We start from the raw sequence: 115343 nt of genomic DNA, 5'->3' as shown, positions 1-115343 counted from the left end.
CAGGCGATGTAAACCTTCTTTATCAAGGAAGTAATTCAGCTCGGCGTCGGTTGCGATTTCCTCACCATTGAGCGTCCAGCGATAAGACGCAATATCCCCGTCAATGTCGTGGGAGGCGCTGGCATCGAAGGTGAGGTTAAACGCCTGGTTGGAAACAGTTTCACCTTCTTCGACGCTTATAATCGGCGCCCGATTACAACTGCCCTGCACACCGCTGGCATAACGTGCCTGAACCTCAGCGGCATCCAAGCTTTCATCGTGAACAGCGAGGTAGAGAAACTGCCCCTGCCAACGATCACCGAGGAAACCCAAATCTGCCAAATACAAATAGGCATTGTTACCACGGCTCCACTGCCGATCCAAACCAGAGTTATCCTGAACTTCATCAACCAAGGTGCCATTAATATAGAGACTGATTGAACCACTGTCGCTGTGACTGAAGACCAGATGATCCAGACCATCGCTTCCCGAACCGGCCGGATCACTGGAAAGGATTCTGCGATTGCCTCTGCGGTAACCATTATCAATGCTGATACCAGCCTGATATCCTCGGCCATACTGGCTAATCCAGAAATACTCCCTGTATGGACCGGACAGATTGGCAATTTCATCCAGAAAAAAGGAGCTGTCTTCAGAGGGCTTCAACCACATTTCAACGCTGACTTCGCCGCTGGAAATCACGCCGTTGCGAATTTTGCTTGCGGGCTGTTGGGAACTGACCGACATATCACCACTGACTTCTAAACCGCCACAAGCCAGCCATTGATCCGCATTCGGATCGTGAATACTCAGATTTAATGGCCCCGCTACGCTTGAGCTATCACGAACCACATTTCCGGCGCCCTCATCGAAACGGTACTCCGCGAGAGTTTCGGATCTCAACTGGGCTGACCATGTCAGGACCAGAGCGCACAATAATGTCAAAATTCGTAAATTACTCATGCTTCAATGCTTTTTATTTGTATTCCACTTTGATATCGGCCAAAACCTGATCGGAGGCCTCTTTCGCCGAATTCTTGATCGACTGAACAGTTAACGCTCTTTGTATTTCCCGGGTTGCTGATGCCAGAGACTGGCGCTCGCCGTCATTTTTTGAAATCAAGCGAAACAGTTTCGGTGCATTGTCGATGTACACCAGAGAGGAAGTTTCACCTGGCGATAAACGCGATAAGACATTCCTAACACGTGCAGAAACGGGCGTTGTTGCGGTACTGGACTGTAAATGCCGCAAAGATTCTGGCAGCGAATCTTGCTGCCAGTTTTCACGGCTTGCCTGTGAGGACAGCTTTTGCAATTGCTCACCTAAATCCTGCTCGTCAACAACACCGTTGAATTGCAAGATTTCATAGTGATAGCTATCTGGCGCCGTAAAACGGTCGATGTTGCTTTGATAATAAGCCTCGACCTCGGCAGCGGATGGTGGTGTTCCCATCTTGTATTCCTGAAGATAGGTTTCTACCAAACGCTCTTCTCGGTAACGCTCGACTTCCAACTCAAGTTGAGCCAGCTCCTGTTTGTCCATTTTGGCAAGCTGGGCATCAGCCAAGGCTCGCATGCGTACCAGGCTATCGAGCGCATTTGCTCGTGCATCAGCACTGACAATAGATCGATAGTTAGGACCATAAGCCTTGGCCAAGGTCATATCCAGCTGAGCCTGAGTAATGGTACTGTTCCCAACCTTGGCAATAAAAGGCTCATGCTTTTCCGCACAAGCTCCGAGAAACAGCCCAAGCACACATGCCGCCAGAGGCAAGCGTTTACCGCGAATAGCCATATCAGCCCTCTTTCATTACTTGAGTGGTTTCCAACAGTCGACTGATTTCGGCATCCTTGTATTGATTGCGCAATTTGTATCGAATTTCACCTTTTGCGGCATTGTAGGGACGGCGTATAACGCTGGGTTCTTCCACAACTGTCAACAGGTGATATCCAAAGGGCGTTTCAATAATATTGGACACTTCGCCCACTGGTAGCTTAAAAGCCAATTCGCTGAAGTTAGGAGCAATGCTGCCTTCTTGAATCCAACCGATATCGCCGCCTTTTTTTGCTGAAATCTTATCTTCAGAATACAGCTTGGCGGCTTCTTTAAAGTCCATACCCGCTTGTATTTTGGACTGAGCCTCTTGCAAGGTATTACGCTTTGCCTGACGCTGGGTATCGTCGGTCAGAGGGCCAACTCGCACCAGAATATGAGCCACATGCACCTTCTTTTTTTCAAATTCCTCAGGATTAGCATCGTAATAAGCGGTTACCGCTTTCTCGTCGACGCGTTTTTCAAGATACGTTTCAAAATAGCGATTAATCTGAACCTGTTTGCGCAACTCATTGATTTCAGCTTTAACCAGGTTTGAGTCATCGTTCAAGGCGGATACTGCATCGGCGAGTGCTTCACGCTGAAGATATTCGTCCAGAAGCTTTTGCTTCTGGGCATCGTCTTTAGGCTTCAAATTACGGTAAGCCAAAAAAGCGTCAAACTCTTCAGCGGTAATACCTTTGCCGTTCACTGTGGCGATTGATGGCGCCTGATCATTACAGGCTGTCAGCGTTGTAATAAAGACACATGCCAGTACTAAGCTTAATTTATTGAGTTTCATGATTAATCTCTTGTTCATTACCTGGTTTTACTGAAGCACACTACCGGAGCCAGAACGAATCCGGTCCAGGTCTATGGTAGATGCGCCAATATTATTTACGATGACGCGATCTGCACCGAAGTCCAGATAAGCGCCGTTTTTCACTTCGATAGCTTCAAATATATGCACGCCAATCAGAGTCTTTCCGCTATAAACTGAAAGATCGTCGTCTGTGTGAATTTTCAAGGTGTTGTCTGTGTGGCTGTGAATAATGTAGTTCGGTGCAGCAGCATCGCTAACGTCGAGATTCACCAAGCGACCTGCAAGCCTGTTATCTGTCGCCCATGGAGTACCCGAAACTTCTACATCCCAAACCCCGGCATTCCCAGATAGATTACTGATCACCAACTCGCCCACCGTATGAACAGGCGTACTGTACTGAGCGGCGGTATTACCGCCATTATCGGCTACCAGTTTACGATTACTGAGATCGCGGTTGGCATAAAGAATGGTACCGGCCCCACCAATCTGGGAACTGTCTTGAGCGCCTTGAGCAAATATATTCCCGGTGAACCCACTCACATCATCAACCGCTACTAAAACTCGACCGCCACCATCGGCTGCACTTGCAGAGCCACAGCTGTCACAGAAACCACGAACATCAATCGTACCGCTCCCGAGTAATTGATCCGCTTGAATTCTGACACTACCACCTGAGCCAAATCGGTTTCCGCCATAGGCCAAGACATTCCCCTGGATATTTACAGTGGGCGCTTCGAGGGAGATTTTACCTCCAGTATCGCTACCAAAGCCTGCAGTATCGGCGCGATCATAATGGCCATAGAAACAATCACTCAAACCGGCTGCGATACCAGCGTGGGAGTAAACTGTTTCACTTGCCAAACACGCGGGATAAGGCAACCCTAAATCGTCTCTCGCGTAAGTATCTGCACGCACGTTGGTCATATCAATGCGGGAATTTTCATTCAGCAGCAACGTGCCCCCGCTCGAAATCTGCACAGAGACCGGTCGATAGCCAAAATCGAAAAAGTTGCTATCACCGCTTTGAAAAGGCTGAATGATTGTGTCGAGAAGAGTCATGGCTGCAGTACTTTGCAAAGATTCAACATTGACTACGATTTGCTGAGTGCTGCCATCCAATTGAAACACTGTCGCATTGAGGTTCCTTGCCTTAAAGCTGCTGCCGCTGGAAGCCACTAGAGGGCCATTCAGATTCGCCGTGTTTTTAACGCGAAATTCAGACTCATTTTGGCTAATGACGCCTTCGGTACCACTTAAGGTCAGGCTGTCTGCTTCCAACGTTGCCGCCTTCAATCTCACCTGAGCACCAGCGCTAACCGCTTCGCTCGACATCAATTTGCAGTCGTCCAGGGAGATTCCCCCGGACGATGCCAGAGTACCGCTCAATTTCAGTTCTGTTGCAACGGAACAATCTAGGCTACCTACGTTAGCAGGCCCTTCTATTTCCACAATTCGGCGAGCGCTGATCTGGGTTTGAGGATTTCCTTCAATTCCTCCTATACTCCAATTTGTTCCATCCGTATTGTCAGTATTGATCTCAAAGCGTCCACTGGTGGAAACGGTACCAAGAGATATGCGATCAATATTGGTCAACAGCACCTCAGTCGCCGTTATGGTGTCACCTAGCGATATGCTTATACTTCCTGGATTTTCGATATGCACAAGCTGAGCTGATAAGGCTTCTTTTATACCTAGGTATCCGGTTGAGGTCGACGTAAAATTCCCGTTTGTATCCACTGCTGCATCTACAGCAATTCCGGAACTCCCCAGAAAACTAAAACTCGCCGCACTAACTGTTCGGGAACCGAAGTCGTTGCTATCTCTGATAACCGAGGAGTCAGCTAAAACCACATTTCCAATTATCGTTGTGTCTCCCGTACCCAAAGTAATGGCGGAATTATTGTCCAAATCAAGATCAGCACCTATCTGTGTGGCTTTTTCCACTATCAGCTTAGAGCTATCTTTTTGTGTGACGCCTTGAGTAACCGAAAGATTATTGCCAACTTTGATCGTTGTATTTCCAGTTAAAGCAATACTGTCGACACTGAGATCACCACTGAAGTCATAGGTGCCGAGGCCTAACGATAATTCGGAGCCAATCGTTGCATCGCCACCCACCTTGAACTTGAAGCTACTGTATTGAACTTGATATAAGAAGTTACTAACGTTCAAGTCACCAGTAATTTCTACAGACCCATTGCCTGAAAAATCCCCATTTACGGTTAGATTTCCGCGCACGTTCAAGCCGTCATCACGGATAGTGACAGAGTCTGCAATCACATTGCCGAGAAAGGTATTTTTCTGAGCGGTATCCAAGTGGCCTAAAACCGTATCTGCACCGGTCTCGATTCTGGGCACATCATCGATGGAATTATTGTTGGTTAGGTCGTACGAGTCGGCGTACAACAAGCGGCCAGTACTAATAGATGCCTTGTTTTCAACTCGCAGTTCTTTCAGACGCAGAATACCGACTAATTCTTTGCCGACGTAAGACGACAAATCATCATTTGATTCAATTGTTAAACTGTTGTCAGTATTTGCTATAACGGTATAAATGTTGGCATTACTTTGGCTGCTGTCCAAAATAAACGGCTGGCCAATCAAACTCTGCCTTGCCAGAGTTGATGGGTAGGTTTGGGACCACTTTAATTCCACATTAAAATTATCACTGATGGTTATTTTTTGTTGCCCGGAACCAATATTTTCAATCTGACTGATCGTATGTGGAAGAAGGCCATATATTACTGTGCTGGGAATATCACTCTGAGTTGTATTATTGGCAGTGTTGGAACTTATCAACAAACTTGGCGCGGCATCACCCTGAGCCTTCACATAAACTGTGCCGGGACCCGACGATTTGCGGGGATGGACTTTAGTCCCTTCACGAGCTTGCAGGGTCAGACTGTCAAGAATGTCACCGCCTGAAAAACTGTCGTAATAGATCGCAACACGTCCACCCGCCCCACTCGACAGACAGTAGTAACCCGTACAATTGCCGCCATTTGCACTGACCGTACCAGTGCCCGACAGACTGGTCGTATGTAAGCGAACCGTTCCCCCGGCACCAGCACCGGAACCAGAGAAAGATGCGTCCCTGCCATTGGCGTGAATCGTGCCATTAATAACGATTGTTGGTGCGTGAACGATAAGGACGCCGCCGCCCTCACCCTGCTGATTATTTTCTTGGTAGCCCTCAGCTGGACCAGACATACCCGGCCATACCGGCAGAGCAATGGAATCAAAGGCTTCCCCATTCACCTCAAGCGCCGCACCGCCGTGAGAGCTGCGGAAATCTGTGAACCCTTGAATTGTTCGGGTGTACAGTGAATCGACACTCAGCACGCCACCAGCCTGAACCTCTAATTGCTCACGTACCGATAAGTCACCCAGGTTATCATTTGCCGAACCGCTGCCATCATCTAACTGGCGGTATTGAGTGACCACTTCACCACCATTGCCAATCGTCAGACGATTTAATTTAATGTCCGGGTTCGCATATCTGACCGAAGTATTTAATACGGTAATATTGCTATAGCTGTGCGCCAAGGTCAGCTCTTCGATACCACTGCTGTCATCGATAGTGACACTGTTTTCACCCCAATCACCAACCTCAATTTGAGCAAATTCTGTACTCGCCTTACCGCTCTGGTCGGTAACCGTTGCAGAAAAACTGATGGAATCACCGATTATTGCATTTTGGGGAACATCAATTTGTATGGCTCCGTCATACTCCCTGTCTCCATTCAAATTAACCGTTTGTACATCAGCACTGCCAATTTGATACTCCAGATTGGCCAACGGAGCCTGATGTCGTACCTTAATTTCGATATTGGTCTTTCCACCGGCCGGTATACGAAAGTCTGGCGGCGTCAGCGTTAGATTCGGAGGAAAGTCAGACGCTTTGATCTCTGCATTTACAGAACTGGAAACAACACTGTTCCCCAAACCATCAAACACCAAAAAACGAAATTGGAATTTCCCTGGATTCAAACCAACCTTTGCTTCTACTGGAACACGCAGACTCAACTCACTGGTTCGAGCTGATGTCCAACCAAAACTGTCAAGGTTCAGGCTGCCGACTTCCGCAACGATTTCATTGCTATAGTTTGACAGGGACAAGTCCAAGCTAGAGGTATCGGCATTTTCAGCAAACAAAACCGCCTTAATATGCTGCACATTGAAACCTGGGTCCTGAACCACTAATGCTCGCTGCTGAATCTCACCGATCTGCAAACTCAATGCCTGACTACTGGCACTACTGATACTCGGAGCAACATCTGGAAGCACATCGATACGATAGGGTTTCTCGAAGTTCATACCGCAGTTATTTTCAGCTCTCAGAGTGATGTCTACCTGAGATTCGCCACTTATTGCTCCCGCAAGAAAATTCAGGTGCTCAGGGTTTTCAAGGTCCAAAAAATAGACAACTTCATCTTCTGTTAGCAAGTCCAAGGACTGGCCATTGTGCTGCATGCTGACTTTGCTAATACCACCGGGAGAAGTGGCTTTGTATTGAAATGGAGGAACGGATCCCTTGGGTGGAATTGCATTTTTTAGGGGAGCCACCGTCATATCACCTTGATCAAAAGCAAGCTGCATTGAAAAATCAAGGCTACCTGAACACCCAGACCACTCAGAAGTACATTCTGCTTGCAGGTTAGATTCATTGATTCTGACATAGGAAAAAACTGAAAATGCGGCTATATAGTTTCCAGCATCCAAATCAACTCCAGTTGGGTGCGATTCAACTTTCTGGCTCGATACTAGATCACTCGATTCAAGATTACCGTCATCTCGATAAATATGCATATAATAACCATTAAGGCTATCACTTCCTGTAAAACTTCCGTTTTCAACACTGAAACGACCTGATGTGTTTAACTTAACTTTTACTCCAGGCAAAAAATAGTTGAACGTACCACCCCGATAGATATCTGGTTCTAAGTTCACCTCCTCCTGCAGAACATAACTGCTTCCCTGAAAAGATGCGTTGAAAACATTCTTCAGTTCCGAAGGAGTTGATATCGCTTCAATTGTGGGGGGTAAACACGCAGCCTCCTCTTCAACGGTCAAGGCAATGGTTTTAATATCTCGACTTAATTCGGTCCCGCCAGCTTTCTTTTCAACAACACGAATAACAAGGCTACGATTACCGATATCCTCACTTTTCAACTTGTAGTAATGACGATCGACTTTATATGCCTGAGAAAAGTCATTTAAGGTTTCAGCTTTATAGCTTTCACGTTCACTGACCATTTCTTCTGGCAGTTCAAAATTCGGCTGGGCCACAGCTGCAACACTCAGAAGCAGCAAACCGGCTGCCAAAAAGTCCCGAGTTTTAAACCAGAGTCGATCTAATTCCATTTCAACTTCCATTAAAAGTTACATTCTGGATAAGGTTCGCAAGGAGGTGTCGCGCTACCTTTGCGAGGAGCTTCCAACAATTCACCATCAAGCAGATATTCCACTCGAATGTCATTTAATCCAGGATCTTCAATATTGATCGGCACCTGAATGGGTTCCCCCACCTTCAATTGCAAGGTATCAGGCACAGCTGGATCAACCACGATGCTCGCATCCGGGTCGTTGCTGACAGGTACAGAGAGAATTTCAGTTTTCTGTTCACCATCAAGCGCTCCGGTGTACTGAATTTCTAACTCACCATTACTTTGAGCAGGCACACCGTTTGGAGAGGTAAGTTCCAAGCTGTATATCGTTGTTCCTTGAGTCTCTGCTTCCACATTGAGCGCTCCATCCTGAAAAGACAGGCTCACAAACAAATTACCTGGCTGAGACGGAGGATTTGAAGGCTGTATGGGTTTGTTAGCCAAAATATCTTCCATTTTCAAAGCCTCGGAACGAACAGTAACTACCAAAATATAAGAGTTACCAGGCTTTAGGTCATCCTCATTCTCAATTCGATCATCAGCACTAGGACTACCGTCATCTATCATCAAAGTTTGATCACGACTCACAGTATTGGAGCAACCAGAATCGGTACACAATCTTGTGTAGAGATCGAGGTAGCCTCCAATATAATCAAAACGCACAAACAGAGGCAGATACCCACCACTGGCAGGATCGTAAACCACCTCCTCAATTTGACCGTTTTCAATCAGTTTAGGCGCCCTGTGAATCCATGAAGGCAATAAACTATTGACTTTAAAGTTCATAGCCTGACCGTCCAGCTTCACAGACATCAGTTCACCAACCGCCTGCGTATCCTGATACTCCAACCACAACTTAGCGTGGTTACTGCCAGCATATAGGCGCTGGGCTGGCAACATTGGTCGCAAACGCCAGGCACCTTGAGGACCGACACCAGGATTGATCTTCACTGGGATATTTGCGTTCGCGGAACCCAGAGCAATATCGATACTGGTCTCACCATCTTTGCGCAATGCGAACCGGCCATTGCCCAGAGATTCAATAATGCTGCTGTCGTTTGAAGTGTATTGAGTGCCGAAGCGGTTCTCACTGACATTCAGTTCATACTGACGTCCAGCAGCTTCGGCCGTCGCCGTCACTTCAAGACTAACCTCATTGGCGGCGTCCAGGTCGATCAAAATATCGGATGGATTAACCACTATCGCGGTAACTGCGCTACTGATATCACCCGATGCAGGATCGGTAGGCGAGCTGCCCGTCGCGACTTCAAGACCATCCGGAATGTCGTCATTGTCATGATCCGGATTCAATGGGTCGGTACCATGAGTATTCACTTCAACACCATCGTTTAATCCGTCATCGTCGGAATCCGGATTAAACGGCTCAGTGCCTCGGCTCAGTTCATCGCTGTTACTCAAACCATCGTTATCGCTGTCCTCTGCCCCGTCATCAGTACCATCGCCATTGGAATCCGAGGAAATTGGATCCAATTGCAGCAGAACTTCCAATGCATTGTTGAGGCCATCGTTATCGAAATCACCATCACGCTGGAGAATGCGAATCGAGCGGGTATTGGCAACATCCATTGGGGTCCCTGCCCCCACTATCTCAAGCTCGATATCAAAACTGTCTCCATCATTTGCGGCGGTACCCGTAGTGGTAGGAACCGTAAACTGCAACTCTGGATAGCTCACAAAGAAGCTTTCACCCGCCACCCTGAGTTCCATGCCTTCAAAGCCATTTGGATTAAAGTTCGCTGCCGTCGTAACTACCAGATTCTCACTGCTGCCTTCAAGCATGTACGGATCAGGCTGTGCAGGAATTGAAATCACAGGAGCACACAAGTTAGCGGCACGTTCCAGTACTGGCGTATCATCCGCAACCGATACCAAACTCGAACCCACTGTTGTGAACTGGTAGCAACGCCCCAGTTCCATGGCTTCAACGAATGTGAAACTGACAGTGCTGTCGGACAATTCTGTCAAGCCTGATACTTCCTGATCGTCCAGAAGCAAACGAACCATATCGGCGGAGCTTTGCTGCTTCACCGGTTCGCTAAAGGTAAATTCAATCAGTGCTGGATCATCATCACGCGTTTGTACAAAGCGACGCTGATTGATCGCAGCAGGACGACGAGCAAAGACCAGCGAATGGCTCGCACTATTATCGACACCCGAGAGCTGCGGCGTCACAGAAGACAAGTTCAACTCGATGGTTTCAACTTCGTCATTTTGAACTGCGAACTCTACGTAACCCGCAGAAATTTGCAGCGTCGCGCTGTCAGCCTGACCATTAATCTGAGATTCGCCGTTTTCACTAATGTTCACCGTCAGGTTGGCATCCTGAGTTTGGCCTGCATTGTCTATTGTTTTAACTCGGTTTCCGTATTCGTCTACCAAGGCCAGGGATACAGTGGCCGTTTCACCGGTTTCCAGAACGTCTTCGCGTCCAAACTGGTGATTGCTCATGGCTATGGTTTCCATCGCGAAGCCCTGCGGGCTGCCATAGCTTACCGTCAATGGAATCGCGTCAACACTTACCGGGTCAGTAGCACTCTCACCGTCATTGTCATAAACAATCGGCAGTTCCTGACCATCGACTAGAACCGTCAGTTCATAATCCCCGCCCTTAACGCTTGCTGATAAGTCCACACTCAGCTCACCTTCATTCAGGGTCACTGTCGCTTTCTCACCTTCCGGTTGCAGCGGCTCGATCACAACACCTTCTGCAAAACCAAAGTGGAATAGCGGTTCAGTAATTGTCAACGAAACCTTGGAGGACGAATTCTGAACAACAACATTGCCGTCCTTATCCAACACTCGAGCAGTTATTGTCGCAGTTTCACCTGGCTTCACCGCTTCTATGTAATCAATCGATACACTACTCTGGTCGCCAGATATCAACTGCAACTCGTGTTCGGCTTGTAAACCGACAACAGTTCTTGATCTTGCAACAACTTTATAAGCTGCTGCTTCGCTTGGACTGGTCCAAGCGAAGTTAACGATTCCGTTTTCATCACTCGGTAGACCGTTCGCGATATCCTGAATATGCGACCCATTTGCGGTACGCAGAACCAAATCCACTTCGGCACCTGAAATCGCAATACCGGAACCATCCAGAACCAACAGCTTAAAGGTAAGCTCCGAGCCGACAGTAGCGACACCGGGGTTCACGCCGACCTCATCGACAAATCGTAACTGATCAGGCAAGGCGTTAAGCGGGAAACTCTGCACCTCAGTGAGAGATTCTTGGCCCAGCTCGTCGATCAGCTTGATTCGGAAGCGGTAAATATCATCTGCACTGGAACCCGGATCAGCAGTGACCTCGAAGTATTTAGACTCGTCAGCGGTATATGCTTTGTGAACCTTAATTGGCGTACCGTCCTGATCTTCCTGGATCAACTCCAGATTCAAGTACTCCCGTCGATTTTCGCCATTGGCCTCACGAAGATTACTCACACGGATAATGTTTCGGAAACCATAATAACCACTGGTGGGCTTAACAATGCTCAGCTTGTCAGCTTCAGGGGCTTTATTCTCTTTAATCGTTACAGAATCATTTTGAGTCTGAACCTGACCACTGCTATCAATGACTTTGACTACCAAAGGCTCATCTATTTGACCGCTCACACGTCCAGAACGATTGTCCTTCAATTGATGACGATAGAAACCGGCATAGTCCTTGCCAAGATTCATCTCAATACGCTCGCCCTGCCAGTTCAATTCGATGGCAGCAACACTAATATCGTCGCTGGCTCGAACTTCTACCCTGAACTCTTCGCGTTCATAGATATCATCACCCACTCGAACTTCATCGATACTAGGCAACAAATCATTCAACACCGTCAGGTTAAGGGTGCTGCTGGATTTGTTATCACTGAAATCAAGCGCTTCGATTTCAAAGTTCAGCTGTGTACCCAATTCTGGCGCGGTTTCGGTGTAACTGATGTCATCACCACCACGAGCAACAGCAACAATCAAGCCGTTGCGTTTCAGGAATGCCGTGTCCACTCCACTTCCAGTATCGGAAGACTTCGCCAAAATGGTAAAGGGTCGGCCTGCCACCGGATTACCATTTTTAATCAAGCCCTCAATTTGCAACTCAACTTCCGGAGCGAACGGATCAACAAGACGCGTTACAGCCTGAGCCGGTGTCTCGGTGAAGTTTCCGTAGATATCGATAGCACGCGCCTTGATAAACTTATTGGCGTCCAACTCATAGAATTTCTGAACCGAATAAACCGGGCCAGTACGTTTGGCAATTAGTGTAAATGGACCTGATGCACTGTCGGCTTCGTAGAATTCCACTTGCTGGATTGGCTGACTGCTGTTCAGCACGTACGCTTCAATCTGAACCGGATTTGGCAGATACAAATTGCGATGCGGTTTGGTCAAATCCATACCGATACGGAAATTATTGCTCGGCTGATTCTCACCCTGCAATACCAGGGAGCGAGCCACGGATTCACGATGCAGGCCATAAACGCTTTCAATTTTGGCACTGACATCAAAGGTCTGACCATTACGTAAATCCGCCGGCAACATGACGCGTGTGGCAAACGGTTCGGCCGTCTGACGACTGAGCAAGCGGCCGTCCACGTAGTAGTCCACCGCCCGAACACCGCTGGTATCAGCCAGACTCAGTTCGATTTCATCACCCTGCTGCAAAACTTTCATACTGGCAGGGTTAGCCAAACTTGGATCTGCGGCCAGCATTGAAGTCGCTATACGGTAAATTTCCAAACCGTTTTCACCCAATGCCAACAGCAAGCGATCACCATCAATAGCAATATCCTGAACCGTGACATCGAGTTCCAGTACCAACTCGGGTTGAGTCCAGTTGTATGCATCGCTACGGTACAGTTTCTTACCGACAGCAAACCAAACCATCCCCTGACGATACGCCAGCGCTGATACAGAACCTTCAAGGTCGAACGATTCGTCCAGCAAGCTGGCAATTGTGTAGCGGTGGATACGATGTCCAGCACCGTAGAACAAGTGATCTCCACTCGCTGCCAGTTGACTGACCGCTTCGCCCGCATTGAACAGGGCCTGGATATTTTCACGTCCACTTTCGATCGGAAGCTCTGTGGCGACCTGATAAACCACACCCTGGCCATCTGCGGTGTAAACCAACTTGTCTGCCACCGCTAGAGCACTGATGGGCTCACTGGCGCCAACTTCGAGAGAACCCTGACCACTCTGATCCAGATCAACCATGTAGAGTTGATTACCTACGCTGGCGGCCAATCGGGTATTGCTCAACGCAAAGTCTTCGAACTGAGCACCTTGCAGTAGAGCTTCGGTTTTCTGATCAAGAAGTTTGCGCAGATCCAGAATACGCTGGACGCCACGTTGCAAGACAAAGGCCCTGCCCGCTTCCGCGTCAACAATTTGGGCGCTCTCCTGATAAGGCGCAGGCACAACCTGAATATCCCACTGTCCGTTTTCGTCCAGATGCTGGGAAATACTGCCGTAGTAATCGGCAGCGGCCAAATAGTAGCCCCGATCAATAGCAACACTGCTGACATTACCCTTAGGTCTGTCATCTTCATACAGTTTCAGTAGACCGCTAGCCGCTGATGCCAATGACAATTTCTGCTGACTGCTGCCACCCAGGAACAGTTCACCTCCATACAGGAAAGCAGAATCAGCTTCTGTGGCAGTCGGTATAACAAAGCTACCACGCACCTCAGGCAAGAACGGATTACGGAAGTCAATTAATTGAGCTCTGCCCTTATCTCCGTCTAATACCAGAAGTTCATTTTGTAGTGGAATCAACTGTTGAGCCGAGTGATTCAAGCTCAAACGATACTCATCGAACGACTCATCATAAGCACGCCAGTTTCCTGACTCGTCAACCAGATACACAAAGCCATCCATCGCAGCCATAGCTTTGAAACTACCATTGCTGCTTGCTGCTACTGTGTAGTTGCGATTCAAACGGTACAGCCCCGTATTGCTCAGAACCAGGAAGTGCTCGCCCTGAACCTGAACAGCTAAAACCTGTCCTTGAATACTCGCGACATTGGTTGTGGACAGTTCCTTACCAAAGACTTGATAGGCCACCAAGCGTCCATCTACATTGAGAAGGAGTCGGTCGTGGGCCAGGCTACTCATGCTTTCAACGTTACCGCTCAAGCTGTAACTGGCTTCCTCACTGTACGATTGAGCAGGATCAGCACGACCATAAAGCTTCAGGCCTTCCCCGGAAATGGCTAATAGCAACTTATCGCCAAGATAGGTAGCCGCAGTAACTGTACCACCCAATTGCAGAAGCGTATCACCAGCCAAATTCCGGACGGTTCTTCCCTGTACAAGCAATAATTCATCCGCAGCCGTCAGAGCAAAGTCATAAGTCGGTGCCGAACCGCTGTTGGCCGTCAAGCCGTCATAAACCGCAATGCGGTACTGACGTGAACGTTCATTGCCCAGCTGATCACGAACGCGAGCTTGTACCCGTAACTGGTTCACGTCTGATGCGACATTAACACTGAAGTCAATTTCGCGCTCACCACTGGCCAATACAGTGCCATTGATATCGGTAATTTCAATGGTTGCACGCAAATCACTCGCTAAATTATTTTGATGCGAGAGACGCAGTCGTGAGCCACGCATTACCGCACTGCTGACACCTTGTAACTGCGCGTCCGGCAGTTGTAACTGCGGAGAAATTCGAATGTTACGTGCAAGCTCTGAGTAACGATAGCTGTCGCCATAGTAAGCGCGAACCACCAAATTGAAATTCTGCTGGCTCGACAAGAGCGGTAGACGCAACGCAAATTGACCATTGCTCTCAGGCAAGTAGAGGCGTGCAACTTCCTCACCTTCGAAACTTGATAGAGTCGCAACCGCAAAGCGGAACTCACTATTGTTATCCGTCAGCTGATAGCTAACAGACATTAATTCACCCTCGGCAAAGCGCTGGTTATTCTGCGGCGCCGCCAAGGTCACGCTGTCCAGTGAGGGATCGTTATCGATCAGGTTGTGGCTGTTTTCCAACTGCACACTGCCATTGGCGTAGTAGCGCAAGTCTGCAGTATCGCCACCCTCAGGTAGACGCACCCAACGCATCACCGCTTGCTCACCCACAGCAAGTTTACGCTCTCCCGAAACCTCTATTGAGGCCTCGTCCACTCTTGCAGTATCCGCAAAATACGCGCGCAGTGGTATCTCTGCACCACGACTCAAATCCTGAGCAGCGACCGGAATAACGCTGTCAATAGTGCCTAAGGGAGTATGACTGATCGTCAAATCCACTCGCTCTTCAGCGCCAGAGCGATCACGATACAACAGCTGCAGATTACCAGCAGCAAGCTGGCTGCGCGCAATACGCAACATAGGCTTACCATCTTTCGAGCCTCTTGCGGCCGGGCGATAATTACCCGAGGTATCCACAATATATGACTCAGCACCGCCCAGGGTTTCGGCGTTATGCTCCAGAATTATATCCACGGATTGAACATTTGCTTCTACTACCGGAGACAGCACAGGGGCAGTAGCTGTCGCATTCAATGAACGGCTATACAACTTATCGCGGTCATCCTCACGATACAGTTCATAGAGTTTGTTTCCAGCAAACCATTGCTTAACAAAACCCTCTGTGCGAATCGCCAATAGCTCTTCGCCACGCAAGCCATACCAGGCTTTACTCGACAAGTCGCTATCAATTTGCAGCCAGACCAGCTCTCCGTCGGTTACGTGATCGCGGACCTCTCCTGCCAGTTCAATAGTATGAAGATGCTGAACCGTTTGGCCTCGACTGTACGCCGCTATTTGCTTGTTATTCCACAAATATAACCTGTCATGCTGAGACGCCAGCTCTGTGTATCCCGCAGCAACAATACTGCTGCTCAATTCGAGCTGAGGAACAGCAGCCTGATAATTAATTCGAAGCTCTTCAACACCTTCGCTGTTGAGCAATAGCAATCCGTTGATGGAAGCCTCAGCACTGCGAATTTCTCCGCCAGTCTGAATCCCGGCTAACCAACTGATCCCCTCTTCGGTGAACACCGCGGCACTCACGTGCTGACCAAACTGCAGATAAGCAATGTTGGAAGCTGTCGCCAGCAAGTCGCCATAGAGACGCAGGCTCTGTACCGGTGCAAAGCCATTTGTCGTGTGCGCGAAGTAATCAATACGTTGACCAGATTGATCTTCCAGCAATAAGAAAAGGCCCAAGCCCGTCATTTCGCTTCGTAACAAGCGTCCACTACCGCTCAGTACTTCACTACCCGACAGATCGTTAACAGCAAAACGCTCTTCAACGGCCTTATCGAGGGCAAGCAGAATGCGGTCAGAGCCTGCACCTGGAAGGTGGTGCAAAGCCACAACGCGTTGATCTCCAGCTGGCGCCGTATACGCAAGCTGCTTATTTGTGTTCAAATATGGAATCTTCGCCAGCGTTTTTTCTGCGCTTTTGCTGTTGCCGGAACGGTCCCGCAGCTCTGCTCGCAGCAAGACTTCTGCTCCCACATCACGGCTGCGATACACCTGCAGGCCATCGCTGAACGGCAGTTCCTGAGTTTGTCCCTGATCTTTTGGATCGATAATCGTCAAGCTAGACGAGCTATCGAAATCTTCCATGGTGTCTGGTGCTTTGGCCTTCAACCACAATTCGCTACCCGCCAATACATTGTTTTCGGGCAGAACCGTGATTTCTGGATCCAGGTCCAGACCATCATCTTTAATCAGGTTGATAAACCGGCGATCCTGAGCACCCTCTGCTTCCAAGGTCGCAAACAATACGGCGCTCTCACCAATCGTCGGCATCGTGGCATTGAAGCTGAAGCGATCAGACGACTGAGCAGTTCGATCCAATGTGATCGGAGTTGGATTACGGGCGTCGTTCTCATCACCACCAATAAAGAGGTTTAAAGTACCCTGATCTTTACCCAGCAAGACTTCAAATTCTACCTGCTCGCCTTCATAGAATTCAGCGCCATCTTTAGGCTTTAGAATACTTAACGCTTCAGTCTGAGCTTGGCCTTCGATCACCTCAACTGTGATTGGGCTGGCTTCAGTAATCAAACCGGAGGAATCAATAACGCGTGCAGCGATTGTGAGTCCACCAAGGTTATCAGGTGTGAAACGATGCGAGGTCGGGCTATCGGCCTCAACAAAGCCACCGACACCAATACTGACTTCTACTCTATCAACACCGAAGAGGTCGAACGATTTCAGGATAATATCAACAGGTTCTCCAACAGGGACCTTGTCACCATCACGTGGCGACACAATACTGATGGTCGGCGCAGTTGCGTCCTGAACCAAGGTATAGCTGCTGTCAGCGGTGATATTTACACCCTCACCGTACTCAAGGCTCAAACGCACGGGTATCTCGGTGACAGGTGCAATGTCGGCCAACTTCGGATTAAGGAAAGAGAGTTGAACCTGAGCCTGGCTTTCGCCATTCAGAATAATTTCAGCCGGGTACCAACGATCGAGAACTCGAATATTCGCCTCTCGAACCAATCCAACATCGCCATTCAATTCAAAGCTGATTAGAACACGACTGGCCTCTTCAACACTTGAAGGACTCAGCTGCATATCACCAATGGCAATATCCGGATCTGCAACCGTTAGTGGCAGTATCAGCTGCGCCGAATTGCCACTGCTATCAACAACATCCACGCGAATCGACAGCGAATCAACGCCGGCGGGCATATCCAACTCAAAGCTCTCGTCACTTGCCAACTCGGTTTGCGCGCCATAGCTGGCACCGCCATCGGTAGATAAGCGCACTCTGAAAATCAGATCATCGATTTCGTCCAGATTATCTTCCGCCGCGAAACTCACCTCATACTGACGACCGCGAGTGAAGGCATCACCCTCATTCAGTACCTGATCATTGGCAGCGTTAAGAATTTGAATATTGCGCGGTTCCAAGCTGTCTTCGGTATTCAGAACCTGAGTAAAGACTCCAGCACTCAATGTTTGCGTTTCAGTTGGCTGATTGCCGCGCTCATCTGCAATACCTTCTATCGTAATGGTGTAGCGGCGATTGCTACGCAACTCAAATCCAGGAAGCAGTTTAAGCTCAAGTTTCTCCTGAGTCTGAACGAGATCAAACTGTGCACTGACATCAAGCAATGCGCTAGCGCTGTAGTCCAAAATTTCTTCCTGGACAGACATCGCTGTTGCGACAACCGGCTCATCAAATTCCAGCACCAAATTTCGAGTGCGAGACATGAGCTGCTGTTCTTCCAGAATCGGAGACGTATCGTCGACACCGGTCAAGACATCCTGCAAGACAGTTTCCTGGCCAGAATCCTCACGAATCAAAATCAGAGAGTACAGCTGATCATGTTCTACGGCTGGAGAGCTCGCCGTATATTGATTATTGCTAAAGTCACCGTTCAGTCTATCGGCTTGTGTGTATCCACTTTCAAAACCGGAAGGTACCATATAGACCACGAGATCCTTACCCAGCCCTTCCCCGGCGATGACAATCGTATCACCACCGGTATCACTCAGCAGATTATTTGCCGCAGCATTATCCGTCGTTGCCTGAATTGCACCCAGAGGTGCCTGAGCGACAATAGCTCCAAGCAATGTTTGCTCATGATAGAGCGAACGGAAACGCACTGAATAGTCGCCTTGCTCCGACACGGACAAGCTCAACACAATGGTTTTATTCTGCTCGTCGTAACGCCACTGCTGAGCCGCCAGCTGAGTGCCGTTCAGATAAACCTCTGTGATGTTTTCCAGCATATCTCCCGTCACACTGATATCGTGACTACTGTCAATTAAGATCAGATTTGGAGAAATATCGTACACTTCGAATTTCACGGCCCCGAACAATGCTTGAGCGAAAATATCCCAGGGCAAATCAAAGCTTACATTCGCTCCCACCAAAGTTTGCTGTGGTTCGTTCAATAAATTGATTTGATAATCACGGCCTTCGATGTAATTCCCGTCAACTCGCTGGAAGCTCAAGCGAGAACCCAATAGTGACGTTACACCGCTGATGTCGCTATTTGACTCAAGATCCTTGAGCCCTAATGTCACCCCTTCCCAGGATTCGGATGAACCACTAAAGTTCAGAGCGACAGTCGCATTAGCCGATGCGATGCCCTGCTCAGGAAGTACTCTGACGACGTTTGCAAAAGGAACATTCGCGAAGCGATAATTTCTTTCACTATCAACCCAGGAAAGCGTTCCATTGCTTAACGATAAGTTGTCAGGAGTGTATTGCTTTATGTCGACCTCGCTCAGTTCCGTTAATTCTATAACCGAACCTGACGCAAGATTGATATCAAATAAACGCAGCTCATTTTCTTTGTACAGAGCCAGAAGTTCTCCCTCAAAGGTAAGCTCTTCGATGCCCCCCGTATAGCTTCCAAGTAGCGGCAATTGCTGCTGACTGCGAATCCGGGACAAAGTAAGAAGCTCAAATCCGCTCGCGCTGTAAATCAACGCACGCTGCTGATCGAGCACAATATTGCTCGCTGAGCTGAGGCTGTGATTGTGAGTGGCTGCAACGGTTTCAGGTTGCTCCAGGCTGCGCACCTCAAGTCGATCACCATACAACACATAGGCGTGTTGCTTATCAGCGACCAAATCAACAATGGCTGAACCGGTTTCGATACGAACAAAGTCCCCCGCTTTAACGTGTGCGGCGTAAACATCATTTTGAGTACGTACCAATATTGTCTGACCTTGCAGCACAAGATCGTCCAGACTTGCTGCTTCAGGCAAATCGAATTGATTGATTTCCCGAGGTGAATAAACGTTCGCAATATCATAGACACGCAATTGATCACCGGCGCCATCGGCGACGACCAGGTAACCCTCTGAAATAGCGACGGCTTCTACCGTTCCAGATTGCGGAATCTGCGACAGTAACGTCGGTAATCCTGCTTCAATTTGACTGAACAGGGATACAGAATTTGTCGAAGACATAGCCAGCATAGAGCCATCTCGGCTTATCTGATGAATCCCCGGGCGACCAATCTTCGAGCCAAGAACAACAGTCAATTGAGTGTTCTCAATACGATCATTACCACTTGGCAAATTGCTCAGGCTGATCGTCAAAGTACCAATCGTATCTCTGGGTAGATCAAAGCTGATCAGACTGTCATTGTGATACTCCACCCCGCTGGCTGGGCGACCATTGATTTGAATTCGGGTTCCTACGCCCAAACCCAAGCCTCGGATGCCGATTCGTTGATTACCGTTGAATTCAAAGCTTTTGACTTGTTCAAGTACGGATTCACTATCCCGGGAATATTCACCGATTTCCTGAATTTCAGGGTCAGCGACATAGGTAAAGGCCAATGGCATAAACTGGTTCATCGACCCAGCGCTCAGACGCAGACCAACACTCAAATTTCCTGCAGGACTTACCGATAATGCAGGCGCATCAAACTGAACTTCAGAATCCTTGTGAACCACAAACTCACTGGCCGCAATGGATTTATCGCCTAACCAAATCGTATCGACATTCGCCAGTTCGCTACCCAATACCGTGATGCGACTTCCACCACGCCAGGTGCCAGCATTCGGTTGCAGCTGCTTCGCTTTCGGTTGACGGTGAGCGCTTGCCGTAAAGCCAAATCGATAATCTTCACCCAGCAAATTGCCATGAATATCTTTCAAGGCTCCACTGAGTGTGAGTTGGTAAACTTTTTCAGCATCAAGTTCAGTTGTGGGTTTGAATCGAATTCGAGAACCCGCGTTATTGGTGCTTACTGAACTCAAACCTTCGACACGCTGCCCTGCCTGGGTAAGGCTCAACAAACTACTGTCGATCAATGCGAGTTGGCTATTGTCGAGAATTCGGTTGAACTGAATTTCAATTGCCCCATCGACAGGCAGGTACGCGCCCGACGTTGGCAGCTGCTCAATCACCGCCAGCCCTTTCGGCTCAAAGGTGTTTAAACCACCACCCAATCCGCCAATATGGGCATCAACGGATACCGGGTTTTCGGCAGGCTCGCCATCGGCATAAATATAGGCACTACCCACATAGAAACTCTTATCGGCCAGTACAACCGCCTCGGCAGACCCGGTCAGAGAATAGTATTGTTTCAGCGCCAAACCCTGCCTGAAATCTCCCGCCAACCAGGTAGAGATGTCAAACAACTGCAGATCTCCCTGCCCAGCGGCAACGTAAAGGTCCTGCCCCTGAATCGCCAAGTCACCAGCAAAGACTTCACCGTCCTGGCGCAGAATCAACAAGCTCAACTCAGCACGGGCGTTATTGGCAACATCACCCAGTTGATAAACTTGTACCGAGGCGCCCTCACCAGTGGACACCAACAGTTTATCTTGATGAACCAGAATATCTTCAGGGCGATAGCTGTTAGCACTGCTATCTAACGCTGCAATATTGTGTTCAATATTGTAGAGACCGCTGCGCAATTCAATTGATACAACTTTCCTGGCTTCAGCTAATGCAACCCATAGCAATTCATCAGAGAGCGCAAGCTTGCTCGGTTTGCCACCCAGCTTATTGGTATCCATTACAATTAAACGCTGTAGATCCAGATCGGGGCCAACCCGATAAGCGTAAACACCTTTCTCGCCAGCGACATACAACAAACCACCTTCAGCCGTTACGTCATGAAGTTGATCGTTGAGGCGATATTCACGCAGCAAACTTGGGTCACTCGGCAAGGTGATATCGAAGTGATACAGACGATCCCCACCTACGAGATAAAGATGCTTGCCGTCCAGTTCGATGTCTCTGAACCCTTCAGGGTTAATTGTGCTACGGAAATGGTATGGCAACTGCTTGCCTGCCAAATCCCGGAACAGCAGCTCTGGTCGCAATGGATCGGACACATCACTCAGAACTAACTGCGCATCGACGCTGGTTGATGTGCTCAACACTCTACCCTGCTCGTTAACCACGGGATAACTACCCCCGGTAACGGCGTAGAGCACTTGGTCACTCAAAGCTAAAGCACTGATTGGTGCCGCGTTATCACGAGGCAAATCAACGGTACCGATTTGCTTTTCTGTGTAGAAATAGGCAGAACCCAGTGTCGCAGTTTCATCAGCAAACAACTGTGATGTTGCGCTGACATCCACTCTCCCCAGCTCTCCCGAAGGCACACGAACCTGAAGATGGTTTTCACTCAGCAGGCGAATATCACCTGCTATTTGCGAACCAAAACTGATTTGAGTGCTGGCATCGAAGCCGCGGCCATATATATCAACCAGGCCACCACCCTCTGGTGGGCCAGAATCCGGTGTTAAGGTTTCGAGGGCGAGTTTAGGCAGGCGAATCATTGCACCATGTACTGTACTACTCAAACCTTCACGCTCAATACTCAGAGACAAAGCGACGGCGTCATTACCCAATTTGAGATCGGGTACACGGAAGCTCAGCTGTTGCTCATCAACACTGAGAATATCAGCTGCCGACACCAGTACATTAGCCACTCGGATATTCAAAGCCGCAGGATCCTGACCGAAGCCATTACCTTTGACTCGGGCCGTTTCAGTGCCATCTGCGTGGAAATGTTCGCTGTATTCAGTATCGTCCGAGAAACGAACTACCGAATTAATTTCAGGTCTTTGTTTGAGACTACGATCAAAATCAAAACTAATCTCACGATCCAGCACCTGACCGCTTAAGGTCGCAATTGAAGGCTCAAGTAAGATACGCAATCCGCCCTCGTAGCTGTAACCCGGCAACAGGCGAACTTCTACCTGAGCACCACCAAGTGTATTTACTGCAACAAGTTGATAATTTGCAGGATCCACGACATCACCTGCAGCAGTTTCTATGCGTACACCTTGCCCCGGCAGGAGCTGGTCAGTATTAAGTAGCTGGTTAAAGGCAAACTGTATGGATTCGCCACTGCTGATTCCGGCACTGAAGTTACTGGTTGACGTCAGAACCAGCTGACCATTCCCCACTTCCTGTAGACCACTTTCAACTGCAGCGAACACGCGACCGGATATAGAGGCGATTTCACTGTAGTACTCCTGAGCTTCCTGCCAATAAGTGGTCTCATAAAACCCACTCTGCCCGTCTTCTCGTAGAATCAAGTATTCCGCGCCGGTAGAAATCAGAATCTGTCCGTAATAAACCTCAAAAGATGGTCGCTGATTAGCTTGTACCGATGCGCGCTCGATCACCTGGCGTTCAAAATTGGCATTGGCCACGTCATGATATGTCAGGAGTTCAAGTGTATCTGCGCGTTGCAGCAATACATACAAACGCTGCCCCAACCAATCAATATCTACGACGCTGCCTGAAAGCTCACTGCGATTTAAATTCAACGTTGAATACTGTGTTGCCGCATCCAACTCAGGATCGAGCACATCAATAAATCGAATAAAGCTGCCGCCCTGGCCATTGTCGATCGCTACCGCCAGAACATGTTCAGCGGCATTAAACGCAACATCCATAACTCTATTGCCTGGAATTTCCAGTTGCTTCACCACATAAGGTTTGGCTCGATCACGAACATCAATCTGCAATACACCGGCACTGTCAGCCGCTAAATAAACGCTATCACCTGCCAAAGCCAAGCCATTGACCGGAGCATTGGTAGCAAGCTGCCCCAAGCGAACAGGCCGATCCCAGATGGCGATATCAAAAATTTCCAAACCATAAGGTATCGCCGAGGCCGAGTCTTGAACTCCACCCAGATCAACACCGACAAACAGCTCTTCATTCCGACTACCCAATGCCCCGATACGTTGTGGAGGATAATTAGGTAGCTGGATACCTCGGCCTTCCCTCAATTGGAATGAAAACTCGCCAACTTTGTGCTCAAGACCGGACTGAGTGACTAAAACTTCATAAAGCTCAGGCTCGGTTACTGCGGGAAGACGGAAATCCATGCGCTGCATACTGCGCACATCATCATGCAAGTTGTAGAGGTAATTCCCAGCCTGTATTTCTTGGGTACGAATCTCCTTGCCGCTGAAAGAGCGCAATATGATTTTGGCTCCAGGGAGGAAAACCTTGGACTGACTTGTAATGCTGACAACAGGACCACCCTCACTTGAACCAGACTCCCGCGACAAATCAAAACTGGCATCAGTCATCGCTTCAGCCACTACCAAGGCACCCAACTGATTTGCTACGAGACCGGAGTCACTGATCTGCAAATGATGAGCTCCAGCACTCAATCCAAGAAGTTCAACGGTTACCGCTGGAATACGCAGAGTATTTTCATCAACGTATTCATAGCTGACTTCTCGATTGTCTATCCGTACTTTGACTGCCGGATCGTTACGCAAGCCGCTGCCATCAATAATCAGGTCCCGACTCTCACCGAAGCGATAAGTCGGTTCTGCAAAACCCTCAATCACTGGGCGGACTGCGCCTGTATCCGCCGCCGTCAAATTCATCTGGAAAGGACGCCACAAACCGCTACCACGTAAATTACGCAGATCTTTTAGCTGAACACGGTAAGTCTTGCCCGCCTTTCTGTCGAAACTTAACTCAACCGAATTGAGCTGATTGTCGGCATCATTAACCGCTGTGATATTTAAACCACTGACCGCGTTACCTTCGTCATCAGTAATTACCCAATTCCTGACATCGGTAACGGAGTCTACCGTTACCGGTTCATTAAAGGTCAGAACAATGCTTTCATCAGCGCCGATCTTGTCACCTTCAACATGGGAAGCTTTCAACACCAGAGAATGAGGTAATTCTAACTGCACAACGCCGCGATGCGATGCTGCCAATAATCGTCCCTTAAAGATATCCAGATCGTTTACCACTTCAGCGGTACCCGCGGAAATAATGACAGGCGAAAGTGGCTCACTGATATCAAAGACCATAAGTCCGGCACTACCTGCCGACACTAACAGTAAGTTGCCCACTACCTTGAGACTGCTCAATTTCGGTGTGCGACTGATAATGTTGCTGAAATCAACAGCAGCGATCTGTTCTTCACGCTTGAGGTTAAAGATTCTCAAGCCAAAGTTTTCAATAGAGACAATCGCAAAATCACCGTAAAACGCAATGTCTTTCGGATTGCCTTCAAATTCAAACTTGCGACTCAATTGTGGATCGAATGCGTTGTAAGCATTAACAACACCCAGCACAACGCCGCCACTGTCCGGTGGAGGAGGCAAACGCGAAGCGCCTGCTGTCCTCAAGTCGAACGGGCAAATCTCGGGCCAGCCTGTATCGTTCACGCCACCTACACCGAATAACCAATCATTGTGCGCACGCAAACGAGCAGCCCCTGGCACTCCTTGTATGGCCCCCAGATCAACAGGGTCTTCAGGCGATAGGTAGCTTAAGAGCTTAATACGTCCAGCATTCGTTGATCCCATACCAGCGGTCGGCTCACACTTGGGTGGAGGAGGATCACTAAACAAAGGACGCTCACCGGCACCCCCGAAGGTAGAGGCCAGTACAGCTCGCCCGACAACTTCAATGCCATAGGTCACATCGCCCTGGTAAGCCTGCAGTTCACGAGAAACCACTTGCATACCTTGAGAATCATCAAGGTTCAACATGGCAACCCCGCCAACACCATTGGCAACCAACAGAGCTTTGTGATCTGTGTTGTTTTTGGTGTACGAGAAAAGCTCGAGTCCCAATGAATCTGCGGCCGTTGGAAGTCCTCGTCCCTCCAGCTCGCTGAATTCAATTTTCTCTTGTTCGGACAGGCCAGACGCTGCCCGTTTCATATCCAGCTCAAGGAAGTTTTGGTGTGTTAATAAATCAACGTGTCCAGTGGAACCGCTCGGCAAAGTTGAAGCGCCCCCTACTAATAGCGTTTGGTCGCCATCTTGAATATCGAAGCTGCTGGCGATCAGAGGATCAATGGACGCACCGCCTCCAAGCAACTCGGATATAGAATTCGCATCCGGGGTTTCCTGTCCAGACGAGTCGCCACTCGGAGTACCACTGTCATTTTGGCTGCTACTTGAGAACAAGGTTGAAAATAAGCCCGCATCGGCAAGCGCCACCCCGCCTTCTTGCTCTACTACTATGCTTTGAGGATTAAGGCCATTGACCTGAGCCTCGGACAAGGTTCGCAAGCCATACCCAACTGCATTTTCAACCCGCACCTCTCGACCATAACGGTTTTCGATCACGAGATCCTTTAATCCCGGAGCACCACCACTTACAGTAATCAGCATTTCGCTTGGAGAAATAACTTCAAGTGCAGAGACAGGAATACCGCCGATACTGGCTTTAATACCATTCCCCAGAGAATGACCAGGTTCAAAGCCCGAACCGATAACCGTGTATTGGGTTTCGCTATCTACAGGCCCCCAGATCGGACTGATGGATTCCACCTTGAGTGAGCCATCAACAGCAACCCCACCTTTGAGCAAAGACTTGCGCCATACGCCACGGGAGAGGCTGTGCAGTTCAACATCAAACTGACCTGCAATACTTATTGCCGGAGCCAGTGCTTCGATAATAATACTGCCTTGTTCGGCATCATCATCAATGACAGATTGGATAGTCGCTTCAAGACCACCAATAAACAGGCGTAATCGCTCTGCGTTAGCGCTGGCATTGCGCGCCGTTACATTAATTTGTGTCTGGATGCCCAGTTCTAAACGACGAGGCACTACTGTATTGAGTTCCGGCTTATCTCCTCGATTCGCCTGATACTCGAACGTAAATTCTCGGTCCTGTTGAAGTTCAAACAGTACGCTATAACCATCGTTAATCGCTTTGGCACTGGCAATTCCAGCTTCAGCGCGCAGGCGCAAAACGTCGCCATTAGATAACACGTTAGGTGAGGTAATCCTAATTTTAGCATCATTGTTCTCAATGCTAACGCTGGTCTCGACAACTGAGCCGCTTTCACTTACTAACTTGAACTTATCGATATTGTCAGGATAGACATCAATCTCTTTATTAAACCTGAGAGTGATAATAGCGCCGGCCTGATCTTTGTAGACGTAACCGTCATCAGGCAGCACGCTGCTTACCGTCAGAGCGAGAGAGTCCGAGGTTTGCAAGAAACCCTGTCGACCATCGCTGCTCAGCCCACCGGTTACCACTGAAAAATCGGTCAGTAATACAGCCTCATAGTGTCCCGCCGCTTCAACTTGCAGCCCGGTACCGACAATTGGATTCGACGGATTGGAGACATCGACGCTGGCCACACCACCTGTTCCAAGAGCGAGATAAGCGATTCCACCTTTAACATCAACGTCATAGACATGAGTATCAAAACTCACACGAGACAGCAACTGAAGTTCTCCGTCGCTACCCAGAGTAACCGCAGACAAGCCTGCCTCGCCACTGGCAACAAAAAAGTTACCGCCCTCTTTTGCAAGTTTTAGGCCTGGCAATGGCAGGCTTGACAGGAGTTCGATGCCCTTCTCTGCACTGTTCTCCAGTAAATACAAACCACCGCTATCCAGATCCTCAGGATTCAACAGTCGATTGGTCTGAGGATCAAATTGCCCGGCTAGAAGTAAATATCGAGACTTTCCGTTTTCGGCGGGCAAAGCGACAACATCAAGAGCTTGCTGTTGATTTGGCAACGTAAAACGGCTACTGAGATACGCTTTGTTTTGCAAATAACTATCGACTATTCCAAAACCGGCCTCGCCCATTGCAATAGCAATTTCATTACTTTGCGCGGTTATACCTTTGGCAAGCGCCGACGGGAGTGCAATCTGCTTAACAACATGGGACTTACTTAAATCCGCTGAATTCAAGGACAAAATGAACAGAGCCGCTTCAGAACCATTGCTCGCGGTTACAAACGCCCTATCCAGTGACCGTTCAAAGTAGAACTCAACTCCATAGGCTCGATAGCTTTCCGGCAGATCAATTTCTGCCAGAACCCGATCGTCGGTTCCATCCCCATCCGCATCAATCAACTGCTTTAATACAGACGGATCAATCTCTGCGCCATCACCGGCGCCCTGGCCATTCAGGTATTTGGCCGGGTTTATATCATAAATTAGAATGCCGTCCTGGCCTTTGGCGGCAAGCACAAAGGTCGCGGTCGGATCGAGGTCCAAATCATAAATATGCTCACGCCCACCACCCCGAATGTTGGCATCCACAGCCTGCTCATAGCTAAAGGCGTGTTCAAGGGTAGAACTCAATCCACCACTCACACTCAGGCGTACATCAACGGTACCCACTCGGCCTGCGGGTGTAATGACCTTCACTGTTTGAGCATCAAGAACTCGTATATTCTCTGACGGTACAGCAAGATCTCCAAAATACACAGACAAGCGCGTTGAATCGGAACCAAACCCTCGACCACTGAATATAACTTCAGTGCCGCCATTCACAGAGCCACTATTTGGAGAAATGCTGTTAAGAACCATAGGTTCAACAAACTGCAATGCCCCCAGCTCTCGATCAGTCATACCATTTTGATTGATAATCTCAAGCTCTGCCAAGCCGGCCAGGTTTTCACCCACATCCAATGTAAAGCGAATTTCTTCGGGGTTTGTCTGCAATTGGCTGGCAATAGAAACCGCTTCACCCGCTATGGTAAATGCCGGATTATTCGCATTTTTAACCAACACATTGATTTGTCCACCCGCGGTTGGCAACTGCTGAGGTTGGATTTCCTGAATTTCCGGTTTGAGGCCTACAGACACCGCTGTACTGAAATAAATTCGATGATTCAGTAAGCCCAGACTGCGACGGCTACCTGCTTCATCTTTCAATTGAATATAATAGTTTTCACTGCCCTGTAGTTGTGAATTTGCCTGCAGTCGAATCGTTTTTGGAGAGCCCTCATCGTAACTGATGTTGATCGCCTGAACCTGCCCATTTGCCGTACCATCGTCATGGACCAGAGCCAGGTAACGAGACAGATACGCTGCCGCAGTCTCACCTGCCGGAATCGCAAGTGGACGATTAAACTGCAACACAATTTCTGCATCTGGAGAAACATTGGCCTCGCCGTTATAAGGCTGGCTATTAGTAATATCGAGTATTTCAGTATCGATCAGCAGGAGTTTGGAGCTTAATCCAGGATTTCCAACTGCTCCTTCCGTAAAACCGTTCAGAATCCCATCGCCATTTAACTGGAGGCTGCGAGTACTTGTCTTCGCATAATCGGGCAATTTAACAGCATCCAACAGACGCAGATTATCCGGTTGCCCTGCATCCAATACCCCAACATAGCTATCGGGTGGAGAATTTAAATTAGATTTGAATGTCGCATAAGCTGACAGGCTACTGGCCGCCGCAATGGCGGTTTTACGGCCAGGAAGCGTCAGCCCATTGTCACTATAACTACCAAGCAGTTCAGTATCGCTTTCCCCGCGAATACCGAAACTGCGGAGTGTTTTCCCGCTCAATGAGAAGATCCAATTGTTACCGCGCTCCGCAGAGCCGCTCACCCCATGATCATTGATTTGCGGAATACTTGGTTTTGACAAATCAAATACGACCGTGCCGGATTCGGTGCCAACATGCAAACTGGAACCGATAATGTCAACATAACTGGGTTTCAGCTGAACTGTCTCTCCCGCGATAACCGCCGTACTCAAAGTTTTTACAACAGAAGGACGGCTTGGGTCGGCAATACTGATGACAGCGACGCCCTCACCAGGGACCGCTCGAGAAAGCTTTTGGGAAACAACAAGAATATTATCCTTTGCCACCATAAGTTCGGGGGCCACACTGAAATTCAGTTCCAGTGCATAGATATAATTTCGATCGCGCCCTACTCCCGGATTTCCTTGTGATGCAAGATCACGATCCTCTCGTTCGTATACAAATATCATACGACGATCTTCAAATTCCGTATCGATACGTGAATAGCCGTGACCACCCGCGCTCAGATAAAAGTGCTCTCCCTCTAGAGCCATAGATTGAGGAACGACATCTTGGGGCAAGTTGAAATATCCAAGTCCGTGCATCGGGGCGGCATTTTCCAAATCACCTGGCTGATAAGCAACCAGAGAAATCCAGCCCGGGGCAGCAAACTGTCGAAATTCCTCCAAAGAGTTGTATTTGACATCTGGATTAACTTCAAACTTTTGTCGATCACTGTAGCCAGCGCCCAGGACATAAAACAAATTTTGGTCTGGATCAGCCGCCGTCGCTACGATTTTGCCTGGTGGCAGTTTGCCAGCGTCAGGAATATAGTCACCTGCACCGCTTACTCCAAGTGGTGCGGTTGCTTCAATGACACCGTTCACACTCAACTTACCGTAGAACAGAGCATTGTGCGCATAATATACACGTCCCAACTCATCACTGAGTTCTACATTCAGAAAACCTCGGTAATCGCTGAAGTTTGGAATGCGCCAACGCATTTTTTGGGCGCTTAGGAGAGTCAGTGCTTCCCCATCAACACTGTATTCACGAACGTCGTCTGGGTGAGTTTCCCGCCACGCTTTAATCGAGGTCTGATTGGAGAATCCATAGCCAGTTAACTCAACCACAGTGTCCTGGCCATCGATTTTAACAACGGCCGGATTTACAAACGACAGCTGTAAGGTCTGAATATAGTTGAAGCCACCGATCAGCTCCGTTTCAAGGCCATGACGGTTACGCACCATAACACTCGCGGGACCAGCTACATTTGCAACAGTGGTAGCATGAATTCGATCATAAGGCTGTTCAGCATCCGCCAGTTCAATTGAACTGATTACAGTTTTCTGTTTGCCAATAAAGAGTTCAGCACCTTCACCAAAGTGCTCACCACTCACTACAATTTCAGTGCCACCTTCAATACCGCCAGCGTTTGGCGTGATACTTTCGATAACTGGAGCTGATTCAGCTCCAGCACGTGAAGTAGAAAAACTAAAACCATAACTCCGTGGTAAGACCTGTCCATTTAGCGCTGTCAAACCCTCTGAAAGCTCCACAAAATATTCAGTATTCGCCGCGAAGCTGAAATCCGGGGCTGGAACCAGGCTGATATTCCGATTGCTCTCAATTCCTGCTGGTTGCGTCAATGACATCGTAAAGCGGTCGCTGATGTCCTCACCAATTAACGGATCAGACACAGTCACACGAATGTAGGCGGGAATGTCGATGTCTGCAGGTAATGCTGAGGATAATTCGATTTCTACACTTGCAATTTGGCTGTTTAAATCTCTTGCACCGGATTTCGGGGACGTCGATAAGACCGTAAGACTCGGCAAAGTGACGCGAGCGAGACCTTGTGTGCCGGCTGCCACGTAAATACCACCACGAACGACAGAGAAGCCACGGCTGCCCCTATCCTGATTGCTAGCTTCAGGATGCGTGATCACCGGAATCGTCGCATCAAGCCCCACCTCTTCAAGGCTTGGAAGATCAATGATCTCTACAATCCCCTGAACCGCTTTTCCTTCAGCATTGGAATAATGAACTGAAACAAAAGCCTGGTTACCTAATACGGAAACATCATAACTACCGCCCGCCAACAGATCTTTGCGTGCTGGCGTTAAAGCAACAGTATTTAACAGCTTTGGTTGGTACGGATCACGAACGTCAATGATGTTTAGCTGTGAGTTTTGAGTATCCCCGGCCATATCGGTGAGATAAACAATGCCCGCTTTAATGGTCAGTCGATTGGCAATTCCGAACGTATCAAGCTTTGCCACAACTGGCATGGCAGGGTCGCTGACATCAGCAATTACCAGTCCTTCTTCCGAAGCAGCGATATACGCAAATCGACCGTCGACGACAACGTCACGAGCAAGACCAGTTGTTTGAATAAAAGAAGCTTTGTAGGGGGATTCCAGTTCGGAGATGTTAAAGACTTGAACCCCACCCAAGCCATTCGCCACAAAGGCCAACTGACCAGCACTGTGGAGACCATAAACATCCGGGAATGGCAATGCGATTCGCCCAGACAATGAATAAGGTAGTCCTGGATGGCGAGGGTCACTCTTCGAACTGAAAATTAACAGTTCAGCTTCAGTATCATTGCTGTATACGCGCCCAGTCTGGGCGTTACTTTCAATGTTGTTAATTAATGTTTGAGAAAAATTGTTTCCACTCGGACCGCTGAGCGTATCAACCGCAGACTTACCAGCAAGAATGAAATCAGCACCAGCACTCAGTTCACTGATTGTTCCGGCGAAAACTTCCCCCCCGTTCAGCAGAACATCGGAATACAAGTATTTGATATTACCCGAACCATTGATTTCATCCTGCTGTTCAGGAAAGAAAAGACCACTTTTAGCGTTCCCTGAAGCACTGCTTGTGCCCTTTGAGCCAGCTTCCAGGTTCATTGGGTTTACAGTCGACCATGCAGCAACCATCGTCGCTGCTCTATCTTGATCAATGAAACGATCAACTGCGCTGTAGTACACTTTATTCGCTAGAGAACGACTGTTTTCAGAAGGCTCATCGGGCAATAAGAAGTATCGCTCGGCCAGCGGTAGACCAATTTCCAATCGCACGGATTCTTCCACATCGTGGTTTTCAGTTTCCACCTGATAGGTCAGCAGTACCCTCTCATTGGTTTCCTGTCCACGACGAAGGATATTGCCATCCGCAAAACGTGCCCAATATATGTAACGGAAATCATCAGCATTGCTTAGCGGAAGATCAGGGCGTGTAGGACTATTATCATCGCGTTGAAGCTCAACACGCGTCTCGTAAATAGACTCCCACTCACCCGCCGGGTTACGGTACTGACGATCAAGATTGGCATATACAGTTCGACCAATATCCGACCCAATATCCGTCACCTCCAGACCAAGAAGCATCGTTTCGGCAGCTGTTACAATTGCATCATCAATTGGGCTCAAGACAGCGAGTTTGGGTTTGACGGTATCTTCAACCACACCCACACGCACAACCTGAGTCTTCGTGCTGTGCCCTTTCACGTCAAATACAACAGCATGCAAGGCCAAGCCTTTCGCCCCCTGAGGAGCAATCACATTGATTTTGTACTGATTCTGCAGATTAGCCCCACCTTCAGGGGTATGTTGAGAATTGGTGACCGTTTCTACGACTTCATTGTTGACGTAGAACACGACTCGATCGATACCGCGGCGCCCCAAATCATCGATAGCTTCCACAATGACATCGAAAGACTGACCATCGACAATAGCGGTTTCGTCGTTAGCGGGTGAAATAATTTGAGCCTGTGGCGGTTTGTCATTGGCTATAGTCATCGTCAACGCTGCTGACTCGGATGAGCTAAAGCCATCAATGTCCGTTGCAATCGCTTTAAAGCTGATTACCTGCCCTGGTGTTTCTGGTACAGCGACGGTGAATTGGTATGGCGCCACATTATCACGACTCAACTTTGTATAGTTAAGCTTATCGGGCTCGCCATATGCCCACAGAAGATCGACAGAATCAACACCGGATTCAGCATCTGTCGCCGAAACGTTTACCAGAATATCTCGACCTTCGGTAATTTCTGCAATCGTCGATCCCAAACTGAAACCTTCGATATCGAGTATATTGATACCATCGACAATTGGCGGCTGATTAGGGCGTAAAGTTACCGCCCGACGTTCGACACTGACATTGCCAGCGCCGTCCAGTGCTTCTATCACTAGACTCATCGCCAACTCTGTTTTAGTCGTGTCTGTACCCAGATAATCTTTAATGGAACGTAAAGGAATGGTTCCGGCAAAAGGGCCACGGAAAAATATTCGGGAAGTTTGCTCTTCGCTTGCCTCAAAGGTTCCATTACCGTTGATGTCGGCAAAGAGTTTAAGTTTTACCGCACCAACTTCGACGTTGTCTTCTACGACAACTGAAAATGGTAAAGATCGGTTTTCAGCAGCGAATGCTCCAGGGGCTTTGGGCAGATCAATCTTAATGGTTGGAGCAACATCGTCTTTGCCAACTAAAAGACGAGTTAAACCATTGGTAATAGAGACGCGAGCATCGCCATGATAACGAAGCTCAACTGCACTTGAACTTAACTCAATCGCCTTACCCGCCATGCCATAAGGAATCTCCAAAGCAAACTCGTAAGGGAAGCTGGTATCGACATAGCTTTTCTGCCCTCCAGGTAAACCATTGACGTTCAAACTGACACTTTCAAGCCCGATATCATCGATAGCCGCAACTTGAATCAATACCACTTCTCCTTCCAGCACACGACTTTCATTGTCCGGCTTGGAAATCGAAACTACCGGTGGAGTATCCTCGACAATATTCAGAGTCATACTTTCCGTAGCCACCTGCTGGCCATTGTTAAAAGTGTCTTGAGCTCGTACCTGCAGCTGCAGTTGATTATTGGCGGAATTGGAAGCATCAAAAGCAGGCACATCCACAATAAACGTGTAGGGTGCCTGACGCAGAATACGGCTGTATATTTCTCCCAACTGTGGATGAGTGGCCACAAGTGTTACAGTCTCAATGGCAATATCATCAAATGCATCGACATTAACCGCCAGACGATCCAATTCAACAATACTCTCACCTTGAATTGGAGAGCGAATATCAACAACCGGTTGCTGGTCTACACTAATCGGAAAACTCAACTCTCGAGTTTTTGTATTTCCAGCCTCGTCGCGGGCAACTAACTTAAACCAAACAAAAAAATCATCCCCCGCCTGGCTACCATCGATACGCCCCTGAATTTCACTGAAGGTATCAATGTCGACGGCCTGCGCAAACTCAGGAGTATCAATATTTTGAGTGGTAATGACATTGAAATCTCGTCGCTCGATATTATCAACAATCCGCAATGGATTTCCGTAATCAAGCTGTACATAGTTGCCATCGTGGAGGCGCGCACCGTAACTCTGATAGAGTTCAATAGAGGAAACTTTAGAATTATCGTAGGCACTGAACATCAGTTCCAGCGCCGCCCCTTCCACGGCTGAAGAGCCCACACCTGGTTTATGCAGCACAACCTCAGGATTAATATCATCTGGAACAATGTTCAGATTGATAACATGGTTGCCAACACTACCATCAGAGTCTCTCACCTGAACATTGAGTTCGATTTGCTCGGTCCCACTGATCGCTGCTTGAGGCAATTCCAACACATATTCACGCACCAAAGCATTGGGGCTGTTCATCAAGCCATATTCACGTGCGAGAGATTCCGAGTATTCATTGAGATACTGCGCATACATGCTGTCATAGGCTGCAACCAACGCAACATCATCTACATCTTCAGGGGATAGCCCATCTCTGCGAGTTAGTTCGATTAACTGAATACCTCCAGCCGAAACACTAAGGCCATCGTATGGAACAACCCGGTCATCAGTGAGCGCGACGCCGACTTTAATCTGGAAACTTCCAGACACAATGGATTGCTGATCTCTAGGCGTCAGAATTCGAACCAGTGGGCGAAGATTCTGCACCGGACTAACAACGAATTCGCGATTACTGACATTGCCAAAGTTGTCTTCCACTCGAATCCGGAATTGAGTGGCCTCATATTGCTGGAAAACCAGCTCAGTGGACAATTCTTTCCTCAGTGGTTGAATTTCTGGGCATGTATTACCAAAGTTTTCTTCGTATACAACTTCATTACCCTGAATGGGGTCCACACGCTCAATGACAATTTTGGATAAACCCGCATCATCGTAAATTACGGAATCAAACTGAAAGGACTCACCAGTACGAACGTAAAACTCGCCCAGATTCAGCTGTTGAGGACTATCGATAACATTGTTGAAAACCCCATTAACCTTATAACTCTTGAATTCGGTTATCTGGAGTGTAGGGCTTGTATTTTCTGCGACAGGGAAACGAATCTCCTCGCTGACTGAATTACCACTGTGATCAGTTGCCAGCAATCGCAGAGCCAATTGCGAAGCCGGATTACGAGGTACAGTGTAGGACAGTTTGTAATCGCTGAGGCCACTGGCCGGCTCTATACCGAAGTACCCAGCCTGCTCTGCCAAGACATTTCCATCGACATCCACCAACTTAAGCGAACGAAGAATACTACTGTTATCGTTAACTCGAACATCGATATCCAGTGGTTGTAACGGCACTACCGCCTGATGACTGGCAGGTGACAGCAGCTCAACATTCGGATTTTCCTGATCTAATTGCAGGCGCTGACGAGCTATGGGTTGAATTGGAGCCGGATCACGCTCTATACCATCAAGACCATGCGCATAAACTTCCAAGTGTCCCCCGTCGTCTACAGGTGCCACAATGATATCGTTGTAAACGCTCCGTAGAGAGCTGGAAGATTTCAGAAGACTGGCACCCAGGGTCGCCTGGCGCCGGCCACCACTCATTTGGTCCCATAATTGGAGGCTTACCTGCAAATGATTTGGGTCAGCGGCGCTGTATGCTGAACGCCTACCATGTACGCGTTGAATCTGCTTAAAGCTGGATGTATCGAGTAATATTTTCTCGATGAAAAACTCTATTGTTTGACCACTTCCGTCTTTGACAACAGGCGTAATCTCTACATAGGCACTTTTACCAGCCAGGAGCGCATCGAGATCAACGAAGTCCTGATACTCCTGCTCCTGAAGCAGTTGGCTACAATCACTGCTGGAAAATAATGAAACCTGATAACTCGCACTGTAATCAACTGGCAACTGCAGACGCAATTGCCCTTTTATCTTCGGCAATGGCCACTGACGCAGGCGGGCCGACTCGGTTTGAATGTAGGGAGTGTCATTGATGAATAGACCGATATCAATATCAGCTTCTAAGTAGTTGATGTCGATAACCGGCAAAGCCTTCCCATCCGGGGAGCCATCCACTGCTGCTCGCGCGGACTTTATTTCTCGAACTTGATCTCCGGAGCTTCGCTGTAACGTACTGAAGATACTAAAATATTCAAAGCCATCCGTTGAGAGGCTTGGTATATAATCATCCTCAACAATAATACGATGGAAGCTGAAACCACCTTTATTCAAGGCCCCTGACTGGCTGTTATCATCATCCAAAGTGAACGTCGGTGATTTATCGTTTACAACTTGATAGGTTTTGGTCTCGGTATTTTTGTTACCCGAGCTGTCAGTTGCCTCAACGACCAAGCTAACCGTTTCACCAACTTGCTTGCCTTGAATATCCAATACACCTGAATAGTTAAAGTCATGCTTACCGATATTTTCTGTTAGGCCTATAGGTTGATCACGTGAACCCTGTAGAAAAATCAATACCGATTCGAGCTGCGTATTATCCAACACATTGACATTCAGATCGGTTGCTGAATCCACAACCAATTCCAGAGCTTCCGGGTTTATGATATGAATTTCCGGAGCTTCTTCATCAGCCAGGATGGTGACATCGAGTTTGTTCGACTCAGCTGAATTTCCGGCGATATCCTGGGTTTGCACATAGAGTTTCAGTACCTGGCCCGCGTGAACATTATAATTGGAAGGAATTATGACCTTTCCAGAAAACTCTGAAATAAAACGCTCTTCGAGCACCAGCTCCCCAAGACTCAAGGGATTGGCGACTGTTTTCTTTTCCAGGTGATCGTTACGTGAGAAGAACTCCCATTCCAGCTTCAGAAGCTGAGAACCCGGACCCTCGAGCATAACTTCAATATCAGTGACAATACGATTGTCTTGTGCAATCCCCTGGACGGCGACTCTGTCTCCAGGCATTACTTCAATTGGTTTGTCAGGTACGTCCAGGATGACTGAAGGCGCATCCGTATCCTCCTCGACACTAAGCTCAATCTCCGCTGTACCTTCAAGACCCGCTGTATCGCGGGCAAGTAATACCAATTTAACCGGCTTGCTGCTATCCACATTGGGCATTCTCAATGAAACCGAGACATGTCCACCATCCTGCATAAGCTCATACAGGGCAGAATGTGTGTATTCTTTTACATATGCGTTAACGCCATCCTGCTGAATGGAAACCTGCAGGGATTCAACACCCAAGTCATCGATAACCACAGCGGTGACGGTGAAGAGCTCCCCCTCCATAAACTGACTGCCAATGCCAGGCTGATGAATAGTAATTTCCGGAGGATTATTGACGATTACAGGAAAGGCAATGTCGCGCTGCAAGATATTTCCATGAACATCTTCCACCTCAATACGCAAATCGACAGAGTCGATGCCTTCAGGCACATCAATATTCAGTGAATCAGACTGACTGTTTCCACTCAAAGACCGGTCCAGCAACGCATTCCCTTCTTGAGAAATGCCAAGTTTCTTTAAACCAGCATTGTCTTGCACGCGCCAATGCAAATCGAACGCCTGACCTGCGAAAACATTGCTGCCAATTGCCGGTTTTTCAATAGCCAATAAAGGCTTATCTTCATCCTTGAGCAGTGAAATTCCAAAGCTATATTCGGCTGATACTTGATCTGAACTATCATAAGCAAGCAGTTTAACGTCAATATCCCGGTTATTATTCCCTAAGCCTAATAAATCCAAATCGAGGGAAAACTGGGCATTAACGGTTTTTGAAGGAACAAGACCATTACTCGAATCCTGATTAACTCGAGTGAGAGTATTCCCACTACTTCTGTCGACGAACTCAGCCTCAATTCGGCTCACTAAATGATCATCTTCAGCCGAAACCGAAAAACGAGCTACGCCATTTGTATAGTATTCACTCTGAAACAAATTATGAGAGATGATTTGAGGCGCTGCATCCCCTACTACACGAATAATAATCGCAGCAGTACTGCGATTACCTTGAAAATCTACCACTTCAATTTCAATGGCGTATTCGTTGGTGCCGGAATCAATATCAGGTGTTTTTACAATCTGAGCTGCTGAAAAGTTTTTAGCGTTTTCTGAGGCGAGCTGAAGAACAAAATCATCGCCACTAAGCTCATCTTCCAAATTACCGGTAACGATATAGCTACCATTAGACTTGATAACTCCCCGCAACAGAACACTTCGGACGGATACATTGTCGAATCCGGCAGCTTTCAGTAGAAAATTAGTGCCCTCGACTACGTCCGCCACCGCCTGGCCATTGGTATTGCCGGTAATCTCGGGCGCAACAATGTTGATAACAGGAGCATCTTCATCAAAGCCCAATGTTACAGTAACCACGGCACTTTCAGCGGCCTGCCCTATACTGTCAGTAGCAATCGCTTTAATGTTCAGCAGCTGATTAGCCTGAATTTCCTTTGGAGTTTGGTAGTTGAAGCTATAAGGCGCGCTAACGTCGCTTCCCACCAACTGATCGTTGACGTAGAAATCGACCCTTGCAATTGAGATATCATCTTCAGCGTTCGCACGTAATTCCACAACAGAGCCAGCTACAACTGTGCTGGATGCATCAGGAAAGCTAATTGCAACAGTGGGCGCTTGGTCGGCACTCAACTGTAGGCGAAGCTCTTCCGACTCGGAAATAAGGCCGTGAAAATCCACTGCCCTTAGCTTCAGCGAAAGCTGATCGAAATCCGCGCTGCTACTTACCTGATATTCGAGAGTCTCTGTAAGTTCTCGGTTTGTAGAAGTGTTCGCATCAGCCAAAATCTCTTCAGGTATTTCATAACTTGCGACAACTTCGCCGTTAGCCAACAAATCCAACTTTGCACCAAGATGCAGGGTATCGTCGACCAATACAATCGGAAGGTCCAGTTTTTGACCGCGAGCTACAGAATTATCGTTTTGCAGGCCAGTGAAACGGATAGAAGGCTTTTCGTTCTGAACAACCTTAATGAGCTGACCGCTGACATTACTAATGCCGTTATTTCTGCCATAGACAGTCGCTGCCACACTCAAACTTGTCTGCTCTACAGCAATACGCCCAACGCTAACTACAGACCGCCATAACTCAAAGGTGTGATCCTCAAATCCAACCTTTCGGGTTTCATACAGAGGGAAATGAGATACGGAAACGACAGAGCCATCCAGAGTGAATTCTACATATTTAATTTCGGATTGGTAATCCCGCCCAGCAACGAAGCTTGACCCCATATCTCGTTCAGCCTGGATGATGATACTGGTTTCAGCTACGACCAGTTGATTAGGTGCAGGCCTGCTGAAGTTCAGGGTTGGGACGTCCAGCGTGGAAACGTCACGGACATTAACCGACCTCACCGGAGAAAAAGTTTCCTGACCAAGACTATCAGTGGCGATGGCCTGAAATTCTACCGCCTGATTGCCCAAATCCTGCGATATCAAAAGATTCATGCTGAACGGAGCTTCAACACGCTCTCCGACCTGCAGACCATTTACCAGATAGCGAACTGATGCGATCGACACATCATCTTCGGCTTTTGCATCCAGCAGCAACTCAGAATCAACGGCCACTTCATCCGGCAATTCAAAATCTACACTTGGCGCCGCATCAACCGCAGCAATAAAAAAATCAGCTTGTACACTCGGCTCCTGGACGACACGCACACGAATATTCACGGGTGTGCTTTCATCAATCACGGCATGGGCCGTCAAACTGCCATCATCACCAACAGAGAGCAGGTTGGAATCTTCATTGGACACGCTGTATTCGAGATTGAGCTGCTCGTTCAACAGGGTTTTTGAACCATCATCAAACACCAAATAAACACTCAATGGTGGATGTTCCGTGTTCAAACTTGGCAGTACAAACTTGTTTGAAGCGTCGAGACCATCTACCTCAAGGTTTTGTGCCTGCTTGGTAAACTCCACCACAACAGGGATTTCTTGAGTGTCCAACCCGGGATAGGCCACCGAAATACTTACTGCCTGCCCTCGAGTTTCGGCTAATGGATAAACAACCCCACCAGGAGTCACCGACACCAGGTCCGGTCTGGAGGAGCGATAGGTCACCCCTGTGCCCTCGCCGCTTAATGGTGTGAGCCCGCGAAATTCAAACTGTACACTGGGCACAATCAGCAAAGATTCCAGAATATTCCCAAAAGTGATTGAGCTTGGCGCCACCGACATAGACAGGGGCTTTTCACTGATTTTCTCACCAGTAAATTCAACAGAGGAAATGCTGCTTTGATTGCCGGACGCATCACTCGCATACGCCGACAACAAAACTACCCCATCGCGGTTAATTTCATCCAGAGATAACGGGGTGCTGAACGGAATCAGGGCAGTATAGAGACCCGAAGAAATTGCCGGAAAGCTGAGGCGCATATTGCCACTGCGAGCAAAGGCTTTTTCCCGAGCTTTGGAAATAATGCCGCCGTTGGCTCTCAGCTCGGAAGCGCGCAGACCATCTACATTGAATTCAACATAACGTAAATCCGTATCGTCTTCGGCACGGACCTGAACAACCAACTGATTCCCACCTTCGACATCGGCAACGGAGATAGAAACCAACTCCAGGCTTGGAGCAGTCTGCTCGTAACTAAAATTCTCTGCATAGTTATGACTACCGCCATCGTGATAGCTAAGTACCACACTTGGACTCGTATTGCCGGAGCCTTCAGCTTCGAAGTCATAATAACAGCTCATTTCACCTGAAAGAGGCGAAAAATCACTAACACCAACCGTTTGCTGGAATGAACCTGCAGTAAACTGCGCGTGCGCCAAATTATCGCACTGATCAAGGGCAAATCGGTAACTTATTCGTCCAGCTCCTGGGCTAAGCTGGCTACGAGCCAGGAAATCCGCGGTGATCGCAAATGAAGTTTGAGGTAATAGGCATGAGAGAAGAAGTACAAGAACTGCACTTATTTTTCCATAAAGAGATTGCACTGCTCCACCTTAAATTTCCATATCAAGCAGGCTATGCACACCCACTTCACTGCCCAACCCTAAGCCGCACAGTTTAAAAACTGTACGCCACCCTGTGGCTCAAAATCCAACGAGGCGGGATTATTACGTATTGCTCAAGACTCGGTCAAGAGAAGACGTAACTGTTTATCATTCTTTTGTTCTTAGTCAGCCTAAACGACCAACATTTAGCCAGTAATGTTTTTATTAATTGCTACAAAGGAATGAACCCGCAAATCAAACATCAATTCATTAAAAGTACCAGCCTAGCTCGCATTCAGAGCTAGACGAGCCGAAGCTAAATTCTCATCAACACGATTGATGGAAGCTTCAGAAATACGGACACCATGCCGTACCGAAAGCACCTGAAGCCACTCAAGCAAATCAGTGAAAGATACTTTGTCAATTGCGACAATTACGCGTTCGGCATGAGGTTCGATACGATTTAACTCGATCCCCGCTTGTTTAGCGCTCTCTGATATAGTACTCAATGCTGCAGACTTTCCCGTGCGATTACTTTTGGCTTTCCCGGACAAAGAAACCTGCTCAAGGGCTTGACGATTCTCAGCCAACCAAGAGTTAAGGGCTAACTGGTCCTGATAATTTCTTTTTTGTGAAACATAGTGCTGATAGCTTGGTAACATAATTTTGGAGTATATCAACGCAAGAACTAAAACCAGCGCGGCAATAATAGCCGCCCGCCGATCTCTCGGTGAAAGCGCTTGAAACTTTCCTGTTAACGTAGCCCACATATGTACATTCCTATGATTTGATTCTCAATCGAGCAACAACGCCATCCCCTTCCGTGCGAACTTGCCCAAGACTCGATGCAATGCCACGTTCCGTCAAAATCTGCGTAAGCTTCTCCGCACGACTAACGCTCTCCAAATGCAAAACCATAACCGTATCGCCGGACGCCTGATCGTACCGAATAGACTGTAATAGCAGTGTAAAACCACTACTACCAGCAACTTCAGAAAGCACAGAAATAAGATCCAGCAATACAACATTTCCACCAGATCGAGTCGCTCGCTTCAAATGCCCTGACGCCTGTTTTCGAACATCAATTATTTTTTCATCCCCGGGGAAAATACGTCGATATTCACTTCGGGCATGTTCCAATCGAGCCTCAGCTCGCTCACTAAAGACATACGCACCCACCTGCCAGTAAATCAACTGAAATAGAAGGGCCAATACCACCAGACCAGCACCCAATTTAAAGCCTATCTTCCATTCTTTTTTATCGTTTTTCGAAGAGTAAACTCCTTGAAGCAAGTTTTGAGCCCCATGTTCCTCCGCCAAACGACGGGAGAAATAACTCAAACATGATTCATTGTCTGCTGCACCCAGCAGGTCTCTTCGAAGCAAACCATTCAGGTCAGGCGACACAAGTAATTCCGACGCGATAAAACTCCCATCAGGTAATCGAGCACTCACTCCTGCTGGCGTAGACAAGATATTCACCTGCCCATCCTCAGGACATTCAATGAGATCGGCATCGACATAGATTGCACTAGCTTGCACATTGTTTCGCTCACAAAAATCGGTCACATTTTCCATTAACTCGACGGAAAGCGAAATACTCTGAATGATGGCTTCCCCGTCCAGCTTTTTTTTCAACGCATAAACATGATGCATCGAATCAACTGACTCCAGAAGCTCATCTTCGAGAATATAGGGAAATGCGCGATGCATTGATTTCAATTGTTTCACTGATATGGAAACAATTTGATTAGAAACAGCAACACTCGGAAAAACAATGACACAGTCTGTGGCGGACTCTGGCAATGAATTCAGAAGTGCGCACTGATGATCTCGACAAACCCAACAAAGCGGATCGTCTACTTCAGAAAGGTTCCAATAAACTATATATTGATCATCACTCATTTTCTAAATCAACAATTCTGTGTTTTTTTGTCAAACCTAATTCCCAAAACGGCAATCGCCTTTTCCAGAGAACATGAATCTGAGGTTCTCTATTATTGTTTTTCGCCTCTACACGCTCCATCAACATCTGCCAACTAGATTCAAACCTATCAAAACGGCAATAAGCGGTAATAGCATAGAAGGCACCTTTCACTGAAAATAAATTTGCATCCATCTTCAAACCCGCGGTTAATGTTGATTTGCTAAATTCTGTGACCGAAGAATACCCACCTTTTGCATCTCGAGACTCGACTATTGCCTCTCCATCCAATCCTGGAATCATCGCTTCCAATAGCAAAGGGGACGCTGAGTTAACGTTAACCTGACTTGATCCAGGTATTGCAGTAACATAAGCCTGTAGTTTTTCGAGCATCTCCTGATCAATACCAGTAACGGATATAATTTCTTTCCAATACCGTACAGGGCGATTTGCTGTTCGATACGCTACAGGCCGCTGAAGATAAGCAAAATCTTCAGAGTTATAGGCAATAGGGGTTCTATCCTGATCTATCCAGTCCGCGATATAAAGTGCCAGCTCAGGTTCAATTTCCAAAGCTAACAACATCCGTTGCAAAATCTTTAACTGGACTTCATTAACCCTACCCTTCGAATCGACCAAATTGTTTAGATTAAACTTTCCTTGCTCATCCTCAATCAGGATGGAAAAGTCTTCAGCATCCCCAGAAAAAGGCCAGTAAGGCCCGGCAACTATAGGCGTTGCTTCTTCGCCATCTGATTCCAAAAGTGGTTCACCACCTCGAATCAGCAAATGAGATAAACTCCGCGCACTGATGCCCCACTCCATATCCTCATGCAATGCGGTTTCGGCCGGTTGCTCCCCGGAGCTAGGCTTAGGATCTTCCTCTGTGTATTGCAACACCAGAACCTCACCATATGCCAACCCAGAAAACACCATTTGTTGCGCCTGAGCTGTTCGTATCAGAGCCTCTGAGCGCTTCAGTTCGAGTCGATTTTTCATCAACATTTGCGCGCAAAGAGCAGTCACAATAGCCAGCACCAATAACATTGAAATCAGAGCAACACCAGCTTGACGATAGGATCCACCTTGATTGATGCTAGTACTCATTTTCGAGTACCTATTGCTTTTTCCTCAAGCTTGCTCTCGTTGGCGTTCACTCGCGGTTTCTCAACCTTCCTTTCACGATATTGCCCTCCGACGGTAAAAAATCGCTGAATTTCGCCAAAACCTTGCACACTCACAGTCAACTCAACGGCGACAGGCATTCTCGACTTACTGTTATTCACATCGCTCACCGGCCAACTGTTATACCAATCATCGATCTTTCCTGCATACCTCAGTTCTACCTGTTCAAATTCGCAGGAGACAATCGTGTCAGCTTCGCTGTCATATGCCCTATCCAACACCGGCCATTGTTTTAGCTTCCAAACATCTCGCATCCCCTCGTCATCTTGAATCAGTGCCGTTTCAAAACGGCTGCGCTTTAAATCACCCTGCCAACTTGAAATCGGGTTACCCCAACCAAAGTGGGTAAATTCGACACTCTGACTATCACCGGTAAATGCCTCGCGAAGATCCCCATACTCCTCTCTAACAGGCCGGGCAACCGCTTGCAGAAGGCTCTGCTCAAACAAATCCAGGCACAAGGAAAGATGGGAGAAACGCTCATATCGCTGATCAGCTTGCCGGATATTTCTAAGGCTATCGTCTATCAATCGAAAAGCCCCGACGCTGATCACCGAAAAAATCCCAATAGCCAACAGCAGCTCCATCAATGTGAAACCCGACTCCCGGTTATGATGATGCGACTGATTGATCATTTGTCCCTAACGTATCTTTCCATCGTAAATACAGGTTTATCCTCACTACCGACAAGAAAAATGCTAACAACTAACCTGCTAACCCCATAGGTTTTTTGAGCTTCCCTTTCACTGGAAATAAGCCAGTCCCGCCCCCCGAAAATCAAATCCTTACGCTGAGGCAATTTCGATCGGGCTTTCTCAGATTGAGAGAGATAACTTAATTCTGCCTGCGCAAGCCACAAAGCTTGCTCTCTTTCAATGATACTGAATCGGAGATGATTACTCGTTTCTAGCTGTACCGTTAAGGCAATAGCTGATAAAGAAAATACGGCCAGAGCGACCATAACTTCCAACAAGGTGAATCCCTCAGAGAAGGTTTTGCACTTTGACCTTTCCATACGCCCTCCCGAGTACACGAACCGACAACTCACTTTTTTCAGAACCAAAAATCACACTAAATTGACTGATACGACCATCTGGAAATATTAAAATGTCCGCTTGCCATTTAGGTTCCAAAGACTCACTTTCTTCCTCAATATGGTTTGCGAGTCGGTCAGCGAAAGTACTTTCACCAAAATCCAGCCCTTGTTCAATTTGCAGTTCAACGCGCTGCCCTAGACTCACCTTGCCCGAAGGGCTGTCTACACCAAGGTTCGATGCCTGCTCAAAAGCCAACCACTCTCTCTGCCGATAATCCCAAATCAGAAACTGATAGGCCTCTTCCAAAAAATCCACTGCCAACATTTGCCCTTTCATGCTTGCTGTGCGCCGATGAGACTCAAGTTGCAAACGAAACTGCTGGGCAGCATTTTCCACTCTGGCTTGCTGTCCATCCGGAATAGCAATAACCGTCAGCCAGCTCAAAGTGGCAATAATGCTTACAACCAGCATCAGCTCCAATAAAGTGAAGCCTTTACTGTAAGCAGATTTGGAAGGGCTACAACTCATTAAAGTTGATATCGGCATCATTCCCTTCGCCGCCGGCTTTTCCATCTCTGCCGAAGCTAATCAAATCAAAGTCTCCCTCAGCCCCTGGGCTGATATAAATGTACTCATTTCCCCAAGGATCAGTAGGCACTTTACGAAGGTATTTTTGGCGCCAGTTTTTCGCTTCAGGAAAGCCACTCGGTTGCTCTACCAACGCAGCGAGCCCCTGATCCGTACTCGGGTAGCTAAAATTATCTAGCCTGTAGTTTCCGAGCGCTGTCGCAATGGCTCGAATATCAGACGCAGCGGCAGCCTTTCGAGCCTGTTCATCCTGGCCAACCATATTCGGGATAACCAATGTCGCTAGGACCCCCAAAATGACCACAACCAACATCACCTCGATAAGCGTAAAGCCTACCTGCTTTTTAAACTCAGCATGCCTGCTTCTAATCATAAGAACCTCTTTAAGAAATCAACTGATTCATCGACAAGATAGGAACCAGAATCGCTAATACAATTAATAAAACTACCGCCCCCATCACTAGGAGCATTAGCGGCTCAAACAGCGCAATCCCCGTACTCACCAAAGCCGCGAGATCATTTTGTTGTTGTTTTGCCGATTGTTTAAGCATTTGATCCAGGCTTCCACTTGCTTCACCACTGGCTAACATATGCACCATTAACATCGGAAACAGCTTGGTTTGCCCAAGACAGGCGCTCAAACTTTCCCCATCGATTACTCGTTTACTTACATTACCCAATACACGCCGGAAATAGGAATTTTGAACGACCTCCTCGGCGATCGGCAGTCCACTACTTAGCGCCACACCGCTTTCACTTAGCATTCCGAGCGTCTGAGCATATCGAGCAGATTGGATACCTCGCAAATACCCTCCCAACACTGGCATTGAGATCAGAAGCTGATCGAAACGGTAACGAACCTTTCCATTCTGCAGTGCAAGCCTTATTCCGAGCAGGCCACCAGCAATCACCAATAACATTAGCAGGCCCCAACGTTGCAAAAACTCACTGATGCCGATCAGTACTCGAGTAAGAACCGGCAGGGTTTGACCACTTTCCTCAAATACGCTGACGACCTGAGGCACGATATACACCATCAGACCGACAACAATCAGCAGCGAAATAACTGCAACAAGAACTGGGTAGATGAGTGCCAGGACCGTCTTCTGGCGAAACTCTTTTTCCGCTTCAGTATGCTCCGCCAATTGATCAAGGATGCGATCCAGAGCTCCGGACTGCTCAGAGGCTCGAATTGATGAAATATAAAGTTGATCAAATGTGTCTGGAAACTGAGCCAGGCAGTCAGCAAAACTGTTTCCTTCACTCACTCCTGACTTCAGAACTCCTAAGAGGGTTTTCATCCGCTTCCCATCGGCTTGCTGAGAAAGGGCTTCGAGAGCCTCAATCAATGACATTCCTGAATCGAGCAGGACCGAAAGCTGCCGGGTAAACATAGCTAACTGACTACTTGACAACGCCAACCCACTGCCAGGCTTTCCGCCGCCCGGAGAGCTCGTTGGGACCTTGTTCTCTTTAACCTCGATGGGCATTAAGCCTTCCAGCTTCAGGCTTTGTCGCAACTGTCGTGCACTGTCAGCCTGTTTCACTCCTTTAATTTTACGGCCATTTTTATCGACCGCCTGATAACTGAAACTAGCCATCAGATTTCCTGTACTACACGTAGAACCTCTGCGAGGCTTGTTTCTCCAGACAGAACCTTTTCCCAGCCATCATGCAGCATGGAAACTTGGGTTTTGCGCGTATAGTCAAGAATGTCTCTTTCTGCAGCCTCGTCATGAATCAATTGTTTAATCGTTTGATCGACAACGATAAGTTCATAAATACCCGTTCTCCCACGATACCCACTATGATCACAGGCTTCGCAACCGCTCTTGGAAGCCTGATACAGTGTCTGCCCCGTTTTCAACACCAAATCGTATCGACCCAACTCCGAAGTATCTGGGGTGTACGTCTCTCGACAATTCAAGCACAATCTACGAACCAGGCGTTGAGCTAACACTGCCAACAGCGAAGACGAGAGCAAAAAGGGCTCAACCCCCATGTCCATCAAACGAGTTACGGCACCTACTGCTGAATTCGTGTGTAAAGTTGATAACACCAAGTGACCTGTCAGACTTGCCTGAACAGCGATTTTCATCGTCTCAATATCACGAATCTCCCCCACCATGACCACATCAGGGTCTTGGCGTAAGATTGCGCGCAGGCCTTTTGCAAAGCTCATTCCAGCTTTTTCATTTACCTGAGTTTGGCCGATTCCCTGGACATGAAATTCCACAGGATCCTCAACCGTCAAAATGTTTTTCTCTTTGTGATTAATCGTCGTTAGGCCGGCATAAAGAGTGGTCGACTTACCAGAGCCCGTCGGCCCGGTAACCAACACAATCCCATGAGGAAACTGCAGTAAGTCCAACAGATTGCTTTTCACCAAAGGTGACAAACCCAAACTGGATAAATCCATGCGTCCCGATTGCTTATCCAACAAACGCATAACTAAACGTTCGCCGTGCACCGATGGCAAAGTTGATACTCGAACATCGATCTCTCGTCCACCTAGACGAAGCGATATGCGGCCGTCTTGCGGAACTCGCTTTTCTGCAATGTCCAGTCCGGCCATAACCTTCACACGAGAAGTCAACAGGCTGGCCAGCTCACGTTTAGGGCGTGCTACTTCGTTTAACACCCCATCAACACGAAAGCGTACGCAGAGACTTTTTTCATAAACTTCCAAATGAATATCAGAAGCTGATTTCTGAATTGCTTCCGCCAAAATCGCATTAATCAGCCTGACAATAGGCGCTTCATCTTCCTGTTCAAGAAGGTCTTCAGCTTCACGCATGCTTTCCTGCAAACTTGCGAGAGACTGATCAGCATCGATTTCATCCATGACTTCCCGTGAAGCTGATGAGCTGGCTTCGTAAGTCTGAGCCATAAGCTCAGAAAACTTAGATAATTCGACTTCCTCAATAGGAAGAACTTGTCGAAAGAAACGACATAACTCACTGTAAACAGACGCTTGTATTGGCTCCGCATAAAAAATGCAAAGTCTTTCGTCTCGCGACCCCATAAGAAGCTGATGCCTTTTCGCATACGCAAAGGGCAACACAGAATCCGCAAGCAACATACTACCGCTCACTCTGTTCAGTTGGTGTTGCAGTTGGCAATTCAGGCAGGCGTGGCGCGGTTCCTGGCACTAAAACGCCTTCCATTCTCACCTGAAGAGCATCCTGACGCTCTCTCATGTAGTCATAGCGATCTCGGCTTACGGTTAAACTCTTTCTTGAATCCCTCAGAATGACCGGGTGAATAAATACCATCAGATTGCGTTTCACCAAACTGCTGTTTGTACTCCGAAAAGCGCGCCCAACAACAGGAATACTGCCCAGAATAGGTACCTTGGATTCAGTTTCCGTCATTTCATCACGAATCAGTCCGCCCAAAACAAGAACCTGGTTGTCATCGACAAGGGCGCGAGTCTTAATTTCTCGCTTGCTGGTCACAATATCAGCGGTAGCTGCGGTAGTCTGAGCAATACTCTCAACGCTCTGCTCAATTTCCAATGTAACCGAATCACTGTTATTAATACGCGGTTTAATTTTTAGGGTTACACCAATATCTTTTCGCTGAATGGTTTGAAACGGGTCGGTATTACCCTGTCGATTCTGAGATCCGGTAATGAATGGTACGGTTTCACCAACCAGAATACTTGCCTCTTCGTTGTCCATCGCCAATATTGTTGGTGTAGACAAAACATTCGCATCTGAGTCCCCCTCTAACGCCCGGATCACGCCACGTAAATCCCCACCTCGAAAGAAACCAACGGAAAGACCTTGCCCCAATGCCCCAAGCCCCCCCACGTCTGCGACAGCGGCATTAACATTGTTCGGAAAATTGGATATACCTGTGGTTATCTCTGTATTACCTTCGCTTGATAACGCTCGCCATTCGATACCAAGATCGCGGGTAAAGTCTTCATTCACTTCAACGATCATGGCTTTAACCAAAACTTGAGCACGGCGAACATCCAACTTTGCAATAACGCCTTTGATGGTACTCAATACCGAGGGCGTAGCAGTCACCACGATAGAGTTCAAAGATTCGTCTGCACGAATACTGAAACTTGCCTTGCTTTCCTTCTGATCTTTTCCTTCCTTTGCCGCACTACCTCCCACACTCTCCAGAATAGGAACCAGATCTTTCGCTTGAGCGTACTGTAAGAAGATTACCTGTGTATTCCCTTCTCCTGGAAGTGGTTGATCCAACCGCTTTATTATTTTACGCAGCTCCTTTCTTGAACCTGGGTCACCTGTAAGGAGAATACTGTTGGAACGCTCATCAACAGCAATCGTCAGAGCAGAACTGCTATTCTTTCCTTTTGCCTGAGGTATCAAGCGTCCAAGGGTTTGCGACAAATCCCTTGCGCTGGCGAACTCAATTGGCACCATTTCAATGTTTAGCGAACCTGCTGTATCAAGCTTTGCAATGATTTTTGCGATCTGCTGAATTTTCCCAGAGCGCGCAGCAACCAAAAGAGAGTTCGTACTGGGATATGCCGCTAAATGACCTGTCTGAGGTACCATGGGACGAATAATAGTGAGTACTTCTCCTACCGCCATATTATTGACCTTAAAAACTTGCACCACCATATCCTCAAGGCCTGAGTTGCTCCCTGAATCCGCAAGGGGAATATTACTTTCACGCCCCAGCTTGTCAGGCACAACCTTCAACGCACCGTCAGACTCGACTACAACATAACCATGCACCTGTAGGACTGAGAGGAAAACTTGATAGGCCTCGCTCTTACTCATGGGCTCACCCGCTACAACGGTTACTTTACCTTTTACAGTAGGATGGATGATGATGGTTTTCTGCGTGGCAGACGAGGCCCAACGCACGAGATCTTGGATATCAGCATTAAATAGCGACAAGGTTACCTGGCCATTGGCTATCTCAGCTGGTGCCTGTTCCTCTTGCGCTTGTGTAGTGGCCGTTATGCCAGCAAACGCAATAATCATTATGAATGGAAGGATATTTTTTAATTTATACAACACTGCAGCTTCCTGTATCTGACACCCTGTGCAAGTAGACGTCCTTAATAATATTTTTACGAGACCAATATCAGGTCCCACTTCGAGCAGGTTTCACGAGTAAGGTCTCACGCCGCCCTCCCCGTTCCAGAACCACACCATTATGCATAAGCTCAACTAAGGTAGTTCCGTCGGAAATTTCCTGCCCAATACTGTAAAAAGCAGGTTTACCAGGAGATGCTTCTATAACTGCCCCCCCCAAAGCGGTATCTTCGCTCAGAAAGATGCCTTTTAAATCAAAACTCAAACGGGTTTCCGGTAATGACTCAACAGCCTTAGGCTCCGGCGTGGATTTATCCGCAGGATTCCCCATTAAAAAGGCAGCAGCAAATGAGCTATTAGTAGCTTTCGAGGAATGTTTTTGAATTGGAGAGTCTTTAACAACAGAGTGGCTGTCATTAAGATATTTGTAATCCAGATACCCTTGATAAGCTATTCCGGTCGCAATGAGTGGAATTCCAACCAAATATCCATAGATCCAAGTTTTCATTAAATTCCCTTTGCCTAGCAATGCTCCTGCATTTTGTATATTGAGGCGTCATTAAGTGAGGCAGCGATATTAACCTGATCACTACATTATGCCAAGACAGAGACTTCTGAATCCGCCACGATCAACGGATATCGAGGCGCCGTGCTCCCTGGAGTCAAAACCCAAGCCAAAAGTCCATACTAAAGGCATAGAAGGTATGGAAAAATGAATCCGAACCGCCCGCCAGGTGATGCATGCCCTACAGCCACAAAATTTGATCAAAAAACAGACAAACAAAGATTTGATCATTTATCAACCAAACTACAAGCTAAAATATATGAGAAGCGCTTGGCGATCACCTGAGCCATACACGTAAAATCTCTTTGACTCTCCCCCAAGGGGAGCTTTCATTGTGCGTTCTCGACGTAATAGAAGGCCAATTTATGTACTCGATAGGCGAGTTTTCCAAAATCACTCAAATGACGGTTAAGACTCTCAGGTTTTACCATGAGAAAGGAATCATAGAGCCCAGCTATGTAAACCCTGACAGCGGCTATCGTTATTACAGTGAGCGAGATCTTGAGGTTGCAAAGGTTGTTAATACCCTAAAGACCCTCGGTTTTTATCTGGAGGAGATTCAGGGTATTTTGAGTGAGGTGGACAGTGATTCCGAACTCATTGAGATCCTCCAGAAAAAGAAAACAGACGTCGAGCGCAAAATAAGCGGGCTTCGAAAACTTACGTCGTCAATTGATTTGATTCTTAGAAAAGAACTTGAGGACAAACACATGAAAGACAATACAACTGAGATCAGCATAACAACGCTCGACGACTGTTTAGTCGTTTCTACTCGATGGAAAGGCCCCTACTCTGACACCGGAAAAGCCATGCCAGCACTCTACAAAGCGGCCGGACGCCACAGCTGTGGCCCGGCTTTTAACCTGTACTATGATGGCGAACATAAAGAGATTGCCGATGTTGAATCCTGCCTTCCGGTTAAAAAAGCGGTCAACAGCGATTTAGACTGCAAGACGCTCTACGGCGGGCAATGTGTCTCCTTGATCCATATCGGCCCTTACGACACGCTTGGGGAGAGCTATAAAAAACTGTTCGACTATTTGAATGAACATAATCTGCGCCCAAGTTTGCCAACTCGAGAAACGTACCTAAAAGGCCCCGGAATGATCTTCAAAGGCAACCCGGATAACTACCAAACTGAGATTCATATTCCCTTTGAATAAACGACCACAAACATTGATGCGGATCTCTACTTTAGCGGAGCAATTAAACTAGAGATCCGTCCTTTAACCCGGTGGCCTTTCAACAAAAGCCAACAGTTTGCCGTGAATCATACCCTCAAAGTTTTTGCAGATCAGAGTGCCTCATGGGGACCGAAAACTTCATAGTGAATACGGTCCTCAGAAACCGCCAAACTCAGCAACTGCTGTTTTACAAAGCCCATAAAAGGCACCGGGCCACACACATAAAAGTGCGCATCGTCCAGGTATAAGGAATCGCTGATGGACGCGAGATCCATGAGTTCCGAGTGCACCTGAATACCTGGCACTGATTCTCCAGACACTTCTTTGCGCTCCAAATACCAGATGTGCCCTGTCCAACCTTGCTCGCTCGCGTGCTGACTGCCCAGCATCTTGGCAAGCGAGCGCTGGAAAGAATGCTCGCCCGGATGATTACAAGCATGCAGGTACACCACCGGTTGCTGCACGTGTTGATCGTATAACGTTTCGAGCATCGATTGCATCGGTGTGAGCCCAACACCAGCACTGATTAATACGGTCGGTGCCTGTCGTTCCACATAGTGGAAATCCCCACAAGGCGGTAATAGATTGACTTCATCCCCTAAACGCAAATCATCATGCAAGAAATTCGATACCACACCGGGATGATCAATGCCTTCACGCTTAACGGAAATTTGATAACGCTCGCCGTTTGACCGGGACGACAATGAGTACTGGCGAATTTCAATGTTCTCTTCTTCAGGGGGGCTGACCTCAATCCCGAGATATTGTCCCGGTTTGAAATCCATCACCGGCCCCTTATCCACCGGTTCGAAAACCAGACTCTTCACCCAATCAGATTCCAAACGTTTCTCCACCAGAGCGAACTTTCGGCGCCCGCGCCACCCTCCATCGGCATCGTAACTTGAACGGTATATGGCTTCTTCTCGCGTAATAAAAATATCCGCCAGGAAGCCATACGCCTCGCCCCAGGCCGATTCCACTTCCTCAGTCAGCGCCTCCCCAAGTAACTCCCTCAATGTTTCAATAAGATGATGTCCGACTATTTGATACTGATGAGGCTCAATATAAAAGCTGCTGTGCTTTTGAGCGATGCGCTCAACAGCCGATTTAAGAACCGCCAAATTGTCCAGATTCCTGGCATAGGCAGCAATCGCATCGTACAAAGCGGCTCTTTGCCGACCTGAGCGCTGGTTGCTCATATTGAAGACATCCTTTAGCTCAGGGTTATGCGCAAACATCCGCTGATAAAAATGGTCTGTCAGGGTATCGCTCGCCTCTTCAATCAGCGGTACAGTTGATTTAACGACATTGATCGTGTGTTCACTCAGCATAAAAAATCCTTACAACGATTCAGAAAATAAAAAGAAAATGACCCAAGCCCGCTGTGGCGTTTTTACGGAAATGGAAAACCGTACGCTCTATTAAAAATCTGGGCTTCCGAAAAACTTGAGAGCCGCGCAACGCAGCAGATAGCCCACTTTAAGCAAACCCGCACAGACGATGGTAAGCGAATGCCAAAACACGAGAGCAGGAATAGACAGCACCTGTTCATAGCCATAACTCAGTATCACAGCTACGACAATGAACGCGGTTGCCAACAACATCGTCCAGTTTCCCGCCACCAAAGCCCATTGGTGACCGTAGCCCTTATCCTGTTTACTCAGCCCCTTGGGCACCCAAAATTGCTGACGCATATCGACCTCCTGAACGCCGTTTGGGGCGTATAAAGTGACCACCACAAAAGATGCATCTAACTTACATCTTTAAAGATGCATCTTACATGCTTTTTATGGGTGGTCAAGTTATAATAAAACCTTATTCACGTAAGGATATTTAAGGAAATCCCGTGCAGCTGACCAAACACACAGACTACGCCTTTCGGATTTTGACCTTTGTGGCGTCAATGGCAGAAGAAAAAACGACGATTCTGAAAATATCGACCGCCTTGGATATCTCCAAAAATCATCTGATGAAAATCGTCAACAAACTGGCTGGTGCAGGATGGATAGATGCCAGCCGGGGAAAAAATGGCGGTATTAAACTCGGCATTAACCCCGAAACCGTCACCCTCAGGGAAGTTGTGGAATTGATGGAGCAAACTCTGGCTCCGGTGAACTGCGAAGCCCCACTCTGCACACTCAACCCTCACTGCCATTTGAAAGGCATTCTCCACGAAGCACAACACGCATTTATGCAAACTCTAGAGGCATACACCCTGGCCGACCTCATCAGAAAGCCCATGCCCAAATTGATCCATTCACTTGAAATTGCCTGAGACTTACCGGTTCAAGCAAACCGCTCTGATTCATTCTTGAACTTTTGTGGTGTCGACCGGAGTTTCCTGGTTTTTTACTTGGCAAGCCTTATCCATGAGATGCGCGATGGTTTTCACCTGCACTCTCTCTATTCACTCCAATCCCAAGTCATCGACGATTCGGCTGGCAGTATTGATCCGCTCTCGTTTGACGCCATAATCTTTTACCAGAATGTCAATAATTCTTGGAAGTGGTTCGGCATAGGTCCAACTTTTTCCGTATTGAGCGTTAACCTTTTGGGCAATCAGTTCAGCAAGGTCTCCGACGGTATACGTAACCGACGCCTCGTCATCAGACACGGTAATGCCAAATTCCTCCTCTACCCACATCACTAACTCCACGGTATCCAACCCCACGACACACCTCTCTATTGATCTGGCCAAAAAAAGCCGTTGATTAGTAACCGGGAACGACCGCTATCCGGCTCATTTCCCTCCCGAATCTACCCCAACTCACCCCGAACTCACCCCACGTCTCACTCTTTTCGTATCAGACCACGAGGGTTATTTTCAGGGAACCATCGTCTCACAAAAAGCTCTATGCATTCTTAGTGTTGGCGTTAAAGGCTAGCAAGTCAGTAAACAAGTTGGTTAGTATATGAACTCACAGCCACGGACCTTAGGAAATCATATGAAAAAACGTATCGTTTCTCCACTCTCCCTGCTCATAACGGCTATGGCCACGCCTGCATTGGCGACTGAGGGCCTCTCTCCTTTTGGCGTTTGGCTGTCCGACGATAAGGAAACCAAACTGGAGATCTTCCAGTGTGAAGAAAAACTTTGCGGAAAAATTGTTTGGCTTAAACACAATACAAAAGAAGATGGCAGTCCCTTGCTCGATGCCAATAATGAAGAGGAAACTCTGCGTGATCGCCCCATTGTAGGCCTGGAAATTCTAAAAGACCTGGAAAAACAATCGGCGAAAAAATGGGGTGATGGCAAAGTGTATGACCCTGAAAGCGGAAAAACCTACCGCGCTAAAATTGCCTTAAAATCCAATGAAAAGATGAAACTGTCAGGCTGCATCAATAGCTTCCTTTGCCAGGGAGACCACTGGTACAAATCCGAAAAGTAGGTCGATTGCTCGGTCAGCGGGAGACTGCCTGAAAGCCATTCATCATGGCTCCTTATGCGAGCCTTTTTCCAAGCTGATTGAGTGTCACTCGGTCAACGAATAAATGGGTTCTTCCGAAGACGCTCCGCAGCAAAGTCCACAAAGGATCGAATTTTAGCATTGGCCGTTCGCCGCTCAAGATACACAATATTGATTGGCAAAGGCTCCGTTTCATATTCACTCAAGATACGATGCAATGCGCCCTCTTCCAACTCTTTTCCCACCTGATATGACATTAGGCGGGTAATGCCGGCACCGTTTTTAGCCGCTTCAATAGCTGCACCATTTTGATTGCAATACAGACGCGGTAGCACGTTGACAGATTCTTTGCCCTCAGGAGATTCAAACGACCAACGCGTGGAGGCCTCTACACCAGACGCCATGATAATCTGATGGTCCGACAACTCAGCAGGACATTTAGGCACGCCCTTTTCAGCGAAATACTCAGGCGAACCACACACCACGCGTCGAACATTGCCAACATGGACGGCGTACATTGCCGAGTCTTCCAAGTGCCCGATGCGAATTGCCACATCCAGGCCTTCATCCAGCATATTGCTCACACGGTCATAAAACATCGCACGGATGCTCACCTCAGGAAAACAACTCAAATAGTCCGCCAATACAGGAACAACGTATTTCTGCCCGAACAGAACGGGCGCGGTTATTGTCAGGGCGCCTTTCGGCGACGAATAACTGCCCGAGGCGGCCGATTCAGCCTCTTCAAGTTGATCGAGAATCCGCCGGCTGTCTTCATAGAAACGCCTGCCCACCTCAGTTAAACGCACCTGCCGAGTGGTTCTGTTAAACAAGCGACCCCCAAGGGATTGCTCCAATGCAGCGACAGCACGTGTCACTGCCGGAGCAGACAGGTTCAGGCGCCGACTGGCTTCCACAAAACTCTCACAGCCCGCAGCCTCAACAAACACCTTCATCCGTTCCAGCTTATTCATCACCCACCCCTTCCCATCAACGCTCAACCACCCCTTGGGGGCATTTTGGCGTATCAAATATCAACATTATTGCAAAAAATGAAATAGATTATTTTAAATAATAACAATTATTAATATTTAGGAAACAGCTATAGTTCAGCGCGTACTCACCTTCTTACAGGAATCCGCCATGTCACGCCCACCTTTGCCGCCCTTTACACAAGACAGTGCCCGCCAAAAAGTTCGCCTTGCTGAAGATGGCTGGAACGGCCGTAACCCCGAGCAAGTTGCTCAGGCCTATTCTGAGGATACACAGTGGCGCAACCGCTCACAGTTCCTTCATGGCCGTCAGGAGGCCCAGCATTTTCTGGCGGAAAAATGGGCGAAAGAACAGGAATACCGCCTGATCAAAGAGCTGTTTGCCTTCACCGACAATCGAATTGCCGTGCGCTATGCCTACGAATGGCATGACGATGCCGGCCAATGGTTTCGGTCCTACGGGAATGAAAATTGGGTGTTCAATAAAGACGGTTTGATGACCCAGCGATATGCCAGCATTAACGACCTTCCTATCGCGGAATCTGAAAGAAAGTTTCATTGGCCCGAGGGGCGACGCCCCGATGAACACCCGGGCCTCAGCGAACTGGGACTGTAACGCTCAACGGATAAGGAGCCCAACATGAGTTACTCAAGTGACATTGCCTTCAGCAAAACCGTAAAAGCAATCCAAAGCCGAAAAGGTTCGCGCTCGGCGTACGCCCAAATGGAGAAGAATGGCAGTTGGGCGAGCGAGGTTACCCCCAAACTCAGGGAGTTTATCGCCGAGCAAAGGAGCTTCTTCCTTGCCAGTGGTAATCTCGAAGGCCAACCCTATATTCAGCACCGTGGCGGCCCTCCGGGGTTTCTGAAGATCCTGGATAAGCACACGATGGCCTTTGCAGACTATAAGGGCAATCGTCAATTTATTACCCAAGGCAATCTGGCTGACAACCCCAAGGCGTTCATCTTCCTGATTGATTACAGCCGAAAGGCCCGGGTCAAAATTTGGGGCACCGCGGAAGTCATTGAAAATGATCTCAAACTGCTCGAACTACTGCTGCCCGCCCCTGGCGAGTACCGCGCAATTCCCGAACAGATCATTAGGTTCCACATTGAAGCCTTTGACTTCAATTGCCCCCAACACATCCCCCAGCGGTTTGAAGCCGAAGATGTAGAGCGGGCACTGAAGGAGAAGGAACGAGAAATCTCAGCCCTGAAGAAAAGAGTCAGGGAACTTGAAAAAGCGATCAAGCCCTAAGTGTTCCTGGTCGGCGGCTGACAAACAGCTACTCCCCAAACTTGCGTAACAGATTCCGAGCATAGCGAATGGAATCTCGCTCCAATTGGCTGAGAGGGTCTTCCTGCTCGCGCTTCGATCTTTTCTTAGGCTCGTTCAAAATCCGCTGCGCGAACTCAATGGCCTCACGCTCGATATCGTTGATCAAAGGCTGTTTAGGGGATTCTACTGGCTGTGGCTCTGCCATCGTCTGCTCCTCCATTAAGGTGCTGATTGAGGTTTCAAAAACCGCAGCGAGGCACTTCAACGACTCCAAACCGGCCTTTTGACCCCCTTCTATCCGCTGAATCGTGCGGGTACTGAGGCCGGACATACGGGCCAATTCTTCCTGAGACCACCCACGGTCCAAACGACGTTGTTTAATACTCATCAATTTTCGCCTTAGCTGCTACACAGTCTTTATCGCAGAAATTCAGGGACAACAACACGACACTGTCGCGACATTGATTGCTTTTTATTCAAATCTACCGAAAAAGCGTTACCCCCCCAATCGCCAGCACCTAGCCTGGCCATGATTTATTAAATCAAGTTTAAGCAGATGAAAGCAATTGGGGGATTACTGCCAGCAAGAAACCCCATGCTGGCCCCCGCCAATAAAGAGGTGAACACACTAGGTAACGCTAAGTTCGCCGGAACTTTGCAACAGAGGCAATACTTCCATCGACACCGAATCGGGCTCGATCAATGCCAGGAGCAAGCGAAGGGAATCCTTATCAGCCATATATTGGTTTGAGTCATGGGCGCAAAACTCATCCTCCCAGTAGTAAATATCGACCCACTCGTTCTCTGAATTCTTATACAGGGATTGATGAACAAAGCCTTCGCAGCCTTTGAGGTCGGCTACCATGCCATTCACTGTGGCGATCATATCCGCATCTGAAACACCTTCATTGCTCTTCCATTTAACGATTTCAAGACATATTGACTGCATCATCTATTGATTCCTTGTGGGGTGAGTGACCTTATTCGGCTGACATCGTAACCATTTTCAAAATGGAGATAATCTAATAATATATAAAGACACTATTTCCAATACGGCAACAATATGAAGGTATTTGATTCTGCCCTGATCTTTAAGGCCATTGTTGAACACGGCTCAATGATCAAAGCCGCAGAAGCATTGAGCTTGAACCCATCGGTAATCAGCAAAAAGCTGATGCATCTAGAGAGCGAGCTTGGGGTGCAACTGTTAAAAAGAACAACTCGCCATATAGAACTGACTGAAACAGGTGAGGTTTTTTATGAGCGCATCCGCAATATAAGCCAACATTGGGACGCGTCTATCGAAGAAGTGACAAGTCTAAACACCCATCCCAAAGGCACCATCCGCATTAGCTCACCTCAACCCTTGAGCAGTCGCCTTATTGTGCCAACACTGAAAGCATTTCAGCAGCAATACCCAGGCATCACACTTGAGCTAATGAATACAAGTTATGAACAACTTCCGAATTTAAGTGCTGATATCACCATTTGCAGGAAGCTCGACGAACTGAACGCCTCCAGCTTTGTGGGGGTTCCATTATTCAAATATCAAAACTCATTATTTGCGTCGCCAGGCTATCTGGATCGGCACGCTGAAATAAAACATATCTCTGATGTACAGAAGCATCGATGTTTGGTTTATGGCGTAGGAAAACCGAACTATAGCTGGACATTTAGCAACTACAATGAAATCACCATCGAACCCTATATCTGCTCTGACAATACTGAAATCATCATCTCATCAGCCTCAAGCGGTCTTGGCCTCGCCTACATACCCGAAGCCATTATTAGCAGTGAACTCAGCTCTGGCGCACTGATAAACGTGCTGCCAGATCACAAAAGCAAACCGTTTGAAACCTATCTGTACTACCAAAAAATGAGCTACACGCCCCAAAAGATTCGGTTACTTATTGATTACTTGAAGGGGTGTTTTTGAGCTTAAATCTACCCCCTGGGCCAAGCGACATCATCTTAACCTTAAAGAAAATGCGCAAGACCCAATTGATGCCATACTGAGTCGAATTCCATGCGGCTTTGCAGGAAGACTATAAACGGCCGGAAATACTCAGCAGTGGCTCAAATATCCATTCCAACAGTGAGCGTTCTTCCAGAACGATATCCGCTTTGAGCTGCATACCGGATTTTAAAAGAACATCTTTACCCTGAGCCGTTATAGCTTGGCTTTCCAATTCGACATCCACAAGATAAAAGGCTTCCTGAATTGCAACGGGCACCGGCATTTCACTGGGGGTTCTCACACCTTGGGAAACTTCTAATACATCGCCATTGAATACGCCGAAGCGCTGATAAGGAAAAGCGTCGTATTGAATTTTGACTCCCTGCCCCACCTCAATCAAACCAGCCGCTCGACTGGGTACAAGTAAACGAGCGATTAGCTTGGAGTTTTTGGGCCTTAAGCTCATCAAAGCACGCCCCGGAACCACCATTTCACCATTATTAACGATGAGGTTGCCGACAACCCCTGCTATTGCAGCTGTTAAAGTATAAGCGGAGGATAATTCAACACTGGCTAGCTCTCTCATCAGGGTCTCTCCCCGTCGCTCCAGGTTCATTCGCTCCTCTTCGAAGTAATGCGGCGTTTTCACCTCGATTTCATTTCTCAGATTTGAGATGTCGACCATCATCGAATCGAGTAAACGCTGACGGTTCAATCCCTGCTGTTGTAAATCCAATTCTCTGCTAAGCAAGCTATCGACATTATTTTTGGATACGAAGCCTTTTTGCTTCAATTGCTCTGCGCCTTTACGCTGGCTTTCGGCCAAGCGTTGCTGTTGCTTAATTAACTCCAGTTCGGATCTGAGAGTGGCAACTTCCTGTTTCCTGCCTTTTAAACGTTTTTCCAGATTCATCACTTCCCGCTGATATCGCTCTTCCATATGTTCCAAGTGATGGTTTACAGCTTCCAGCTCCCGGCTCAGTGACGCTTTTAGTTGGCTATCGTTGTTTTGTCCGCTGGCGGTGTTTCTCGGCTGCACGATTTTAATCAGGTTTTGCCCGGCTTTAACTGCTTGACCATTTTCAACCAAAACCTCAGTAACAATGCCCCCTCTCTCGCTGCTGACCTTAGCCAAGCCTCCTTTGGGTACCAAAAAACCCATGACGGTTTCTTTTCTCTTATAACTCTGCAAACTTGCAAAGACTGCAACGGCGGCAATTCCCAGCAAGAAAACCATGACCAACCATTTAAAGCTCTTCGGTTGAACAATAAGTACTTCCCCCCACAGGCGAGTACGCTGATGATCGATGGCTTCCTTTCTGAATAAGCTGCTCATGAGCCTTTATCCATTCTGCCTTGTGGATAGAATTCCTGCACAACTCCATCCTGCATATGCACCACACGATCAGCCACGTCAATCAAGGCTGGCCGATGAGCAATCACAACGCGTGTAATGGGGAGCCTCTCAATCATCTTTGCTATTTTGGATTCTGTTTCCATATCCAAATTAGCCGTGCCCTCGTCCAGAAAAAGAACACGCGGCCTGCGGTACAGCGCCCGGGCAATCAATACCCTTTGCTTCTGACCGCCAGATAAGGTCGTCCCCATATCACCAATCAAAGTATCGTAACCCATGGGGTTCCTAATAATGTCCTCATGAATGCATGCGGCCTTGGCACACTTTTCCATAAATTCGCGATCGATCTGAGGATCAAAAAAGCTGATGTTATCCGCCAATGAGCCGGATAAAAGCTGGTCATCCTGCATAACCACACCAATGCCCTGGCGATAAGCTTCCAGGCCGAAACTACTTAATGGTGTGTTATCAACCCGTAGCTCGCTGTTTTGTGGCTTCAATATTCCCAGCAGCACTTTCAATAACGTCGTTTTGCCTCCACCTGACGGCCCCACAATTGCCACCATCTCTCTGGGCTTAATGTCTAAATCAATGTCCTTTAGAATCCATGGGTCTTGCTCTCCATAGCGAAAATCAGCTTGCTTTAATGTTAAATGCCCATGAATCTTATTGTTCGAGAGCAAAGCCTTCTTCTTAGCCACGGGAATTTCAGGCTCCGTATGCACAATATCCGCCAGGCGCTCCAAATGCAGCTTAAGCATACGAAAACTCATATACTGGCCAATCAGCGCTGATAAACGTGAGCTGAATTGCCCTGAGTAAGCTTGATAAGCAAATAACATCCCCAAGGTCATGCTGCCTTCAATCACCAACTGAGCACTCAAATACATGGTTAGTATGGACTGAGCAACACCAATAAGGCCGGTACCAACACCGATATTGATATTGAATTTATCCAGGGTAATTTGAGAGTTGAGAGTATCGATATTCAGGTTTTGCCACTGAGACTCACGCGCCGACTCTTGCCCAAAAAGCTTAATCGCCCGAATGGCCCGTATTGACTCCAAAAAATTACTTTCCGCTTTGGCCGAACGATGCAGGATTTCCTCATTTTTCCGCTTCTCATAAGGAAACGTAAGCAACTCGATAAGAAAACCAATAATGAGAAAACCAATAACGATCAGCGTGAGTTTTACACTATAGAAAAACGCCATTACCAAGGTCGTAATCGCCATAATGCCGTCCAGCACGATGGCAATAAACCCAGACGTAAAAAGATCAGCAACAGGAGAAAGCGAACCAAACCGTGAAGTAATATCGCCAATATGACGTTTCTCAAAGAATTCAACAGGCAGCTTTAAAACATGTTGAAACAAATTCAGCTTCATCTGAAAATTTAAAGCTGTCGAAAAATAGAGAACCAAGTAAGAGCGCAACCACCCGAGAACAATATTAATCACACCGATCATCGCGAAGCCCATTGCAAGAACGGTAAGAAAATCCAAATCTTGCTTTGTAATCGCATCATCAACCACCATTTGTTGGAACAGTGGCATGACCAAGCCAATGCATTGAAGCAGCAAACTCAAAATAAACAACTGAGTGATACTTGGAACCAAACCTCTAATTGAGCTCCAAAAATCCGTGATCCGTACCGGTTTAACCTCCTCCTTCCTTTCAAAATCTGTCGTTGGACGAAGTTCAAGAGCCACACCGGTAAAGTACTTTGATACCTCATCAATTGCCAGGGTAACCGCTCCCCGTGCCGGATCATGGATAAGACACTTTTTACGACCCGCTTTGATCAAAACGACAAAATGATTCAAGCCCCAATGCAAAATGGCAGGCACCTCCAAATCTGGCAGGTCTTCCAAGTCCAGACGTAAGGGGCGCGGAGAAAGATTGAGCTGATTGGCAACAGCCATAAGGTTTTGAAGATTGGTTCCTTTTAATGAAACCGAATATCGACTGCGTAGTGTTGCAAGATCAGTATGATAACCGTGATGGAACAATACCATCGCTAAGCAAGCAAGTCCGCATTCTGCGGCTTCAGATTGGTGAACAACAGAAGCCGAGTGCTTCCCTTGTAGTACGCTAAATAAATTCACTGGGGTTTCCTTTTCCAAAGGAAAAATGTAATAGAAAGGAATTACATTTGGAACAGCCATCTGTATTTTTAAGCCTAATGGTTTAGTTAAAAATAATTAATTTGACACTAAGATAGTATTTTATGTTTAACATCCCTAAACCAACATAAAAAAACAAAAAAATCACCCTGATTTACATTAGCAAAAATATTTATTAACTGTTGACCATCTTATAAATTTGCTGGTAGCTTTAACGATCCAAATGGATTGGGCATTTTAAATCTAAAACCCTAAACACCATAAAAATGTTTGAGGTTTTTCTAACTCAACTTATGAGTTTTATTGTAAAGTTAAATAGTAAAGGAATGATTATGATTAGGGACTTGAATATTAATGAAATGGAACAGGTTTCTGGTGGCAGTATTAACGGCCATAACGACCCTATAAGCTTAAGTGCTAACGCGCTACCACTCTCAATGAGAGTTGCAGTTGCTATTCCAATGGCACAGAGATATGGTCCAAAAGTTGGTTTCAATATCCTTTTAGGGGGTGGTAAAAGTAGCAACCCTACTGCACCAAATGTTAATACTGCGACACAAACAAACTCAGCTGTTGGAACAGCTGCCTGTGGTCCCGGAGGGTTTACTGTTTCTACCACTACTAGCACACAGAATTCTAGCGGAGGGCAAACCTCAAGCAGCTCGACAAGTGTAAGTTGTTCTGGCGGAAAATCTGGAGGTTCTTCCGATTAAACATCGTTAAGGGTGGCTATATAGCCACCCTTAACGCCTGATCGAGCATTTTATTGATGAAAATAACAACTGTCGCGTCAATTGTGTTAGCGATGTCCATTGATGGATTTCATGGAAGCGAGAAATACGTTGAATTCCTACAATCAAATAATGTAATTAGTTGCGACATTGACAGCAAAACCTGTGAGATCTTTGGCAGAAAAAATCCTCTTGCTTTAAAGTATCCAAACAAAGTTAAATTTGAACTAGATAACGGTGGAGACACCATTTTCTTTGACGAAGTGTGCTTCATTGGCGACCTTATTGCTTCCAAAGCTTTATGTCCATCCGAGAAAAGGCACACTGTTATTTATTACTCCCAAAATAATATCAACCCCCTTTCATCCGTCTTTGACGTATCGACCAATGCTATAATAGCCCACGAGTTATTTCACCATTTCAGCAAAATCACATTAAACCCATACAACTACAACTTTGTTGGTAATTACGCCTCCGATAAAAATAGCTTGCTTGTGAGACACTCAATGCTACCAAATGACGCTGCTTATTATTCAAGCCAGCAAGCTAAATTTATATGTAAGTTTCTACAGTCAGGAGACATACTAAACTTAGAGAAGTCCAAACATTACTATAATCAGTATAAATTAGATATGGGAAAACTATTCAACATTACCCGTGAGGTTCAAATAAGTGAGACAACTGCATCCTACTTGATGTTCTCATATGACAATAGTAAAAGCATAGATTTAACGGCAAATCAGTTCTGCTCAAATTTGGATGAGTTTCTATACAATGAGCATTACACTGTCTTAGGACATTCGTATGCAATTGGTTTTTTGGCCGGAACCGCAATGGATAAACTTACAAGGAAAGTTGATTTTAGCGGCGATTCAGATAAGAGCATAGTGGATGAACTTTATGACACTATAGATATCAAGCCTACTAGAAATGATTTTTATCCTTATATTAAGATTAAAATGAAACACTTTTTTATAGCGTTATATCGACGTTTTACTATGTCGCCTTCAGAAGCACACCTTGAAGACATAGTCAAACGAGAGTGGGAAAATTGCTTAAACAATGGAGGATGGCATCTGGAGGGGAATAAAAATGTCAAACATCTATGTCAGAGCCCGTTTTAATTATTCCCCTGCCGCTACTTGAAAATGGCAAAGGTAGCCTCAGAAACAACAGTCTATAAATTTACAAGAAGTAATACATACGCAACTAAGAGCATAAAAACTCGACGTTAGCAAGGCTAGCATGTCAATTTGGCAAATCCCCTAAGATCAAATAACCATCCTCAACCTAGACACAAGGGTACGGAGAAATTAGATTAAACGAAAATTTTAAAGTGCAGTAGAAGCACTAGCCGAGAGAGAAAACATAATTTCGGCGAAACTTCGGGCGCCTTAGTCATGATGCTCGGATTCAACTCCAAGTACTACGCTTCCAATATTTTTACTCGCTAAAAACTCTAGAGCCCTTAATCATAGGAATTACAAGCCATCAAGGAATAGAAATGTTACTAAGAAACTCTATTATTGCAACGACATTATGGCTTTTCTATGGCTATTATATTGGTAAGTAGAAAATGGAACACCAATATCACTTAAACACATACTCATATCATCATCGATTTTTCGCAATCTTTCTTTTTATTACATCAATCAATGAACATTTAAAAAGAAAAGCATTCAGGATTTATCGAGCCGTATCGACTCCAAACCACTCAATGTAAATTAACGATTAAACCCAAGTAACCTTTAGAAAGATGCCCCAAACATATTCATACTGCCTTAACAGCCAACTCATAATCCAACATGAGTCGATGTGACAGTACCAAGGTTAATAGAGCCGAAGCACAGAATACAAACAAACCAATATGCACGCTTACATGAGCTAAACCGCCCACTTTGATGGTGGATGCCAAAATTGCAATGACAAACACATCAGCCATTGACCACTTCCCTACCAGCAACATCTTCTTGACTGTATTGAGCTTTTCCTCAGGTGAGTGGAGCTTATCGAAAGCCAGCATAAAACTTACGTAAAATTTACCAGCAGGCATTAATACGCTAAATACCAGTATCAGTGAGAAGAGAAAAAACTCACCACTAGTCAACAACTCGTATAATCCACCAAGCAAAGAGAAGGTATCATTGAAAATAAGAAATTTTTGCATAGTGAACATTGGCAGACAAATACCGAACATGAACAATACAACAGACGATACCCACAGCGCTCTGTTAATCATGGCCAATGTGATTTACTCCTGGATTCGATGTTGAGAAATGAGTGTCGAGCATAGCTATGAGCTAACGAGTTTGCTTACAGCAAATAATTGCTTGTATTGTCGGCATCTCAATATCTAGGCAAAAACCAGAAAACAGCATGATACAAAATAGGCTTAGGCACTACGCTATCCCTATGTTTATCAGGGTTGGATCGAAAGTTTTTCCTTAGTATTCTGAGAGCACGTAACGTTGAAAAGGATTGTATGGCAATCGCACACACAAAAATAGCAATCAATATAGATATAAGAGAGTGATCAAAAAACAACATAAACAACCTGGCTAACCCCCAAAGACCAAAAATCACGAGAAAGAATGCATCAATATACAAAGAACTTGATATCTCGCTGTCCTTATCTAAGGCACTCGTCCTCCCTCTTCTCTTCCTCACCACCTCTCTTCCAAAACCTCAAAAATGCCTGAATTCCTACTAGTTACCGTGAAATACAGAGGTATCTACATATCCAAAGCCTATTCACACGCAATCCCATCACCATCTCGATCAAGATGCCTACCATAACCCGGCCGACCGCGACGAATTGGGGCGACACCCGCCGCTCTCGCTTCACTGCAGTTTCAATAGCTTCCTGAAGCCCTGGATTTAAGCTTCGGTGCAGGTTTGACTGACGAAGAGCCTCGATGACAATGATACCCACCTGTTTTGCGATTATTGTGACATCCTTGGCTGTTTAGCCTCCCGCCATGGGCAACTGCGAAATCAACAAACACCATGGTAAAGAGCAATATCCAATACTTCATCAGCAATCCTTGCTCAACCTTCCTATTTAAGCAACCCTGTGCTTTTTAAGGAACATTCGAACTTCGCACTTCGCAAGAATAGAAAATTTCTTAAGCTCCCCCACAGTCTCATTGAGCTCCTCCATTGAAGCGATGTCATTTTTCTTTGGAAATAAGGATCTCATAACCTTATATAGATAGGTCAAATCGAATTCTTCCTTATCGATTTCTTTCCTTCGACTCATGTGTGACTTCCTTTATTAAATTTCGGCATTTTCAATCAATTGGTGAACTTGAGTATTTCGGAAAATAAAAATTGCCTATCGGGCAGCTTCAGCCGTTTTTCTACGTTGCTTACGAACAGCTACTAAACCCAATATACCCAATGAGCCACACAACAAAGCGATTCCAAGCGAACCTATACCAATCCCATATTCTAGCAATACCCAAATAGAGGCTGCGAAAGGTAAAACATCAAAAACTACAATAATTGAAGTAGCCAACCCAAATTGCCCTTTTTCTATTTGAAAACTGGCTACCATATTTGCAGCGGATATCACAAAGGCGTGGAGAAAGATAAACATTGCAGGCAAGAAACTTAGAAACGCGATGATTTCATACCATTCTGCCGCAGGGTGCAATACAGCTCTCTTGTATCCATCTTTCACAGGCCCCTTTCGAAAGGCCTCATCTATTCTTTTTATTGGGTTGTACATGTTCTTGTTATGCCTTTTTAGACGCTTTAAATCGTATCAGCAACTCATATATTCCATCAACTAAAGAGACGTATCATTGAAAAACCGGAGCTTTTGCATAGTAAACACTGGCAGGAAAACACCAAAGATGAGCAATACTACAGATGGTACCCAAACCTCTCTGTTTTTGAGGATGGAATTAAAGATCAGGGGATTGGCCTAGCTCTTTACTCGCGGAGCTAAGCCAATGAAGGTGGATGCCCTTAGCATTTAATAACAGCCCATTAATCGCTGTAACCCCAAGGCGCTGCTGGTGGCGAAATCGCCTTAGTTAAATCAAAGTCCACTCTAAATTCACGCCCTTCACGGACCATGCGATAAGTGAACTTATCAGGATAAATGAACATTTGCCAGGTGTTGCCACTCGATTGCGGAATACCATGCTTGGCAAATAACTCTTTTGAATATTGATCGGCAGGAAACGACTGTACGCGATCCCAGCCCCTATCAAGCGTATGCCCGCCATACATAGTCGAGTCATCATAACTACCATCAGCTTTGCGATGATCGTGTTTTAACGAAATACCAGAGCCCGTTTTGGTTAAAATCCAAGTGCGTGAAGCATCATCACCTACGTGAAATGGGATCTGTAATTCACGCTCACTACAACGGCGAACATGCATGATTAATTTCTTGCCAGAAAAACCGCCGCCTTTAGCGTTGTCAACCGTAATTTTCCCCTGGTAAGCTTTGCCACAATGTGTTTTTAAATGCTCAAAATAAGCATCATGGGTTGCGATAGACACCTGTGGCGCAGGCAAAACCACGGATTTGCCACTCGTGTTCTTTGAGCCCGCTGCATTCACAGCGACAGAACTACCAAGAGTAATAACAACAATAACTAAACTCGAAACGATGGGTATTTTCATAACAACTCTTAATCCTTTTGCTAAAATAAAAATAGCTCTGTCAAAAGAGCTATTGTCGGCTCTTCATCATTAACGGGGGACACCGGCATTCATTAAAAATGGATTTGCGAAGATCATTTTAATGGAGAAAAACAAGAACAAACGGGACACTCACCTTTAACTACCACCCAATGCTAACACAAGTAACTTGCGATCAGGCATAGACAAGTTGCCTAATTCTATCTACTGATTAGATTTTACTAGAGTCAAGTATAACTGATCCTAAAAGTGGAGAATTAATTTGATTAACACGATAACTGAAAAACTCAACTCACGGCTAACCTAAGTAAACCAAAATTGGAGGGGTTTTCTTGAGAACGGCAGAAGCACCTGGGAGAGTTTTAAAACAAGATTCAAACTGAATAACGGCCACAATGAATGCCTTAGACTCTATATTCCTTTTTCAAATTGATGCTTTACCCATTCAATTTTTTGCTCCTCCACAACAGCAAACGCCACAAGACCAAATAGCCACTCTTCATTTTCTGGGGCATTTTCAACAAGTTATTCATAAATATCTTCCGGCCCTGCAAATCTGTCCATAGTTTCATCCCTGAAAGTGATTATCTTCACCCAGCTCAGACAATTAATAAAACACTGATTAACTTAATCATTCATACTGGTTTATTAAGCTTCAAATTTCTGAAAAGTCTTCGTTCCAATGAGTATCACTCTTTATATTCATACCCGGTTCATCCAACAATAGATCATGAGATAGTATATCTTCAGGCAGAACCCCCTGTTTACCAAATCGCATAGTCGTCTCCGCACATTCAAACTTATCTATTTCATGAAATGATTGAACTGCATGACAATAAACTGCGCGAATGTCTTTATCTTTGAAGTCGAAATTGTTAATCGATGTTCGTATCTTTTTCTCCCTCAAAAATTCTACTTCTGGCCCATGAAGTGTTTCATATCCAATATGAATAACAGTTGGAAAGTCTTTCGGAGATTGATTAACTGCCTTACTAAGAAGTTTCTTTACATCTTTAGCCTTTTTACTTATCGACTCCTCGGCTAAACACTCCCACTTAGCACAATAGGCCTCACTCACCCCATCACAAAACAAATTGAGTATGTGCTCATCATCGTCTGGGCCAACAGCATTAATTCCCGTGGGCAAATGAACTTGAGAATAACTCCCAAACCCGTCATAACTGCCTGCAAAAAGAGCAATCATTTGAGGGGAATTCCAGCGCACTTGATACCTACTAAAATGCTCATAAACCCGACTCATATTTATAAGTTTAGCCTCGACAACAACCTCGTCATTTTCGAATGAGGCGCCATCTTCAATATGGCCACGATGAATTATTGATAAAAACGAATCAACCATTACCTCACTTGAAGATTGAGATAGCTCAACCTTAAATTTAACATCTAAAAATATAGGTACTTTTATTTCAGCCATAACGGGAACGAGTTTTTCCCAACGGATTCTCCACTCTTTCCTTTCTAATTCTAAATACTCGGTGGACTTCTTTTGTCGCTTACATTCCACATACAACTTCTCATCATTTCTCGTAACAAGTAAATCTGGTGTTTGCGATAACGGATTCTCTGGAACAAATTCAACCAACCAACCATTTCTTTTGTACATAATGGCAACGACAATCTCGAAAAGTAGAGAATCTGGTTGATTATTATTCCCTTTTAAAAGCTCATCAAGCTTACCCTCAATACCCTTTATGCTTTTTGCAATTTTAACATACCTACCTATCGCAGAAAAAAACGGATACACTCTAGCAGATTGAGAAGGCTCATCAACATAAGGCCTGTAATAAACAGATTCCACAAGATATAGATACCAAGCTATCCAGTCTTCATGGAACGCCACTCGTGAATCTTCATCTTCAACTTTTATGACAAACCTTGGGTCGACTGAAATCGCTCTATCTTGTTGCTTGCGAAAATATTTAACAACGGAATTCCTACGTCTAACCCACTCATCCTCCCCCATATGCGACAAAAACCAATCCAGAGTTTTTTTTGCGCTTACTATCCACTCTTCTGTTTTTCGCCTATCGAGATACCGTCCAAATTCCTCGTACTCACCATTTCTTTCAACCATAAATCCCACCCTTGCCCGCTTTCGCTTAACATCTCTTCGAGCTTTGACATTTTTTATCTTTCTCTTGGTAAGCTTTACTCTAATTTGACTCATAAATTCGACCACCAAGGATAATTGAGATCCACCACTGCAAAAGCTCATACACCGAAAACAGATCTAAAAAATGCTCCTCTCGAAATTTTACTTTAACCCATAATATTTCATAGCCGCTTCTGTGAGAACTTTTGTAGCCATGGAAACCCCTATATTCCAAGTACCTTCAGCAGCTTTCTTGAGATTTGAAACTAGCCACTTTGTGGCTTTCGCCCCAAACGGCTCTTCTGCTCCCAATGGCTCTTCTGACGCAATAATCTCGGCTAGCTCTATCGCTGATGCTTCCGGAATACCAGCCTCAACAAGGTGCTTAACAAATGAATCGCAATCTCTTTCGTTAACCGCGACTGAAACAAGTGAACCAGCGCCATTTGCTACCGCAGTTGTTACATCCCCATAGATTATTTGCTGCGAGATTTGTTGGACCTTTTCAGCATCTTTCTTTTCTGGCTCTTTTGCACCAAATGCCACATGGGATGCGCCGGGTACCGACCTTTCCAATTCAATAGTTAATTCAAGTATTCGACTTCTAACGCTTTGCTGTATTTCATACAATGAAGTTGAAGAAATCGATCCCCTCACATCAACACAAGAATAATCTTCGTATATTTTACCTTGTAAAAGTAAAATTAAGTTTGAGGCATCTATTCCAAAGCTACCACCCTCGGTGGTATTTTTTCTTACCATTTCACCTATTGCGGCGACACTTTCACGGATTTCATGATTCACCCACCGCTCACCTGCATGCAACTCAATAAGATAGGGAGGAATTTGTGCATTTTTAATAGCAGCGCCAAACGAGCCTGAAAATGACCCTGTATACGTCACCCCTACATGCCTATAAGAAGGAACAGCAATATCTGCTGGATATCCCTCAGATTCGTGTCTAACCCACGCCTCTAGAGCGTTGCTACCTAACCTTGCAGATAGCAACCTCAGCTTTAAGAGGATCGAACTAAGATCAGCGTCATCTTGAACCACCGACTCTTGAATTTGTTGTAGAAGTGACAATCTAACCCCCGTAGTTCCTTTCACATAGACAGACCGGAAACGATAAAACCAACAACATTTCAAATAACGAAATTATTACGAGCGCATTCGTGAAATCAGGTTCCATTATTTACTTCTTTATATTGAACAAGATACACATAACAACTTAATTACCGAGCAACTGAATTACCCTCCAATACCCATGAGCAACAAGGTGTAGATTTCAATATTACTGGGAAGAAACTTGTACAACATCCTGTTACATGTCCTTGATCCACCGTATTAACGCATTGTTCTTACTTAACTACGGCGGAGAGGATAGATATCAAGGTAGTAAGAAAGCTCAGCACACAGGCAACTCATATCCTTTCTATGTTAAGAATTTCAAGTCACTGAATACTAAGAATGCGAGCAAGAGATTAATACTAAAGAACCAACCACACAAGACCCTAATATAATTAGGGCGACTATCAAATATTCGCAATGAAAGGCAATTCAGAGAAACAGAGGAAATACGGCACGAGACTACGCAAAGAAAGTGTCCACTATGAAAACGATATTAGTGATTACTTTCGCTAGAAGTGGTGCCCGGGGCCGGACTTGAACCGGCACGCTATTGCTAGCGGGAGATTTTAAGTCTCCTGTGTCTACCAATTCCACCACCCGGGCGTCGAGGGGTATTTTTTATAGTAGGTATGGCGGCCCTACTCGTGCCAATCGATGCTCTATTGAAAAGAACAACGCTTTTTAAAGTAGGAGGCAGCCCTACTTCGATCAGCTGGGCCAATCGGGTTTGCCTTGCGGCACCTAAGTTGAAGGATTCAACCTAAGGGAAAGTGGAGGCGCGATCCGGAATCGAACCGGAGTAAACGGAGTTGCAGTCCGTGACATAACCACTCTGACATCGCGCCATAAGGGCGGCAATTCTAATGCATCCGCTTGAAAATTCCTAGTACTTTCTGGGACTTAGCCGCATTAGTGCCTATTGCATTGGCGGGCTGAAAAGGCCGCTTTTGCAAAGAGCGGCTATTCTATGGTTTGGCCGCTCACTGTCAAGTATTGCGAGCGACTTTGGCGAAATTCGTACAAAAAGACGGCAGTTTGTGTTTTATGGCTTCAATGATGGCCAGGCTGCGCGCAGGTAGAGGACCATGGAATACAGGGTAAGGCCAGCGGAGATGTACAGCAGAATATAACCGACATCGATCAGCCAGTAGCGATCGTCCACAGGGAACGCCAGCAATACGGTAATGGAAGCCATTTGGGCGGCGGTTTTCACTTTGCCGATAAAGGAAACAGCAACATTGGAACGTTCGCCCAGTTCGGCCATCCATTCCCTCAGGGCGGAGATGACGATCTCACGGCCAATAATTACCACAGCAGGCACGGTGAGCCAGACGCTGGAATGGGCCTGCACCAGCAACACCAGTGCGGAAGCGACCATGAGTTTGTCAGCGACCGGGTCCAGGAAGGCACCAAAGGCGGTGGACTGGTTGTAACGACGGGCGATAAAGCCGTCGAGCCAATCGGTCACGCCGGCCAGCGCAAAAATGAAGGCCGCGACGGGATAACTCCAGCCATAAGGCAAGTAAAACACCAGCACAATCACCGGGATGAGCAGTACGCGTAATAATGTCAGTTGATTGGCTAAGGTCATCTTGTTTCTGTTGGCTCAGTCCGTCTTTACGATTTTAGTGCAAAAATCAGACACTTAGCCTGAAAACATGAAGTTATTGCAAAAAAAGCGCAGCCTACCTGATCTGGGCTGCATTGGCCAGCATCGCAGGGTAAAGCTGAGAGTTTGGCGTGCTTATTCGGCGTGAAAATGCCCGTAGATTTCAGCGGCCAGTTTTTTGCTGATGCCCTCTACTTTCGCAAGATCATCAACGCTGGCGCCTTTGATTTGTGGCAGGCCACCAAAGTGTCGCAGCAGTTCGCGGCGGCGCTTGGCCCCGACGCCTGGAATATCTTCCAGGCTGGAACTGCGGCGCTTTTTATCCCGGCGGGCTTTGTGGCCGGTTACGGCGAAACGGTGTGCCTCGTCGCGCACCTGTTGAATTAAGTGCAATTCAGGCGCGGTGGCATCCAACACCCACTCTTCTCCGCTGTCAGCCATGTGCAGCACTTCAAAGCCGGCTTTGCGCGTGGTGCCTTTGGCTACACCGATCATGGTGACGTCTTGCACACCCAATTCACCGAGCACGGCCTTGGCCTGGCTGAGCTGACCTTTGCCACCGTCGATAAGCAGAATATCCGGCAGTACACCCTCACCTTCCTGAATGCGGCTGTAGCGACGGTTAAGCGCTTGCTCCATGGCGGCGTAATCATCGCCACCGGTAATGCCGTCGATATTGAAACGGCGATAATCCGATTTGATGGCGCCTTCCGGGCCAAACACCACACAGGAGGCAACGGTAAGTTCGCCACTGCTGTGGCTGATATCGAAACATTCGATGCGTTGTGGAATGGATTCCAGATTCAAGCGCTCCTGCAGCAATTCAAAACGCTGTTGCAGGTTTTGTTTACGGGCCAGCTGAGATTTCAGGTTTTGTTCGGCGGCACTCAAGGCGAGCTGCAACCAATTCTGGCGCTCGCTACGCACACTGTGGCGCAGCTGAATATTCTTACCCAGGCTTTCTTTGATGGCTTCACTCAAAAGCTCAGCATCGGGCAAAGGGTGGCTCAGAATAACATCCTTTGGAACATCCCTGCCCTTATTGCCCAGGTAATACTGCCCGACAAAATCGTTGAGCATAACTTCAGGGCCAGCGGCCAAATTGTCTTTCGGGTAATAACTTTTACTGCCCAGAATACGCCCTTGGCGAATATACAACAGGTGGATACAGCAAACGTTGCGCTCAATGGCGATGGCAATCACATCGACATTGGCGTTGCCCGATTCCACTACGCGCTGACTTTGCAGACTGCGCAAGGCACTGATTTGATCACGGTAAACAGCGGCTTGTTCAAACTGCAAATCCATCGAGGCCTTTTCCATACGATCAGCCAGCTCGGCCAGAATCTCATCGCTTTCGCCCTGCAAGAACATTTTGGTGTGGCGAACTTCTTCAGCGTAATTCTCTTTGCTGATGGCTTCTACGCAGGGCCCATCACAGCGTTTGATTTGGTATTGCAGACATGGGCGTGAGCGGTTTTTAAATACAGAATCTTCACACTGGCGCACCTTGAAGGTTTTTTGCAGGAAGCTCAGACTCTCTTTTACCGCCATCACATTGGGGAACGGCCCGAAGTATTCGCCCTTTTTACGCTTGGCACCGCGATGCATGGATACCCTGGGGTAATCCTCCCCACTCGATAGAAACACATAGGGGTAGGATTTATCATCACGCAATAAAATATTAAAGGGCGGGCGCTGAGCTTTAATCAGGTTTTGTTCCAGAATCAGCGCTTCAACTTCAGTATGGGTGACGGTGACATCCACGCGCGCAATACGCGCCACCAAAGCCATGGTCTTATTGTTTAAACCGCTGGAACGAAAATAACTGGACACCCGATTTTTTAAATTCTTGGCCTTACCGACGTACAGGATTTTGCCATCAGCATCGTACATTTGATAAATGCCGGGCCGCTGGGTGAGTTGTTTCAAAAAACTCTTGTGATCAAACTGGCAGCCCCCTTCTGGCGCCGGGGCAATACCTTCGGCACTGGCGCGAGCTTCTACTTTGCGGGCGGTAATGTCTTCCGCACGCTTTTTAGAAAGCTCTTTTGGCGTTGGCTTGCGTTTGTCACTCATGAATTGCTGATCTTCGTTCTAACTGAATGGGTTTTGAATTCAAGCCCTAACTCGGGGCCAGTGCTCCGTCGACCTGAATATGGCGAGGCTCGATTTCCAGTGACACTTGATAGCGCTGCCAGATATCGTCGCGAATTTTCTGCGCCAGTGCCAACACGTCTTTTGCCGAACCCCGTTTATGATTTACCAACACCAAGGCCTGTTGCTCATGCACGGCCACCCGCGCTTCGCGATGCCCTTTCCATCCGGCTTGATCGATTAGCCAACCGGCGGCCAGCTTATAATCTTCGCCATGAGGGTAAGCAACAAGATCAGCGTATTCCGATTTCAGCTGCTGATAATGCCCTTCACTGACGATCGGGTTTTTGAAAAAACTGCCCACATTTGGTAACGCTGCCGGGTCGGGTAATTTGGCCCGACGCAGATTGCACACCGCTTGCAGGATATCACCTGGGCTGGCCTGCTCGGGTGTCACCCCCAAACTGTGCAGACTTTGCTGCAGACCCGGGTACTGAGTATTCAGACAAGCCTCACGGCGCAAACGGAGACGAATGCTGCTGATAATGCGACGTGGCTCACCAGCTTTTTTGAAAAGGCTATCGCGGTACGCAAACTGGCATTGTTCGGCGCTCAAGCGATACCGTTTTCCGCTGTCGACTTCCAGACATTCCAGGCTGTCCATGACGTCGCACAGTTCTACGCCGTAGGCACCGATGTTTTGAATTGGAGCGGCGCCAGCAGCGCCGGGAATCAGGGCCAGGTTTTCCAGGCCATGCCACCCTTGCTCGCAGCAGTAACACACCAGCTCATGCCAGTTTTCACCGGCGGCCACATCGATTGACACCGTTTCGTCATCGCTCTTTTCTTCGAGCAAGGCGATACCCTTGTTTTGCATATGCAACACCAGGCCTGGAAAGTGATCCGACAAAATAATGTTGCTGCCACCGCCCAACACCAGCAACGGCATCTGCGGGTTTTCTTGTCGATACCACGTCAATGCTGCGCTGAGATCGGCCTGGCTTTCAATGGCCCAGTAAAAACGAGCCTCGGCTTGTATGGCCAAGGTATTAAATGCGCTCAGGTCTTGATGCTCGATTAAGGCGTTCATGGTGTTCAAGCCAGACGCTGTTGAATGTCGGCCAATAGACGATCCGATGCCGCTTCGATCAGATCCAACACCCATTCAAAACCATCGTCGCCGCCGTAATATGGGTCGGGCACTTCGCTCGTGGGCGTTGGAAAATCTTCCGGCAAATAATCCAGCATCAGCTGCACACGATCCTGATAGGCATCGGGGCACATGGCTTGTAAATCCTGAAGATTATTGTTGTCCATGGCGAGAATATAATCGAAGCGCTCAAAATCGCTGCTCACCACCTGTCGTGCGCGCAATGCGCTCATATCGTATCCACGCTTGGCTGCGTATTTGGAGGCGCGTGGGTCGGCCGGGTTACCAATATGCCAACCACCCGTGCCGGCGGAATCAATGATAATCTGATCGGCCAGGCCGGCGGCTTTGACCTTTTGTTGAAACACGCCGTCGGCTGTCGGGGAGCGACAAATATTTCCCAAACATACAAACAGTACGCTTACGGGCATTTGCAGTGCTTGCTTTGTCATAGTGGCACTCTCACCTATTGCCCTTGAATAAAGTCGACGACGCGCTGGAGGTCTTCGGGTGTATCCACACCGCCGGGTACGTCGGCGCAGGCTTCATCCAGGTGAATTTTTTCACCGTGCCATAACACGCGCAACTGCTCTAATGATTCTGTCGCTTCAATCGGGGCAACGTCCCAACCTACAAAACGATTTAACAAAGCAACGCGATAGGCGTAGATGCCAATGTGGCGCTGCGGCACAAACCCTTCTGGCAATGCCTCGCGGTTTTTTGCAAAGGCATCGCGGGGCCAAGGAACCGGAGCGCGACTGAAGGTTAAGGCTATGCCTTGCTCATCACTCACAGCTTTGACAACATTGGGGTTACAAAAATCTTCCACACTGTGGATGGGCTCGCTCAAGGTTGCCACACTGGCTTCTTTCGCCCGGTTCAAATTGTTCGCCACTTGATTGATCACTTCTGGCGGGATCAATGGCTCATCGCCCTGCACGTTCACCACAATGGCATCGGGCGCCAGGCCGTATTTTTCAGCCACTTCCTGCAGGCGATCGGTCCCGGACTGGTGATCGGCGCGGGTCATGCAAACCTCGCCACCGAAGGCTTTTACGGCCGCCTCGATGCGCGCGTCGTCAGTGGCCACAATGACTTGCTCGGCATCACTCAACTGAGCGCGCTCCACCACCCATTGAATCATCGGTTTGCCCGCAATATCCGCCAGGGGTTTGGCTGGTAATCGACTGGACGCGTAACGGGCGGGGATAACAACAAAAAATTCCATGATGGGCTCTTTAACATTTAACGTTCGGCATTCAACACCTGCGAATGACGCAGCGGCGGGCCTTAATTTATTCAGTCGCTTTAAGCTCGGTCAGGCGGGCGAAAAAGCCATCCCAGAACTCGTCCTCGAGTTGTGCGTCGACATCCAATTGCCACCACTGTTCAGTGCCAGGCTGTGTTGCAAGATCCTGGCATTTTACCCCATCTTTGGCTGTCATTAACAAAGGCTTATTATGAGCAAAGGCGAGGCTCTCAGAATTGTACGTTTGATGATCATCAAATGGCCAGGCGTGAAAACGCAAGCCGTAGTGGCTCAGGGTATCGAAAAATCGCTGAGGATTACCAATCCCAGCCATGGCTTGCAGCTCTCCCGTTTTAGCAATCGCCTGCAACTGTGTGGCATCGCAGGGGCGTTGTTCGCCGCTGTGCAGATTGCGCAATCCGCTGGCCCGAAGGCTCATAAACTGAACTTCAGGGGCCTTCTCGGGAAGCGATTCCAAACTGGGATGCAAAGTCCCTTCGCTGCGGTGATTGATCACCACAAAATCAACCTCGGCCAAACGTTCCGGAGGCTCTCGCAATGGGCCTGCCGGCAAGCACCAGCCGTTCCCCAGACCACGGGCACCATCCAAGACGGCAAATTCCATATGCCGGGGCAGGCGGTAATGCTGCAAGCCATCGTCGCTCAAGACAATATCGCACTGATGCAAACTCTGTAGCGTGGCCAACGCCTGGCGACGATCGGCATCAATCACCAGTGGGCAGTCGCATTGCTGAGCGATCAGCAATGGCTCATCGCCACAGTGCGCCACTGGGCTGTCGGGTTTAACGTCATAGGGGTAATGGGGTGCGGTGCTGCCATAGCCTCGTGAAATCACCCCGGGTCGCCAACCTTCCGCTTGCAGCTTGTGTACAAGGGCGATGATCAGAGGTGTTTTGCCAGTACCGCCTACGGCGATATTGCCCACCACCACTACAATGGGTGAATTACTGCTCGGTTGTTGGCTGTGTTGCTCGCGACGTTTGGCGGCGACATGACGAAACAGGGCCGATGCCGGGCGCAGCAAATGCAGGAGACCATGGCCGTTATACCAGGCCTCACTGATGCGCTGGGCCAAACTGGCCTTGGCCATTAAGACTCTCCCGGCGCTTGGGTGGTAATGCTCAGGTTGACAAAACCCAGCTGGCCGGCAACATCCATGGCGGTGACCACGGACTGGTGAGGGGTCTTGGCATCAGCAGTAATGATCAAGGCTTGCTGACGGTTATTCCCGGCGATTTCTTCCAGGGCCAAACGCAATGTGCTGGCCTTGTTATTCACAAGCCCTTTGCCATTAATGCCGTAACTGCCATCAGCGCCAATCACCACAATCAGGGGTTCTTGTACCTGTGGCTGCGCCTCACCACTGGATTCAGGCAGTGTCACGGTTAAATGGGTTTCTTTGGTAAAGGTGGTGGATACCATGAAGAAAATCAGCAGCAGAAACACCACATCGATCAGCGGCGTCAGGTTAACGCTGTCTTCATCGGTTCTCTGGCGACGAAACTTCATTAGCTGGCCTCGCGTACATCAACGCGGCGCTCGCTGTGCAGGGCATCCACCAGTTTGACGGCTTCCTGCTCCATGGTAACCACCAGGGTATCGACGCGACGAGTGTAGAAGCGATGCAGCATCATGGCAGGGATTGCCACACACAGGCCCGCGGCGGTGGTGATCAGCGCTTCGCTGATGCCGCCCGCCAAGGCGCTGGTGTTGCCACTGCCTTCAAGCACAATGGCGGTAAATACTTTGATCATTCCCAGAACGGTACCCAGCAAACCCAGCAGCGGCGCAATAGAGGCAACGGTGCCCAACACGCCAAGGTAGCGCTCCATTTCATGGACAACCTGATTCGCCGCTTCAACGATGGAATCTTTCATTACATCACGACCGTGACGGGAATTACTCAGACCGGCCGCCAGAATACGACCCAGTTCGGAAGATTGCTTGAGTTCGCGCAGACGCTGCCCATCGAGCTGATTGTTTTTAATCCAATTCCACACCTGACCGAGAGTATTCTTGGGGGCGATTTTTTCCGGATTAAGAGTCCAATAGCGCTCAATACTGATGGCAATTACCGCAATGGAACACAAAATTAAAATACCCATTACCCAACCGCCGGCAACGACAATCTCTAGCACGAAGCTCTCCTCAATGGTTCTTTGTTACAGCCCTGCTCTCACTGCCCTGTCCTCACCGCAATTCGGTGACTCATCTGCTGATTATTTAAGCATGCATGATGACTGCTTTCAGATGGACGCGCAGGCCCCAAAAAGCGCCACTTTAGCACAGCTGATGCGCGGCTGTGGAGTCTTGTCATTGTGACGGGTTTAGTGTTTTCACCTGTGCAGCCAAGCCTTTTGCAGGGCTAGTCCTTGTGATGCCAATATCGCGGCTGTTGCTGACGGCTTTTGAGCAGCCGTTTCAACACCATTTGCCCCAGCTTGTTACGTTCGTAGCGCAACTGGATAGCACCGTCACGCCCTGTATCCAGTTGCACACTGAAGGGGTAGCGGCGCAACACCTTGGGACTGGGGTGCCCGTAGGCGTTTTGCCAGGCGGTACTGCTGATGACCATCGCCGGGCGTGTGCAATCGGCCCAGGCTTTATGAGAGGAGCTGTGGCTGCCGTGGTGAGCGAGCAATAAAACATCCAGCGCGCAAAGTTTCGATGTCATCGACACATCGTTGAGGATCTGTTGTTCGGCCCAGCGTTCGATGTCACCAGGCAATAGCAAGCGGAGCTGTTCATATTGAATCAGTAAGACACAGGAGCGATTATTGTTTTTGGTGGCGGTCGAATGCTGTTCAATGATCGGGGCTGGCCACAACCACTCGAACTGAATGCCCTGCCATTGCCAAGCCTTGCCCTTAACACAGACCTGACTCTCGCTCACAGACAGCCCTTCGACTTGATCCTGAATAGTTTGCAAATATTGCGACTCAGACCACAATGTGCCGACCGTGAATTGTTCCAGCACACTGTTCAGTCCACCGGAATGATCAGAGTCACCATGGGAAACAATCAGATGATCCAACTCTCGTATTCCTCGCCCCCGCAAAAATGGCGCCACCACACGCGCACCGGCATTGTGCTCTGCACTGTAACGCGGCCCCACATCATAGAGGACCGCCCGCGAACCTTTTTCAATCAGAACCGCCAAACCCTGTCCCACATCTACGATGGTCAACTGCAAAGCCTCCGCTTTTGGTTGCACGAGTGAAGAGGGAAAACACAAACACAGCAGAGGCAACATACACAACAAACGCCCATGAAACCCTTTGGGTAACCAAAACAATAATGCCGCGAGCAGCATCAACAATATGGGCCCGACGCTGACAGGAATCGCAGGCCACCACAGTGCGACTTGTGTCGAATTGGAAGCAATCCCGAAGTAGGCATCGAGGTAGTCACTGACATCAACAAGCAGGCGATCCCGCATCGCAAGCAGGCTTTGCAAGTAACGCCACAAAATATCCATGGCTCCGTCAGCCCAATGCAATGGCCAGTGCCAGTCGAGACCCAGCAGCCAACTCAAACAAAACAGCAACAACAAAGGCATGATCACAAAACTGAGCCAGGGAATCGCCAAAAGATTAGCCGGCAAAGAAAGGCTGCCACTGGGCAGCTGCAAGCTATACAAAACGATACCCAGAAAACTCGCCAGCAACCATTGGGAACGGAACAGTTGCCAACCGTAAGTCGCCATTCCTCCGGGCGGTTTTCGATAACAGCGGTAACCATAGATTAAAGCCGCCACCGCCGCGAACGATAAACAACCACCTGCCTGCTCCAACGCCCAGGGGTCGAAAAATAATAACAACAGCAACACGATCGACAACACTCGCCACGGAACCAACGGCCGAGCCATCATGGCGGCCAGTAAAAACAGCCACAACATCAATAGTGCACGCTGAGTGGGCAAACTGAAATCAGCAAGCCAGGCATACGCGACCGCCGTCAGCCCTCCGCCCCAGAGGGCGACGGTTTGCGCACTCGGCACAGCCTCGGAAAACAGTTGGGCGCCGCGCCCGGCCAAACCTGAGATCAACATTCCCAAGGCCGCCGACAAACCAATATGCAAACCCGAAATGGCAAGCAGGTGTCCAGTACCGGTCTGTTGCAGCAGGGACCAGTGTTCCGCGTTCAAGTCGCGTCGATCACCCAACAATAGACCTTTTAATAAAGGCCCATGCTTGAGCTTTATATTGTCCACATCAAGGGAAAGCTGCTCTCGCAGGCCATACCGTGCAGAACCGTTGACGCTGTGTAAGGTTTTGACGTACCCAGTGGCAATGATGGATTGGCTGAGCATTCGGGCCTGAAAATCCTGCGCACCAAAATTATGCAGCCCTCGAGGGGCCTTGAGTTTGATGTCCGCTGTGAGTGTTCGTCCGGCGTGCAGACCGAGTTCACTTTGCAGTTGCTTGAATGTTTTCGCATTCGCGTCCGGAGAGAGAAGGTAACGCTGAGCCGTGGATCTATAGAGCCGCAAACGAATACGTTTGCCGTTTACGTGTTTCCATACCGTGTCCGCACCCTGCTGCCCTCCAGCAAACGCCAGCGATGTGATACGTGCATCAAACCGCCAGGCTTTATCACTGGCCATCGGTTCGCGCTCAATTTGGATGTGCAGACGCAATGTGCGCCCGTCCAATTCTGAAGGCCATTGTGCTTGTAGGGAAAGATCTGCCCTCAACAGGAACAGGGAGAAAGCAGCCAAGCCGGCCGCCAAGCATCGCACACTCGTACGACACACTGACGGTTTCATTTTTGCACTGCCAAACAACAGCAACACTGACAGAAGCAGCAACAAACCCAACATGCCTACCGACGGCATAGATGGCATATACGTCGCGATACAAATACCCCCGAGTAAAGCCATCAGCTGTCGCATGCCTTGCTCTCCTGTTGTGACCCGCAACTGTTGTGCAAACGGAGAATTATCGCGCGCTCACGGGACACACCAAGCAGCCAATGGCATTAAACCGTCGAAGAGGTTTACAATGTGGGCATGGCAAAACTACTGATCATCTATCACAGCCAAACCGGCAATACCGAACAACTGGCTCTCGCGGCCCAGCGTGGTGCCGCCAAAGAACGGGATTGCGAGCTGCGTGTGAAACGAGCTTTCGATGCCAAGCTGGAAGATCTGTTGTGGTGTGATGGGGTTCTATTCGGCAGCCCGGAAAACTTTGGCTATATGTGTGGCGCCATTAAAGACTTTTTTGATCGCACCTTTTATCCTGCCGAACCCTATGAACTGAATCTTCCCTATGGTTTGCTGGTGTCTGCTGGCAATGATGGCAGTGGCGCCGTTCGCGAGATGGATCGAATTCTCTGCGGCTACCCAATGAAAAAAGTGCTACCCGATTTAATTGCCAAGGGAGAAATTCAAAACGCGCATTTGCAACAGGCCGAAGAGAACGGCGAAGCTTTCGCCAGTGGCTTATGCATGGGTATCTTTTAAAGTTTCAAACGACCGGCACGTTCTTTGCGTATAAACCTCCAGTCTTGCAATGTACAGGAGAGTGTTATGCGCTTTAATAAACATATGATTGATTTATTGCGGGAAATTCGCCGTCGGGTGCCCAGCCATCAAAAACCCTCCATCAAGCTGGCGAATCCAGAACTGATTGATGAATTGTTTCTCGCTTACGAGCAAAGCCGGGACAGTATCTGCCAGCTGCTTATCCGGGAATTTATCGAACAAAACCGCTCGCTCGGCAAACCGCTGCGCGAGAACCCAAGCACCCAACACGGAATCATCATGGAGAAAGAAGCCCGTGCAGTTGAGGCGACCGCTGAAAAAGTGGCACGGCCCAAACGGGTTTACCGGGGCCAAGTCGTTGAAGCGTAATCGGGGAAGACAGAAAAGTCGGTGAAAAGAAAAGCACTGAATTGGAACAAACTGCTGCATTTAAGGGCATAGGCACAGGGCGACCCTCATCGTCCTGTGCCTCACGAACTTACAATTTATCCATCAAACTGTAGAACAGCATTCCCGCAACCAAACCCGGCCAACGCAATAACGTGCCACCCGGGAAACTGTGTGTCGGGACATTCGCCATCACGTCAAAACGTTCCGCCGTGCCGGATACGGCTTCGGCCAGTAATTTACCCCCCATTACGGCCGTCGGCACGCCATGCCCGGAATAGCCCTGAGCAAATAGAATATTGGGTTGTAAGCGGCCAAAGTGTGGCATGCGATTCAGAGTAATGGCCAAGGTGCCGCCCCAGCCGTAATCGATCTGAGTATGCTCCAACTGAGGATAAATACGCAGCATATATTTGCGCACAAAGTTCTTAATGTCAGCCGGGAATTGGCTACTGTAGTTTTCACCGCCGCCAAAAATCAAACGTTTGTCACCACTGAGTTTCCAATAGTTGATCACAAACAGAGTGTCGGCCACCGCGGTATCGTCTCGAATCAACTCCTGTGCCAACGCATCCGACAGCGGTTCGGTGGCCAGTACAAAATTATTGATGGGCATGATCTTGCCCGCCATTTTTGATTCGAGTTTGCCCAAATAGCCGTTACACCCCATCACCAGATACTTGGCTTTCACATGCCCGATCTTCTGGCCATCCGCTTCACAATGAATGGTGAGAGTGTCTTGACCTTCGTAATGACTGACACGGCTTTTCTCGAAAATCTGCACACCCGCTTCACGACAAGCTCGCGCCAGGCCCAATGCAAAATTCAGCGGGTGCAAATGCAGGGATCGTTGATCCAACTGTCCACCGTGAAAACCGGCAGAACCCACCATTTGGGATACTTCATGTTTATCTACATAACGGCAGTCTTGATAATCGTATTCATCACGCAGCAGAGCAACATCGTCCTGCATCCAGGCCGCATGTTTTGCCTTTGAGGCCACGTGCAAGATCCCTTTCTTCAGGTCACAATCAATGTTGTGCTCAGCCACCAACTGAGCCACGGTATCCACGGCTTCGAGACTGTACTGCCATAATTCAGCCGCACGCTGTTTGCCCACCAGGGCTTCGAGCTCTTCCTGATCTTTACGCTGCCCCACACCACAGTGGCCACCGTTTCGACCAGACGCTCCCCAACCCACGCGTTCGGCTTCCAGCAGCGCGACCTTATACCCTTTTTTGGCCAGATGCAGTGCGGCGCTCAGGCCGGTATAACCCCCGCCAATCACGCACACATCGGCCGCTACCTCACCCTCAATCTGAGGGTGCTCCTGAGCACCGATAGCCGTCGCTGAGTAGTAAGAAGGCTCGTAACCAAGGGTGTTGGCGTCTTGCTGAGTCATAGCAGTACCTCTATCAAATGCACTTTTTGATTCAATGCGCTGTCTGCGGTTGAACATGGTAGCTGATACGCCAGAAGGTGTATCGGGCCAGGTTTTTATAACTTTTTGAATAATTGCTCAATAATTACTTGAATGATAATTCGGGTTTTTGCAATAATCAAGACTCAGCCCATTTAGGGCTAGGCGCAGCTGGCTCGAAAAGTCCTGTGCTTCACGCTATATTGCTTAAAATTCCAATAACGGTGATTTATGCCAGAGCTAAATGAATGGTTTACTCAACACAAGGTTGAGGATGTCGAGTGTCTAATCCCGGATATGACCGGGAATGCCCGGGGTAAACTGATCCCGGTGAAGAAGTTTTTTCAGGAAGAGTCCCGTCTTCCCGAGAGCATCATGGTCCAATGTATCGACGGCGGCTTCACCGAAGAGCACGACGATTTGCTCGGCAGCGGCATCGATGGCGATATGTTCCTGAAACCGGATCTCGATACCGTGCGACTGGTGCCCTGGTCCAACACACCAAGCGCCCAGATTATTCACGACTGCTATACCAAAGAAGGGGAACCTCACCCTCTGGCCCCGCGCAATGTACTCAAACGCGTTCTCAAGCTCTATGAAAACAAAGGCTGGCAACCGATTCTGGCTCCGGAAGCGGAATTTTACTTCGTTAAACAAAACAACGACCCCGGCGATAAAATCGAGCCTGCCACTGGCCGTACCGGTCATGACGGTTTTGCCCGTCAGCCCTACTCCATCGATGCCCTGAATGAATTCGAACACATCATTGATGAGATGTACGATTACTGCGACATTCTGAACCTGGATGTCGATACGTTGATTCACGAATCTGGTGCGGCGCAATTTGAAATCAACTTTTTGCACGGCGACCCACTGAACCTGGCCGACCAGGTATTTATGTTTAAACGTGCCGTGCGCGAGGTGGCGATCAAACATGGTTTGTATGCCACCTTTATGGCCAAGCCTATGGAAAACGAACCCGGCAGTGCCATGCACATCCACCAGAGCTTTATCGACAAAGCCAGTGGACGAAATATTTTTATTGATGATAACGACAAGCCCAATGAACGCTTCCTGCACTATATTGGTGGCTTGAGAAAATACACCCCTTCTTGTATTTCCATGTATGCACCGAACGTAAATTCCTATCGCCGCTTTACCAAAGACATCTCCGCACCGGTGAATATGCTGTGGGGCTTTGATAACCGCACCACGGGTATTCGTGTGCCGGACAGCTCCCCGAAAAATACTCGTGTGGAAAACCGTTTCCCGGGAATGGACGCTAACCCGTATCTTTCTATCGCCGCCAGTCTGGCTTGTGGTTATCTGGGCATCAAGAATAAAATCGACCCCGGCGAGCCCTTTGCAGACGATGCTTATGAAGAAGGCATCGACGTTGCTCGTAGTCTGCAAACGGCCATTGGTCTGCTGCGCGACTGCCCGGAAGTTGCCGAAGTGATGGGCCCGGAATTTATCAAGGCCTATTGCGCGGTGAAAGAAGAGGAATACGAAGCCTTTAATAAGGTAATCAGTTCCTGGGAGCGTGAGTACCTGCTGCTCAACGTGTAAGCGAACCCCCTGCCCTTTTGGCCATGGAGATCAGAACGATGTTTACGGATGCCCATGCACCGCAAACCATCGTTCTGACAGAACACAATAACAGCGATGAAACCATGACTGAGCGAGTAAATTATATTGATCTAATTAAGCACAAACCCCTGCTGGCTGGGCTGAGTGCATTCCAACTGTTTAAATATTTAATCTACACCCTGCTGACTTACAATCTTTACTTGTTTGTCCTTGAAGACACCGGCTCCATTCCCGGCGCCTACCCGGAAGGTGTGAACACCGATAATTTTGTTGAAATATATTCGGCCAGTATCGATACCGCATCCTGGGTGCTGCTCCTGCTGATTTTTGAGTTGGAAACGGCGATTCTCAGCGACGAACGTCTCAAAAGCTGGCAAGGCTATCTATTGAGTGCGATTAAAGCGGTTTGCTACGCCGTCATCTGCTACGCGTTCTACGGTTATCTGAGTAAGTACTTTTCGGTAACCAACGTGGTTGACATAAGCATCAGCAATGCCTGTTCCCTCAGTGGCCAGGGCTGGTCGCTGATTCAATCTCTGAATGAGTACCCAGCACTCACTGGCGAAAACTGCGCCAGCCTTGAGGCTCCACTGCAAAAGCTCAATAACACTCAAATTGTAGGCGATTCCCGCAGTATTGGGCTGCTCCACAATCTTGCTATGGTCGATGTACTGAACGCCGGTGCCTGGATTGTACTGGTTGCCCTTCTTCAGCTGGAGGTTATCCTGCAACTTCTACAGAGCCTCAGCGAAGGCTTTCTGCGCAGCAGCAAGTACATCAAAGCCGTCCTGTATTTGATGTTGCTGGGCGCGGCAATTTACTGGTGGATAGACGGTTCCTTTCTGGATTTCTGGGACGCGTTTTTATGGCTGATCGCCTTTATCTTCATCGACCTGAACATTCTGGACTGGCATGAAGAAACGCAGGAACAAGGAACCTAACAACCTCTAAACACGGCCCTTTTAAAGGGCAAAAAAAAGCCCGGTATAAACCGGGCTTTTTTGTCTGTGTTACAACACCTAAGTGTCCAACACTTAAATCTGCTTGATGGTGCCTTTAGGCAATACCGCATGCAGGGCCACTTTCTGGAATTTCAATTCCTGGCCATTGCCGCAATCCAGTACCAGGTAGCTCTCGTCAACCTGAACCACTTTGCCCAACAAACCGGAGTTCATCACAACCTCGTCACCCTTGGCAACAGACTCAGTTAACTGCTGATGCTCCTTTTGGCGCTTGCGCTGGGGACGGATGATAAACAGGTACATGAAAATAAACAGACCACCAAACATCAGCATGGTCACGATAGGATCACTACCGGGGGCTGGTGCAGCGCCTGACTGGGCCATGGCGGAAGGAATAAAAAAGCTCATTTAGCGTTCTCCAACGATTCGTTCGGAGGCGAACTCTAACCTGTTTGGGAGAAAGGGGCAATACGCCCGCCTCAGGGCGGGCATTAAGGAACAAAGCCTGACCTAAGTCAGGCTTTACAATCAGGCGTAATCGCGGAACAGTTTTCTGAACGTGCTCGGAGACAAACCAGTCCAACGCTTAAAGGCATTGGTAAAACTGGTGCGGTCGGAAAAATCCAAGGACGAGGAAATACTGTCGATACTGTCCTGACCGCGAATCAAATACTCAATTGCAAAATGAAAACGTACCTGATCACGAATATCAGCAAAACACAGATCTTGCTGCTGCAAACGGCGCTGCAGGGTTCGTTTGGATAAATTCAGGGTTTCGGCAATATGGTCTATACCCAAAGGCTGAGTACCGATTCGTTCAACTAAAATCTCGACGACACGATTCGGGATACCATACAACTGGGGCAAAGCTGCCCGCTCCATATATTCCCTTAAACCACTGACGCCATCCGTAGCGAAATGCTCGAGGTCGAGAGAACCTCCAGCGGGTTGCACATTGCGAAGCTCGATCATACGGGCCACTCCTTCTGCCATGAGTTTTAAAGTTTCGCGGTCCAGTTCACCGGGCTCGACTTCAGAAGTTGACGACGAGAGAAACAACAAAACTCCGAAATCCTTCTCTCCAACTTTCACTGAGGCAGCGAAATATTGTCTCGTTGGTATATATTCCTCACCTGAACCGGTGGTCATCGTAACCTGTTCTGCGCTTAAATTTCCAGCACTGATTTCACTATTTTGAAGCGCAAGCCCAACATTTTCTAACCATTTTTCGGTATTTTCGACGGTTTCACACATCGTGGGCATACCATCGCTTTGCGCAAGGGAACGTGGGCGTGTTGGGTTAAGTACCTTATAGAAACCCGCCTCTTCCATCGAAAACATTTCACAGCCGGCAAGCAAATAACTCTTCCACAAGTCTTCCTGACTGAGTGAAGGATTCGTAAATTGATGATGCAAAAAGCGCAGACGATCACTGAAAGCGTTGAAGTCGTAACGCGAAATGTCGCGCAGCAGTCGTTCGGTTTGTTCTTGGGGAGACTCATTAAAGCCAGCCGCTGAAAGGGTTGGCTGTACGGCCAGGGATGGTGTGTTCTTATTGCTTTGAAAATCTGCCATTGGGTCCCGCTTATAAGTTACATCTATACCGGCGAGCCGGCCCTGGAATCTAATTGCGATTGCTTGATCACCTCGCGGTATCGACATCCCCCATCGATACCGATAATCCGTTGCTACGGAATTACCGAACAAGGTATTTATTGAGTTTTCCTGATATAGCCTCATGCTTGAAAGCATAGACGATACCAAGTTAACGAATTCCCTCACTATGATCCGTTGGCGTCTGGATAACTAGCCTCCCTGACGCCAAGCAGTTGTTTTATATGCCAAAAATCGAGTTTTGTTGAGATTATCAGAATTTTTTGTGTTTCTAAATAAAAACTGTCCTACAAAAGTCAAACTTTTGACTGTCATGTCACCCTAAAATTAGTTAGGACGCAAAGACAACATAAAAATGCCGCCCTTCCTAAAAAGCGAATCCTAGCTAACTTTTTGATTAGGCGACGAACGTGATGCTTATGCCAACTCATCCAAGGCTGCCAACACATCCTCATGGTGGGTTTTGGTTTTGAATTTATCCAAAATGACTTTGAGGCGTCCGTCCTTACCGATAATGAAGCTGGTGCGAATCAAGCCCATGAATTCTTTGCCCATAAACTTCTTCATGCCCCAAACACCGTACTTATCGGCAATGGCATGATCTTCGTCAGACAATAAATCGAAGTTCAATTCATGTTTGTCGATAAAGCGCTGTAACTTCGCTTCCGGATCCGGACTCACTCCGAGTACAACGCAGTCTCTGGCTTTTAACTCGGCAGGAATATCGCGCAGTGCACAGGCCTGAGTGGTGCAACCGGGTGTCAGGGCCTTAGGGTAGAAGTACAACAGAACATTGGCCTTATCACGGAAGTCTTTCAGACTGACTTTCTTGCCATTTTGATTCGTTAAAGTGAAGGCCGGGGCCATGTTGCCAATCTTTGGGTGTGCCATGAAAAGTCCTCTCCGCTGGGCTCACAATCATATTGCTGGGGCAACATTGTCAATATTGACCAAAGAAACACAAGTCTTTCTTGAACAGAAACTTACCTTGGCTGCATGAAAATGCGAATTAGTGAAGTATTCTAGGAATTGCAGGCATAAAAAAACGCGGCATAGCCGCGTTTTTAACAGACCGCTCACACTGCGATTATGCAGGCAACAAATCTTTCACCGCGTCACGCTCTTCAGCCAACTCAGTTTCAGTGGCGGACATTTTTGCGCGAGAGAAATCGTTGATGTCCAGACCTTGAACAATTTCCCAGTCGCCGTCTTTACAAACACAAGGGTAAGAGTAGATCAAACCTTCCTGGATGCCGTAGCTTCCATCGCTGTATACGCCCATGCTTACCCAATCGCCTTCGGCAGTACCCAACGCCCAGTCACGCATGTGAAAAATCGCAGCGTTTGCCGCGGAAGCCGCAGAAGAAGCACCACGTGCATCAATAATCGCAGCACCACGCTTTTGAACGGTAGGAATAAAATCGTTCTCGTACCAATCCTGATCAACCAGATCCATCGCATTCGCACCATCAACTTTGGTCACGTGAATGTCAGGGTACTGAGTGGATGAGTGGTTACCCCAAATGGTCATGTGGGTAATGTCGTTGATGCTCTTGCCCGCTTTCTGAGCCAGCTGAGTCAAAGCACGGTTGTGATCCAAGCGTGTCATGGCCGTGAACTGACGTGGGTTAATGTCAGGTGCATTACGCTGAGCAATCAGGGCATTGGTGTTCGCAGGGTTACCTACCACCAATACTTTAATGTCACGAGAGGCGTGATCGTTGATGGCCTTACCTTGTACAGAGAAGATCGCGGCATTGGCTTCGAGCAGATCTTTACGCTCCATGCCTGGACCACGTGGACGCGCACCAACCAACAGAGCGAAGTCAGCGTCTTTGAAGGCAACGTTTGGATCGTCGGTACAAACCATACCGGCCAACAGAGGGAAGGCACAGTCGTCCAGCTCCATGGCAACACCTTTCAGGGCATTCAACGCCGGGGTAATTTCCAGCATTTGCAGAATAACAGGCTGGTCTTTGCCCAACATTTCGCCAGCAGCGATACGGAACAAAAGAGAGTAGCTAATTTGACCGGCGGCTCCGGTTACAGCAACGCGTACAGGTGCTTTCACAGTATATCTCCGTGCAGTTTGGTAGGTGCTAGAGCCCCGCCCTGCCGCCTGCGATTTCGCCTGCGTCAGCACCGGGCCAGAATTCTTGGCAGTATCGGGGATTTGAGCCCGGATAAAGCGCGGCAATTATAGTGATTTAACGGCGAAATTGCATCAATAAGAACGATTCTTGGCACTTGATCGCCAAGCCTTGAGCTTGGATCAAACAAAGATGATTAAAAAAGCGCCAATTCGAATAAAAAAGCCGTGAATCGGCCCCAGTGTACTGAGCTTGCACACTCGGGCCAACTGAACTTTAGTCGTGCCCGAGAGGAACATTCCCTGGCAGCGAAGAAGGTTTAACCCTGCTCGTAGCGAGCTTGCAAGGCCTGATAGAGTTCATCAGCAAAACTCGCCGAGCTACTGTCGAGAGACTGGACCAGCTCCACCAAGTGTTCATTGTCTTCGCGACCCGCCCACAGCTTGCGGTAGCTGCCGTCTTTGTAGCCATTGTCCTGACGGAAGAAATTCAATACGTTTTTACCGACATAACTGCGATATAAACCTTCAGTATCCAATTCCACCCCTTCTAGCAGGGTCATAAAGCTATCAATAGGAAAGCGCTTTTCGCTCAATACTGTGGCGGTAAAACTTTCCAAAGCCACTGGGAAGTTGTCCGGACGACTTGCCCCGGCCTGCATTTGCTCGGCCAATTGCGCCGCTAAGGCATCTTTATCGTCATGACTCATCAGCAACATGCTCAAGCCGAAATGCCAGATATCAATCAACTCCAATCGAACCTGCTCAATATCAGGGCTTTGCTTCTTCCACCATTTCCAACCGTAGTGATCAAGCAATTCTCCACACTCGATCCAAATGGCTCGATACCATTCAAAGTTCTGTGCCCGCCAATCGTCGTTGACCTTACGGTTCATGTTGTCTTGGAGGTCCAACATTATGCGCAACTGCTGCTGCAATTTCTGGCTCATGCCCTGCCCTTATTCATCAGCATTGAAAAAGGGCAGTCTACCACAAGCCAAGCACTGAGATTGAGTACCAGACGCTGTGCAAGTTTCATACAACTGTCACTTAACTCACACCCAACTGACATATTTGCCCCCTAGACTCAGCAAAAACTAGGAGAAGAAGAATATGGCCTCACCTATCAGTGCCGGACAACAAATTCTCGCCAGTATTCATCAATTCGACGTCGCTGCCTTCTACTGGTGTCTGCGCCGCAAGCATCGACAACTGCTGATCCAGGGCAGCTATTGGGTGTCCAAATCCGCCGACGGCCCTCTCTACGCTCTGTTTGGGCTTGTGCTGCTTGTGCAAGGCTTGAATCATTTTTTCCTGTTACTGGCCGCGGGTTTTATGATGGAGCGCGGCCTCTATTATGTTCTTAAAAATTATTTCAAACGCAATCGCCCACCCGCGGCACTGCCCGACTTTCAGAGCGTCGTTCAGCCCTCGGATCAATTCAGCTTTCCTTCGGGTCACACCTCGGCCGCTTTTTTGATGGCCGCCATGTTGTCGAGCTTTTACCCGGCACTGGCACCCATTCTTTATATTTGGGCCATGATGGTGGGCAGTTCGCGAGTCATGCTGGGCGTGCACTTCCCTACCGATATCGTCGCGGGCGCCAGTTTGGGTCACGGTATTGCACTGTTGATTTTAAGTTACTAATTAACGAACAGGTTACACACTGAATGAACATTCTTTACGGGGTACAAGCGACCGGAAATGGTCATATTTCCCGCGCCCACGCCATGGCAAAACATTTGCCATTGGAAAACACACACTATGTGTTCACAGGTCGTAAGCGGGAAGATTTTTTTGACATGAATACATTTGGCAACTGGGAATGTTTGGCTGGTTTGTCGTTTGCCTTTAAAAACGGAAAGATCAGTAACCTTCATACCTTACGTCAAAATCAATGGCGACAATTTATAAAAGACGTCTACAGCATGCGCAAGCGTTTAGACGATTACGACGTGGTTGTCAGCGACTTTGAACCCGTGTGCGCCTGGGCCGCCAAACTGGCCGGTAAGCCTTGCATCGGCATCGGGCATCAATACGCATTCGATCATGCGGTACCTAAAGCCGGTAATGATTTTCTGTCCCGTAAAATTATGCAGAATTTTGCTCCTGTCAGTATCGGTTTGGGGCTGCATTGGCATCACTTTGAGCAGATCATACTGCCACCGATTGTAGATATTCACGAAGTCGGCGAATCAAAACCATCTGAAAAACCGTTGATTCTTGTGTATCTGGGGTTTGAGTCTCAGGAAGATGTCATTCGCCTGCTGGCGCCTTTCAGTGACTATCACTTTGCGATTTACGGGCCTTTCAATGGATCCTGTGACATCGCACACCTGGAATTCAAACCCGCCTCAAGAGAGGGCTTTCATCAAGACTTGCATCGTTGTAACGGCGTGATATGCAATGCCGGTTTTGAACTGGCCAGTGAGGCCATTAGCCTGGGCAAAAAGTTATTGGTAAAACCCCTGCTCGGCCAAACGGAACAGGAATCCAATGCGCGGGCACTGTATGAATTGGATTTGGGCATGACCATGGAAACTCTGCAACGACCCAGCGTAGATGCCTGGTTACAGTGGGATAAACAACAACAGGTGCATTACCCGGACGTGGCTCAGCATATTGTTGAATGGTTACAAGCCGGAAACTGGAATGACTGCCAGGCCTTAAGTGAAACCTTATGGCAAAAAACCCAGGCCGACGGCAACCCACACTTCAACACGCTCGACATCAATGCCAACGATTCTCTGTTGGAATGCGCTTAAAAACAAATGAAGGGCGGGCGCTCTAGTGGCCTGGTGTAGCGCCCGATACCTTCAAGCCGCCTTGTGAAATAAGCGGTGAAAGTTGCTCCCGGTCGCGTGCAACAAGTCTTCATAGGAAACGCCTTTTAAGTCGGCAATAAACTCTGCAACTTCTCTAACATAGGCCGGTTGATTGGGCTTACCTCGATAAGGAACCGGGGCAAGATACGGTGAATCGGTTTCCACCAACAAACGCTCAAGCGGAATGTTTTTACACACATCACGCAACTCATCCGCATTTCGGAATGTCACAATGCCTGATATGGAGATGTAATAGTTCATGTCCAAAGCTTTTGAAGCCATGTCCCAATTTTCAGTAAAGCAATGCAAAACACCCGCCTGCTCTAAATCGCCGTGATTGCGAATGAGATCGAGGGTATCCTCGCGGGCATCCCGCGTATGTACAATGACGGGTAACTCAGCCTTGGCTGCCGCTTCCAAATGCAAAACGAAGCTTTCCTGCTGCAGGCTTTTTTGTTCGACACTGTAATAGTAGTCGAGGCCAGTTTCCCCCAGCGCCACCACTTTTTTATGCGTTGACCACGCCACCAAATCTTCAACGGTGGCCAAACCGGTTTCCACATCCAATGGGTGAACCCCTACTGACGCGTAAACTTGTTCATAGCGATCGGCAATGTCGGTGACGGCCTCCCGGTTTTCAGTGCTGATACCCACACAAAGCATTTTTTCAACACCACGATCCAAAGCAAATTGAACGGTGCTGTCGAGGTTTTCACCGTCTTTGTATTTCAAACGATCAAGGTGGCAATGGGAATCTATTAACACAACGGTATCTCTAAGTAGGTATGGCAACGCTGATCGGTAAGCAACGTTTAGCCTGTTCTAAAATGAAAACGGCCCAATCGGCAAGCCGATTGGGCCGCAAAAATAAGGCCGAGGTTACATGGTATGGGTAGGACGATCTGAATCCAATGAGCCCGCCAGATAATTCTCGATTTTGTTCAAGGCCACATTGTCGTGGTCACTGAATTGCACACCAATACCAGCGGCACGGTTGCTCTGAGCTCCTTTTGGGGTGAGCCAAACCACTTTACCCGCAACCGGGATCTTTTCCGGTTCATCCATCAGGTTGAGCAGCATGAACACCTCATCGCCCAACTGATACTGTTTGCTGGTTGGGATAAACAAGCCGCCATGCTCAATAAACGGCATATAGGCCGCGTAAAGTACCGCTTTATCTTTAATCGTCAGGGATAATATCCCATTACGAGCGCTTCCACCCATGCCCGCCATATTGATTTCCTTTTTCTGGTCTTCTCACGAAGACAGCTTGCTGTTTTTTACTCAGCGTTTTGGGCGGGGCTTTCTCACCTCACCATCATCTTGCGTATAAGCTGTAATATAGCTGCCTCAAGGCCAGGGTTCAATATTATGACAGGCTAATTGAGGCTAAATGCCCGAAATTAAAGGGCTTTACACAGCATCAGGGCCTTTGAGTCGAGTGAGTTCAATGTTAAATGGCCGGGCGCATCGGCTTACGTGATGCCATCATCGCCTGCCAGTCCATCGCGATTTCTTCGAGCAATAATTGCTGGTTTGGATTGGCGCCGCTCAGCAACTGAGCTTTAGACTTGAGTAGCTTGTCATAGAGCCGAAAACGCAGCTTCACCCCCACGCTCTGCAACACGGTCATCAAAGCCTGCTCGTCTTCCATTTGCTGCATAGTTTCGGGCTGGGCTTCCTGTCGACTGGCGGACTGTAGCCAAGTCAATAAAGCTTCAATCAACAGCAGAGGTTCAGCGTCCATCCAACGGCTGGCCGCCTGAAGCGAAAACATCTGTCCATTGGCCATGTCATGCAGGTCTTTAGCAAAGGCCAAACGGGCTTCCAGGCGCCCTTCATCCAGTAGATCCCGAGCAGCCAATGGTGCGCCGCCACACATGTTCAGCAGCGCTTCCGGCTGATGCTCTCCGCACAAAGGGGTCAACCAGCGACTCGCATCGGATAAGGCTGGCACCGCAAAAGCAACTGCCTGACAACGACTGCGAATGGTGGCCATCAAACGATTAGGGGCATCGCTGATCAAAATAATCAGGGTTTTGGCACTGGGCTCTTCCAGGTTCTTCAACAAGGCGTTGGCCGCATTGATGTTCATGGCTTCCGCCGGCGCCAGGATGGCGACTTTATAGCCCCCCTGCTGAGAGGTTTGACCAAGAAAATGATTGAGCTTGCGCACTTGATCAATTTTGATGGCTTTACCGCTCTCTTCTGGAGCAACATTCTGCAGGTCGGGGTGAGTCCCCGCCTTAATCAACTCACAGGATTTGCATTGGCCACAGGCCGCGTCACTTTGGGGCGTCAAACACAGAACGAATTCCGCCAGGCACTGCGCAAGGTGGCGCTTACCTACACCAGCCGTGCCATTAAACAGTAAGCCGTGGGGTAACTGCGCCTGCTGAAAACGCGCCAGCAAAGATTGCCAGGTCTTCTGCTGCCAGGGATAAGGAAGTGTTGCGGACACCAAAACCTCTTGAAATTCTCTGTGATTATTCAGCGACATTATGCCAGATCGCCCTCGACTCCACACCATTGGGGTATGACCGGAACATCCGTCTCATGAAGCGGCAAGCAAACTAACCATTTATGGCTAAGCCAATACCCAAGATTGGCAGCCAGAGCATCCTCCAAAATTGGAATTGTGGTCACTTCTAGGGATGTTTCGCCTATACCCGACAAAGCTAATATTCCGTAAAACCTGATAAGCCGTGGGGCATAGATAGTGAGTACAAAAATGCACAGCAAAATTTGCAAGGACCTTCCCAAATTCACCTTCTTCGGAACCTGTTTAAGCATCGCAATGGCGCCTCATTACGCCAATGCGGGGACAACAGATTTTCAGGATTATTTCTTCAATGTCTGTCAGCAACAATCTCCCAACGAAGTTGACGATCGCCTGCCAGGCTTGTGTTTTAACGTGCCTGCGCTGCCCGGTGATTTATCAACCGACAGTGAAGCGTCCCTGAACCCAAGCCAGATGCTCAGCAGCAACGACGCTGCACTGGGTTTCGCCCGCGCAAACGCTCGCCTGCAAAGAGAACGTAAACAAAACCCCAAAGGCGGTAGCAGTGGCAGTGAGACTCCTATTGGTCCATTCAGCTTCTGGGTGAACGCTCGAGGCCAGCAGGAAGATTCCAAACGAGCGGCAAGCTTTGGCACTGAACGGGGCTATGACTCCGATGGCCGCGCTTTCGAACTCGGCATCGATTATCGTGTGAACGACCGTCTGGTTATCGGTGCTCTGTATGCCTATGAAGACAGTGAGCTGGATTTTCTCGGTGAACTGCCAGGTATTAATTTTGCGCCAGGCAACTCAGCGGGCAGCAAAGACAGCAAACAGTCGGCGCTCAGTTTTTTTGCCAGTGCGGATCTGAATGAAAACTGGTATCTGCAGGCCGGAGCAGGCTTTAGCCGTAGCGATAATGATTTCTCCCGCAATTCCCTGTATCAGGAAGCCAGCCGCAGCCTCCCCACCATCAGCTCCCGCACAGCCGGCAGCGCCGACGGGGAAAGCCAGTGGTTCAGTATCAACAGTGGTTACAGCTTCTACGCCGATCAGTGGACTTTCACCCCTTATCTCGCTTTGCTCTGGGCAAACTCCGAGGTTGATGGCTTCAGTGAGCGTGATCTCAGCGGCACTGGCTTGAATATGCGCTTTTCAAAAATGGAACGTGACTCTCAAATCGGCAACTTGGGTATTAATGTCAGCGCTGTTTTCAATCAGGACTTCGGAGTGTTAATCCCCCAACTGAGGCTTGAATACGAAAAAGAATTTGACCGGGACCCGCAACTCATGAGCGCCAGCTTCGTGCAAGACAGCAGCAATACGCTCTATCAATTCGCCGGGGAAAGTCCGGACGACAGCTATATCAATATGGGACTCAGTCTGACCGCAATCCTGCCTCACGGCTGGATGCCTTATGTCGAGTATCAATGGCAGGGAAGCAACAGCAGTTTTGATCGTTCTCAGTGGATGCTGGGGGTTCGCAAGGAACTTTAAGCACGCTCCCAAGGCCTCGAATAACGTCGCCCTAATACAAGCGAAGGTAAGACGAAACACTATTGCCTTCGCTCGGCCAAATCCTTAGTATGCCGCTGATTTCTTCAGGAACAGCGGCATGCAAGACATCGCAATTGTCTATCAAGATCAGCACTTACTGGCGGTAAACAAACCCCCGGGCTTGTTGTCTGTGCCGGGTCGCGGACCGGATAAACAGGACTGCCTGATCAATCGCATTCTGCCCGCCTACCCCAATGCTCGCATTGTCCATCGGCTGGATATGGCAACCTCAGGTTTGCTGTTGATTCCACTCAGTCATGAATCTCAAGTGGCTCTGGGCCAGCAGTTTGAACAGCGCACCATGGACAAACAATATTGCGCACTTGTAGAAGGAAAAGTGGACCCCAAGGAACAGCAAATTGACTTGCCTCTGATCTGTGACTGGCCGAACAGGCCCTTGCAAATGGTGGATCATGAAAATGGGAAGCCCGCACAAACAAGGCTTGAGTACGTATCCTATGATGCCGACATCCATTGCAGCCGCGTAACGCTCAAACCTCTTACCGGCCGTTCACACCAACTGCGGGTTCATATGCAGGCCATCGGCCATCCGATTCTGGGAGATGAGTTTTATGCTCCCGAAGCGGTTAAACAAAAGTCCCCTCGCCTATGCCTGCATGCGGAATGGCTCACTCTTCAACACCCGGTCACCAAACACACATTGGACTTGCACTGCCCCGCTGATTTTTGATTGCGCACGCAAAGCGCCCCTTGAAAATACTTAGGGCAGCAGCAGCGTCAGTTGGCGATGAATATCCTGCTGAACGCTATCAAGTGTCTGGCCCGCATTGATCACAAAGTAGCGTTTGGGTTGTTGCTCTGCGCGGCTGAGATAACAAGCCCGAACACGCTCAAAAAATTCTAGGTGCTCAGACTCAAAACGATCCGCTTCACTGCGCTTACTGGCGCGCTCCAATCCCAATTCCACATCCACATCGAGAATAAACGTGGCATCGGGCTGCAACTGTCCTTGTACCATGGATTCCAGCTGCGCAATAGTTTGCATTGATAGGCCTCGGCCGGCGCCTTGATAAGCATAGGTGGCATCGGTAAAACGGTCACACAAGACCCATGCGCCTCGCATCAAACTTGGAATGATCAAGCTTTGCAAATGTTGTGCTCGGGCAGCAAACATCATCAATAACTCTGCGGTTTCATCCACTTTTTCTTCACGTTTGCTCAACAGAAGCTCGCGTAACTCTTCAGCCAACGGGGTACCACCCGGCTCTCGAGTGCAAACCACCTCAATCCCTTTTGCCTCCAGCGTGTCACGGATAAAATTCATATTCGAGGTTTTTCCAACCCCTTCTGTGCCTTCAACCGTAATAAATAAGCCCGGCTTCATGGTTTGCATGTGTTGTTCCTTATGGCTCCCTCAATCGTCATGGGGCCGAACGATAATTGGATTTTCTGTTTTCAATTTGGTATTCACGAACAGCGCGATTGTGCTGATCCAGCGTCGCTGAAAATTGATGGCTGCCATCACCTTTGGCCACAAAAAATAAATTGCTGCTGTCGTCTGGGTGCAGAGCGGCGTAAATCGAACGTTCTGCCACCAAGGCAATCGGTGTTAGTGGCAAGCCTTTAATCACGTAGGTGTTATAAGGTGTCGCTTCACGTAGATCCTTTCTGCGAATATTGCCTTTATAGCGCTCGCCCATACCGTAAATCACGGTAGGATCGGTCTGCAAACGCATGTTTTTCTGCAGTCGGCGTACAAACACACCCGCGATCATTTCGCGCTCGCTATCCTTGGCCGTTTCTTTTTCAATAATCGACGCCATAATCAAAGCTTCTTGGGGATTACGATAAGGCAAACCCGTCGCTTTTTTATCCCACTCACGCTCCAGAATGTCCATCAGTTTGCGATGGGCACGCTTCAAAATCGCCACATCACTTTCACCGTCCTGATAGCGATACGTATCTGGAAAAAAATACCCTTCCGGGTGGGCTATCTCGATACCCAGCTTTTGCTTTTGTTCATCCCAGCTAAGACCTTTAAGCTCAGCCTTAATATTGGCTTTGCTGTGAAGATAATCAAGTGCTTGCTGATAACGCCAACCTTCCAATAATGTTATATGGTATTGCACAACATCATCGCTGCGCAGCTTGGTCAGCAAACTCAAGGAATTAAGACTGGAATCCAGTAGAAATTCTCCACGACGTATACCGCTCTGCTCGGTTAAACGCGCGTAGAGACGCAACAGCCTTGCTGAAGGGATGATGCCCTGCTGCTCCAGGTCTCGACTGACACTGGCCAAGCTGGCACCCGCGGGCACTTTATATAACAGCTCGCCGCTTGGGAGATCGAGATTGCGTTGTAATTGTTGACTGACCCACAAGCCAAGGCCAACCATCACGCAACACATTAAGACAATTGCTGCCAAAAAACCAATGATGTAACGCCGCCAAGGGCCCAATGCATCCAACATACTTCAGTTTCCAAATACACTCAGCTCAGTGTAAACCGTTCAAGGTAAATCTGCGATAGATATTCCGAAGCGTCCAGGTGTTGCCAATAGCGTGTACTCTCTTGAAAATTCTCGCTCCCAGAGAGCTGCTTCACAAGCTGAATTCCTTGCACCGAATTAGCAAGACACAAAGCATCTGCACGGTACAAGGTGGCGACATCGATATCGGCAACGGTAACCGCTCCAGCCTCCAGCAACACGGCACGCACCACACCCGCCACGCCAGATTCCCGTAAATTGGGGGTTAGCCAGTTCCCATTTTGCAAAATGAACACATTGCTGCTGATGGCTTCAATCACGCGCTTATCGGTGTCCAGCAAGATGGCATCATCACAGTCCGTCGAGAGCTGCTGTCGAGCTAACACCTGCTCCAGCCGATTGCCATGTTTCAGCCCGGCAAGTAAGGGCTGCTGCGCCAAGGCAACGGGACTGATCTCCAAGGATTTCGGCGCGGTGGTTTGATCAACAGGGTCCGCAGAAAAAGCCAAAGTAATTAAATTGCTTGGCCCTTGAACGACGCCATAACCCCGCTGACTCTCACCACGACTCAATTGAAATTTAATGATGGCTTCGCTTTGCCCCCACTCGGAAAGCTGTTGGCACAACCGAGCGTATTCCGCGCTCAATAGAGCCTCAGGGTATTCGATGCCCAAGCGTAAACAACCTAGCTGCAAACGCTCAAGGTGATAAGACCATAACGGGCAATGGCCATGATAAAAACGGGACGTTTCAAACAGGGAATCGCCAAATTGAAAGCCGCGATCGAACAGACTGAGCTGCTCGGTATCGCGGCCATTGACGCGGCATATCAGCGCTGATTGCGACATACCAAATTAAACGCGGCGGAAAATCAGAGAACCGTTGGTGCCACCAAAGCCGAAGGAATTGCTCAGCACCGCATCGATTTCACGCTCCTGAGCCGTATGCGGCACGAGATTAATATCGCAACCCTTGTCCGGGTTATCGAGGTTAATCGTCGGAGGTGCAACCTGATCTCTAATCGCGAGCACAGACAAGATGGCCTCAACAGAACCCGCCGCACCCAACAGGTGGCCAATCATGGATTTGGTCGAACTCACGGCGACTTGATCCACGTTATTACCCATCACACTTTTCACAGCGATACACTCGGCCACATCGCCGGCCGGGGTCGATGTGCCGTGCGCATTGATGTAGTTGATGGCAGCTGTATCGATGGCCGCGTCGTTAATCGCGTTCTGCATGGACAACGCGGCACCGGCACCATCTTCTGGTGGAGAGGTCATATGATACGCATCACCACTCATACCAAAGCCAATCAGCTCTGCATAAATTTTGGCACCGCGAGCTTTGGCGTGTTCGTACTCTTCCAACACCATCACACCTGCGCCTTCACCCAACACAAATCCATCGCGATCTTTGTCCCAAGGGCGACTGGCGGCCTGGGGATCATCATTGCGAGTCGACAGCGCGCGAGCGGCCGCGAAACCACCCAGGCCCACAGGACTGGTCGCCATTTCCGCACCACCTGCGATCATGACATCAGATTCACCGTACTGAATGGAACGCGCCGCCAGACCAATACAGTGTGTCCCGGTTGTACATGCCGTAACTACCGCGAGGTTGGGGCCACGAAAACCGTATTTGATCGACAGATTACCCGAGATCATATTGATGATCGCACCGGGTACAAAGAAGGGGGAAATACGACGAGGGCCACGTTCACTGATGGTTTTAGCGCCGTCCTCGATAGAGCCGATTCCGCCAATACCGGAACCGATCGCGGCACCGATACGAGGCGCGTTCTCATCGGTCACTTCAATACCAGAGTCCTCAATGGCCTGAATGCCAGCAACCATACCGTATTGAATAAACGGATCCATTTTACGGGCGTCTTTGATGGGCATGTATTCGCCAACATCCAAATCTTTAACCGCCGCACTGAATCGGGTGGTAAACGCCGAAGCATCGAATTTGTCGATCATGCCTACGCCGCTTTTGCCCGCTAAAATATTTTGCCAGGTATCCGTCACCGTGTTGCCCACTGGTGAAACCATACCTAAACCCGTTACCACAACTCGTCTGCGGGACATACTGCCTCCGTCCGCGATGACACCCATCGCTTGTTATTGTCAAACTCAATCTCACCAGCTCACTCTGGTTTCCCTGAATATATACCAGGCGAACACAAAAGTGATGCTGTATAAACAACAAAAGCCGCTCTATTACCCATAGAACGGCTTTCCAGGCTAGGCCTTATGCAACGAATAGCTCTAATTAAGCCAGGTTTTCGTTGATGTACTTGATGGCCAGCTCAACAGTAGTAATCTTTTCCGCTTCATCGTCTGGAATTTCGGTTTCAAACTCTTCTTCCAGCGCCATAACCAGCTCTACGGTATCCAGAGAGTCCGCTCCCAGATCCTCAACAAAAGAGGCTTCAGTTTTTACTTCTTCTTCTTTAACGCCCAGTTGCTCAGCAACGATCTTTTTTACGCGTTCTTCAATGCTGCTCATAACGTTTTTCAACTCCTAGTGGTCTACGTCGGTTTAGCCGCTCTGTAATAACTATAAAATTACTTTGAACTGCATCTATTGCAAGAGCGAACAAAATAACGGTTGTTCGGTCACGGCTCAAATTAAGCTCCGGCCAACACGAGCGCGCATTTTACATGGATTTACGCCCAGTTGTAACGGATCTTACCAAATTTTGTAAATTTTTAAAAAATACTCTTATATAACAACAACTTAGACTTCAGAAAGCCTAATAAAGCAGCCATCAAAAGCACTCTATTTTCGCTATTTTACGCAAAAATGTGATGGCTGCACGGGGCATTTAGGCCATATACATGCCGCCATTTACCTGCAGGGTCTCGCCAGTAATATAGCCGCCTGCATCGCTCGCCAGAAAGCTCACGACACCTGCAATTTCCTCAGGTTTACCCAATCGCCCCAGAGCAATCTGAGACAGCATCAGTTCTTTTTGGTTTTCCTCGAGCACCTTGGTCATATCGGTGTCGATAAAGCCTGGAGCCACAGTATTCACTGTAATACCACGGGAACCGATCTCCTTGGCCAAAGAACGGGCAAAACCAGCAACACCGGCTTTTGATGCCGCATAGTTGGACTGACCAGCATTCCCCATCGAACCCACCACCGAGCTCACATTGATGATACGCCCCCAACGAGCCTTCATCATGCCGCGTAAACACGCTTTGCTCAGGCGGTAAATGGCGCTGAGGTTCGTGTTGATCACATCAAACCACTCATCCTCGCCCATGCGCATCAGGAGGTTATCCTTCGTAATCCCCGCGTTATTAACCAGAATCTCAACAGCACCAAATTCATCATTGATGGCTTTGATCAAACCGGCAATAGAATCAGCCTCGGTGACATTCAAGACCATGCCTTTGCCCTGCACGCCCTTTTCTGCCAATCGTGCGGTGATTTTTTCAGCGCCGGATTCACTGGTCGCTGTGCCAATAACAACCGCGCCCTGGGCGGCCAGGTCATCGGCAATTGCCGCACCAATGCCACGACTGGCACCGGTAACCAAGGTAATTTTTCCCGCAATACTCATATTTGCTTCCTGTTTCTTCGATCGCCCTGCCGCCGCCAGCGGCAAGGTTTTTCAACGGTTATACCGAAAGGGCTTCAACGTCAGCAGCGGTCTCAAGGCCCTGCGATGAAATACTCTTATCAATACGCTTCACTAATCCTGCCAGCACTTTTCCTGGACCACACTCGACAGCTTGTTCAACACCCGCCTCTTTCATGGCCTTAACGCAGTCTACCCACAATACTGGACTGTATATCTGCTCGATCATCAAGGCTTTGATTTTCGCCGGATCGGTTTCAGTCTGAGCATGAACATTGTGAACCACTGGGGTTGCAGGAGCTTGGAACGGCGTGGCTTCAATTTGTTCCGCCAAACGCTCTGCCGCTGGCCTCATCAATTCAGTATGGAACGGCGCACTAACCGGCAACGGCATGGCTCGCTTGGCTCCGGCCTCTTTACACAGTTCAATCGCGCGATCGATTGCCGCTTTGCTACCGGCAATCACTACTTGCCCTGGAGAATTGAAGTTAACCGCCGATGCCACACCGTCGGCCGATGCTTCTTCACACGCCGCTTTAATCGCCTCATCATCAAGACCAATAATGGCTGCCATAGCACCTTCTCCAGCGGGTACGGCTTCCTGCATAAATTTGCCGCGCTGCTGCACCAGACGCACAGCGTCTTTAAAGGCAAGCACTTCGGCACAAACCAGGGCAGACCATTCGCCGAGACTGTGGCCGGCCATCAACGCAGGGCGAATCTCTTTATTGGCACTGAACACTCGCCAGCAGGCAACACTCGCCGTCAGCAACAAAGGCTGGGTGCGCTCGGTCATGTTAATTGCATCCTGCTCGCCGTTTTGCAACAAATCCCACAAATCGTAACCAAGAACATCAGAGGCTTCTGCAAACGTTTCCTGAACCACAGGATACTCAGCGGCCAAATCTGCCAGCATGCCAATTTTCTGGGAGCCCTGGCCGGGAAATACAAAGGCCAAATTAGATTGCACCATAACGCTACCTTTTAGCTTGTTATCAACTATTGTCTTTTACTCATATCTGCCCAACTCGAGCCGAGCAAACATTAAAACGGTTCTTGTTCAAAACGCCGGTAAATACGGCCGGCCACCTGGCTGTTCACTTGCTCACAGGCCAATTCCAGCGCACTGCGAAAGGCGAGCTCATCCGCCGCACCATGACTTTTAATCACGGGCCCCTGCAAGCCCAGGAAACTGGCGCCATTATAACGATCCGGATCGAACTGACGCCGCCATTTGCGTAACAATGGCCGGGCAAATCGGCCAACAATGCGACCATACCAACTGCTGACGAAAGCTTCACGCATTTCCTGCACCATCAGCTGGGCAACCCCCTCGCTTACTTTCAAGGCGACGTTCCCGACAAAACCATCGCAGACCACCACATCCGCATCGCCACGATAGATCTGATCACCTTCGATATAACCGATAAAGTTCAGAGCCTCATTAGCCTGCAAATTGGCGGCCGCCAAACGAATTTGTTCGTTGCCCTTGATCTCTTCCGAACCAATATTCAGCAGAGCCACTCGGGGATTTTCGACCCCCGCCACCGATTCCATAAAGACTGAGCCCATCAGGGCATTTTGAATCAAATGCTCACTGTCGCACTTCACACTGGCGCCCAAATCAAGCATCAGACAATCGGCTTTGGCCGTCGGAATGGATTTCGCAATGGCGGGACGATCAATACCCACGAAGGTTTTCAGCAAGTGTCGCCCCATGGCCATCAAAGCACCGGTATTGCCGGCACTGATCGCAGCATCGGCTGCCCCGGCGCGCACGGCGTCAACCGCCAACCACATGGAGGACTGTTGCTTATGGCGCAAGGCCTGGCTGGGCCGATCTTCCATGGTGACAACTTCAGGAGCATGGTGATACACCATACGTGAGCCGTTATCCAACTCGTGGACACAAGGGGTTTCGTTTGAATCGCTCAGGGAGATAGGGGCGAATTCGGCCAACACATCGAAAGGGCCATACAGCTGGCATTCCAGCGCTCGATCATTGGCCAGGGAATAAGCGGCGTTTAACGCAACGCGGGGACCTAAGTCCCCGCCCATAGCGTCAACCGCTAATCGAATTGAATCAGTCAATCTATTCAGCGCCTATAGCAGAGGATGATACTCATCCTGATTAAATGGCGTCAGAATATCAACGACTAGCGCGCAGCGCGTCGAAGAATCAGTCTTCGGAGCCAGTGTCGATCACTTTACGGCCACGGTAGAAACCGTCGGCAGTGATGTGGTGGCGGTGGTGCTTCTCGCCGCTGGTTGGATCAACAGACAAAGTTGGTCCGCTCAGGGCATCGTGAGAGCGACGCATACCGCGACGTGAACGAGTCTTTTTACTTTTTTGAACAGCCATGATAGCTCCTTAACTATTTACTGGAACCGGGGCGCCTCGTTATTTCGGCGAGCCCTTAAGTTGCTCCAGAACTTGAAACGGGTTATTTCGCCGCTCAGCTTCTGCTTCCGCTGTTTCATCAGAAGCATCATCATCCCCTGCGGAATAATGAGCCAAGTCGACACATTGATGATCATGGTAAACCGCCATCGGAATACTCAAAAGAATCTCTTCTTCGATCACCTCGTAAATATCGGATACGCCCTCGGGGGCGATCCAAGCATCCAGACTTCTGGGTAAATTTTTTGCTCGGTCTTCATCCCAAACAATCCCCAGGGCCAGGCTGCCTTCAATATGTTGATCACAGGGCTCCATGCATCGCTCGCACGTCAGCTGCAATTTAGCGCTGATTTGACCTCGCAATATACGATGGCGCTGATCATCCACCTCGAAGTGTAGCTCAGCGTCGATGACAGCTTCATCACCAGCGGCGATTTGGGCTAACCGATCCAGAGCCTCGAGGGGGATATTCCCTTGTAATTCAATACCTTGCTGGGCAAATTTACGAGGGTCTACCTGCCTCGGCAAAATCTTTGAGGAGGGGGCATTCAACATAAGCGCGCAATGATAGGGATGAGAGGCCATCCTGTCAAAGAAAAATTCGCTCTAAACCCCTGATTTTATGGGCATTGGCCGTTTTTTTTCAATTTCCCGCAAAGTCCCGACAACAATGCCTTAAAATCGGACTTTTAATGCCAGGATAAACCCTATGAAATCGCTTGTGTTAGCGTCCAGCTCCCCCTATCGGGGGCAGCTTCTCGCCAAGCTGGATATCCCCTTTGTACAGGACAGCCCCAATATCGATGAGCGCCCACAACCGGGCGAATCCCCCACCGATCTGGTCCAACGCCTGGCCACTCAAAAAGCGCAGGCTTTGTCCGACAAATACCCGTCCAGCTTGATCATTGGCTCCGATCAGCTTGCCTGCTTTCAAGATCGCATTATTGGCAAGCCCGGGACTCACCAACGAGCCCGCGAACAGCTGCTGTCGTTCAGTGGACAAACCGTAGAGTTCTTTACCGGCCTATGCCTGTTGAATACTCACAATCAAAGCCGCCAGATTAACCTGGCCCGCTTTCGCGTGCATTTTCGGGAATTATCGGAATCTCGAATCGAGGCGTATCTAAACAAAGAACAACCCTACGATTGCGCGGGCAGCTTTAAGTCGGAAGGATTGGGGATTGCCCTCTTCTCAAAACTGGAAGGCGATGACCCCAACAGCTTGATCGGACTGCCATTGATTCTGCTGACCGACATGCTGATAAAAGAGAACATAGACCCGCTGGCCAACTAGCGGAGACATCCTCAGGCCTGCGCCACAGCAGGCCTGATATAGACCCAACTCGATCAGACCTTCGGGCCTTTCTCCATAATCCATTCCACCACTTCGGTGAAATGATCTGCCATCAGATCAGGGCTGTGCTGATGCAAAACATCGGTTTCATGAACGCCGTAGCTCACACCAATTCTTGGCATATCTATCGCTTCTGCCATCGCCAGATCAAAGCTGGTGTCACCGACCATCACCGCATCGCCCGCTGAACGATCAAATTGAGAGAGCAATTCTTCCAGCATCAAAGGGTGAGGTTTTGATCGGGTTTCGTCTGCACAGCGACTGCCGTGAAAATACCCTTCCATACCTAAACGCCCCAACACCCGATCCAAACCGCGACGACTTTTACCGGTGGCAACGGCTAACGTAAAGCCCTCGCCTTTCAACCTGTCTAAGCCTTCAAGCACACCAGCAAACATAGGCGCAGGTACCTGATCAGCTTTAATATAATGACTGGAGTACATTTCGCGCATGGTATCCCACTGGGATGGATTGCCTTCGGGATACAGGGTACTGATCGCCTCCGGCAAGCCCAATCCAATAATTTTCTGAACTTCCGTTCCCGGCAACTCTGGAAGCTTGGCATCGTTCGCCGCCAACTGCATGCAACTCACAATTTTATCGGCAGAATTGCTTAAGGTGCCGTCCCAGTCAAAAATACACAGCATTAAAGGCTTCCTTTAATCACAGTTGTTTATACCTTTATAAGACAGGCTATAAAGGTATCTCTTTCAGCATTGCCAGAGGCTCAGCCAACTCAGGCCACAGCGGAGCCTCAACTCGACGAGCTTCATCTTCGTCCGGCAAAGTAAATTCCAATGCAGCCGCGTGCAGAAACAAACGCTTAAACCCCTGTTTTCGCATACGCTGGTTAACGTCATCATCGCCATACTTTTCATCGCCCAATAAAGGGCAATGTTGCGATTGGGCATGCACGCGAATTTGATGGGTTCTCCCGGTCACAGGTTTCGCCTGCACCAAGCTGAAACCTTCGAAACGTCGCAGAACTTTAAATTCGGTTCGACTGGGTTTGCCGTCGGGAGAGACTTTTACAATTCGATTGCCCCCCGGAGACTCCAACCTTAATAGTGGTGCATCCACCACATGCTTTCTTTTCGACCACTGACCGAGCACCAGGGCCTGATAGTACTTCTGGATATTCCGCCGTTGGCGCAACTCTTCCTGTAAATATCTCAACATGCTGCGCTTGCGAGCGATGAGAATACAACCCGAGGTATCACGGTCGAGACGATGCACCAATTCCAGATAGCGATCATTCGGGCGCAATTGTCGCAGCGACTCGATCAAACCCAAATTCACCCCGCTGCCACCGTGCACCGCCAAACCCGCGGGCTTGTTCACGACCAATAAGCCCGGCAGCTCCAGTAATATGGATTGCTCCAATAAGCGCCCCATGGACTGGCTCACAGCCCCCTTGGGCTCCTGCGCTTTCACGGTCACGGGTGGAATTCGCACCACATCGCCTGGGGCAAGTTTGTATTCGGGCTTGATGCGCTTCTTATTTACCCGCACCTCACCTTTTCGCAACAAACGATAAAGACGCGAACGCGGCACCCCTTTCAAGCGAGCCGCCAAAAAGTTATCCACTCGCTGACCTGCCTGGTCGGCATCCACCTCAAGCAATACCACCTTGCGGCCAATATCAGCGTTATCTACCGGACTCACTCTGTCCCTCGTCTTTTCAGCTCAAAAAATCCCTTGGCGCCTGGAATCCAAAATATATGGATGAATTCGATGACAATTCAGTCCTCAGGCCGGGAAAAGCTGGCGATTCTACCAGATTCCGCCCGACTCCCGGCAATTGATTTGCAGCCCTACCGCCTTGCCGCTATACTCGCCGGGCAGTTTGGGCTGGTTTTCGGACAAGTCCGGCGCGCCTGTTCCGTGGCTGTGCTACATTTATATCGCGTATATGCCGTGTATATAGAGTGCCATTAAGCCACAGCGGTCTGATCCAATGAGTATCAGACTGGCATAAAAGACGATTTAAGCCCCTACTGGGCATAAGCAGGCATAGATTGGCGCCAGACACCCCAAGAAAATACCGCCAAACCGGGCTCCGTTATGAGCCAGGCAGCAGGCTGTAAGCCGCTGCAAGATATTCAACAGCGACAACTGCACAAGCAGATTGTCTTAGGCCTATCCCGGAGTCCCTGCCAGAGCACACTCAAACGGATAGAAAATGAAGTAACAGCGCGAGGCGCTGCGTAGAACTGTTGACGAAGTTTTTATACGCTGATGACTGCCGTAAAGCAGGCAACAGAAACAAAAAGCCACTGGAACTGCCCAACTGAGGGCCACCCCTGGCAAATAAGTGTGATTGCCACTTTTAGGCATCAGCGAAGACGTTTAGGAATTGAGAAAACGAGCAGACCCCACATTTAGGCTACGGCCTCGAGGTCTCTCTTTTGGTTTAACTGTTAGCCTGGTTATATGGGCTCAGCCCAGATAACATGCAGTCCAGCTGCAATGCGAAACGATAAACCCGCCTAAACTTCCGGCACGAAGTCTGTGTCAGAAAACACTATTGCCCGCAGCACGGCTATTACAGCCGCTGCATTATGAATGCTGCCAATAGCCCCTCGTCCCCAGTTCTGCCAATGCCCTGCGTCGCAATGGTAGGAACACCATGAAGAGAATGTTAATTAACGCTACCCAGCCAGAAGAGCTGCGCGTAGCACTGGTAGACGGCCAATGGCTGTACGATCTCGACATTGAAAATCGCACTCGCGAACAAAAGAAAGCAAACATCTACAAGGGTAAAATCACCCGAATCGAACCCAGCCTGGAAGCGGCCTTCGTCGACTACGGCGCCGAAAGACACGGCTTCCTTCCCCTGAAAGAAATTTCCCGCGAATACTTCCTAAAACAGCCAAAAGATATCGATGGCCGCATCAAAATCAAAGATGTGGTTAAAGAAGGCATGGAAGTCATCGTTCAGATTGAAAAAGAAGAACGTGGCAATAAAGGTGCCGCACTGACCACATTTGTGAGTCTGGCGGGTCGTTATCTGGTGTTAATGCCAAACAACCCACGCGCTGGCGGCATCTCTCGCCGTATCGACGGTGATGATCGTAGCGAACTGCGCGAGGCTCTGTCTTCTATCGAAGTTCCCTCCGGCATGGGCATCATCGTCCGTACCGCGGGTGTAGGTCGCAGCTCAGAAGAATTGCAATGGGACCTGGATAACCTGCTCAATCTGTGGAGCAAACTGAAAACCGAAGCCGACAACGAAGTCGCGCCGGCCTTCCTGTTCCAGGAAAGCAATGTGATCATTCGTGCGATTCGCGACTATCTACGCCCGGACATTGGCGAAGTAGTCGTTGATAACCGCGAAGCCTATGAGTTGGTACAAGTGTTTATTTCACACTTCATGCCCAACTATCACAGCAAAATCAAATTCTACGAAGACGATATTCCTCTGTTCAATCGCTACCAGATTGAAAGCCAGATCGAGACCGCCTTTGAACGTGAAGTGAAACTGCCTTCCGGTGGCTCTATCGTTATTGATGTAACCGAAGCACTGATCTCCATCGATATTAACTCTTCTCGCGCCACCAAGGGCGGCGACATTGAAGAGACTGCCCTGCAGACTAACCTGGAAGCGGCCGATGAGATTGCCCGTCAGTTGCGACTGCGTGACATGGGTGGCCTGGTCGTTATCGACTTTATTGATATGCAGCCGGCACGCAATCAACGTGAAGTTGAAAACCGCATGCGCGAAGCCCTCGCAATGGACCGAGCCCGTGTACAGGTTGGCCGCATCTCGCGCTTCGGCCTGCTGGAAATGTCGCGCCAACGCCTGCGTCCTTCTCTGGGTGAAACCACCTCCAAGGTGTGTCCACGCTGTAGCGGTCAAGGCACCATTCGTGGCACCAAATCCCTCGCCCTGTCGATCCTTCGTTTGGTAGAAGAAGAAGCCAAGAAAGAGCGCAGCGCTGAAATTCGTACCATCGCACCGGTTGCGGTAGCGACCTATCTCTTGAACGAGAAGCGCTCCGCCATCTGGGCTATTGAACAACGCAATGACACTCGCGTTGTGATCGTGCCCAACGCTGAAATGGTCACCCCACACTTCGACGTTCAACGCCTGCGTGACGACGAAGCAGTGACCATTGAAACCAGCTACAAAATCACCACCGGCAACGAAGAAGCACCGGAAGAAACCTCCAAGCCAGCGGAAAAAGCGGCCGCGCCCGCCAATCAACCCGCCGTGCAGTTTGTGGCACCTAGCCAGCCGGCTCCTAAGGTCGAAGAGAAGAAAGAACCGGGTCTGCTCAGCAAATTATTCGGCGCTATCGCCGGCTTGTTCAGCAGCGAGGACGACAAAGACAAGAAAAAATCCACCAACAACAAACGCAAAGGTCGCGGCAATCAAAACAACCGCAACCGCAATCGCAATAACCGCAACCGCAATGCCCAAGGTAAAAACCGCGAAAACAATCGTGATGGCAACCGCGATGCGAAAGGCGATAGCAATCGCGAAAATAACCGTGAGAACAATCGCAATAAAAACCGCGATAAGAATAACCGCCAACAGGATCGTCCTGAAGCGGAAAACGGTGATCGCCAACAAGAACGCAACAGCGAAGGTCGTGGAAACCGCCGCAATCGCCGTGGTCGAAACAATGACCGCAACGAACGCAACGAAAACAATAAAGCGGCAAACAGCAACGAGAATGACAAAAGCAAAGACGAAAGCAGCAACGATGAAAATCGCCCTGCCAAGCGTCCAAGCAACCGCCGTGGTCGCCCGCAACAGCGCCGCCGAGGTAAAGGTGAAAACCGCAACAACGACACCTCGACCGAGCAGCAGACTCAAGCGACGGCCGAAGAGGCCGTAAAAGAAACAGCTAACACGGACAAAGCGCCTCAAAAGCCCGCCAAGCCTCAAGCTGCCAAGGAAACCAAAGCAGTTGAAGCGGAACCCGCAGACAACAGCAGCGCCGCCGTTGCGGCAGGTGCTCTGGCTGCGGCAAGCGCAGTTGCTGCCCTGGCCGATACCCAGGACGACAGCAAAGCAGCACAGGTCAACACAGAGCAGCAAGAAACGGCTCCTGTTGAGCAGGCCGCTGACAATGACAATGACAACAATGAGCAAATCAATGCTGAGCTGGAACAACAACTGGCCGCTGCCATTGACGCCAAGATTCGTGCAGATGAAGAACTGAACAGCAAGCCCTCAAATGAACTTGCAAACGGCACTTCTGAGGAAACAGCACCTCAAGCTGAGGCCACAACCGAAGACACGAATGAACCGGCTACCGAAGCAGGCGTAAGCGAAGAACCTGAGCAAGCCAGTGAAGAGGCAACAGCCGAAACCACGAGCGCGGCCCCAGACGTATCCACCCGCAAGGAAACCCAGGTGGAAATCAACTTCGACACGGCTGAACATTCAGACGATCAAAACGTTGAATCTGATGTAGCCGTCGCCGACGCCCCTGCTGCGAACGAAGAAACCGAAGCAGTTGCCGTAGAAGAGAAAGTCGAAACCGGGGCCCAGGCGGAACGTCAATTCAGCCGCCCGAACAACGACCCTCGCCAAAACCCGCAACCCGTTAAGGTCGAAGTAAAATCAGTGCAAGCAAAAGCTTACATCGCGATGGCTCTCGACACCGCGCAACCTTCGCCGGTGAATCACGATCCTCGCCCATTAGCGCGCGCCGCCAATGACCCTCGTGGTCCCAAGGCCAGCTAAAAAACAGCCACATTGATTAAAAAGCCTCAACAGGCCATTGTTCTTTTCGAACAATGGCCTTTTTTCTATAAAAAATAACGGTTTAGCATCTTGTACTCATGACCTCCCTATGTATAATAGCGGCCTTCCGGTGGGGTGGCTGAGTGGTCGAAAGCGGCGGTCTTGAAAACCGTTGAGTGTAATAGCTCCCAGGGTTCGAATCCCTGCCCCACCGCCATCGAATTGCAAAACCCTGATAGGTGCGAACTTATCAGGGTTTTTTTGTGTCCAAAACAATGTGGTCCTGTGTGGGACTGGCCATGTGAATATGACAAGCCCTTGAAAAGCCAACGGTTTTTTAGCATAACTTAACGCCAATTGGGGCTAGAACTTCACCGCCAGCTACCCTATCATTAAGCCTTATCAGGTCTACTGAGAAAGACCAGTATTGATACCCAAGGAGAATATCCATGCAAGAAATCTATACCAACGCTCAGGCTCAAAACAGCAGTTTTGAAGTCAGTAAGGTGTTGCGTAACACCTACGCTCTGCTGGCCATGACACTCGCCTTCAGTGCGGTCACTGCGTACTTGGCAATGGCCTTCAACATGCCTTACTTGGGTCTCTGGAACCTAATCCCATTCTTCGGCCTTCTGTGGATGGTTGAGAAGAACA

General features: G+C 48.4%; 79 protein-coding genes, 3 tRNA genes and 1 pseudogene (2 of these 83 only partly in view). 20 read left to right on the top strand and 63 right to left on the bottom strand.

Features of this window, described 5'->3' with window-relative positions; all coding sequences use genetic code 11:
• From ABWW03_RS08125 to ABWW03_RS08050, 16 genes are all read right to left on the bottom strand, one after another.
• A protein-coding gene (locus ABWW03_RS08125; protein WP_353407571.1) for a LamG-like jellyroll fold domain-containing protein crosses the window boundary here: on the bottom strand, window positions 1-942 show its beginning. It extends 5535 nt beyond the left edge of the window; the window shows 942 of its 6477 coding nt (coding positions 1-942); the start codon lies at window positions 940-942; the stop codon falls past the left edge of the window.
• 13 nt (window positions 943-955) lie between these two features.
• Window positions 956-1774 carry a peptidyl-prolyl cis-trans isomerase gene (locus tag ABWW03_RS08120; RefSeq protein ID WP_353407569.1) on the bottom strand — a complete coding sequence of 273 codons (819 nt, stop codon included), beginning with the start codon at window positions 1772-1774 and terminating at the stop codon, window positions 956-958.
• A 1-nt stretch (window position 1775) separates the two neighbouring features.
• Entirely contained in the window at window positions 1776-2594 is an 819-nt protein-coding gene (locus ABWW03_RS08115; RefSeq protein ID WP_353407568.1) for a peptidylprolyl isomerase, read from the bottom strand.
• A 27-nt stretch (window positions 2595-2621) separates the two neighbouring features.
• Window positions 2622-7979, bottom strand: coding sequence for a hypothetical protein (locus tag ABWW03_RS08110; RefSeq protein WP_353407566.1), 5358 nt, complete (start codon window positions 7977-7979; stop codon window positions 2622-2624).
• Window positions 7980-7990: 11 nt separating this feature from the next.
• On the bottom strand, window positions 7991-41131 hold the full coding sequence (locus ABWW03_RS08105) for an Ig-like domain-containing protein (RefSeq protein ID WP_353407564.1): 33141 nt from the start codon (window positions 41129-41131) through the stop codon (window positions 7991-7993).
• Window positions 41132-41658: 527 nt separating this feature from the next.
• Window positions 41659-42144 carry a type II secretion system protein GspM gene (gspM, locus tag ABWW03_RS08100; RefSeq protein ID WP_353407562.1) on the bottom strand — a complete coding sequence of 162 codons (486 nt, stop codon included), beginning with the start codon at window positions 42142-42144 and terminating at the stop codon, window positions 41659-41661.
• A 10-nt stretch (window positions 42145-42154) separates the two neighbouring features.
• On the bottom strand, window positions 42155-43279 hold the full coding sequence (gspL, locus tag ABWW03_RS08095; protein WP_353407560.1) for a type II secretion system protein GspL: 1125 nt from the start codon (window positions 43277-43279) through the stop codon (window positions 42155-42157).
• Window positions 43272-44405 carry a type II secretion system minor pseudopilin GspK gene (gene gspK, locus ABWW03_RS08090; protein ID WP_353407558.1) on the bottom strand — a complete coding sequence of 378 codons (1134 nt, stop codon included), beginning with the start codon at window positions 44403-44405 and terminating at the stop codon, window positions 43272-43274. Before gspK ends, gspL begins: the two co-directional genes overlap by 8 nt.
• The gene (gene gspJ, locus ABWW03_RS08085) at window positions 44402-45118 is read right to left on the bottom strand and encodes a type II secretion system minor pseudopilin GspJ (RefSeq protein ID WP_353407555.1); all 717 of its coding nucleotides are present in this window, start codon (window positions 45116-45118) and stop codon (window positions 44402-44404) included. The genes gspK and gspJ overlap by 4 nt, the downstream gene beginning before the upstream one ends.
• A complete protein-coding gene (locus ABWW03_RS08080) occupies window positions 45115-45498 on the bottom strand; it encodes a prepilin-type N-terminal cleavage/methylation domain-containing protein (RefSeq protein ID WP_353407554.1) in 384 nt (127 codons plus the stop codon). Before ABWW03_RS08080 ends, gspJ begins: the two co-directional genes overlap by 4 nt.
• Entirely contained in the window at window positions 45467-46048 is a 582-nt protein-coding gene (locus ABWW03_RS08075; protein WP_353407553.1) for a prepilin-type N-terminal cleavage/methylation domain-containing protein, read from the bottom strand. Before ABWW03_RS08075 ends, ABWW03_RS08080 begins: the two co-directional genes overlap by 32 nt.
• Window positions 46038-46481, bottom strand: coding sequence for a type II secretion system major pseudopilin GspG (gene gspG, locus ABWW03_RS08070; RefSeq protein WP_353407552.1), 444 nt, complete (start codon window positions 46479-46481; stop codon window positions 46038-46040). Before gspG ends, ABWW03_RS08075 begins: the two co-directional genes overlap by 11 nt.
• Window positions 46482-46491: 10 nt before the next feature.
• A complete protein-coding gene (gspF, locus tag ABWW03_RS08065) occupies window positions 46492-47709 on the bottom strand; it encodes a type II secretion system inner membrane protein GspF (protein ID WP_353407550.1) in 1218 nt (405 codons plus the stop codon).
• A complete protein-coding gene (gspE, locus tag ABWW03_RS08060) occupies window positions 47709-49190 on the bottom strand; it encodes a type II secretion system ATPase GspE (RefSeq protein WP_353407549.1) in 1482 nt (493 codons plus the stop codon). Before gspE ends, gspF begins: the two co-directional genes overlap by 1 nt.
• A gap of 1 nt (window position 49191) precedes the next feature.
• Window positions 49192-51117: a type II secretion system secretin GspD gene (gspD, locus tag ABWW03_RS08055; RefSeq protein WP_353407547.1), complete on the bottom strand. Its 1926-nt coding sequence runs from the start codon at window positions 51115-51117 to the stop codon at window positions 49192-49194.
• Window positions 51118-51184: 67 nt separating this feature from the next.
• Entirely contained in the window at window positions 51185-51643 is a 459-nt protein-coding gene (locus tag ABWW03_RS08050) for a type II secretion system protein N (RefSeq protein ID WP_353407545.1), read from the bottom strand.
• Window positions 51644-52065: 422 nt separating this feature from the next.
• Between ABWW03_RS08050 and ABWW03_RS08045 the strand changes: the two genes are divergently transcribed.
• The gene (locus ABWW03_RS08045; RefSeq protein WP_353407544.1) at window positions 52066-52863 is read left to right on the top strand and encodes a MerR family transcriptional regulator; all 798 of its coding nucleotides are present in this window, start codon (window positions 52066-52068) and stop codon (window positions 52861-52863) included.
• A gap of 131 nt (window positions 52864-52994) precedes the next feature.
• Here ABWW03_RS08045 and hmpA read toward each other — a convergent pair whose 3' ends face one another.
• Both hmpA and ABWW03_RS08035 read right to left on the bottom strand, forming a co-directional pair.
• Window positions 52995-54215, bottom strand: a complete 1221-nt coding sequence (hmpA, locus tag ABWW03_RS08040) for an NO-inducible flavohemoprotein (RefSeq protein WP_353407543.1) — start codon at window positions 54213-54215, stop codon at window positions 52995-52997.
• 90 nt (window positions 54216-54305) lie between these two features.
• The gene (locus tag ABWW03_RS08035; protein ID WP_353407542.1) at window positions 54306-54578 is read right to left on the bottom strand and encodes a hypothetical protein; all 273 of its coding nucleotides are present in this window, start codon (window positions 54576-54578) and stop codon (window positions 54306-54308) included.
• 152 nt (window positions 54579-54730) lie between these two features.
• Between ABWW03_RS08035 and ABWW03_RS08030 the strand changes: the two genes are divergently transcribed.
• Window positions 54731-55159: an Rrf2 family transcriptional regulator gene (locus ABWW03_RS08030; protein WP_353407540.1), complete on the top strand. Its 429-nt coding sequence runs from the start codon at window positions 54731-54733 to the stop codon at window positions 55157-55159.
• Window positions 55160-55291: 132 nt separating this feature from the next.
• Here ABWW03_RS08030 and ABWW03_RS08025 read toward each other — a convergent pair whose 3' ends face one another.
• Window positions 55292-55555, bottom strand: coding sequence for a hypothetical protein (locus ABWW03_RS08025; RefSeq protein ID WP_353407538.1), 264 nt, complete (start codon window positions 55553-55555; stop codon window positions 55292-55294).
• Between the two features lie 274 nt (window positions 55556-55829).
• On the opposite strand from ABWW03_RS08025, the gene ABWW03_RS08020 reads away from it, so the two are divergent.
• Window positions 55830-56273 (top strand): DUF2147 domain-containing protein, encoded by a 444-nt coding sequence (locus ABWW03_RS08020; RefSeq protein ID WP_353407535.1) that lies wholly within the window; start codon window positions 55830-55832, stop codon window positions 56271-56273.
• 92 nt (window positions 56274-56365) lie between these two features.
• Here ABWW03_RS08020 and ABWW03_RS08015 read toward each other — a convergent pair whose 3' ends face one another.
• On the bottom strand, window positions 56366-57265 hold the full coding sequence (locus ABWW03_RS08015; protein ID WP_353407533.1) for a LysR family transcriptional regulator: 900 nt from the start codon (window positions 57263-57265) through the stop codon (window positions 56366-56368).
• 169 nt (window positions 57266-57434) lie between these two features.
• Between ABWW03_RS08015 and ABWW03_RS08010 the strand changes: the two genes are divergently transcribed.
• The gene (locus ABWW03_RS08010) at window positions 57435-57899 is read left to right on the top strand and encodes a nuclear transport factor 2 family protein (RefSeq protein WP_353407531.1); all 465 of its coding nucleotides are present in this window, start codon (window positions 57435-57437) and stop codon (window positions 57897-57899) included.
• A gap of 24 nt (window positions 57900-57923) precedes the next feature.
• On the top strand, window positions 57924-58541 hold the full coding sequence (locus ABWW03_RS08005) for a pyridoxamine 5'-phosphate oxidase family protein (RefSeq protein ID WP_353407529.1): 618 nt from the start codon (window positions 57924-57926) through the stop codon (window positions 58539-58541).
• Between the two features lie 28 nt (window positions 58542-58569).
• Here ABWW03_RS08005 and ABWW03_RS08000 read toward each other — a convergent pair whose 3' ends face one another.
• Both ABWW03_RS08000 and ABWW03_RS07995 read right to left on the bottom strand, forming a co-directional pair.
• On the bottom strand, window positions 58570-58950 hold the full coding sequence (locus ABWW03_RS08000; RefSeq protein ID WP_353407528.1) for a helix-turn-helix domain-containing protein: 381 nt from the start codon (window positions 58948-58950) through the stop codon (window positions 58570-58572).
• 240 nt (window positions 58951-59190) lie between these two features.
• Window positions 59191-59514, bottom strand: a complete 324-nt coding sequence (locus ABWW03_RS07995; protein ID WP_353407527.1) for a hypothetical protein — start codon at window positions 59512-59514, stop codon at window positions 59191-59193.
• 111 nt (window positions 59515-59625) lie between these two features.
• Between ABWW03_RS07995 and ABWW03_RS07990 the strand changes: the two genes are divergently transcribed.
• Window positions 59626-60498, top strand: a complete 873-nt coding sequence (locus tag ABWW03_RS07990) for a LysR family transcriptional regulator (RefSeq protein ID WP_353407526.1) — start codon at window positions 59626-59628, stop codon at window positions 60496-60498.
• A 109-nt stretch (window positions 60499-60607) separates the two neighbouring features.
• On the opposite strand, the gene ABWW03_RS07985 is transcribed toward ABWW03_RS07990, so the two are convergent.
• A complete protein-coding gene (locus ABWW03_RS07985) occupies window positions 60608-61855 on the bottom strand; it encodes an HlyD family efflux transporter periplasmic adaptor subunit (protein ID WP_353407525.1) in 1248 nt (415 codons plus the stop codon).
• Complete coding sequence (locus tag ABWW03_RS07980; RefSeq protein ID WP_353407524.1) at window positions 61852-64044, bottom strand: peptidase domain-containing ABC transporter; 2193 nt, start codon at window positions 64042-64044, stop codon at window positions 61852-61854. The genes ABWW03_RS07985 and ABWW03_RS07980 overlap by 4 nt, the downstream gene beginning before the upstream one ends.
• Before the next feature lie 251 nt (window positions 64045-64295).
• Here ABWW03_RS07980 and ABWW03_RS07975 point away from each other — a divergent pair, with 251 nt between their 5' ends.
• Both ABWW03_RS07975 and ABWW03_RS07970 read left to right on the top strand, forming a co-directional pair.
• The gene (locus tag ABWW03_RS07975) at window positions 64296-64715 is read left to right on the top strand and encodes a hypothetical protein (protein WP_353407521.1); all 420 of its coding nucleotides are present in this window, start codon (window positions 64296-64298) and stop codon (window positions 64713-64715) included.
• Window positions 64716-64771: 56 nt separating this feature from the next.
• Entirely contained in the window at window positions 64772-65857 is a 1086-nt protein-coding gene (locus tag ABWW03_RS07970) for a hypothetical protein (RefSeq protein ID WP_353407520.1), read from the top strand.
• Between the two features lie 647 nt (window positions 65858-66504).
• Here the strand turns inward: ABWW03_RS07970 and ABWW03_RS07965 are convergent.
• The 18 genes and pseudogenes from ABWW03_RS07965 to ABWW03_RS07880 all read right to left on the bottom strand — a co-directional run bounded on the left by ABWW03_RS07965 (window position 66505) and on the right by ABWW03_RS07880 (window position 83653).
• Window positions 66505-66972 carry a paraquat-inducible protein A gene (locus ABWW03_RS07965; RefSeq protein WP_353407589.1) on the bottom strand — a complete coding sequence of 156 codons (468 nt, stop codon included), beginning with the start codon at window positions 66970-66972 and terminating at the stop codon, window positions 66505-66507.
• Between the two features lie 508 nt (window positions 66973-67480).
• A pseudogene (locus ABWW03_RS07960) lies at window positions 67481-67573 on the bottom strand (excalibur calcium-binding domain-containing protein); the annotation flags it as partial.
• A 12-nt stretch (window positions 67574-67585) separates the two neighbouring features.
• Window positions 67586-67741 carry a YHYH domain-containing protein gene (locus tag ABWW03_RS07955; protein ID WP_353407588.1) on the bottom strand — a complete coding sequence of 52 codons (156 nt, stop codon included), beginning with the start codon at window positions 67739-67741 and terminating at the stop codon, window positions 67586-67588.
• 326 nt (window positions 67742-68067) lie between these two features.
• Window positions 68068-68463, bottom strand: coding sequence for a hypothetical protein (locus ABWW03_RS07950; RefSeq protein ID WP_353407518.1), 396 nt, complete (start codon window positions 68461-68463; stop codon window positions 68068-68070).
• A 263-nt stretch (window positions 68464-68726) separates the two neighbouring features.
• Window positions 68727-69371, bottom strand: coding sequence for a hypothetical protein (locus ABWW03_RS07945; RefSeq protein ID WP_353407517.1), 645 nt, complete (start codon window positions 69369-69371; stop codon window positions 68727-68729).
• Window positions 69372-70044: 673 nt separating this feature from the next.
• Window positions 70045-71577 (bottom strand): hypothetical protein, encoded by a 1533-nt coding sequence (locus tag ABWW03_RS07940; protein WP_353407516.1) that lies wholly within the window; start codon window positions 71575-71577, stop codon window positions 70045-70047.
• Window positions 71578-71664: 87 nt separating this feature from the next.
• Window positions 71665-72588: a hypothetical protein gene (locus tag ABWW03_RS07935; RefSeq protein WP_353407515.1), complete on the bottom strand. Its 924-nt coding sequence runs from the start codon at window positions 72586-72588 to the stop codon at window positions 71665-71667.
• Between the two features lie 561 nt (window positions 72589-73149).
• Window positions 73150-73236, bottom strand: a tRNA-Leu gene (locus ABWW03_RS07930).
• Between the two features lie 168 nt (window positions 73237-73404).
• Window positions 73405-73478: transfer RNA gene (locus ABWW03_RS07925), tRNA-Cys, on the bottom strand.
• Window positions 73479-73675: 197 nt separating this feature from the next.
• The gene (gene pgsA, locus ABWW03_RS07920; RefSeq protein WP_353407514.1) at window positions 73676-74224 is read right to left on the bottom strand and encodes a CDP-diacylglycerol--glycerol-3-phosphate 3-phosphatidyltransferase; all 549 of its coding nucleotides are present in this window, start codon (window positions 74222-74224) and stop codon (window positions 73676-73678) included.
• 153 nt (window positions 74225-74377) lie between these two features.
• Window positions 74378-76321, bottom strand: a complete 1944-nt coding sequence (gene uvrC / locus ABWW03_RS07915) for an excinuclease ABC subunit UvrC (protein ID WP_353407513.1) — start codon at window positions 76319-76321, stop codon at window positions 74378-74380.
• Window positions 76322-76367: 46 nt separating this feature from the next.
• Window positions 76368-77429, bottom strand: a complete 1062-nt coding sequence (gene murB / locus ABWW03_RS07910) for a UDP-N-acetylmuramate dehydrogenase (RefSeq protein ID WP_353407512.1) — start codon at window positions 77427-77429, stop codon at window positions 76368-76370.
• Window positions 77430-77434: 5 nt separating this feature from the next.
• The gene (locus tag ABWW03_RS07905) at window positions 77435-77941 is read right to left on the bottom strand and encodes a low molecular weight protein-tyrosine-phosphatase (RefSeq protein WP_353407511.1); all 507 of its coding nucleotides are present in this window, start codon (window positions 77939-77941) and stop codon (window positions 77435-77437) included.
• A 14-nt stretch (window positions 77942-77955) separates the two neighbouring features.
• Window positions 77956-78717, bottom strand: a complete 762-nt coding sequence (gene kdsB / locus ABWW03_RS07900; protein WP_353407510.1) for a 3-deoxy-manno-octulosonate cytidylyltransferase — start codon at window positions 78715-78717, stop codon at window positions 77956-77958.
• A gap of 67 nt (window positions 78718-78784) precedes the next feature.
• Window positions 78785-79849 (bottom strand): tetraacyldisaccharide 4'-kinase, encoded by a 1065-nt coding sequence (lpxK, locus tag ABWW03_RS07895; protein ID WP_353407509.1) that lies wholly within the window; start codon window positions 79847-79849, stop codon window positions 78785-78787.
• Entirely contained in the window at window positions 79849-80268 is a 420-nt protein-coding gene (locus ABWW03_RS07890) for an ExbD/TolR family protein (protein ID WP_353407508.1), read from the bottom strand. The genes lpxK and ABWW03_RS07890 overlap by 1 nt, the downstream gene beginning before the upstream one ends.
• The gene (locus ABWW03_RS07885; RefSeq protein ID WP_353407507.1) at window positions 80268-80897 is read right to left on the bottom strand and encodes a MotA/TolQ/ExbB proton channel family protein; all 630 of its coding nucleotides are present in this window, start codon (window positions 80895-80897) and stop codon (window positions 80268-80270) included. The genes ABWW03_RS07890 and ABWW03_RS07885 overlap by 1 nt, the downstream gene beginning before the upstream one ends.
• A gap of 227 nt (window positions 80898-81124) precedes the next feature.
• Window positions 81125-83653, bottom strand: a complete 2529-nt coding sequence (locus ABWW03_RS07880) for a DNA internalization-related competence protein ComEC/Rec2 (protein ID WP_353407505.1) — start codon at window positions 83651-83653, stop codon at window positions 81125-81127.
• 117 nt (window positions 83654-83770) lie between these two features.
• On the opposite strand from ABWW03_RS07880, the gene ABWW03_RS07875 reads away from it, so the two are divergent.
• Together ABWW03_RS07875 and ABWW03_RS07870 are read left to right on the top strand one after the other, a co-directional pair.
• Window positions 83771-84226: a flavodoxin family protein gene (locus tag ABWW03_RS07875; protein ID WP_353407504.1), complete on the top strand. Its 456-nt coding sequence runs from the start codon at window positions 83771-83773 to the stop codon at window positions 84224-84226.
• Between the two features lie 66 nt (window positions 84227-84292).
• Complete coding sequence (locus tag ABWW03_RS07870) at window positions 84293-84616, top strand: hypothetical protein (protein ID WP_353407503.1); 324 nt, start codon at window positions 84293-84295, stop codon at window positions 84614-84616.
• Between the two features lie 109 nt (window positions 84617-84725).
• Here ABWW03_RS07870 and ABWW03_RS07865 read toward each other — a convergent pair whose 3' ends face one another.
• Entirely contained in the window at window positions 84726-86036 is a 1311-nt protein-coding gene (locus ABWW03_RS07865; RefSeq protein WP_353407502.1) for an NAD(P)/FAD-dependent oxidoreductase, read from the bottom strand.
• 249 nt (window positions 86037-86285) lie between these two features.
• Between ABWW03_RS07865 and ABWW03_RS07860 the strand changes: the two genes are divergently transcribed.
• Both ABWW03_RS07860 and ABWW03_RS07855 read left to right on the top strand, forming a co-directional pair.
• Window positions 86286-87623: a glutamine synthetase family protein gene (locus tag ABWW03_RS07860; protein ID WP_353407500.1), complete on the top strand. Its 1338-nt coding sequence runs from the start codon at window positions 86286-86288 to the stop codon at window positions 87621-87623.
• Between the two features lie 38 nt (window positions 87624-87661).
• On the top strand, window positions 87662-88585 hold the full coding sequence (locus ABWW03_RS07855) for a hypothetical protein (protein WP_353407499.1): 924 nt from the start codon (window positions 87662-87664) through the stop codon (window positions 88583-88585).
• Window positions 88586-88678: 93 nt separating this feature from the next.
• Here ABWW03_RS07855 and yajC read toward each other — a convergent pair whose 3' ends face one another.
• The 5 genes from yajC to ABWW03_RS07830 all read right to left on the bottom strand — a co-directional run bounded on the left by yajC (window position 88679) and on the right by ABWW03_RS07830 (window position 93247).
• A complete protein-coding gene (gene yajC / locus ABWW03_RS07850) occupies window positions 88679-89014 on the bottom strand; it encodes a preprotein translocase subunit YajC (protein ID WP_353407498.1) in 336 nt (111 codons plus the stop codon).
• Window positions 89015-89134: 120 nt separating this feature from the next.
• Entirely contained in the window at window positions 89135-90181 is a 1047-nt protein-coding gene (locus ABWW03_RS07845) for a helix-turn-helix domain-containing protein (protein WP_353407496.1), read from the bottom strand.
• 456 nt (window positions 90182-90637) lie between these two features.
• The gene (gene bcp / locus ABWW03_RS07840; protein WP_353407495.1) at window positions 90638-91111 is read right to left on the bottom strand and encodes a thioredoxin-dependent thiol peroxidase; all 474 of its coding nucleotides are present in this window, start codon (window positions 91109-91111) and stop codon (window positions 90638-90640) included.
• Window positions 91112-91307: 196 nt separating this feature from the next.
• Entirely contained in the window at window positions 91308-92291 is a 984-nt protein-coding gene (locus ABWW03_RS07835) for a malate dehydrogenase (protein ID WP_353407494.1), read from the bottom strand.
• A 338-nt stretch (window positions 92292-92629) separates the two neighbouring features.
• Window positions 92630-93247, bottom strand: coding sequence for a dUTP diphosphatase (locus ABWW03_RS07830; RefSeq protein WP_435372748.1), 618 nt, complete (start codon window positions 93245-93247; stop codon window positions 92630-92632).
• Window positions 93248-93422: 175 nt separating this feature from the next.
• Between ABWW03_RS07830 and ABWW03_RS07825 the strand changes: the two genes are divergently transcribed.
• On the top strand, window positions 93423-93956 hold the full coding sequence (locus ABWW03_RS07825) for a phosphatase PAP2 family protein (RefSeq protein ID WP_353407491.1): 534 nt from the start codon (window positions 93423-93425) through the stop codon (window positions 93954-93956).
• A gap of 23 nt (window positions 93957-93979) precedes the next feature.
• Window positions 93980-95074 (top strand): MJ1255/VC2487 family glycosyltransferase, encoded by a 1095-nt coding sequence (locus ABWW03_RS07820; protein WP_353407489.1) that lies wholly within the window; start codon window positions 93980-93982, stop codon window positions 95072-95074.
• Window positions 95075-95125: 51 nt separating this feature from the next.
• On the opposite strand, the gene ABWW03_RS07815 is transcribed toward ABWW03_RS07820, so the two are convergent.
• The 3 genes from ABWW03_RS07815 to ABWW03_RS07805 form a co-directional block, all read right to left on the bottom strand.
• On the bottom strand, window positions 95126-95899 hold the full coding sequence (locus ABWW03_RS07815) for a TatD family hydrolase (protein ID WP_353407488.1): 774 nt from the start codon (window positions 95897-95899) through the stop codon (window positions 95126-95128).
• Between the two features lie 114 nt (window positions 95900-96013).
• The gene (locus tag ABWW03_RS07810) at window positions 96014-96367 is read right to left on the bottom strand and encodes a PilZ domain-containing protein (RefSeq protein WP_166847117.1); all 354 of its coding nucleotides are present in this window, start codon (window positions 96365-96367) and stop codon (window positions 96014-96016) included.
• A gap of 220 nt (window positions 96368-96587) precedes the next feature.
• Window positions 96588-97595, bottom strand: coding sequence for a DNA polymerase III subunit delta' (locus tag ABWW03_RS07805; RefSeq protein ID WP_353407487.1), 1008 nt, complete (start codon window positions 97593-97595; stop codon window positions 96588-96590).
• 270 nt (window positions 97596-97865) lie between these two features.
• Between ABWW03_RS07805 and ABWW03_RS07800 the strand changes: the two genes are divergently transcribed.
• Complete coding sequence (locus ABWW03_RS07800; RefSeq protein ID WP_353407486.1) at window positions 97866-99131, top strand: autotransporter outer membrane beta-barrel domain-containing protein; 1266 nt, start codon at window positions 97866-97868, stop codon at window positions 99129-99131.
• A gap of 118 nt (window positions 99132-99249) precedes the next feature.
• Complete coding sequence (locus tag ABWW03_RS07795; RefSeq protein WP_353407484.1) at window positions 99250-99882, top strand: pseudouridine synthase; 633 nt, start codon at window positions 99250-99252, stop codon at window positions 99880-99882.
• Window positions 99883-99912: 30 nt separating this feature from the next.
• On the opposite strand, the gene tmk is transcribed toward ABWW03_RS07795, so the two are convergent.
• The 10 genes from tmk to ABWW03_RS07745 all read right to left on the bottom strand — a co-directional run bounded on the left by tmk (window position 99913) and on the right by ABWW03_RS07745 (window position 108192).
• A complete protein-coding gene (gene tmk / locus ABWW03_RS07790) occupies window positions 99913-100536 on the bottom strand; it encodes a dTMP kinase (RefSeq protein WP_353407587.1) in 624 nt (207 codons plus the stop codon).
• A gap of 37 nt (window positions 100537-100573) precedes the next feature.
• Window positions 100574-101623: an endolytic transglycosylase MltG gene (gene mltG / locus ABWW03_RS07785; RefSeq protein WP_353407482.1), complete on the bottom strand. Its 1050-nt coding sequence runs from the start codon at window positions 101621-101623 to the stop codon at window positions 100574-100576.
• 20 nt (window positions 101624-101643) lie between these two features.
• Window positions 101644-102489, bottom strand: coding sequence for an aminodeoxychorismate lyase (gene pabC, locus ABWW03_RS07780; protein WP_353407481.1), 846 nt, complete (start codon window positions 102487-102489; stop codon window positions 101644-101646).
• Window positions 102490-102495: 6 nt separating this feature from the next.
• Window positions 102496-103734, bottom strand: coding sequence for a beta-ketoacyl-ACP synthase II (gene fabF, locus ABWW03_RS07775; protein WP_353407480.1), 1239 nt, complete (start codon window positions 103732-103734; stop codon window positions 102496-102498).
• A 184-nt stretch (window positions 103735-103918) separates the two neighbouring features.
• Complete coding sequence (acpP, locus tag ABWW03_RS07770; RefSeq protein WP_353407479.1) at window positions 103919-104155, bottom strand: acyl carrier protein; 237 nt, start codon at window positions 104153-104155, stop codon at window positions 103919-103921.
• A 319-nt stretch (window positions 104156-104474) separates the two neighbouring features.
• Complete coding sequence (gene fabG, locus ABWW03_RS07765; protein WP_353407477.1) at window positions 104475-105218, bottom strand: 3-oxoacyl-ACP reductase FabG; 744 nt, start codon at window positions 105216-105218, stop codon at window positions 104475-104477.
• Between the two features lie 58 nt (window positions 105219-105276).
• Complete coding sequence (gene fabD / locus ABWW03_RS07760; RefSeq protein ID WP_353407476.1) at window positions 105277-106209, bottom strand: ACP S-malonyltransferase; 933 nt, start codon at window positions 106207-106209, stop codon at window positions 105277-105279.
• A gap of 71 nt (window positions 106210-106280) precedes the next feature.
• Window positions 106281-107327 carry a phosphate acyltransferase PlsX gene (gene plsX, locus ABWW03_RS07755; RefSeq protein WP_353407475.1) on the bottom strand — a complete coding sequence of 349 codons (1047 nt, stop codon included), beginning with the start codon at window positions 107325-107327 and terminating at the stop codon, window positions 106281-106283.
• Between the two features lie 88 nt (window positions 107328-107415).
• Entirely contained in the window at window positions 107416-107598 is a 183-nt protein-coding gene (rpmF, locus tag ABWW03_RS07750; RefSeq protein WP_166847084.1) for a 50S ribosomal protein L32, read from the bottom strand.
• A 39-nt stretch (window positions 107599-107637) separates the two neighbouring features.
• Window positions 107638-108192 carry a YceD family protein gene (locus tag ABWW03_RS07745; RefSeq protein ID WP_353407474.1) on the bottom strand — a complete coding sequence of 185 codons (555 nt, stop codon included), beginning with the start codon at window positions 108190-108192 and terminating at the stop codon, window positions 107638-107640.
• 154 nt (window positions 108193-108346) lie between these two features.
• On the opposite strand from ABWW03_RS07745, the gene ABWW03_RS07740 reads away from it, so the two are divergent.
• Entirely contained in the window at window positions 108347-108931 is a 585-nt protein-coding gene (locus ABWW03_RS07740; RefSeq protein WP_353407473.1) for a Maf family protein, read from the top strand.
• A gap of 53 nt (window positions 108932-108984) precedes the next feature.
• Here ABWW03_RS07740 and ABWW03_RS07735 read toward each other — a convergent pair whose 3' ends face one another.
• Both ABWW03_RS07735 and rluC read right to left on the bottom strand, forming a co-directional pair.
• Window positions 108985-109638 (bottom strand): HAD-IA family hydrolase, encoded by a 654-nt coding sequence (locus ABWW03_RS07735; protein WP_353407472.1) that lies wholly within the window; start codon window positions 109636-109638, stop codon window positions 108985-108987.
• A 46-nt stretch (window positions 109639-109684) separates the two neighbouring features.
• The gene (gene rluC / locus ABWW03_RS07730; RefSeq protein ID WP_435372747.1) at window positions 109685-110632 is read right to left on the bottom strand and encodes a 23S rRNA pseudouridine(955/2504/2580) synthase RluC; all 948 of its coding nucleotides are present in this window, start codon (window positions 110630-110632) and stop codon (window positions 109685-109687) included.
• A gap of 988 nt (window positions 110633-111620) precedes the next feature.
• Between rluC and rne the strand changes: the two genes are divergently transcribed.
• The 3 genes from rne to ABWW03_RS07715 all read left to right on the top strand — a co-directional run.
• Window positions 111621-114689 (top strand): ribonuclease E, encoded by a 3069-nt coding sequence (rne, locus tag ABWW03_RS07725; protein ID WP_353407470.1) that lies wholly within the window; start codon window positions 111621-111623, stop codon window positions 114687-114689.
• A 129-nt stretch (window positions 114690-114818) separates the two neighbouring features.
• A tRNA-Ser gene (locus ABWW03_RS07720) sits at window positions 114819-114906 on the top strand.
• A gap of 232 nt (window positions 114907-115138) precedes the next feature.
• Window positions 115139-115343 carry the 5' portion of a Bax inhibitor-1/YccA family protein gene (locus ABWW03_RS07715; protein WP_353407469.1) on the top strand. The gene runs 452 nt beyond the window's last position, so the window shows 205 of its 657 coding nt (coding positions 1-205); its start codon is at window positions 115139-115141; its stop codon lies beyond the right edge, outside the window.

The sequence above is a fragment of the Pseudoteredinibacter isoporae genome (genome assembly GCF_040372805.1).
GTDB lineage: Bacteria > Pseudomonadota > Gammaproteobacteria > Pseudomonadales > Cellvibrionaceae > Pseudoteredinibacter > Pseudoteredinibacter isoporae_A.
This window is presented reverse-complemented; position numbering and strand designations above follow the sequence as displayed.

Coding starts and splice junctions, on each gene's coding strand:
- ABWW03_RS07860 (WP_353407500.1), top strand. CDS start 86,286: ATGCCAGAGCTAAATGAATGGTTTACTCAACACAAGGTTGAGGATGTC.
- ABWW03_RS08000 (WP_353407528.1), bottom strand. CDS start 58,950: ATGAGTATTAAACAACGTCGTTTGGACCGTGGGTGGTCTCAGGAAGAA.
- ABWW03_RS07945 (WP_353407517.1), bottom strand. CDS start 69,371: ATGAAAATACCCATCGTTTCGAGTTTAGTTATTGTTGTTATTACTCTT.
- ABWW03_RS07870 (WP_353407503.1), top strand. CDS start 84,293: ATGCGCTTTAATAAACATATGATTGATTTATTGCGGGAAATTCGCCGT.
- ABWW03_RS07865 (WP_353407502.1), bottom strand. CDS start 86,036: ATGACTCAGCAAGACGCCAACACCCTTGGTTACGAGCCTTCTTACTAC.
- ABWW03_RS07965 (WP_353407589.1), bottom strand. CDS start 66,972: ATGATTAACAGAGCGCTGTGGGTATCGTCTGTTGTATTGTTCATGTTC.
- ABWW03_RS07800 (WP_353407486.1), top strand. CDS start 97,866: ATGCACAGCAAAATTTGCAAGGACCTTCCCAAATTCACCTTCTTCGGA.
- gspK (WP_353407558.1), bottom strand. CDS start 44,405: ATGAGTACTAGCATCAATCAAGGTGGATCCTATCGTCAAGCTGGTGTT.
- ABWW03_RS08045 (WP_353407544.1), top strand. CDS start 52,066: ATGTACTCGATAGGCGAGTTTTCCAAAATCACTCAAATGACGGTTAAG.
- ABWW03_RS07940 (WP_353407516.1), bottom strand. CDS start 71,577: ATGAGTCAAATTAGAGTAAAGCTTACCAAGAGAAAGATAAAAAATGTC.
- ABWW03_RS07855 (WP_353407499.1), top strand. CDS start 87,662: ATGTTTACGGATGCCCATGCACCGCAAACCATCGTTCTGACAGAACAC.
- ABWW03_RS08075 (WP_353407553.1), bottom strand. CDS start 46,048: ATGAGTTGTAGCCCTTCCAAATCTGCTTACAGTAAAGGCTTCACTTTA.
- ABWW03_RS07820 (WP_353407489.1), top strand. CDS start 93,980: ATGAACATTCTTTACGGGGTACAAGCGACCGGAAATGGTCATATTTCC.
- gspE (WP_353407549.1), bottom strand. CDS start 49,190: ATGTTGCTTGCGGATTCTGTGTTGCCCTTTGCGTATGCGAAAAGGCAT.
- ABWW03_RS07995 (WP_353407527.1), bottom strand. CDS start 59,514: ATGATGCAGTCAATATGTCTTGAAATCGTTAAATGGAAGAGCAATGAA.
- ABWW03_RS07825 (WP_353407491.1), top strand. CDS start 93,423: ATGGCCTCACCTATCAGTGCCGGACAACAAATTCTCGCCAGTATTCAT.
- ABWW03_RS08020 (WP_353407535.1), top strand. CDS start 55,830: ATGAAAAAACGTATCGTTTCTCCACTCTCCCTGCTCATAACGGCTATG.
- uvrC (WP_353407513.1), bottom strand. CDS start 76,321: ATGAGTGACAAACGCAAGCCAACGCCAAAAGAGCTTTCTAAAAAGCGT.
- gspM (WP_353407562.1), bottom strand. CDS start 42,144: ATGTGGGCTACGTTAACAGGAAAGTTTCAAGCGCTTTCACCGAGAGAT.
- gspJ (WP_353407555.1), bottom strand. CDS start 45,118: ATGATCAATCAGTCGCATCATCATAACCGGGAGTCGGGTTTCACATTG.
- ABWW03_RS07990 (WP_353407526.1), top strand. CDS start 59,626: ATGAAGGTATTTGATTCTGCCCTGATCTTTAAGGCCATTGTTGAACAC.
- ABWW03_RS07890 (WP_353407508.1), bottom strand. CDS start 80,268: ATGAAGTTTCGTCGCCAGAGAACCGATGAAGACAGCGTTAACCTGACG.
- ABWW03_RS07905 (WP_353407511.1), bottom strand. CDS start 77,941: ATGACAAAGCAAGCACTGCAAATGCCCGTAAGCGTACTGTTTGTATGT.
- ABWW03_RS08050 (WP_353407545.1), bottom strand. CDS start 51,643: ATGAAAACTTGGATCTATGGATATTTGGTTGGAATTCCACTCATTGCG.
- gspG (WP_353407552.1), bottom strand. CDS start 46,481: ATGATTAGAAGCAGGCATGCTGAGTTTAAAAAGCAGGTAGGCTTTACG.
- acpP (WP_353407479.1), bottom strand. CDS start 104,155: ATGAGCAGCATTGAAGAACGCGTAAAAAAGATCGTTGCTGAGCAACTG.
- pabC (WP_353407481.1), bottom strand. CDS start 102,489: ATGTCGCAATCAGCGCTGATATGCCGCGTCAATGGCCGCGATACCGAG.
- rne (WP_353407470.1), top strand. CDS start 111,621: ATGAAGAGAATGTTAATTAACGCTACCCAGCCAGAAGAGCTGCGCGTA.
- ABWW03_RS07845 (WP_353407496.1), bottom strand. CDS start 90,181: ATGGCAGATTTTCAAAGCAATAAGAACACACCATCCCTGGCCGTACAG.
- gspF (WP_353407550.1), bottom strand. CDS start 47,709: ATGGCTAGTTTCAGTTATCAGGCGGTCGATAAAAATGGCCGTAAAATT.
- ABWW03_RS07980 (WP_353407524.1), bottom strand. CDS start 64,044: ATGGCTGTTCCAAATGTAATTCCTTTCTATTACATTTTTCCTTTGGAA.
- ABWW03_RS07970 (WP_353407520.1), top strand. CDS start 64,772: ATGAAAATAACAACTGTCGCGTCAATTGTGTTAGCGATGTCCATTGAT.
- ABWW03_RS08110 (WP_353407566.1), bottom strand. CDS start 7,979: ATGGAATTAGATCGACTCTGGTTTAAAACTCGGGACTTTTTGGCAGCC.
- mltG (WP_353407482.1), bottom strand. CDS start 101,623: ATGTTGGATGCATTGGGCCCTTGGCGGCGTTACATCATTGGTTTTTTG.
- ABWW03_RS08120 (WP_353407569.1), bottom strand. CDS start 1,774: ATGGCTATTCGCGGTAAACGCTTGCCTCTGGCGGCATGTGTGCTTGGG.
- ABWW03_RS07745 (WP_353407474.1), bottom strand. CDS start 108,192: ATGTTGAATGCCCCCTCCTCAAAGATTTTGCCGAGGCAGGTAGACCCT.
- gspL (WP_353407560.1), bottom strand. CDS start 43,279: ATGAGTGATGATCAATATATAGTTTATTGGAACCTTTCTGAAGTAGAC.
- ABWW03_RS08010 (WP_353407531.1), top strand. CDS start 57,435: ATGTCACGCCCACCTTTGCCGCCCTTTACACAAGACAGTGCCCGCCAA.
- murB (WP_353407512.1), bottom strand. CDS start 77,429: ATGAACGCCTTAATCGAGCATCAAGACCTGAGCGCATTTAATACCTTG.
- ABWW03_RS07985 (WP_353407525.1), bottom strand. CDS start 61,855: ATGAGCAGCTTATTCAGAAAGGAAGCCATCGATCATCAGCGTACTCGC.
- fabG (WP_353407477.1), bottom strand. CDS start 105,218: ATGAGTATTGCGGGAAAAATTACCTTGGTTACCGGTGCCAGTCGTGGC.
- ABWW03_RS07740 (WP_353407473.1), top strand. CDS start 108,347: ATGAAATCGCTTGTGTTAGCGTCCAGCTCCCCCTATCGGGGGCAGCTT.
- ABWW03_RS07795 (WP_353407484.1), top strand. CDS start 99,250: ATGCAAGACATCGCAATTGTCTATCAAGATCAGCACTTACTGGCGGTA.
- rpmF (WP_166847084.1), bottom strand. CDS start 107,598: ATGGCTGTTCAAAAAAGTAAAAAGACTCGTTCACGTCGCGGTATGCGT.
- bcp (WP_353407495.1), bottom strand. CDS start 91,111: ATGGCACACCCAAAGATTGGCAACATGGCCCCGGCCTTCACTTTAACG.
- ABWW03_RS08015 (WP_353407533.1), bottom strand. CDS start 57,265: ATGAATAAGCTGGAACGGATGAAGGTGTTTGTTGAGGCTGCGGGCTGT.
- ABWW03_RS08005 (WP_353407529.1), top strand. CDS start 57,924: ATGAGTTACTCAAGTGACATTGCCTTCAGCAAAACCGTAAAAGCAATC.
- ABWW03_RS07810 (WP_166847117.1), bottom strand. CDS start 96,367: ATGGCGGGCATGGGTGGAAGCGCTCGTAATGGGATATTATCCCTGACG.
- lpxK (WP_353407509.1), bottom strand. CDS start 79,849: ATGGCCAAGGCCAGTTTGGCCCAGCGCATCAGTGAGGCCTGGTATAAC.
- ABWW03_RS07955 (WP_353407588.1), bottom strand. CDS start 67,741: ATGGTGTTTGTTGATTTCGCAGTTGCCCATGGCGGGAGGCTAAACAGC.
- hmpA (WP_353407543.1), bottom strand. CDS start 54,215: ATGCTGAGTGAACACACGATCAATGTCGTTAAATCAACTGTACCGCTG.
- ABWW03_RS08115 (WP_353407568.1), bottom strand. CDS start 2,594: ATGAAACTCAATAAATTAAGCTTAGTACTGGCATGTGTCTTTATTACA.
- ABWW03_RS08080 (WP_353407554.1), bottom strand. CDS start 45,498: ATGGAAAGGTCAAAGTGCAAAACCTTCTCTGAGGGATTCACCTTGTTG.
- yajC (WP_353407498.1), bottom strand. CDS start 89,014: ATGAGCTTTTTTATTCCTTCCGCCATGGCCCAGTCAGGCGCTGCACCA.
- pgsA (WP_353407514.1), bottom strand. CDS start 74,224: ATGACCTTAGCCAATCAACTGACATTATTACGCGTACTGCTCATCCCG.
- ABWW03_RS07950 (WP_353407518.1), bottom strand. CDS start 68,463: ATGTACAACCCAATAAAAAGAATAGATGAGGCCTTTCGAAAGGGGCCT.
- ABWW03_RS07880 (WP_353407505.1), bottom strand. CDS start 83,653: ATGCGACAGCTGATGGCTTTACTCGGGGGTATTTGTATCGCGACGTAT.
- fabD (WP_353407476.1), bottom strand. CDS start 106,209: ATGGTGCAATCTAATTTGGCCTTTGTATTTCCCGGCCAGGGCTCCCAG.
- ABWW03_RS07975 (WP_353407521.1), top strand. CDS start 64,296: ATGAGTTTTATTGTAAAGTTAAATAGTAAAGGAATGATTATGATTAGG.
- ABWW03_RS07875 (WP_353407504.1), top strand. CDS start 83,771: ATGGCAAAACTACTGATCATCTATCACAGCCAAACCGGCAATACCGAA.
- ABWW03_RS07735 (WP_353407472.1), bottom strand. CDS start 109,638: ATGCTGTGTATTTTTGACTGGGACGGCACCTTAAGCAATTCTGCCGAT.
- kdsB (WP_353407510.1), bottom strand. CDS start 78,717: ATGGAATTTTTTGTTGTTATCCCCGCCCGTTACGCGTCCAGTCGATTA.
- ABWW03_RS08105 (WP_353407564.1), bottom strand. CDS start 41,131: ATGAGCTGTTATTATGACTTCGAAGCTGAAGGCTCCGGCAATACGAGT.
- fabF (WP_353407480.1), bottom strand. CDS start 103,734: ATGTCCCGCAGACGAGTTGTGGTAACGGGTTTAGGTATGGTTTCACCA.
- tmk (WP_353407587.1), bottom strand. CDS start 100,536: ATGAAGCCGGGCTTATTTATTACGGTTGAAGGCACAGAAGGGGTTGGA.
- ABWW03_RS08035 (WP_353407542.1), bottom strand. CDS start 54,578: ATGCGTCAGCAATTTTGGGTGCCCAAGGGGCTGAGTAAACAGGATAAG.